Consider the following 109810-nt stretch of genomic DNA (forward strand, 5'->3'; position numbering starts at 1 on the left):
TTCGCCATGGCCGATGGTCTGCTGGCGCAAGTGGCGCGCCTTAGTCGTCAATTGCAGATTGGTATCCTTGCGGTGGTGCACGATCTCAATCTGGCGCTGCGCTATGCGGATGAGGTGTTGCTCATGCATAAGGGACGTGCAGTCGGCGTTGGTCCGACGGCAGACATCATGCAAAAACAGCGGCTGGAAGCCATTTACGGTATGCAGTTGGCCGAATTGCACAGCCCGGATGGCAAACTGCGCGCCTTCCTCCCCGCCACAGGCACAGAACCGCTAGCCGCACACTGACCCGCCCGGGCGCTCAACTCAAGGTCAGTTCATTGTGGCGTGTCACTTCAAAACGCTGACGCACGTAACCGTCCTTGTCGACACTTTCCAGCTTGACGTCAAAGCCCCACAAGCGGGCAACATGTTTCAGCACCTCGTTGCTGCTGGCCTCGTCCAGCGGGCGACGATTGTGCATGGTGTGGCGTAGCGTCAGGCTGCGGTCCCCGCGCACGTTCACCGACCAAACCTGAATGTTCGGCTCGCGCGAACCCAGATTGTATTGTTCGGCCAACGTCTGGCGGATATCACGGTAGCCGGTTTCATCATGAATGGCGGCGATTTCCAGCTTGTCCTCATGATCGTCATCGCGAATGGCAAAGAAACGGAAATCGCGGATCAGTTTGGGTGACAAGTACTGGGCAATAAAGCTCTCGTCCTTGAAGTTTTTCATGGCAAAGTCGAGCGACTGGCGCCAGTCGCTACCCGCCAGATCGGGAAACCAGGCGCGATCTTCTGCGGTGGGCGCCTCACAGATGCGCCTGATGTCCTGATACATGGAAAAACCCAGCGCGTAGGGATTGATGCCGTTATACCAGCGCGCCGTGGCCGGGGGCTGCGCCACCACATTGGTGTGGCTTTGCAAGAACTCCATCATGAAGCCGTCTGTCACCAGCCCCTTGTCGTACAGGCGATTGAGAATGGTGTAGTGCCAGAAAGTGGCCCATCCCTCGTTCATTACCTGTGTTTGCCGCTGCGGATAAAAATACTGAGCAATCTTGCGGACGATGCGCACCATTTCACGCTGCCATGGCTCCAGCAGCGGCGCAGATTTTTCGATGAAATACAGCAGATTTTCCTGTGGCTCGGCCGGGAATCGCGCGGTGGCCTGACTGTTATCATCGCGCTCACGCCGCGGAATGGTGCGCCACAGGTCGTTCACCTGCTGTTGCAGATAATGCTCGCGCTCGGCTTGCCGGGCCTGTTCCTGTGCCAACGACAGCTTCTGCGGCCGTTTGTAACGGTCAACGCCGTAATTCATCAGCGCATGGCAGGAATCGAGTAGTTCCTCCACCGCATCAATGCCATAGCGCTCTTCGCACTGGCTGATATAACTCTTGGCGAACACCGGGTAGTCGATAATGGCCGAGGCATCGGTCCGGGTTCGAAACAGGTAATTGCCCTTGAAAAAGCTGTTATGCCCGTACGCGGCGTGCGCGATGACCAGCGCCTGCATGGTCATGGAATTTTCTTCCATCAGATAGGCAATACAGGGGTTGGAGTTGATCACAATTTCATACGCCAACCCCATCTGGCCACGCTTGTAGCTTTTTTCGGTGGACACAAACTGTTTGCCAAAGCTCCAGTGATGGTAATTGACCGGCATGCCCACGGCGGAATAGGCATCCATCATCTGCTCGGCCGAAATCACCTCCAGCTGTACCGGGTAGACATCCAGCTGGTACTCATCCACCGCAATGTGGCGGATCTGGCGGTCGTATTCGTCAAGCAGGTCGAAGGTCCACTCGGACCCGGTGGAGATGGGTGACACGATGCCTTCTCCTTGTAGGAACAAATCGTCAGGCTGCACTGCGACTGCTGGGCTGGCGCTTGAACAGCTCGCGGAACACCGGGTAAATGTCAGCGGCCGACCGAATTTTCTGCATGGCAAAATGCCGGTGACTCTGCGCCACCCGCAGGTACTCGTACCACAGGTTTTGTGGCTCGCCGTCGGTGATTTCTATGTAGGCAAAATACTGGCAATACGGCAGCAATTGCTGCTCCAGCAACTGGCCACAGTTGGCCGAATCGCTATCCCAGTTGTCGCCGTCCGAGGCTTGGGCCGCGTAGATGTTCCATTCGCTGCCGGAATAACGCTGGCGGATGATGTCGCTCATCAGTGACAACGCCGACGACACCACGGTGCCACCGCTTTCGCGTGAGTGAAAAAATCTTCTTCATCCACCTCCACGGCACTGGTGTGATGGCGGATGAACACCAGCTCGATCTTGTCGTAATTACGCTGCAAGAACAGGTACAGCATGATGAAAAAGCGTTTGGCCATGTCTTTCTTCTGCTCGTCCATGGAGCCGGACACATCCATGATGCAGAACATCACCGCCTGACTGGTTGGTTTGGGTTGCTGCACACGGTTGTTGTAGCGCAGATCAAACGGATCAATGAACGGAATGCTGGCCAGCTTCTCGCGCAGCAAATGGATGCGCCGCCGGGTGTTACGCAGCTCGATGCCGGATTCCTCATCGGCTTCCATCAGGGCATCCAGTGCTTCTTCTTCCTCACCCAGCTTGGACAATGTGGGTGCAGCCATGGCCACACGGCGCGCCAAGGCCCCACGCAGTGAACGCACGATATTGATGTTGGCCGGTGTGCCATCGTTGGTATAACCGGCCCGCACCGGCTTGAATTCTTCCACGCCCATCAACTGGGTCTTGATCAGGTTGGGCAAGGCCAGATCTTCGAAGAACACATCCATAAATTCTTCGCGCGACAGTTCAAAGGCAAAATCATCTTCCCCGCCGCCCTGATTGCCTGCCTTACCCTTGCCGCTGCCGCCCGCGCCACCGCCCTGCTGGCGCGGCAAACGGTCGCCACGCACAAACTCCTCATTACCGGGATGCACCTGTTCCCACACCCCACCGGCGCCATGATGAAACACCGGCTCGGCAATATCCTTGACCGGGATGGACACATGCTCGCCGCTGTCCATATCGGTAATGCTGCGCCCCTTGATGGCACGCGACACGGCCTCCTTGATCTGGGCCTTGAAACGGCGCAGGAAACGTTCCCGGTTAACGGCTGATTTATTCTTGCCGTTGAGCCGTCGATCAATGATGTGAGACATGTTCCCCTCGCTTTCAAGCCGCGTAGCCATGGTGAGTAAGCTACCGCTCGTTTCGTGTCTCGCCGTTATGCCACTGCCCAGCCACCAGTTTTCGGCCAACCCTGTGTGACTCCTTGCCGGGGTTGGCCGAAATCCAGCCTTTCAGTTACGACGACTTACGCACCCGCAGATACCATTCGCACAACAGACGCACCTGTTTGGCGGTATAGCCTTTTTCCACCATACGGTTCACGAAGTCCTCGTGCTTCTTGGCATCATCACCACTGGCCTTGGCATTGAACGAAATCACCGGCAACAGCTCTTCCGTATTCGAGAACATCTTTTTCTCAATCACGGTACGCAGTTTTTCATAGCTGGTCCATGCTGGATTCTTGCCACCATTGTTGGCACGCGCACGCAATACAAAGTTGACGATCTCGTTGCGGAAGTCCTTGGGATTGGAAATTCCGGCCGGTTTCTCGATCTTTTCCAGTTCTGCATTCAGCGCGGTACGATCAAATATCTCGCCGGTATCCTGATCGCGATATTCCTGATCCTGAATCCAGTAATCGGCAAACGTGACATAACGGTCGAAAATGTTCTGTCCGTATTCCGAATAGCTTTCCAGATAGGCCGTCTGGATTTCCTTGCCGATAAACTCGACATACTTGGGTGCCAGATATTCCTTCAGGAACGCCAGATACTTTTGCTCCAGCTCCGCCGGGAACTGCTCACGCTCCACCTGTTGCTCCAGCACATACAGCAGATGCACCGGATTGGCCGCGACCTCACTGTGATCAAAGTTGAACACCTTGGACAGAATCTTGTAGGCAAAACGCGTCGATAGCCCGCTCATGCCCTCATCCACGCTTAAGCATAGTCACGGTATTCCTGCAGGGACTTGGCCTTGGGATCGGTATCCTTGAGATTTTCCCCGTCGTAAACCTGCATCTTGCTGAACAGGCTGGAGTTTTCCGGCTCTTTCAGGCGCGACAACACCGCAAACTGCGCCATCATCTTGAGTGTTCCCGGCGCGCACGGCGCGTGCCCCAGCGAGGAATTACGGATCAGCTTGTCGTAAATCTTCACTTCGTCCGACACCCGCAGGCAGTACGGCACCTTGACGATATAAATCCGGTCAAGAAACGCCTCATTGTTCTTGTTGTTCTTGAACTGCTTCCATTCCGATTCGTTGGAGTGCGCCAGGATGATGCCTTCAAACGGAATGGCCCCAAACCCTTCCGTACCCTTGAAGTTGCCTTCCTGTGTGGCCGTCAAGAGCGGATGCAACACCTTGATCGGCGCTTTGAACATTTCCACAAATTCCAGCAACCCCCGGTTAGCCGGGCACAACCCGCCAGAGTAACTGTAGGCATCCGGATCATCCTGCGCGTAGTTTTCCAGCTTGCGGATATCGACCTTGCCCACCAGCGAACTGATGTCCTGATTGTTCTCATCGCCCGGCTCGGTCTTGGCCACGGCCACCTGCCGCAATACCGACGGATAGCGTTTGACTACACGGAACTGGCCGATATCGCCATTGAACTCATGCAAGCGCTTGACCGCCCACGGGCTGGGAATGGTTTTGAGGTAGCGCCGCGGAATACCATATTCCTCTTGCAGAATGGCGCCGTCCTCTTCCACGTTGAACAGGCCAAGAGGAGATTCATTCACCGGGCTGCCTTTCAGGCAGTAGAACGGCACCAGTTCCATCAGCTCCTTGAGCTTTTCCGCGATGGAGGATTTCCCGCCACCGACCGGCCCGAGCAGATAAAGAATTTGCTTCTTCTCTTCCAGACCTTGTGCCGCATGGCGGAAATAGGCCACCACTTGTTCGATCACCTCTTCGGTGCCATAGAACTCGCGGAATGCCGGATAAACCTTGATGATCTTGTTGGAAAAGAGGCGAGACAAGCGCGGATCATGCCGGGTATCCACCAGTTCCGGTTCGCCGATCGCCGCCAGCATGCGCTCGGCGGCCGTGGCATAAGCACCCGGGTCGCGCTTGCACAACTCCAGATACTCCTGAATGGTGTATTCCTCTTCCCGGGTGCGATCGTAACGTGAAGCGTAGTGGCTGAAGATATCCGGGGGCATGGCTCTCTCTCCGGCGGCAGGGGATCAGGCGTCATGCTGGCGCACCAACTTCCCCCATGATGAATTTAGAGTCCTTGTTCCAACTATTGCTCTCTTTTTTTGGGTATAGCACAGCGCGATCAGTGCAAAAGACAAAAGCATGAGAAAATTGAAAAAACCTTCAGCAATCAATGCAAACAATTGAAAAACAAAGGTTTTAATTTTCTTGAAAAGCCGACAGCCAGCGAAGACCGGGGAGAAAAAGAATCAGAATGGCCGAACAAGAACGTTCCGAACCGGATGTTTGCAGCAACGCTCTCAGTTTTTCAGTGTGACAAAACGCGTACCGATTTCATACAACTCACCGCGCTGCACCTCGTTGCAACGCTTCACCTCAACCACTACTTCCAGAGGCTTGCCCGACAGCCCTCCCACGGCCGGAGCCGGGACAATCACCGACAGACGTTCGCCGTACTGGGGCACAAAAGAAGAACGCAGCGCCACGCCATCGACCGACAGATCAACACATTCGCCATAATGCGTTTCGCCGGTGTTCAACGACCGGATACGGGCCTTACAGCCCATGCGGATACGGCGCGAGCCGCGGCGTTCATGATACGGATCAAACGGCGGCACCGGGCAATCTCCCGTCCAGATAGGCGGCCAGCCAATGCAAGCCCACTATCGATTTGCTATCGCAAATTTCACCGGTCAATGCCATCTCCATGGCCCGTTCGATTGGCAACGTCAGCACTTCCAGAAACTCGCCTTCATCCAGTTGCCTTTCGGCCAACGTCAACGCTTCGGCTACGTAATAGCTGATTTTCTCGTTGGAATAACCAATGCAGGGATGGGCGGTTCCCAAGTACACCCAACGGGCCGCGCGATAACCGGTTTCTTCCAGCAACTCACGTCTGGCCGTTTGTTCCGGCGCCTCGTGCGGATCAATCTTGCTTAAAGCAGGAATCTCCACAAACTCGCGTCCAGCCGGGTAACGGTACTGACGCTCCAACACCAATTGCCGATCAGGCGTAATGGCCAGCACCGCCACCGCGCCGGGATGACGGATATATTCGCGACAGGACTCACTGCCATCCGGCAAGGCCACCCGATCCTTATGAACCTTGAGAAAACCACCCTGATACACCAGCCCGGTTTCGAGCGTCGTTTCAACCAGATCCACGTCTTGCCTTTCTTTGTTTCCAAACCCACAGCACATGCCAGCGCCAGCATAGCAGGATCGTCACATAGCCAATCAGCCCCAGCGTAATGCCCAGCGCCAATACCCCCACCAGCAGCGGCTATCCCAATGCCATCAGCCACTGCCCCATCTCCCATAGCCCACTGACCGGATGCGTCCACAACGAAGCGGACAGCGGCGGCAGTTGACCATCCGATGGCACGCTGCCCAGCAACAGCTTACCATAAGCATACGCCAAGTAATACAGCGGCACGAAGGTCAGCGGGTTGGTATAGAGCGTGGTCAGCATGGCCACCGGTAAGTTAACACGCCACCACAAGGCCAGCACAGCTGCTGTCAGCATCTGCGTGGGGCCGGGCATCAAACCGGCAAACAAACCAACCGCCACGGCCATGGCCACCTTGCGCCGGTTCATGGCCCAATAGGCGGGCCGATCCAGCCAGGGAGCCAGCCAACGCAAATAGCGATTCTGAAACAGCTCATGACGTGCAGGTAGATAACGCTGCAAATAACGTCGCAAAGAGGTCATGGCGTTGTCGGCACACCACACCCAGAGCCATGAATCATGATCTGGGGGGTTGTCAAACCCTCCGGAATAATTTAAACATTCGTTTTAATCGGTCGAATGACAGAGATCCAAGCTTTGGATTGGCCTGTCACAGTTCATCACACCGGTCGTAGCACGCATAACAAAACAATACCGACGGGCCAGTACCAGTCGGTCAAAGCCAACACAGGAGAACACCTCATGCCCGCTTACAAAGCCCCATTGCGCGATTTTGATTTTGTCCTGAACGAACTGATCAAGGTGCAGGATATCATCCCTACCCTGCCCGGTTACGAAGAAGCCACACAGGACATTTTCAGCTCTTACCTGCAAGCCGCCGCCGAGTTCTGCGAAAACGAACTGGCTCCACTGAACCGCCAGGGCAGATGAAGAAGGCTGTCATTACGACAATGCCACCAAGACGGTCACCACCCCGCCCGGCTTCAAACAGGCTTACCAACAATATTGCGAGCTGGGTTTTACCGGGCTGGATTGCAACCCGGCCTATGGTGGACAAGGCATGCCCAAGGCGCTGGCGTTTCCGATCATGGAAATGCAAAGTTCGGCCAACGTAGCCTGGTCCATGTATCCCGGCCTGTCGCATGGCGCTTATTCGGCCATTCATGCCCATGGCAGCGACGAACAAAAAGCCACCTATCTGCCCAAGCTGGTATCGGGCGAGTGGACCGGCACCATGTGCCTGACCGAACCGCACTGTGGCACGGATCTGGGGCTGCTCAAGACCCGCGCCGAGCCGAATGACGACGGCAGCTATCGCATCACTGGCACCAAGATTTTTATTTCGGCCGGTGAACACGACCTCTCCGACAACATCATTCATCTGGTGCTGGCTCGCTTGCCGGATGCGCCCAAGGACGTCAAGGGCATCTCGCTGTTCATCGTCCCCAAATTCCATGCCGATGGCCGTCGCAACGGTGTGTACTGCGGCAGCCCTGGAACACAAAATGGGCATCAAGGCCAACGCCACGGCGGTGCTTAACTTCGACGAGGCGCAAGGCTACCTGATCGGTGAAGCCAACAAGGGTCTGGCTTGCATGTTCACCATGATGAACGCCGCGCGGCTGGGCTGTGGCATGCAGGGTCTGGGCATTGGCGAAGCGTCCTATCAGGGCGCACTGGCCTATGCGCGTGACCGCCTGCAAATGCGCGCGCTGGGCGGCGCCAAGTTTCCGGAAAAACCGGCCGACCCGATCATCGTGCATCCGGACGTGCGCCGCATGCTGATGACGCAAAAAGCCTATACCGAAGCCGTGCCCTGACCGCCCTGCTGGCCTTGCAACTGGATATCGAAGAGAAACATCCGGATGCCGAAGCACGCCAGGATGCTGCCGATCTGGTTGCGCTGCTCACACCGGTTGCCAAAGCCTTCATGACCGACAACGGCTACACCGCCGCCAATTTGGGCATGCAGGTGTTCGGTGGACACGGCTTTATCCGCGAATGGGGGATGGAGCAACTGGTGCGTGACTGCCGTATTTCCCAAATCTACGAAGGCACCAACGGCATTCAGGCAATCGACCTGCTCGGTCGCAAAGTGTTGATGGATCAAGGGCAGAAACTGCGCAAGTTCACCAAGCAGATTCACCGCTTCTGTCAGGCACAGGAAGGTAACACTGCGTTGGCCGAATTTATCGGCCCGCTGTCCAAGCTGTTGAAGGAAATCGGTGAAGTGACCATGAGCGTCGGTATGGCTTCGATCCAGAACCGCGATGAAGCTTGCGCCGCCGCCACCGATTATCTGCGTCTACTGGGGCATCTGACCTACGCCCTGGCTGTGGGCACGCATGGCGGAAGTGGCCTACGCCAAACTGGATCAAGGCGATGCCGCGTTCTATCAGGCCAAGATCACCACTGCGCGCTTCTACTTTGCCAAGCTGCTGCCAGAAGTCGAGGCACTCAAAGTCAGCATCAAGTCTGGTGCCAAGCCACTGATGGAACTGGCCGACGAGCATTTTGCCTTCTGACCTAACGCTTACTCTCCCTTGCAACACGGCCGCCATGCGGCCGTTTTTTTTGCAAAGGCTTGGCGCTTGTGACTACAAAACACACGAAAAAATGTCAAACGCGTATTTTTTTACGCGCTAACGCAATTTCGCTATAAAGTTTTATAAAAAAATATCGAAGAATAGTCATTACCCTGCCACTACCGGCCGTAGGAGACAATATGTCAACGTCCCGCCCCGTGGAGCCTCTGCTTGCCACGCAGAGCATCAACCCGGTGCATAGCAGCACGGGCATTGCGGCTGAACAGGCCAAGATTGCCTATTCGCGCCGGGCGCGACAGCCACTGCCGCACAATGGTCTGGCACAAGGCTCCGATGTTTCCATTACGGCTGGTGAGCAATCGCTGTTATTGCTGCTGCATACCACGCTGGACCGTATCAACGATGTATTGACGCCGGAGATGGGTAGCATCCATCTGCATCCAGAACCAGACAGTGAGGCCACCCCCGGTGCCGTGGCTTCGCAGATCATCCGCCTGACCACACGGCTCTATCCGGTGTACGCCGAACGCCATATCGGCCCTCCGCCTTACCGGCAGGCGGAACGATTCATGACGCTGGTACGGAATGGACTTGATCAGGGATTTGATGAGGCACGCGACATCCTGCGAAGGCTGCAGGTGCTGCAAGATGCAGTGGAGAAGGACTTACACGCCTGCTACCAACAGATACAACTGGGGTTCGAGAAGTTTCTGGCAGGCAAGGCCAAAACCTGAAGTCGACATGATCAGGGCCGATCATCAGGCCACTACAAGAAAAAAGCCCCTACCATCAGAACTGACGGTAGGGGCTTTTTAACGAAGTTACGGCGAGATCAGCTCAGCTGACCGCAGCACGCCTTGTATTTTTTACCGCTGCCGCACGGGCACGGATCATTTCGGCCAACCTTGTCACCGTCACGGCGTACCGTGCTGGGAGCGTTTTCCTTGGCGCGCCAGTAGTGATGCACGGCAACCAAGGCATCCGGCAGATCGGCCTTGTAATTTTCGATTTCCAAATCGGTGAAGGTCATCAGATCTTCACCCTCTTCTTCTTCGAACATGCCGCCCAGCACCAACATCGGCATCATCAGTTCTTCGAAGCCTTCATCTTCGGCTTCTTCAAACCAGTCGGTATTGACCACATCCAGCGCGTACAGATACGCGTTGCACCACGGCCAGTAATCGGCTTCGTCGCTATCGCTGTCATCATCGGCGTAGAGAATGAAGTCCAGCTCATCGCCAGCGGCCAGTACGCCAGCGGTCACGTTATAGAGTTTTTGCAGCAAGGCCTGCAGTTCTTCTTCGTCAGCCGGATTGGCAAAATCCGGCGCATCACCCAGCACTTCCGGCAACCACTGCTCAACGGTTACTGCATCCGGCCCGCTGGCCAGCGCCGCGAAGAAACCCTGCACCTCGTCCGGGCGCATGGTACTGCCGCTAGCGGACAGTGGAGTTAGCAGTTGTTCGAGACGAGCCAGGTCGGCGTCATTGAATACGATGTCAGTCATTTGGGTATCCTCGCGGTGGAGAAGGTTTTGGCCGCATTGTATCGAAAAAGCCCCGGCAAGCGGGGCTTTTACACATTTGGTTGCAATTCAGGCCGTCGCGGCCTCCGAGATGCCGAGCTTTTCCTTCATCTGCTGGCGCATGAGGAACTTCTGGATCTTGCCCGTGACCGTCATCGGAAAACTGTCGACAAATTCGATATAGCGCGGAATCTTGTAATGCGCTATCTGCCCTTGGCAAAATCCGCGAATCTCCTCGGCCGTGGCCGTCACGCCGTCGCGCAGCTTGATCCAGGCGCACAGCTCTTCGCCCAGCCACTCATCCGGTACGCCGATGACTTGCACGTCCTGAATCTTGGGATGGGAGTAGAGAAACTCCTCGATTTCGCGCGGGTACACATTCTCGCCCCCCCGGATCACCATGTCTTTGACGCGGCCGACGATGTTGCAATAACCCTCTTCGTCCAGCGTGGCAAGATCACCGGTGTGCATCCAGCCTGCGGCGTCAATGGCATCGCGGGTGCGTGCCTCGTCGCCCCAATAGCCAAGCATGACGGAATAACCACGGGTCAGCAGTTCACCTGTTTCGCCACGCGGCACCACGCGCCCTTCGCTGTCGACAATCTTGACCTCGACATGCGGATGAATCAGGCCCACGGTGGATACCTTGCGTTCCACCGGCGTATCGGTATGGCTCTGGAAGCTCGCCGGGCTGGTTTCGGTCATGCCGTAGGTAATGGTGACTTCACGCATGTGCATGGTTTCTACCACACGCTTCATGACTTCGATCGGGCACGGGCTGCCCGCCATGATGCCGGTGCGCAGCGACGACAGATCAAACTGGGCAAATTGCGGGTGGTCGAGCATGGAAATAAACATGGTCGGCACGCCATGCAGGGCGGTACAACGTTCTTCCGCCACCGTCTGCAGTACCGCCAGCGCGTCGAAGCTTTCTGCCGGGAACACCATGGTGGCACCGTGAGTCATGCAGGCCAGATTACCCAGCACCATGCCAAAGCAGTGATATAGCGGCACAGGGATGCACAGGCGGTCGCCCGGCAACAGCTTCATGGTTTCGCCCACAAAAAAGCCGTTGTTGAGAATGTTGTGGTGGCTGAGGGTGGCGCCTTTCGGGTGGCCGGTGGTGCCGGAGGTAAACTGCAGGTTGACCGGGTCGTCAAACTGCAACTGTTGTCCCCGTTGCGCCGGGCGTGCCGCTCGGCTGGCGTCGGCTCGCTTAACAGCGCAGCGAAATTCAGCATGCCGGGGCTGGCGGCTTCCCCCATGCGAATCACGATCTGCAAATGCGGTACCACGCCGGAGCGCAGTTGCCCGGCCGGGCATTCGGCCAACTCCGGCACCAGCTCGTTAAGGATGTCGATATAGTTGCTGCTCTTGAAACGCGGCGACAACACCAGCGCGCGGCAGCTGACCTTGTTGAGCGCATATTCCAGTTCCGCCTTGCGATAGGCCGGGTTGAGGTTGACCAGCACCAACCCGGCCTTGGCGGTGGCAAACTGCATCAACACCCACTCGGTATTGTTTTGCGACCACAAACCGATGCGCTCGCCGGGCTGCAAGCCCAGTCGCATCAGGCTGCAGGCCAAGCGAGTCACCTGCTCGCCCAGTTCGGCATATGTCCAGCGGATGGACTGGTGGCGAACCACCAGCGCTTCGTATGAGGCAAAGCGCTGGCAGGCTTCGTCAAAAAACTGGCCGATGGTCTGACCCAGCAATGGCTGGGCACTGGCGCCATGTACATAGCTTGCTCGCGTCATGGTGTGACTTCCCTCCTTATGGCGCGGGGATCTCCCGCTTGGTTTTACCGCATTAGCACACAACAAACATGTTACGTAAACGTAATTTGAAAATCTGCATGAAGGCTCGTGGGAAAAACGCTACAATCTTCAAAAAAAGGAACCTTGAGCATGGATGACAAAGAACACTTCACCATTTCCGAGCTGGCCAGCGAATGCGATGTCACCTTGCGCACCATCCGTTTTTACGAAGAGCAAGGTTTGATCGAACCGCAACGTGCCGGTCGTCAGCGCGTTTTTACCCGTCGCGATCGCGCCCGTCTGAAGCTGATTTTGCGCGGCAAGCGTATTGGCCTGAGCTTGTCGGATATCCGCGAAATCCTCGACATGTACGAACTGGCGCGGGATGAAGCCAGCCAGTCGCTCAAATTGCTGAACCTGCTGGTGGCACGGCGCAAGCAACTGGAGCAGCAGCGACAGGATATCGAAGCGGTACTGGCCGAAATCGACACACTGGAAACGCATTGCCGCCGGGTAATCGACCAGATGACCGCCCGAACCTGACCCCTGCCCGGCTTGCCGGGTATTTTTTTATCACGCTATTGACGTTTACGTAAACGTAATTCAACATACATAAAAACGGCGACGAGGTAAAGCTTCCACACACAACATCGGCACACCTCGCCACGGCCATACCCGCCTACTTCTGGAGGAGACAACATCATGTATAGCAGCCTGCGTTTTGGTTTGGGTGATACCTACGATATGCTGCGCGCCAGCGTGCGCCATTTTGCCGACAGCGAAATCGCGCCACGCGCCGCCGACATCGACCGCGACAACCTGTTTCCGGCCGATCTGTGGAAGAAACTGGGCGAACTGGGCCTGCTGGGCATTACCGTGAGCGAGGAATACGGCGGTGCCAACATGGGGTATCTCGCACACATGATTGCCATGGAAGAACTCAGCCGCGCTTCGGCCGCCGTCGCCCTGTCTTATGGCGCCCACTCCAATCTGTGTGTCAACCAGATCAACAAGAACGGCACCCCGGCCCAGAAACGGAAATACCTGCCCAAGCTGCTTTCCGGCGAGCACATCGGTGCGCTGGCCATGTCGGAGCCGAATGCCGGTTCGGACGTGGTTAGCATGAAGCTGCGCGCCGACAAGCGCGGCGACGTGTACGTGCTCAATGGCAGCAAGATGTGGATCACCAACGGCGGTGACGCCGACACGCTGGTGGTCTATGCCAAGACCGACATCAACGCCGGGCCGCGTGGCATTACCGCCTTTATCATCGAAAAAGGTTTTGCTTCAGCCACGGCAGCAAGCTGGACAAGCTGGGCATGCGCGGCTCCAACACTTACCCGATTTTCTTTGACGATTGCGAAGTACCGGCCGAGAACGTACTGGGCGGCGAAGGCAACGGGGTGAAAGTGTTGATGAGCGGGCTGGATTACGAGCGCGCGGTACTGTCCGCCGGGCCGCTGGGCATCATGCAGGCATGCATGGATGTGGTGGTGCCGTATCTGAATGAGCGCCGTCAGTTCGGCCAACCTATCGGCGACTTTCAGCTGATGCAGGGCAAGCTGGCCGACATGTACGTCAAGCTGTCTGCCAGCCGTGCGTATGTGTATGCCGTGGGCCAGTCGCTGGACCGGGGCGAGGAAGGCCGTCACACGCGCAAGGATGCGGCTGGGGCGATTCTGTATGCCGCAGAAAACGCCACCCAGATGGCACTGGATGCGATTCAGTGTCTGGGCGGCAATGGCTACATCAACGAGTACCCCACCGGCCGCTTGCTGCGCGATGCCAAGCTGTACGAGATTGGTGCTTAGCACCAGCGAAATCCGCCGCTGGCTGATTGGTCGGGAATTAATGGCAGAAACCCGTTAAGCGGCGCGGCCTGCCCGCCCACCGGGCAGGCTCCCCTGTTCTTCCGACCACGACTCACGCCGGACTCACATCATGCCGATCATAGAATCCAAACTGTCTGCCCGCGCGGCAGACTTTCAAGCCAACGCCGAGAAAATGCGTGGATTGGTCGCCGACCTGCAGCAGAAAGTGGCCCAAGCGGCACTGGGCGGCGGCGACAAGGCGCGCGAAAAGCACGTGGCCCGCGGCAAACTGCTGCCTCGCGAGCGCATCGACCTGCTGCTCGACCCCGGTTCGCCGTTTCTGGAGCTATCACAACTGGCAGCTTTTGGCCTGTATAACGACGAAGCGCCGGGGGCCAGCCTGATTTGCGGCATCGGTCGCATTGCCAACGTGGACTGCCTGATTATTGCCAACGATGCCACGGTAAAAGGCGGCACGTATTACCCGATGACGGTCAAGAAGCATCTGCGCGCGCAGGAAATTGCCCGCGAAAACCGTCTGCCCTGTGTCTATCTGGTGGATTCCGGCGGAGCGTTCCTGCCGTTGCAGGACGAGGTTTTCCCGGACAAGGAGCACTTTGGCCGCATTTTTTACAATCAGGCCAATCTGTCAGCCGCCGGGATTCCGCAAATTGCCGTGGTGATGGGCAGCTGCACCGCTGGCGGCGCCTATGTTAAGCCATGAGCGATGAAACCGTTATCGTGAAAGAACAAGGCACCATTTTCCTTGGCGGCCCGCCGCTGGTGAAGGCAGCGACCGGCGAGGTGGTATCGGCCGAGGAGCTGGGCGGCGGCGATGTGCACACCCGCATCTCCGGCGTGGCCGACCATCTGGCACAAAACGATGCCCATGCACTGGGCATTGCCCGTCGCATCGTGTCCGACCTCAACTGGAAAAAACAGGGCGAGCTGGACCGCTCCGCGCCGCTGCCACCGCGCTATGCGCCGGAAGAGATTTACGGCGTGATTCCGGCTGATCCGAAAAAACCGTTTGACGTGCGCGAGATCATCGCCCGGCTGGTGGACGATTCCGACTTCGACGAATTCAAGCAAAACTACGGCACCACGCTGGTTACCGGCTTTGCCCGCCTCAACGGCTACCGCGTCGGCATCATCGCCAACAACGGCATTTTGTTTTCCGAATCGGCGCTCAAGGGCGCGCACTTTGTCGAACTGTGCTGCCAGCGCGGCATTCCGCTCATCTTCCTGCAGAACATCACCGGTTTCATGGTCGGCAAGAAATACGAAAACGGCGGCATTGCCAAGGATGGCGCCAAGCTGGTGACGGCAGTGGCCTGTGCCCGCGTGCCCAAGTTTACCGTGCTGATCGGCGGCAGTTTTGGCGCTGGCAACTACGGCATGTGCGGCCGCGCCTACAGCCCGCGCTTTTTGTGGATGTGGCCCAACGCCCGCATTTCCGTCATGGGCGGCGAACAGGCCATAGGCGTGCTGGCACAGGTGAAAAAAGAACAGGTGGGCGCAGCGTTTACGCCGGAGCAAGAAGAAGCACTCAAGGCACCGGTACGTGAGCAGTACGAACGTCAGGGCCACCCCTACTACGCCAGCGCACGACTGTGGGATGACGGGGTAATCGACCCGGCACAAACGCGCGAGGTACTGAGCCCGGAGGCTGCCCTCTCCGCCCCGATCGAATCCACCCGCTTTGGCGTGTTCCGCATGTAACGGGGAATGACCATGACCGCGTATACCACCCCGGAAATCGAATACCAAGACTACGTCGCCACGGTATGGATGAACCGTCCGGCGCTGCACAACGCCATGAACGAGGCGCTGATTGCCGAGTTGACCCACGCCGTGAGCACACTGAATGACGACACCAGCGTGCGCGTCATCGTGCTGGCCGGGCGCGGCAAGAGCTTCAGTGCTTAAGCGCTGATCTGGACTGGATGCGCCGCGCTGCCGGGTATAGCCAGACGGAAAACCCTGGCGGACGCCCAAAGGTTGGCCGAAATGCTGGCCACGCTCTATCGCAGCAAGAAACCGCTGATCGGCCGTATCCACGGCCCGGCCATGGCGGCACCGGGCTGACGGCGGTGTGCGATGTCGCCATCGCCACCGATGCCGCACGGTTTGCCCTGACCGAAGTCCGGCTGGGGCTGATTCCCGCCACCATCGGACCGTACGTGGCCGATGCCATCGGCCCGCGCCAGGCGCGGCGTTACTTCCTGTCGGCCGAACGCATGGACGCGGCCACCGCCGCGCGCCTCGGTCTGGTACATGAGGTGGTGCTTAAGCCGACCAGCTCGACCCGTGCATTGCCAACCTGGCGGCCGAACTCTCCAAAGGCGGCCCGCAGGCACTGGCGGCCAGCAAGGATTTGCTGGCCCGCCTGCGCCAAGGCTCGCCGTGGGATGACACACTGCTGGCCGACACCGCCCAACGCATTGCGGCCATTCGCGCCACCGACGAGGCCCGCGAAGGCTTGGCCGCGTTCTTCGAAAAACGCCCGGCAAACTGGTTGGAGAACTGAACATGTTTCACAAAATCCTGATCGCCAATCGCGGTGAAATCGCTTGCCGCATCATCAAGACGGCCCGAGCGCTGGGTATTCGCACCGTGGCGGTCTATTCCGATGCCGATGCCACGGCACGCTTTGTCAAACTGGCCGATGAAGCCTACCGTCTGGGCCCGGCCCCCGCCACCGAGTCTTATCTCAAGGCCGAGCGGATTCTGGCCATTGCCAAACAGTCCGGGGCGCAGGCGATCCATCCGGGCTATGGCTTTCTGTCAGAAAACGCCGATTTTGCCGCGGCCTGCGCCGGGGCCGGTCTGGTGTTCATCGGCCCGCTTACCAGTGCCATTGCCGCCATGGGGAGCAAATCGGCCGCCAAGGCGTTGATGGAGCAAGCGCACGTGCCGCTGGTGCCCGGCTACCACGGCGACAATCAGGACGCGGACTTCCTGCTGGCGCAGGCTGATGCCATCAGCTACCCGGTCTTGATCAAGGCCAGCGTCGCCGGCGGCGGCAAAGGCATGCGCATTGTCGATAGCCATGACGCGTTTCTGCTTAGCGCTGGCATCGTGCCAACGCGAGGCCCGGGCCAGCTTTGGCGATGACAAAGTGCTGGTGGAAAAATATCTGGCGCGTTCACGCCACGTGGAAATTCAGGTATTTGCCGATCGGCATGGCGGTGCGGTCTACCTGTTCGAGCGCGACTGCTCGGTGCAACGCCGCCATCAAAAGGTGCTGGAAGAAGCACCGGCACCGCATTTGCCGGTAGCCACCCGGGAAGCCATGGGAGAAGCCGCCGTCGCCGCCGCGCGGGCGGTGGGCTACGTTGGCGCGGGGACGGTGGAATTCATCATGGATGTGGACAGCGGCCAGTTCTACTTCATGGAAATGAATACCCGCCTGCAGGTGGAGCACCCGGTGACCGAAATGATCACCGGCCAGGATCTGGTGGACTGGCAGCTGAAGGTCGCCAGCGGGCAGGCGTTGCCGCTGACGCAGCAACAATTGCGTATCCATGGCCATGCCATTGAAGCCCGGCTGTACGCCGAAGATCCGGACAAAGGCTTCTTAGGCCACCGGTACGCTGGTTCATCTGCAGCCGCCACAGGAATCGGCCCATGTACGGGTGGATACCGGCGTGGGTCAGGGCGACAGCATCAGCCCGTTCTACGACCCGATGATTGCCAAGCTGATTGTCTGGGGCGAAACCCGCGAAGCCGCACTGCGGCAACTAGACACCGCGCTGGCCGCTTATCAGGTGGTCGGCGTCACTACCAACATTCCGTTCTTGCTCCGCATCGTACAACATCCGAGCTTTGCCAGCGGCGAAGTGGATACCGGCCTGATCGCCCGTTATCAGGAGCAATTGTTGCCGCCACCGGCAACCCCAGTAACCAGCAACTGGCGCTGCTGGGGTTGGCCGAACTGCTGGCGGCACGCCCGGCTGACGACAGCCATGCCTTTGCCGCGCTGCAAGGCTGGCGTCTGAATGGCGCGCAGGAACGGCGTATCACCTTTTGCCATGACAGCCAGCCGCTGGAGGTGCGCCTGCGTCAGCGTGCAGGTGGCTACGAGATTCAGGTCAATGGCCAACCACTCACGGCTCAGGCCAGCCTGCAGGGCGATACCCTTTCGGCCAACCTTGATGGCCAGCAGATTATCGCCACGGTAGTCCGTCATGGCCTGCAACGCGTGTTGTTTGTGGGTGGCGAGCGGCTGGCCGTGGACTGGGTTGACCCCTACGCCGTGAGCGAAAGCAGCGTTCATGGCGAAACCCATCTCAAGGCGCCGATGCCGGGGCGCGTGGTGGCGCTGGTTGCCGCTGCCGGGGCCAGCGTCAGCAAGGGCGCGCCGTTATTGATCGTGGAGGCAATGAAGATGGAACACACCGTTACCGCGCCAGCCGATGGCGTGGTCAAAGCGTTCTACTTTGCCCGTTAAGCGAGCAAGTTAACGACGGCGACGAACTGGTGGACTTCGAAGCGGCATAGCCGTGGCCGTGCACGCGGACACCTTGGGGGAAAACAACATGCAAGAACACATCACCATCGTGGAAGTCGGTCCACGCGACGGCTTGCAGAACGAACAACAACCAATCAGCACCGCCACCAAGCTGGAGCTGATCCAACGGCTGGCAGCCAGCGGCCTCACCCACATCGAGGCTGGCGCCTTTGTTTCGCCCAAGTGGGTGCCACAAATGGCGGATTCGGCCAACGTGCTGCGCGCCTTGCCACAGGACGGCGCGGTGGCGTATCCGGTGCTGGTACCCAATGAGCAGGGGCTGGACGCGGCGCTGGCCGCCGGGGCGCGCGAGATTGCCATCTTCGCCGCCGCCAGCGAAAGTTTCAGCCAGCGAAACATCCATGCCAGCATTGCCGAAAGCCTCCGGCGCTTTGAACCGGTCTGCGCCCGCGCCCTGGCGGAGGGAATCAAGGTGCGCGGCTATGTTTCCTGCGTGGTCGGCTGCCCGTATGAGGGCGCCATCGCTCCTGCACAGGTGGCACAAGTCGCCCGCGCCTTGCATGACATGGGCTGCTATGAAATCTCGCTGGGCGATACCGTGGGGGTGGGCACCCCCAATACCGTGCTGACCATGCTGGACGCCGTTAGCTTACAGGTACCCGTGGCGCAGTTGGCCGGGCATTTTCACGATACCTACGGCATGGCCATTGCCAATGTCTACGCCAGTCTCAGGGCCGGGCTGCGCACCTTTGACGCCTCGGTGGCCGGGCTGGGTGGCTGCCCGTATGCCCGTGGAGCTTCGGGCAATGTCGCCACCGAAGACGTGGTCTACCTGTTGCATGGACTGGGCTACCATACCGGCATTGATCTGACCCGGCTTACCGACACCGCCCAGTTCATCGCCCATGCACTGGGCCGGGAGCCCGCCTCACACCGGCCCGCGCCCTGAGCGCCGCCTGCCACTAAATCAGGAGAGATTTGATGTCGACACACGATCAGCCACTCTGGCAACCGTCTGCCGCCCGGCTGGCCAGCTCGCACCTGACCGCCTTTAGCCATCTGGCGCAAACCGCTTTCGGCCAACCTTTTCCTGACTATCACTCGCTGTGGCAGGCCAGCATCGACCAGCCGGGACGTTTCTGGAGGCTAGTGTGGGACTACTGCCGGGTGATCGGTGACAAAGGCGAGACTACGCTGCAAGACGGCGACAGCATGCTGAACGCCCGCTTCTTCCCCGAAGCCAGCCTCAACTATGCAGAAAACCTGCTGCGCCGCGACGACGACAGCACGGCCGTGGTGTTCTGGGGAGAAGACCGGCAACGCCAGCATTTAAGCCACCGACAACTGCACGCGCTGGTGTCGCGCCTGCAACAGGCGATGCAGGCCAACGGCGTGCGTAGCGGGGACCGGGTTGCCGGTTTCATGCCCAACCTGCCGGAAACACTGGCCGCCATGCTGGCTGCCACCAGTCTGGGCGCTGTCTGGACCAGTTGCTCGCCCGATTTTGGCAGCGACGGCGCCATCGACCGTTTTGGCCAGACCACCCCCAGCCTGCTGTTCTGCCCCGACGGCTACTGGTACAACGGCAAGCGCATTGCCATCCGTGACAAGATCGAAGCACTGGCCAACGGCCTGCCGTCGGTACAGAAGGTAATCGTCGTCCCGTATCTGGGCGAAGCGGAACAGGTGGCCGACGGCATTGCCAAGGCCACGACACTGGCCGATTTTCTGCAACCGTTTAGCCCGCAACCGCTACGGTTCGAACGGGTCGCGTTCAATCATCCGCTGTTCATCCTCTACTCCAGCGGCACCACCGGCCAGCCCAAGTGCATCGTGCACGGCCATGGCGGCACGCTGTTGCAGCATCTGAAAGAACACCAGCTCCACGCCGACATACACCATGGCGACCGCCTGTTTTACTTCACCACCTGTGGCTGGATGATGTGGAACTGGCTGGTATCCGGGCTGGCCAGCGGCGCCACCCTGCTGCTGTACGACGGCTCGCCGTTTGCCGCCCATGGCCGTGTACTGTGGGACTATGCCAAGGCCGAACACTGCAGCCACTTTGGCACCTCGGCCAAATATCTGGATGAATTGCGCAAGCTGCCGCTGGAACCGGCCCGCCACTATCAACTGGCGCCGCTACGCGCGGTGTTCTCCACCGGCTCACCGCTGGCGGCGGAGAGTTTCGACTGGGTGTACCAGCACATCAAGGCCAATATCAATCTGGCCTCCATCTCCGGCGGTACCGATATCGTGTCGTGCTTCGCGCTGGGCTGCGCCAACCTGCCGGTCTACCGGGGCGAGTTGCAATGCCGCGGGCTGGGCATGGCGGTGGATGTGGTGGACGAGCAAGGCCGCCCGCTGCGTGGCGAAAAAGGCGAACTGATCTGCCGCTTAAGCCGTTTCCGTCCATGCCGGTCGGCTTCTGGAACGATCCGGATGGCAGCAAATACCGGCAGGCCTACTTCAGCCGCTTTGCCAATACCGGTGCCACGGCGATTACGCCGAACTGACCGATCACGACGGCCTGATCATCCATGGCCGCTCCGATGCGGTGCTCAACCCCGGCGGCGTGCGTATCGGCACGGCGGAAATCTACCGCCAGGTTGAAACCTTCGAGGCGATTCAGGAAAGCCCTGGCCGTGGGACAACGCTGGCAAGACGACGAGCGCGTGGTGTTGTTTGTCAAACTGCGCGGTGGCGCGCAACTGGACGATGGCCTGCAGCAACAGCTACGCGAACGCATCCGCCGTGGCGCCAGCCCGCGCCATGTCTTAAGCACGCATCGTTGCCGTGGCCGACATTCCCAAAACCCTCAGCGGCAAAATCGTGGAACTGGCGGTGAAAAAAGTGATCCATGGCGAAGCGGTGAACAATGTCAGCGCGCTGGCCAACCCGGAAGCACTACAGCTGTTTGCCAACCTGCCGGAACTGCAACACTGAAGCGTAAAGGTTGGCCGAAAGACAGCGCTACCAACATGGATGACGCGGTGTTCGGCCAACCTTTATGATCGGAGTGATCTGCCATCACTCCGAGATTCCCGCCATGCAACGTTCTGCTGCCCTCACCCCGCTCTCACGCGAGCACCACACCGCGCTTTCGCTGGCGCAACAGGCGCGCAAGGTGGCAGATGATGCGGCGCCCGCCGTGGTACAGACGATGGCCGAGCGCGTCAGGGCGCGCTTCGAGTGCGACTTGCAACCGCATTTTGATGAAGAAGAACGCTGGCTGCTGCCAGCGCTACAACGGGTCGGCCAGCAAGAACTGGTGGCACGCACGCTTGGCGAACATCGGCAACTGCAGCAGTTGGCCGAACGCCTGAGCCAACCCGAGGTGACGCTGCTGCACGACTTTGCCGAACTGCTGATCGCCCACGTGCGCTTTGAAGAGCGTGAGCTGTTTCCCTGTGCCGAACGCTATGCGGAAATACTGGCGGCCGCGCCACAGCCGCCAGTATCAGAGGATACCGACTAAGTCCTCACGACGCAGGCTTGGGGCTTGGTGCCTGACGGCGGAACACACCAAACAATTCGTTTTTCTCCCGCGGCCGCGCCCCTTGCCACACCATCACCCAGCCCGGTTCGGCCAACCCGTCCTCACGCGAACGGACAATCAACCGATAGTCACACGGGCTGTTTTGCCCCCGCTCGAACGTCGTCAGCTCCATGTGGCCGTAGTAACTCCAGCTGATCAAGGCCATCCTGTTATCGCGCTCGGTCGCCAGACAGCGCATGCCAGCCTACCGGCCGCCAGCATGCTTTCCACTACCGGACGATAGCTCTTGGCTGCATCCAGCCAAGGGAGCCACAAGGTCAAGCCCAAACCCCAGAACAGCGTGACCCCGGCGGCCCAGTTGGTGATTGCCTGCTTCCCCGCAAATGCTTGCGCGTAACGGCCCACAGCCACACCAGAGTCGCTACCAGCGCACACAAGGCCGCCAGCACCGAAACATGCGGCACGTAATATGGGCTGAAATAACGCGCCCGGCCAGCCAGCTGTGCTTAAGCCAGCCAAAGTTCATCGCCGCCCAGCCAGCCCAGATCAGCAGGCCAAAAAAGCCAAACGTCATCAGCCCGAACCAGTTGAGAAACGCCGCCGCGCCACGCCGTAACTGGTCCAGCTCCACCGCCGCCAGCACCGACAGCGGCAACAGCAGCGGCATGGCGTATTCCGGCGACTGCCGGTCAGAAAAGGTCAACAAGATCAGAATCACCGCAAAGAACATCAGCGGCAGCTGCAACACCGGCTGGTCATAGCGGCGGTTGCGGTACAAGGTCCAGCTTACCAACGGCCAGGCTGGCCGGGCGTACCACAGCGAGGTAACGGAGTAATAACCAAAATCGTGGAACATCGTCACATGGCCAAAGCCATTGAGCGGCCCCAGCGCATGCTCCGACCACCACAGCTGAAACGCCGCCGGATATTTGTCGGCCAACTCCAGCGGCCAGATCAGCGCCACCGGCACCGCCAGCAACAATGCCAGCAGCACGGTAATCAGATAATGCTTGCCCCGCCAGTGCGCTAAACGCTGGCAACAGCAACACCACCGCCCATAGCAAGGTCAGCTCCAGCAGACTGGAACTGAGAAAAATCACCACCGATGCCGCGCCAAGAATCGCCCCGGCCAAACCAGGAAAACGCAAGGTCAGCGACAACGCATAAAACGCCGCGGCAAAACCGGCAAAGCAGGCCACTACCGGGGTTAATTGGTGGCCGGTGGTAATCAGGCCGATGCAACCTATCATCAGCATCACCACGCTACGACCATAGCGGCGGCCGATCAGATCTCGCCCGGTCATGCCCGCCAGCGTCAGTGTCAGCGCCATGAACAAGGGCGTTGCCAGCCGGGCGGCATCATGCGCCTAAAGCAACAACCACGGGCTGAACACCTTGACCAGCGCCGCCGCCACCCAGTAATACAGCGGCGGCCACTCCAGATAGGGCGCACCGTGGATGGCTTAAAGGCAGCCAGTTGCCGCTACGCACCATGCCATCCACCACCGCCATCACATACGGCTCATCGGGTTTCCATGGGTCGTGACCGATAATGCCGGGCCAGAGCCAGACAAAACACAGCAACAGCAGCAACCACGGTTTTTCCGTGGGCTTGGGAAGGGCGTCGACATGAGGCGAATAAGTCAGCATCAATACGGTTTCTGGCGGTAACGAAGGTGGCTAAGTGTAATGCAGCAAGGCCGTGGCAGGCATGAAAAAAGGCAGCCGTGGCTGCCTTTTTTTGCAAACTTTCTTGAGCGGATTAGCGCTTGAAGAAGCTGCCGAACTTCTGGTTGAAGCGGTCCACACGGTAAGCTGGTATCAACAATCTTCTGTTTACCGGTGTAGAACGGGTGGCACTTGGAGCACACTTCCACGTGGAAGGTTTCTTTACCCAGAGTGGACTTGGTGACGAATTCGTTACCGCAAGAGCAGTTGATTTTAACTTCGGTGTAAGCCGGATGAATGTCAGCGCGCATGATATTTCCTTTCAAATCGGGTACAGGGGTTTTGCCTGTACTGCTGGCGAAAACACAAGATTATCCGCCCTTTACCCGGGCTTGACAAGCGCAACGCCGCAGCGCTGCGCCCGGTGGCTCAGGCCCGGCGCCGGTAGTGCCTTGCGGCCCGTCTTCCAGCACAATGCCACGCGCGGTCAATTCGTCACGCACCCGGTCCGACTCGGCCCAGTTCTTATTGGCCCGCGCTTCCTTACGAGCCTGAATCAGCGCCTCGATTTCCGCCGCTTCGTCATCATCCACCGCACTGCCGCCCTGCAGGAAGGCTTCCGGGTCTTGCTGCAACAAGCCAAGTACCCCGCCCAGATCCTTGAGCAACCGCGCCAGCGCCACGTCCTGCGACTTGTTCACCTCACCAGCCAGCTCAAACAGCACAGAGACGGCTTCCGGCGTACCAAAGTCATCGTCCATCGCAGCCTTGAAACGGGCCGCATAAGGATTGCTCCAGTCGATGCTACGCCGGAGTCCGGCAAGCTCAGGCCGCGCAACGCGGTATAGAGACGGGTCAGCCCCTGCTTGGCATCGTTGACGATGGTATCGGCGTAATTCACCGGGCTGCGATAGTGGCTGCGCACAATGAAGAACCGCACCACTTCGCCATCAAAGTGCTTGAGCACGTCGCGGATGGTGAAGAAATTGCCCAGCGATTTGGACATTTTTTCGCCATCCACAGTAATAAAACCGTTATGCAGCCAGTAGTTGACGTACTTGTGGTTGTGCGCGCCCTCGGACTGGGCAATTTCGTTTTCATGGTGCGGGAACTGCAAGTCCTCACCGCCACCGTGAATATCAAAATGTTCACCCAGATGGTGACAGCTCATTACCGAGCATTCGATGTGCCAGCCCGGACGCCCGGCGCCCCATGGGCTATCCCACTGTGGCTCACCCGGTTTGGCCGCCTTCCACAATACAAAATCAAACGGGTCGCGTTTGTTCAGGTCCACATCGATACGTTCGCTTAGCGCGCAGGTTGTCCAGCGTTTTGCCAGACAACTTGCCATAGTCGGCAAACTCACGCACGGCGTAGTAGACATCGCCATTGGCCGCCGGATAGGCCTTGCCGTTGGCGATCAGTTTTTCGATCAGGGCGATCATGCCTACCACATGCTGGGTAGCGCGCGGCTCAAAGGTGGGAGGCAGCAGCCCCAGCGCCTGAGTGTCGGCATGCATGTCGGCGATGGTTTCTTCCACCAACTGTGCTTAAGCGAGAGGTGACGATCGGCGGAACGTTTGATGATCTTGTCGTCGATGTCCGTGATGTTACGCACATAGGTGACGTCATAACCGCTGGCGCCCAGCCAGCGATAAATCACGTCAAACGCAGCCAGCATGCGGGCGTGGCCAATGTGACAGAGGTCGTAGACAGTCATGCCGCACACGTACATGCGAACCTTGCCGGGCTCGATCGGGTGGAACTCTTCTTTTTGGCGGGTCAGCGTGTTGTACAGTTTCAGCATGGCTCGTCAGGCACCTGTGGAGAAAGTCAGGCCGACATTGTAGCAAACCCGTCAAGCCGGTAGCAGGCTTACTTTGCAGGCAGGCCGGTGGCGCCGACATCGCCAGCGCCTGATAACCGGCTTCCTCGGCGCTGCCATCCTTGAGTGCCACCCCGGTTTGACCACCAGCCAGCACCCGTGCAATCAGCCAGTGCAATTTATACGCGGCCTGAGCATGGCCCAAGCCTTGCGGGCGCACGTTGGAAATGCAGTTGCGGGCCGAATCCAACAAACCGACGCGCGGTGCAGACGTCAGATAAACGCCAAGGCTATCCGGGGAACTGAGTCCCGGCCGTTCACCGATCAGCACCACCACCAGTCGAGCATGCAGGCATTCACCAATTTCATCTCCCAGTGCGACACGCGCCTGTTCGGCCAACACGACCGGGCCGATACTGAGGCCATCACGCTGCAAATAGGGCTGTACTGCCACTAAGAGCGGAACGACTTGCCGCTCGACAGCAAGCGACGACAATCCGTCACCCACCACAAACAAGACATCGGCCCCCAATCCGTCGCTGGATTGCAGCTGCTGCCGACAAGCAGGGAGAAGCTGCCGCCCCAGATCCGGCCGTTGCAGATAGGTGGCGCGATCAGCGGCGGCGCTGTGAACTTTGAGGATGGACAAGCCATGGCCATGCAACTGCTGAGCCAATCCGGCCCAATCCAGCGTGCTATGGACGGCATCTCGCGCCTGGGCGTGAGCCAAGGCAAAGCTCAGGGTTTCCGCCGTTGGCAAGCTACTGCCGCATCGGCCCAGCGCAATACGAGCCGCCGTCAGCGCCGACAACGATTGCCGGGAGTCTTCAATCACTGTTGCCGATGGCGGCAAAACATCCATGCGGTTCATGCCACCTCCTGTGCCAATTGCAGCAATGGCTGCTGCGGTCCTTGCGGCAGCAGTTGCCCAGCCAGGGCTATCTGCATGCGCTCCAGCCAGTCATCGAATTCCGGTGCCCGCTTGAGTCCAAGCACTTCACGCACGTAAAGCGCATCGTGAAACGAAGTGCTCTGATAGTTGAGCATGATGTCATCGGCGCCCGGCACGCCAATAATAAAATGCACTCCCGCCGTGCCAAGCAACGTCAGCAGGGTATCCATATCGTCCTGATCGGCTTCGGCATGGTTGGTGTAACAGATATCGCAGCCCATGGGCAGGCCGAGTAATTTGCCGCAAAAGTGGTCTTCCAACCCGGCCCGGATGATCTGTTTGCCGTCATACAGATATTCCGGCCCGATAAACCCAACCACGGTATTCACCAGCAAGGGCTGGAAATGTCGGGCAACAGCATAGGCGCGTGCTTCGCACGTTTGCTGATCCACCCCGCCATGCGCATTGGCGGACAACGCACTACCCTGCCCGGTTTCGAAATACATGACGTTGTGGCCTACCGTCCCCCGCTGCAAGGCGCGCGCGGCCTGCCGGGCTTCATCAAGCATGGCGAGGTTGATGCCAAAACCACGATTGGCCTGCTCGGTACCGGCAATGGACTGGAACACCAGATCCACCGGGGCGCCTTGCCGGATCAGTTCAAGCGTGGTGGTGACATGGGTCAACACGCAACTTTGCGTCGGTATGGCATAACGCTCCCGCACATCATCCAGCCGCCGCAGCAACTCGCCAATGGCGCTGGGGCTATCCGTCGCCGGATTGATACCAATGACCGCGTCCCCGGCACCATACAGCAAGCCATCCAGCACCGCCGCGGCAATGCCGCGCGGGTCATCGGTGGGATGATTGGGTTGCAAGCGCACAGCCAGATGCCCGGGCAAACCCAGCGTGTTACGAAACCGGGTAATCACCCGACACTTGCGTGCGACCAGAATCAGATCCTGATTACGCATCAACTTGGACACCGCCGCCGCCATCTCCGGCGTGATACCGGCAGCGACTTCGGCCAACCTTTGGCTATCCGCTGCATCCGACAACAGCCAGTTGCGGAACTCCCCCACGGTCATTGAGGACAGTGGAGCAAAAGCCTGTTGATCATGCGTATCAATGATCAGGCGCGTGACTTCATCCTGTTCGTACGGAATGACCACCTCGCTGAGGAAACGGACAAGCGGCACCTCAGCCAGAGCCAGCCCCGGCCGCCACCCGCTCCTCGGCCGACTGCGCGGCAAGGGCTTACCAGCCTGTCGCCAGAACGGTCAGGCGTTGCCCGGGCGAGCAAGGTTTTCAAGTCGGGGAACACATATCGACGAACCCCTAATGCTGTCGCATAAGCCATGTGTATTCAGCGGGGACAAGCCCCGCCCCTCCGACTTCAGTCCGCGGTAACCACCGGGGCCTCTGCACGCTGGCCGTGCAACAGGGCATCGTGCGGTGCTGCTGCACGATGACGGGCGGTGGCAAAGAAGTAAGCGAAACCCATCAGCATGAAACCGGCAAAGATCAGTGCCAGCAGTTGGTTGTAATACACCATGGCGACCAGACACACGCTTGCACACCCCAGCGCAATCGCTTAACACCAGCGGGAAACCCGGCGCCCGGTAACTGCGTTCCAGCGTTGGCTCGGTTTTACGCAAGCGGAACAGCGACAGCATGGAAATGATGTACATGACGATGGCACCGAATACCGACAGCGTGACGATATTGGCAGTAAGCGGCTGCCCGGCGATCTTGATCAGGTTGTCACTGAAAATGGCAGCGATACCGATGATGCCACCGGCCAGAATGGCGCGGTGCGGAGTCTGGAAGCGCGGATGCACGGCCGACAGCCAGCGGGGCAAGAACCCGGCGCGGGCCAAGGCAAAGATCTGGCGCGAATACCCCATGATGATGCCGTGGAAGCTGGCCACCAGACCAAACAGCCCCAGCCATACCAGCATGTGCAGCCAGCCGCTGCTACCGCCCACAATCAGCTTCATGGCTTGCGGCAACGGGTCGTTGATATTGGCCAGTTTGCGCCAGTCACCCACCCCGGCTAAAAACACCATCACCCCCATGGCCAGCACCACCAGCGTCAGAATACCGGCAATATACGCCCGCGGAATGGTTCGCTTCGGGTCTTTGGCTTCTTCTGCCGCCATGGCCGCGCCTTCAATGGCCGGAAAAACCAGATGGCAAACGGGATGGCGGCAAACATGCTTAAGCAAAGGCGGTCAGACTGAAGTCATCGTGCCCGCTCCAGCCGCCCTTGAGAAAATGCCCCCAGCCGAATCCGGGCGCCACCACCCCCATGAACACCAGCAGTTCGAAAATGGCCAGTACCGTCACCACCAATTCAAACGTCGCGGCAATGCTAACGCCGAGGATATTCAGGGTCATGAATACCAGATAAGCGCCGGTAGCAATCCATTTCGGATCGAGCGACGGAAACTGCACGTTAAGATAGGCACCAATAGCCAAGGCAATGGTTAAGCGGGGCAAAAACAAATTCGCACAGTGTGGCAAACCCGGCGATAAACCCGCCAACAGGACCAAAGGCACGGCGCGCATAGGCAAACGGGCCACCGGCATGAGGAATGGATGTCGTGAGCTCGGTAAAACTGAAAATAAACGCGGTATACATCACCGCTACAAACAGCGACGTCAGCAAAAAGCCAAGCGTACCGGCCTGCGCCCAGCCATAACTCCAGCCAAAGTATTCACCTGAGATCACCAGTCCGACGGCAATCCCCCAAAGCTGCCAAGTCCCCAGACGCCCTGGCTAGACCGTGTTCAATAGCACTCATGGGCCATACTCCCGATAGAAGTCAACGCTTTGCCGTACCGGACGCTCCGGCACGCATCTGTTGCCATGCTAGAAGCACGCCCTGCGCCAGCGTTATCACAAATCGGAAAAACAGCCCCCATCAAACAACGGCAAAACAAGCGCCGACCGGCATCAGAAAACCGCCGGACAGCCTTTCTGCCCCACGCTACCGCCCATTCGCCCCAAGTTGGACCCGGCCACCGGCCGATACGCACCAATCACATGCCTGCGCCGGGCCACCTAAACGCATCGGCACATTCGACCAACCCTCACACAGGGCTTGGGCCATGGGCCTCACGCACTTTTGCCGATTTTCGATATCCCACAGGAACTTTTCTTGCTTGCTTACCCAGCAATCTGCCACCGGCTGGTGGCTCATCATGAAAGATTAACCACCCACACGACTGGCCCATAAGGAATTTGCCATGCCACCATCCTCGCCAGGGCGCACTGCGAACTGCCGGACTGAGCATTACCACCCGCGTGGCGGCCGATGCTGCGGACCAGGGCGGCTTACATCAGCGACTGGCAGCAGGAATATGCGCAAATCTCGACCGGAAATTTTCATGGGCGCATTGACGAACTGAGAAGCGGGACATTTCAGGTTTTCCGCGAATACTCGCATCAGGAAACCTATCAAACCTGCCAGCCATGGCAACATTCTGTCTGGTTTGGCATCCCGGCTCCCGGCTCCGGCGAGCGGCTACGCTTCAATGGCTGCGCGGTGGAACAAGCCAGCATTCTGGTCTCACCGGGTAACACGGATTTCACTTTGCGCACGCCGCTGGGATTTTGCATTTATGGCGTAGTCTTGAATGTGGACGATCTGGCCACCCGCTGCGAAGGTTTGCTCAACACCCCGCTGCCTACCCTCTGGTTACAAGCCGATGCCATCACGCTGGATGCCGGATCACACCAGCGTATCTGCCACGCCATTGAACAATTGCTGGCTTTTACCCGTCAGCATCCCGATACCCGGTGCCACAGACAGCATCTGGAAGCGCTGGCCGACGCGTTGCTGCTGGGGTTATATCAGGGGCAGACCCGCGAAGCGGCTGCATGGCCGACGCGGCACATCCAGCAAATTGAACAAATCCGGCAATGGGCACAAACGCCGGGGGATAACGAGCTGGACGTGGAAAGCCTGTGCCGGGCGCTGCACGTCACCCGCCGCACCCTGCAAAACCATTTTCAGGCCATCACCGGCATGAGCCCGGCCAACTTCGTCCGGGTACTGCGTCTGAATGCGGTACGCCAAGCCCTGCGCGACGAGCAACGGCTGCAACAAACCATTCAGCAACTGGCCGCAGAATGGGGCTTCTTCAACCTCAGCCATTTTTGCTATGACTACAAACGGTTGTTTGGCGAAACACCCAGCCAGACACGGCATCTTGATTTACCGACCCATCCGGCACGCCGGGCCTGACCGGGCCGATTACAGCGTCTCCCAGCGCACTGGCCGGTAATCCGGCAGCCCATCGGCACACACAGGTAAAGGCAGGTCTCCCTGCAACAGGGGCCGCAGGTAGGCAAGGAACGCTGGTGTAACCGTTAGCCGTTGTGGATCGAGAAATGATGGCGGCAAGGTATATTCCTTGTCGCCGATTTCGGCCAACCTGACCGGCGTCAGGCGCCAGTCGTTGTCACGGTCCGCACGCTGCATGGCCACCATCACGCCGTGTTCACCGCCCGGGGCCCATTCCACCGCACAAGCGCCAGCGGCATGAGCCCACTGCACATCCACCGCCGAAACCCAATGCCGGGCGGCGCGTTGCAGGCAATCCACCTGCGCCACATGTGGCGTCAATCCGCGCTCACGCTTGATCAGCTGCGCGAGCCAAGTACCGGCGCCCCCCAGTTGCTCATGGCCATAGATGTCATCGTGGCGCAGCTCCGTCACTGGCTTGCCATCCAGACCGCGCAAACCCTCGGCCACGGCAATGGCACAATGCCCCAGTCGCGTCAGGCAAGCATCCAGTTGCGCCAGAAAGTGCCGTGGGTCAAACGGCACTTCCGGCACCAGCACCAGATGTGGCGCATCGTCTGCGGATTGCCGGGCCGCCGCACAGGACGCCGCCAACCAGCCGGTATGCCGCCCCATGGTTTCCATGATGAATACCCGGCCCTGCCCCAGGCTGGCCATATCCAGCCCGACCTCGCGCATGGAAGTTGCCAGATATTTGGCCGTCGAAGGGAAACCGGGGCTGAAATCGGTGCCAAGCAAGTCGTTGTCGATGGTTTTGGGAATCCCGATGACCGACAGCGGATAACCGGTGTGGCGTTCGAATTCGGCCAACCTCGCCGCACTGCCCATGCTGCCATTCCCGCCATTGAGCAACAGATGGTGAATGCCGTGTCGTTCCAGAATGTCACGCAAGGCCCACCATGCCATGAGCTCCTGCTCAAACACCGGCTATCATGTGGCGGCTGACGCCAAAACTCGCCCCCGGCAATTGCGACAAGCGGGCAACCTCACTGTCACTGGCTCGGCTGGTATCCACCAGACGGTCGGCGAGCAACCCCGCCAGCCCATCACGCGCGGCCCAAAGTGGCACGCCCAGCCGACGGGCCGTTTCGATCACCCCGCGGGCCGAGGCGTTGAGCACGGCGGTGGGGCCTCCGGATTGCAGATAGAGAATAGGAGCCGTCATGGTTTTCAGTGGCTAAATACGTTTATGCAAGGAACACTCCACGCAAAAATGGCGAACTGTGCGTCCGCCATTTCATCGTAGCCCGGCTTAACGCCACCGCCCCGCCAGATCACACCACGGGGCGGCACACGGCGTTATTTTGCCCAGTTGTCGCGCAGGGTCACGGTGCGGTTGAACACCACCTTGCTACCCGACTGGTGATCGTGACGATCGGTCACGAAATACCCCGGGCGTTCAAACTGGAAGCGGGTTTCCGGCTGGGCATCCCGTACCGCCGGTTCCACGTAGGCCGTCACTTGCTTGAGCGAGTTCGGGTTGAGGAACTGGCGGAAATCGACGTATTCGCCATCTTCGCCACGCACCGCATCCGGACGCGGTTCCGTGAACAGGCGGTCATACAGACGGACTTCGGCTTCGATCGCATGGTTGGCCGAAAGCCAGTGGATCACGCCCTTGACCTTGCGACCGACCGGATTCTGCCCCAGTGTGTCGTGGTCGATCGAGCACTTCAGCTCCACTACCTTGCCGTCGGCATCCTTGATCATTTCCTCGCACTTGATCACGTAGGAATAACGCAGGCGGACTTCGCCACCCACGGTCAGGCGCTGCCACTTGGGCGGCGGCACCTCGGCAAAATCGTCACGTTCGATGTAGATTTCGCGCGACAGCGGCACCTCGCGTTCGCCCATTTCCGGGTGATGCGGGTGGAACGGCGCCGCGCGGCTGCCGGAAACGCCTTCTTCGTAGTTGACCAGTGTCACCTTGATCGGGTCCAGCACGGCCATCACACGCGGCGATTCATCTTCCAGCATCTCGCGCACAGCGCCTTCCAGCACGCTCATGTCGATGATGTTTTCACCCTTGGACACGCCAATACGCTGGGCAAACAGGCGAATACCGGCCGGGCTGAAACCACGGCGGCGCATACCGGCAATGGTCGGCATGCGCGGATCGTCCCAACCGGACACCAAGCCGTCGGTCACCAGTGCCTGCAGCTTGCGTTTGGAGGTCAGCGCGTACAGCAGTTCGAGGCGGGAAAACTCGTACTGCCGCGGGTGGCAGCCTACGTCCACGTTATCCAGCACCCAGTCGTACAGCGGGCGGTGGTCTTCAAATTCCGTGGTACAGAGGCTGTGGGTAATGCCTTCAATCGCATCGGAGATGCAGTGGGTGTAGTCGTACATCGGATAGATGCACCATTTGTCCCCGGTACGATGGTGATGCGCGCGGCGGATACGGTAGATCACCGGATCGCGCAGGTTGACGTTGCCGGAAGCCATGTCGATCTTCAGGCGCAGCGTCTTGCTGCCGTCCGGAAACTCGCCGTTCTTCATGCGGGTGAACAGGTCGAGGTTTTCTTCCGGCGTGCGGTCGCGGAACGGGCTGTTCTTGCCCGGCGAGGTCAGGCTGCCGCGGTATTCGCGCATCTGCTCGGCGTTCAGTTCGCACACATAGGCTTTTAAGCCTTGATCAGCTCGACAGCGTAGGCATACAACTGGTCGAAATAGTCGGAAGCAAAACGGATCTCGCCATTCCACTGGAAACCCAGCCACTGCACGCTTTCCTTGATGGATTGCACAAACTCGTCGGATTCCTTCTCCGGGTTGGTGTCATCCATGCGCAGGTTGCATTTGCCGTTGTAGTCTTCGGCCGGCCAAAGTTCAGGCAGATGGATTTGGCGTGACCCACATGCAGATACCCGTTAGGTTCCGGCGGGAAACGGGTGGTAATGGAGGTGTGCTTGCCCGAGGCCAGATCCTCGTCGATGATGTTTCGAATGAAGTTGCTGACAACTGGCGCGTTATGTTCCGTGCTCATTGTTTTGACAAGTGGCAATTAAGGTTAATCGTCGATTGTAGCGCATTTTGCGCCAGTGCTGACGCCGCCGGACAGATCAGACTGCACACAGCGGGTAGCCGCCAAGCGCAGGGAAAAGGCTGGTAAAAAAAGCCATGAAATCAGGCAGGTTATTGAAAAAACAGCCATTTTGTGTGATCAGCCCCCTGTTTTCTGGCACAATGCGCGACTGCTGTTAGCCTGTTGACCGAATCATGACCACCACACACCCCGCACCCAAACCCATCTACTCCTACCGCCAATACTGGGCGGCCCGCTTCGGTAGCGCACCGTTTTTCCCGATGAGCCGGGCCGAAATGGACGAACTGGGCTGGGATTCCTGTGACGTCATCCTGATTTCCGGCGACTGCTATATCGACCATCCCAGCTTTGGCGTGGCGTTGATCGGGCGCCTGCTGGAAGCGCAGGGCTTCCGCGTAGGCATCATCGCCCAGCCAGACTGGCATTCGGCCGAACCGTTCCGCGCGCTGGGCAAGCCCAACCTGTTCTTTGGCGTGACGGCGGGCAACATGGACTCCATGATCAACCGCTACACGGCAGACCGCAAACCGCGCTCCGACGACGCCTACACCCCCCAACGCCGAGCCAAACAAACGCCCGGACCGGGCCGTTACCGTGTACGCCCAGCGCTGTCGCGAAGCCTACCCCGGCGTGGGTGTGATGATCGGCAGTATCGAAGCATCGCTGCGCCGTATCGCCCATTACGACTACTGGAGCGACAAGGTACGCCAGTCGGTGCTGATTACCTCCAAGGCCGACATCCTGCTGTACGGCAATGCCGAGCGGGCACTGGTGGAGATCGCCCACCGCGTCGCCAAAGGCGAAAAACTGTCGGAAATTCGTGACGTACGCGGCACGGCATTTATCGTGCCGCATGGCTGGCAACCGGATGCCGACTGGCAGGAAATGGACTCCAGCGTAGTGGACCTGCCGGGGCGCATCGATCCGCATCTGAATCCGTACGAAGACACCAGCGAGCAGGCCGCGCAGCAACAGGCTTCGGCCAACCCTGACCCGTCGGCGCCGCAGCCGATTCGCCTGCTGTCAGCGCAGGAACGGGTAGCGCAACGCAAGGCACAACGCGCCAAGACCGTCATCCGCATCCCGGCGTATGAAGCCGTGGCGCACGACCCGGTACTGTATGCCCATGCCAGCCGTACCCTGCATCTGGAATCCAACCCGGGCAACGCCCGCGCGCTGGTACAACTGCACGGCGAGCGCGACGTGTGGCTCAACCCGCCGCCGATTCCGCTGACCACCGAAGAAATGGATTACGTGTTTGGCCTGCCCTACGCCCGCAATCCGCATCCGTCGTATGGCAAGGCGCATATCCCGGCGTGGGAGATGATCAAGTTCTCGGTCAACATCATGCGCGGCTGCTTTGGCGGCTGTACCTTCTGTTCGATCACCGAACACGAAGGCCGCATCATCCAGAGCCGTTCCGAGGAATCCATCCTCAAGGAAATCGAGGACATCCGTGACAAGACGCCGGGCTTTACCGGCCAGATTTCCGATTTGGGCGGCCCGACGGCCAACATGTACCGCCTGCATTGCAAGGACAAGAACATTGAATCGTCCTGCCGCAAGCTGTCCTGCGTCTACCCGGACATCTGCGAAAACCTCAATACCGACCACACCCACCTGATCCAGCTGTATCGCAAGGCCCGCGCACTGCCGGGGGTGAAGAAGATCAACATCCAGTCCGGCCTGCGTTACGACCGGCGGTCAGATCACCGGAATACATCAAGGAACTGGTGCAACACCATGTCGGCGGTTATCTGAAGATTGCGCCGGAACACACCGAAACCGGCCCGCTCTCCAAGATGATGAAACCGGGCATGGGCAGCTATGACAAGTTCAAGGAACTGTTCGAACGCTTCAGCCGTCAGGCCGGTAAGGAGCAATACCTGATTCCTTACTTCATCGCCGCCCACCCCGGCACCAGTGATGAAGACATGATGAACCCGGCACTGTGGCTGAAGAAAAACAACTTCCGTCTTGATCAGGTGCAAACCTTCCTGCCCACGCCAATGGCACTGGCCACCACCATGTGGCACACCCGCCGCAACCCGCTTCGCAAGCTGGGGCGCAGCTCGGAAAAAGTCGATGTGGTGCGCGACGGCTATCGCCGCAAGCTGCACAAAGCGTTTTTGCGCTACCACGATCCGGCCAACTGGCCGATGCTGCGCGAGGCACTGGTCAACATGGGGCGAGGCGACCTGATCGGCAACAGCAAGCATCACCTGATTCCAACCTTCCAGCCGGAAGGCAGCGTTCCCGCGCACCGCCGCCAGCAGCCGGGCAGCAGCCGTGGCCACGGCACCAGCGCACGCACCGGGCAGGGGCAGAACCGGGCGCCAGTGCGCCAACCGGGCAAAACCGGCAGCCCCGCTGCATCCGGTAAAGGCAAGGGCCGACGCTAGCCCTTAATAACCCAAAGCTACCAACACCGGCACACTGGTCACGCCGGCGTGCACCGGGTGCCGGTTTTTTATTGTCCGGTCGCCAGATAAACCGTTCATTTTGCCAGCGGCGCCACGCCGCAAACAGCCGGGCACCCACCATTGGCGCAAAGCCGTAAATTGCCGTCGCCTCACACCCCATGGTCATATCGACATGCCAATCACGACAGGCGTAGCATGGTCTTTGATGACCCATAACAAAAAGGCAGAAACTATGGCGCAAGCAGACAAACCCGTTCCGCCCGTCGAGTCCGTCGAAACCCCACCGGCCAAGGAAAGCCATGTCGCACCGGCCAAACCGGCCCCCAAAACGGCGGCACGCAGCCGCCAGCGTAATGTGCAGCGTGCGCATGAGGAATCGGTCAAGGCGATCGAAAACCTGAGTCACGCACCGGTAGCCACCGAAGTGGCTATCGCCCCGCATGGCACGGCAGAGGACAGCACCACGGCGCCGTTGCCTGTTTCGTATCCGTATCGCTCGCGCATGCGGCGGCAGGAATACGAGAAAACCAAGGCAGAACTACAGATCGAACTGCTGAAAGTACAGAACTGGGCCAAGGAAACCGGGCAAAAGATCGTGATCCTGTTTGAGGGACGCGATGCGGCCGGTAAAGGCGGCACCATCAAGCGCTACATGGAACATCTCAATCCGCGCGGCGCACGTGTGGTGGCACTGGAAAAGCCGTCGGAACGTGAACGCGGTCAGTGGTATTTTCAGCGTTATATCGAACACCTGCCTAAGCGAGATCGTGTTTTTTGACCGCTCCCGGTACAACCGTGCCGGGGTGGAACGGGTGATGGGTTTCTGCAACCCCAATGAATATCTGGAGTTCATGCGCCAGACGCCACAACTGGAGCGCATGCTGGTAAACAGCGGGATTCATCTGTTCAAGTACTGGTTCTCGGTTAGCCGCGAGGAACAGCTGCGCCGCTTCATTTCACGCCGCGATGATCCGCTCAAGCACTGGAAGCTGTCACCCATCGACATCCAGTCGCTCGACAAGTGGGATGACTACACCGCCGCCAAACAGGCGATGTTCTTCCACACCAATACCGCCGATGCGCCGTGGACGGTGGTGAAATCGGACGACAAGAAGCGCGCCCGCATCAACTGCATCCGCCATTTCCTGTCCAAGCTGGACTACCCGGACAAGGACCATCGGGTGGCTCACCTGCCCGATCCGCTGATTGCTTAAGCACACCGGATAGCCTGCTGCCGGAAGAGGAGCTCAGCCAGCTCTCCAGCTTCGGTTAACCAGCGCCCCCGTAAAGGTTGGCCGAAAAAGGTTGGCCGAAAATCGGCCCGGTTCTGCCATGAGTAACGTGGCAAAACCGGGCCGATTGCATTTGGGCAGACTCGCTCCCGGCCCGGCCGGGGAGCGGATCGCCGTCAACTCTGCGCCCTAACACGTCAGTTTCTGCGAAAATAGCGCCCTGATCTGGCTGTAGCACGAGACACGATTGATGAAAAACCACCACAGTAGCGGCGGACTGGTTTACTCCACCGAACACGGCACCATGTGCCCGCACTGTCGTCAGCCGATTGCCGGTTGTATCTGTCGCCAACAGCAGGCAACCGGCGCGGCGGATGGCATCGTGCGCGTACAACGCGAAACCAAGGGGCGGCGTGGCAAGGCCGTCACCGTCATCAGCGGCGTGCCGCTGGACGCGGCAGCACTGACGCAACTTGGCAAACAGCTCAAAGCCGTCTGCGGGTCTGGCGGCACGGTCAAGGACGGGATTATCGAGATTCAGGGCGATCATTGCACACAGGTAATGGCCGTCCTGCAACAACGCGGCTGGACCGTCAAACGCTCGGGCGGTTAGCGCCGCTGTCGGAATCTGACTTGGGTGCAGGCATGCCTCAGGGTCGTTATCGCTTCATCTTTCTGGACACCAATATGGATGCACTACTGTCTTTGGGGGGGATTGTCGGAATCCTCATGCTCGGCACCATCAGCCCCGGTCCCAGCTTTGTCATGGTGGCGCGTACCGCCGTGGCTGCGGGCCGTGCCGAAGGCATTGCCGCCGCGCTGGGCATGGGCCTTGGCGGCACGGTGTTCACGATCGCGGCACTGGTTGGGCTGCAAGCGTTGCTGCTGGCGGTGCTTAACGCTGTATCTGGTCCTGAAACTGGCTGGCGGGCTTTATCTGGCCTATCTGGGTATTCGCATCTGGCGTGGAGCCAGCCAACCGCTGGCAATCGACAACGCCAGCGAGGCAACGCGGCGGGGTAGCGTAGGCAAAGCGTTGTTGCTTGGCCTTGGCACCCAGCTTAGCAACCCCAAGGCGGCCATCGTCTACGCCAGCATTTTTGCGACCTTCCTGCCGCACGGCACCACGCTGCCATTGAGCCTCGCCATCGTCGCGCTGGTGTTTGTCATCGAGTCCAGCTGGTACACGCTGGTCGCCCTGACCTTGTCAGCCGAAAAAGCGCGCCAGAGCTATCTGCGCGCCAAAACCTGGATTGATCACCTGACCGGTGGGGTGATGGTGTTGCTGGGACTCAAACTGGCGTCTTCCGCCCACGTCGGCTAGCATCGCAGGGACGTTACCACCCGGCCGATACGTACCCTCTGCTGGCGGCAAACCGCTGCCAGCGCCCTACCCTCTAATTGCCAATGCCGTCTGGCACTGCCTTCATGACCACCACCATTGTTGCCATTTTTGTCATCGTTTACCTAGGGATGATTCTCGGCGGGTTACCGTTTCTGCAACTGGACCGTACCGGCGTGGCGCTGCTCGGCGCGATTGCCCTGCTCGGCGTCAACGCGCTGAGTCTGGACGAGGCGGTCAAAGCCATCCATCTGCCCACCCCGGTCCTGCTGTTTTCCTTCATGGTGATTTCGGCGCAGATGCGGCTGGGCGGCTTTTACGACTGGATCACGCACAAGCTGGCCACTCTGTCGATCAGCCCGCCAGCTCTGCTGGGAGTGTTGATTGCCGTCAGCGCCGGGCTGTCGGCGGTCTTCAGCAATGACATTGTTTGTCTGGCCATGGCACCGGTGCTGATCGACGCCTGCGAAAAACGCCGTCTGGCTCCGCTGCCCTATCTGCTGGCACTGGCCTGTTCGGCCAACATTGGCTCGGCCGCGACGCTGATCGGCAATCCGCAGAACATGCTGATCGGCCAGACGCTGCAATTGTCTTTTGACGGCTATCTACGCGATGCGCTCATTCCGGTGGGATTGGGCTTGCTGACCAGCTGGGTGGTCATCGTCTGGCAGACAGGCGGGCGCTGGCAAAGCCAGCCAGACGCTGGTGCGCAAGAGCCACGAGCCGAGCGCATTCCCTTTGACCCGTTGCAGACGGCAAAAGGGCTGCTGATTGCCACGGCCTTGCTGCTGGCGTTTCTGTTTGCGCCGTGGCCGCGCGAGCACATGGCGCTGATCGGCGCTGGCATCCTGTTGACCAGCCGCAAACTGCACTCCAGAAGAATGCTCGGCCTATTGGACTGGGAACTGTTGATCCTGTTCATGAGCCTGTTTGTGGTCAACCAGGCGTTACAGCGTAGCGGCGTCACGGCGCAGGCCATCGCCGCCCTCTCCGCCAGCGGCGTGCATTTAACCGAGCTGGGCACACTGTTTGCCAGCACCTTTTTGCTGTCCAACATTGTCTCCAACGTACCGGCGGTGATGTTATTGCTGCCGGTTTCGCAACACGCGCTGGCGGGCACCTTGTTGGCGCTGGTGAGTACGCTGGCGGGCAACCTGCTGATTGTCGGCAGCATCGCCAACATCATTGTGGTGGACGCGGCCGCCCGACGAAACCTGCACATCGACTGGCGCAGCCATGCCCGCGTCGGAATACCGGTGACGCTGGCCAGCCTCGCCATTACCGCCATCTATCTTGCGCTACGCCTGCAGTTTGCCGCTGGCTAGGAGGTGCTGCCGACAAGCGCACAGCGTGCCCGGAACGCTATGCTAGAATGACGTTTTTTGCATCAGCCGCTTTTCAGCGGCCTTTGGGCACATCATGAAACGTCTGATCTCCACACTGATTCTCTCCGCTGCCTGCTGCACCCTGCTTACTCTGGCGCTTGCCGCCCCGGTCGTGGAAATGGTCACCAGCAAAGGCACTATCGAACTGACACTGGATTCGGCCAAGGCTCCCAAAACCGTGGCCAACTTCGTGGCCTATGCCAAGGCCGGTCATTACAACGGCACGGTGTTCCACCGTGTCATTGACGGCTTCATGATTCAGGGCGGCGGTTTTGATACCTCGCTCAAACAGAAGCCGACGCGCGCGCCCATCGTCAACGAAGCCCGCAATGGTCTGAAGAATACCGTCGGCACCATCGCCATGGCACGCACCAACGATCCGAACTCGGCCACCTCGCAGTTTTTCATCAATCTGGTGAACAACGATTTCCTCGACTACAAAAACGCCACGCCGCAAGGTGCCGGCTACGCGGTATTCGGCAAAGTGACGCGCGGTCTGGATGTGGTCAACCGCATCGGCAAGACCCATACCGGCAGCCTGAACGGCATGGACGACGTACCGTTCGAGAAGATCGTCATCCAGAAAGTCATCATCAAACCCTGATCGCTGCTCCGCGCAGCCGATTTGTATTTCATCAGCCAGAAAGACTTCATCATGATCAAACTGACCACCAGCCGGGCACCATCGTCCTGGAAATGTTTGCTGACAAGGCCCCCAAGACCGTGGCCAATTTTGAAGAGTACGTGAAGAGCGGCCACTTCGATGGCACCATTTTCCACCGTGTCATCAACGGCTTCATGATTCAGGGCGGCGGTTTCACCCCTGACATGGAACAAAAGCCCACCGGCAAACCGATCCAGAACGAAGCCAATAACGGCGTTGCCAACCAGAGCTACACCATTGCCATGGCACGTACCATGGAGCCGCACTCTGCCACCGCACAGTTCTTCATCAACGTGGCCGACAACGACTTCCTCAACTTCAGCTCGGAAACCTCGCAAGGCTGGGGCTATGCCGTCTTTGGCCGCGTAGTGGAAGGCAAGGACGTGGTCGATGCCATCAAGACCGTGCGCACCGGTCGCAATGGCATGCATCAGGACGTACCGGTGGAACCGGTTGTCATCGAAAAAGCCGAAATCGTCGACTAACTCGCACGCACAGGGCCGCTCACGCGGCCCTTTTTCTCATGCCGATACACTTTATTTCCGACCTGCACGGCCGACGACACGCCAGCACTCAATCTGCTGTTTGTGCGTACCCTGAGCCACTGGCAAGGGCAGATCGATGCGCTCTACATTCTGGGCGATCTGTTTGAATACTGGGTGGGCGACGATGACGACACGCCGTTCCTCGCGGGCATCATGGATGCCATGCGTCGCTTTGCCGCCCATACGCCGTTGTTTGTCATGCGCGGCAACCGCGACTTCCTGCTGGGCAGCGGTTTTGAACAACGCTCCGGTGCCCAGTTGCTGACAGATCCGACCCTGATTCAGGCGTTCGGCCAACCTTATCTGCTGACACACGGCGATGCGCTCTGCACTGACGATACCGCCTATCAGCAGTTCCGCGCCCTTAGCCGCAATCCGGACTGGCAAAGCGCAATGCTGGCCAGACCGCTGGCCGAGCGCCACGCCATAGCCCAGCAGGCGCGGCAGCAAAGCGAAGCGGCCAAACAGCAACACGGCCTAACCGCCATTTCCGATGTCACTGACAGCGCCGTGCAAGCGCTACTGGCCGAACACGGCTGGCCAACACTGATTCACGGTCATACCCATCGGCCAGCCTGCCACGAGCACCGCGACGGCCCGTATCGTGCCCAGCGCTGGGTGATTGCCGACTGGCATGGTGACCATGGCGGCTACCTCAAGCTGGACGAATACGGCGTAAGCGCCCACCCGCTCAGCTGAGGTCGCGAGCAGCAGCCAACCGCCACCCGGTTGGCCGAACCACCCACACCGGCCACGCGCCGGTTTTTTTTCGCCCCGCTCCCCTACAAGCCACGCCAGACAAGGGTAAACCCGCAAGGGCAACCCCTAAATGACGGCGACACGGCACATCTCTACAGTTCGCCCATCCGCCACAACAGCAAAAACCGGCGGGACGCTCATACCCGGCAAAACCGGAGCTTACCGGTATGCCGCCAAAGGCACTGTTGGCCTCCCGGCCAGATCAGGTGCCTCGTGATAACAACAGGAGAGAATCTCACATGTGGTCCCACATTTATGACCCACTGGGCAACCCGTGGCTGTCCACCGCCTGCGCCGCTATCCCCGTCATCGTGCTACTGGGGGCTCTCGGCATCTTCCACATCAAGGCCCACATCGCCGCTGGCATGGGACTGGTGGCCTCGCTGCTGGTGGCCATTGGCATTTTCGGCATGCCTACCCAGCTGGCGCTGAATGCCACGCTGATGGGCGCTGCCAACGGTCTGATGCCGATCGGCTGGATCATTCTCAACGTGATCTTCCTGTACCAGCTGACGGAGCGCAAAGGGCAGTTTCTGGTGCTGCGCGAGAGCATTACTGGCGTCACGAATGACCGCCGCCTGCAATTACTGCTGATCGCCTTCTGCTTTGGCGCGTTTTTCGAAGGCGCCGGTGGCTTTGGTACGCCGGTAGCCGTGACCGGCGCCATGCTGATCGGTCTGGGCTTTTCGCCGCTGGCCGCTTCCGGCCTGTCGCTGATCGCCAACACTGCTCCGGTCGCTTATGGCGCGCTTGGCACGCCGATCAACACGCTGGCCAAGGTGACCGGTCTGGACGTAATGCAAATCTCGTCCATGGTAGGCCGTGAGATGACTATTTTTGCCGTCATCGTGCCGTTCTGGTTGCTGATTGCGTTCTGTGGCTGGAAGAAAACCCTGCGCATCTGGTAAGCGGCGCTGGTAGCCGGTCTGGCATTTGCCATTCCGCAGTTGCTGGTGTCCAACCTGATGGGGCCGGAACTGGTCGCCGTGATTGCTTCGGTCTGCTCGATTGCCGCGCTGGTGCTGTTCCTCAAGCTGTGGCACCCGGCTGAGATCTACACCTCTACCGCTTCACCATGGGCGGTGCGGAAGTGGAAGCAGCCAATGCCAGCGGCTCCACCGAGAAGCGCGGCAAGCATGGCTACAGCACGGGCGAAGTCATCCGTGCCTGGCTACCGTGGCTGATTCTGTCGGTCATGGTGTTTGCACGGGGCTCGCCTAGCGTCAAAAAAGCGCTGGATGCCATCTTTACCATGGACATTCAATGGCCGGGCCTGCACAACCTGATCCAGAAAATGCCGCCGGTAAGCAGCAAACCGCACGTTGAAGCGGCGATTTACAAGCTCAACCTGCTGTCCACCACCGGTACCGGCATTCTGGTTGCTTAAGCCTGCTGTCCGGTCTGCTGATGGGCTATCGCCCGCTGGAAATGGCCAAGGTTTATGCGCAGACTTTCTGGTCGCTGCGTTACTCGCTGCTGACCATTGTTGCCATGCTGGCACTGGGTTATCTCACCCGCTACTCCGGCGTGGATATCACACTGGGCCGGCGTTCTCGCACACCGGCATACTGTATCCGTTCTTCGGTACGCTGCTGGGCTGGCTGGGCGTGGCGCTGACCGGTTCCGATACCGCGGCTAACGTGCTGTTTGGTGGCTTGCAGAAAACCTCGGCGCAGCAACTGGGCCTGTCGCCGGTGCTGATGGCTTCGGCCAACTCGGCCGGTGGCGTGATGGGCAAGATGATCGACGCCCAGTCCATCGTCGTGGCGTCCACCGCGACCCAGTACTACGGCAAGGAAGGCGTGATCCTGCGCTATGTGTTCTTCCACTCGCTGGCACTGGCGTGTCTGGTGGGTCTGGTGGTCACCGCCATGGCGTACCTGCCGCCGTTTACCCATCTGGTGTTGTGGCCCTGATTTCGGCCAACCCTGAACGAAAAAAGCGCCCACGGGCGCTTTTTTCTTGGCTTCACTTCATCAGCTGGAACAACTCACACAGATGTCGCCCGCCCAGTCCGGCGGCAACGCGGCATACGCCTCGAAATGTGGCTGCTCGTCAAAGGGCCGCTCCAGACACTGGCGCAGCCGTTCAATCTCGCTGAAGTCGCCGTCGTCCTGTGCGCAACGGATGGCCAGTTCGGCCAGATGATTGCGCAAAACATATTTCGGATTGACCCGTTTCATGGCCGCCGCGCGTTCAGCCGCCGGTCGGGATTCAAGCAGCAAGCGGGCACGATAGCGCTCTGCCCAGTCATCAAATGCCTCACGCTCGACAAACAGGTCACGCACCGGCTCTTGGCCCGCCTGATCAAAGCCTGCCAGTCGGCGGAACAGCAGGGTAAAGTCCACGCGCTGCGCGTGCATGATGCGCAGCAGGTCTTCGATCAAACCGGCATCCCCGGGCTGACTTTCGGCCAACCCCAGCTTGGCGCGCAGGCGTGTCAGATACGCCGTTTCGTAGCGAGCGGCATAACCGTTAAGCACCTCGAGCAAACGCTCCTCACTCACCAACGGCAGCAAACTGGACGCGAGGCAATGCAGGTTCCAGAACGCCACCTGCGGCTGCTGGTTATAGGCGTAACGGCCAGCGTAATCGGAGTGATTGCAGACATGGGCCAGATCAAAACCGTCGATAAAGCCAAACGGGCCGTAGTCCAGCGTCAGGCCAAGAATGGACATGTTGTCGGTATTCATCACGCCATGGCAAAACCCCACTGACTGCCAGTCGGCCATCAAGCTGGCTGTACGTTCCACCACCTGAGCAAACATCGCGGCATAAGGGTTGTCCGCTTCGGCACACTCCGGGTAATGGTGGCGGATGACATAATCGGCCAGCTGGCGCACGGCATCATGCTGGCCGCGGTGGTAAAACACCTCGAAATTGCCAAAGCGCACAAAGCTTTCGGCCAACCTTGTCACCACCGCCGCGGTTTCCACGGTTTCGCGATACACCGGCTCATTCGCTCCCATGATCGCCAACGCGCGCGTGGTCGGAATCCCCAAGCCGTGCATGGCCTCGGAACACAAGTATTCACGGATACTGGAACGCAGCACCGCGCGGCCATCGCCCATGCGGGAAAACGGTGTCAGACCGGCGCCCTTCAATTGCCACTCCATCACCCGGCCATCCAGCGCCACACTATCGCCCAGCAACAAGGCACGGCCATCCCCCAGTTGCGAGGAATAGCCGCCAAACTGGTGTCCGGCGTACAACGCCGCCACCGGACGGAACATCGGCGGCACGGCACTGCCGGACAGCGCGGCCACCGCAGACGGCTGACGCAGCGAGTCCGGATCAATGCCCAATTCGGCGCTGAGGCTCGCATTGATGGCAACCAGATACGGATCAGCCAGCGGCGTGGGGGCCACCGGGCGGTAAAAAGCAGGAGGAAGCGTCTGGAAGCGTTGGCCGAACGGCACGGAAAATAGCGGAGTCATGCCCCGATTCTAGCCGGGGCATGGCGGAATAAACACCGGATGACAATCAGGGTTTTTGCTGCTTCCACACCTTGCGCATGTCGCGCGCGGCATTGAGTGGTGCGGTGGAAAAATTGGTGGCGGCAAAATGACCAACCCGGCGCGAGACCTTGTTAAACGCACTGCCGGACTGGTAGCCCACCTGCAAGGCCTGACGCAACACGTCCATCGAAGGATGGTGGCCTGCCTCAGCCAGCCGTCCCAACAGCACACGGTAATAATCCGCCAGCCATTTCTCGCTGGTCAGCAACAGGTCACGCTGCGTATCCGCCTGCGCCTGCCATAGCGACGCACTGGCCAGCAAACTGCCCTCCACCCGCTGCTGCATCTCGCTGTCCGGCAAGGGAAAGGCGTCCGGGCGGCAAACCACATGCGACAGGCGTCTTGCTGTGCATCCAGCAAGCGGTTCTGTCCCTGCTCCACCACGCCCAGATAACGACTGAGTGCCTCGGAAAACCATCGGTATGGCATGCACGCTCCAGCAAAAAGTCGAAACAACGGCAGCATCCCGCGACACCGCCCCGAGCTTATGTCTAACACCGGATACTCACGGCTGACCAGCAGGCTAAGCCCACAATGGGCAGTCCCTGCCGCCTACTCGGCTTAAGCACACTCTCCTTCATCACCGCCGCATCCAGCTGCCAGACGGCAACCAGCTCTTGCAGCAGCGCTTCCAGAATCGGGTCGCCCACCCGGTCGGCCGGAAAGGCAAACTGCAGCGCCGCCAGCTTGCGCACGCCCGGCACCACTGTCAGCTTCCCGGCGGCGGCAAAGGCTTGCGCATCATCTTCCCGCACCAGCGCCATGCCCACGCCGTGCACCACCAGTTCCATCATGGCATCCAGATGATCACATTCGGTGGATTTTTTCGGCGAAATATTCAGTTCACGCCACAGCTCGGCGGTGATTTTCGACAAACTGGAAAATTGCGACACGCCAATCCACGGCAACTTGCCCAGCTCTTTCGGGTTTTTCAGGTCAATCCGTTCGGCCCAACCGTTGGGCAGCACCACGCATAACGGCAAATCCGTCAACTTGACCGTATGCACATTGACGTAAGGGTTCTTGCCCAGATAGAAACCGGCATCCAGCTCTTTCTTGCGCACCAGATTGAGAATATCCCCGGTCACGCCATGACGCAGGCGCAAGTCCATCAGCGGGTACTTTTCGGTCAGCCGCGCCACCCACGGCCCCATTTTCAGGATATCCGGCGTCAGCGAAATGCCCACTTCCACCTTGCCCGCCAGTTGCCCCTTGAGGTTTCTGGCATGGTTAAGAATGTCGCGCGCGGCCGCGAGAATGGCATGCGCTTGCGGCAATAACTCCTGTCCGGCCCGGGTCAGGCGCACGCCGCCGGTGGTGCGTTCAAACAACGGCATGCCCACTTCTTCTTCCAGCGCCTTGATCTGCGCCGTCACGGCAGGCTGAGACAAATGTAGCAGCTCGGCGGCCTGCGTCAGGTGCCCTTGCTGAGCCACCGTGACAAAGGTACGCAACTGATAGATTTCCATGCTCTTCCCTAATGTCATCTGTTGTTATGTGAGAGCCGGGATGCTGTCCCTCCAGCGTCAGCCAGCCCGAAAACCGCCAGCGACGACACCTATTCTCACGGCATTATGCACGTCGTCACAAGCCTTTTTCTGCAATTTTAGCGTCAAATTTCGGCTATTTTTTTAGCCATAGCAGAGCAAAAATACTATTTTAAGTTATTGAATATATTTAGTTTTTGCAACGCAGCATCCGTCAGGCAAATTCTGCCAATCAAAAAATGCGATTAGCGTGACATTTGTTCTGTCCCGTATGTTTCTTCCAACGATCACAAGATCGTGACTTCCAAAGGAGGATGCAATGAACGAGGACGTACTCAGAAAAGTACAGTCCAACCCTAAGTTCATGGAGCTTGTTCACAAGAAGACAAGCCTGGGTTGGACGCTCTCCATCTTGATGCTGGCCATCTACTACGGTTTCATCCTGCTGCTGGCCTTTTCTCCCGCCACACTGGGTAAACCGCTGTCGCCAAACGGTGTCATGACGCTGGGGATTCCGGTCGGGATCGCCATCATCATTTCAGCTTTTGCGCTGACCGGCATTTATGTCCGCAAAGCCAACAGCGAATTTGACCAACTCAACCAAGAGATTGTCGAGGAGGCCAAGCAATGAAACAACAGTTTACAAAACTGAGCGCCGCCGCACTAAGCCTGCTGGCGCTGGCGATGGCCGGTGAAGGCATCAGTGGTGAGGTAAAACGCCAACCCACCAACTGGCACGCCATCATCATGTTCTTCGTGTTCGTCGCCTTTACCACGGGGGTGACCTACTGGGCGGCTCGACGCACCCGGTCGGCCAGCGACTTCTACGCTGCCGGTGGCGGCATTACCGGTTTCCAGAACGGCATGGCGATTGCCGGTGACTACATGTCTGCCGCGTCGTTTCTGGGTATCTCCGCCATGGTATTCGAAAAAGGCTACGATGGCCTGATCTACTCGATCGGCTTCCCGGTTGGCTGGCCGGTCATTCTGTTCCTGGTGGCCGAACGCTTGCGTAACCGGGCAAATTCACCTTTGCCGACGTTGCCTCCTATCGCCTGCAGCAAACCCCGGTTCGCAGCTTTGCCGCAACCGGTACGCTGGTGGTCGTGGCCCTGTACCTGATCGCACAGATGGTGGGTGCTGGCAAGCTGATCCAGCTGCTGTTCGGCATGAACTATACCTCCGCCGTGCTGATGGTAGGCGTGCTGATGGTGCTGTACGTGATGTTCGGCGGCATGCTGGCCACCACCGGGTACAGATCATCAAGGCGGTGTTGCTGCTGGCTGGTGCAACCTTCATGGCTGTCATGGTCATGGCCAACGCTGGCTTCAGCCCGGAAATCATGTTCGAAAAAGCGGTCGCCGCTCATGCCAAAGGCGTGGCCATCATGGCACCGGGCAAGGCGGATCCGATTGACTCGATCTCGCTCGGTCTGGCCCTGATGTTTGGTACCGCTGGCTTGCCGCACATCCTGATGCGCTTCTTCACCGTGTCCAACGCCAAAGAAGCTCGCAAATCGGTGTTCTACGCAACGGGCTTCATCGGTTACTTCTACATCCTGACCTTCATCATCGGCTTTGGCGCCATCATGCTGGTACTGAACCAGCCGGGGATGATGGAAACGGTGGTCAAGAACGGCAAGACCGTGACCCAACTGGTAGGCGGCAACAACATGGCGGCCATCCATCTGGCCGATGCGGTAGGTGGCAACCTGTTCCCGGGTTTCATCTCTGCCGTTGCTTTCGCCACCATCCCGGCGGTTGTGTCTGGCTTGGCGCTGTCCGGTGCTTCCGCGGTGTCGCATGACCTGTACGCTTCGGTCATCAAGAAGGGTAAAGCCAACGAAGCTGACGAAATCCGCGTATCCAAGATCACCACGCTGGTACTGGGTGTGGTCGCCATCCTGCTGGGCATCCTGTTCGAGAATCAGAACATTGCCTTCATGGTGGGTCTGGCCTTCTCGATCGCGGCTTCGGCCAACTTCCCGGTGCTGTTCCTCTCCATGTTCTGGAAAGGCCTCACCACCCGCGGTGCCGTAATCGGCGGTTTCATCGGTCTGATCTCGGCCGTGACCCTGATCGTACTCGGCCCGACCGTCTGGGTGGATGTACTGCACCACAAGGAAGCGCTGATTCCTTACAAGAACCCGGCGATCTTCTCCATGCCGCTGGCTTTCGTGTTCACCTGGTTGTTCTCGGTACTGGATACCTCCAAGCAGGCGGCTGAAGAAAAAGCCAAATTTGAAGCCCAGTTTGTCCGTGCCATGACTGGTATCGGCGCAACCGGTGCCTCCAAGCACTAAATCGTACTATCCCTCGGGGCCGCACCCGGTGCGGTCCCGGCAGCACAGTGATAACAAAGGAGATGTTTATGTCCACCATCGAATCGATCCTGAAGGAAACCCGCAGCTTTCCGCCGTCCGACGATTTCCGCCACAAGGCCGCTGTTTCCGGCATGGATGCCTACAACGCCCTGTGCGAACAGGCAGACGATCAATACCTGTCCTTCTGGGGTGATTTGGGACGTGAGCTGATTACCCGGAAAAAACCGTTCTCCCGCGTGCTGGACGATAGCAACGCACCGTTCTTCAAGTGGTTTGATGATGGTGTACTGAACGTTTCCTACAACTGCATTGACCGCCACCTGCCGGTTAATGCCAACAAGATTGCCATCATTTTCGAAGCTGACGACGGTGAAGTCACCCGCGTCACCTACTCCGAACTGCATCGCCGCGTGTGCCAGTTCGCCAATGGCCTCAAGAGCCCGGGCGTCACCAAGGGCGACCGCGTGGTGATCTACATGCCGATGGTGATTGAAGCCATCGTGGCCATGCAGGCTTGCGCCCGTATCGGCGCCATCCACTCCGTGGTATTTGGTGGCTTCTCGGCCGGTGCGGTAAAAGACCGTATCGAAGATGCCGGAGCCAAGGTGGTGATTACCGCCAACGAAGGCCTGCGTGGCGGCAAGACCGTTGCACTCAAGGCCACCGTGGACGAAGCACTGACACTGGAAGGCACTGCTTCGATCGAACACGTGGTGGTTTACCAGCGCACCAATGGCGGGGCCGCCCGGACCGAAGGCCGCGACGTGTGGTGGCACAAACTGATCGAAGGCCAATCCGAACAATGCGAACCGGAATGGGTCAACGCGGAAGATCCGCTGTTCATCCTCTATACCTCCGGCTCCACCGGTAAACCGAAAGGCATCCAGCACAGCTCCGTGAGCTATCTCTTGGGCGCGCTCAACAGCTTCCGCTGGGCTTTCGACTACAAACCGAATGACGTGTACTGGTGCACGGCCGATGTGGGCTGGATTACCGGTCACTCTTACATCTGCTACGGCCCGCTGGGCATGGGCGCTACGCAGGTAATCTTCGAGGGTGTGCCGACCTACCCGGATGCGACCCGCTTCTGGCGCATGATCGAGCAGCACAAAGTGACCATTTTCTACACCGCGCCGACCGCCATCCGCTCGCTGATCAAACTGGGTTCCGATCTGCCCAAGCAGTTCGACCTGTCCAGCCTGCGCCTCTTGGGCACCGTGGGCGAACCGATCAACCCGGAAGCCTGGATGTGGTACTACGAAGTGGTCGGTGGTGGTCGTTGCCCGATCGTAGATACCGGTGGCAAACCGAAACCGGCTCCGCCATGATCGCCCCGCTGCCGGGCGCCGTACCGACCAAGCCGGGTTCTTGCACCCTGCCGCTGCCGGGCATCATGGCCGACATCGTCGACGAATCCGGTGCACAGGTGGAACCGGGCAGCGGTGGTTTCCTAGTGATCAAGAAACCGTTCCCGTCGCTGGTACGCACCATCTGGAACGATCCGGAACGTTTCAAGAAGACCTACTTCCCGGACGAATTCAACGGCCAGTACTACCGGCGGGCGATTCGGCCAACCGTGACGAAAACGGTTACTTCTGGATCATGGGTCGTATCGATGACGTGCTGAACGTGTCTGGCCACCGTCTGGGCACCATGGAGATCGAATCGGCGCTGGTCGCCAACCCGCTGGTGGCCGAAGCCGCCGTGGTCGGCAAGCCGCACGAAGTGAAGGGTGAAGCCGTCGTGGCCTTCGTGGTCCTGAAGGGCGACCGGCCGGAAGGCGATGAAGCCAAGAAAGTGGCGGCCGAGCTGAAGAACTGGGTCGCTCATGAGATCGGCAAGATCGCCCAGCCGGACGACATCCGTTTTGGTGAAAACCTGCCGAAGACCCGTTCCGGCAAGATCATGCGCCGTCTGCTGCGCTCGATCGCCAAGGGCGAGGAAATCACCCAAGACGTTTCCACACTGGAAAACCCGCAGATTCTGGGGCAGCTCCAACAAGCCCTGTAAAGAAGTTGTAGGAGGAGCACACTGACTGGAATTCGGGCCCGGCTTGCCGGGCCTTTTTTTTCGTGCCCCCTGCCCTGCTATCCCGGATCCCGGCCACAACTTTCGGCCAACCTTTGTCACTCAGCTACCAGCACCCCGCCGATTTATGTGCCGCCGATTAAGATAATCCCACTGAATAAGCACTCTAGCGCCTATCCAAGGTACGGTTGCTGGCCTAAGATACCGCTCCGCCATCTGCTTCCCGGTTGAATGACGGCGCTGAAATCCGGATAATTTTCCGGCTTCGGCACTACTGCCCGGCCAATCTGCACACTGTAAGGATCGTCAATGATTGACGTACAGCTGATAGAAAAAATTGACGATATTCTGCCCCAAACCCAATGCGGCCAATGTGGCCACTCCGGCTGCCGTCCGTATGCCGAAGCGCTGGCAGCCGGGGACGACGACATCAATCGTTGCCCACCCGGCGGCGAAGACGGCATCCGCCAATTGGCACAACTGCTGGGCAAACCCTTCCAGCCGTTTGACCCTGCTTCCCACAACCCAAGCCCAAAGCCGTCGCAGTCATCGACGAAAACAGCTGTATCGGTTGCACCCTGTGCATCCGGGCCTGCCCGGTGGACGCCATCATCGGCGCCTCAAAACAGATGCATACCGTCATCAGTGACGAATGCACGGGCTGTGAACTCTGCCTGCCGCCCTGCCCGGTAGACTGCATCAGCATGCAGCCAGCCGCCGTCACGCCGCCTGAGCAAGCGCGACAAGTGGCCCACCACGCCCGTGAACGCTACCGTTTTCACCAGTTCCGTCTGGAACGTGACAAGCAGGAAAAGGCACAAAGGTTGGCCGAACGTTCGGCCAACACCGCTACCCAGTCTGCTGCCGCAGCAACACCTACCAGCGACAAGGCGGCATTGATCCAGGCCGCCATGGCGCGAGCCGCCGCCCAGCAGCCAACCGCGCCCAAGCCTGCTGCCCCGGCCAACACACTGGACGAGGCCAAACGCGCCATCATTCAGGCCGCCATGGAACGGGCCGCCGCCCAGCGCGCTGCCCGTGACCAGACCCACCCCTCCGACGATAAAAATTGAGCAGGCCAGCCGGAACCCCGGCTTGGTCTCGTACACAGAGAGCCATGAACGCCGCCAAGCGCCTTGAAATTTTCACCCGGTTACGAGCTGCCAACCCACAGCCCACCACGGAACTCCTCTACCGCACGCCGTTCGAATTGTTGATCGCCGTGCTGCTGTCCGCTCAAGCCACCGATGTCAGCGTCAACAAGGCCACGCGCCTGCTGTACCCGGTGGCCAACACGCCAGCGGCCATGCTGGCGCTGGGTGAAGAACAGCTGGCCGACTACATCAAGACCATTGGCCTTTACCGGACCAAGGCCAAAAATGTCATCGCCACCTGTCATCTTTTGCTGGAAAAATTTGGCGGAGAAGTGCCGCAATCGCGCGAGGCGTTGGAAAGCCTGCCCGGCGTGGGGCGCAAGACGGCCAATGTAGTGCTTAATACCGCGTTCGGCCAACCTACCATTGCCGTCGACACCCACATTTTCCGCGTCGCCAACCGCACGCGTCTGGCACCGGGCAAGGATGTCCGGGAAGTGGAAGACAAACTGATGAAATACGTGCCCGCCGAGTTCCGCGTCGATGCGCATCACTGGCTGATTTTGCACGGACGCTATACTTGCAAGGCGCGTAAACCGGATTGCCAGCGCTGTATTATTGCTGACCTCTGCGAATACCCGGCAAAAACGGTATCATAATCAGCAACAAGTGGCCGAGACGCCACTGGAAAACCGGAACCACCGCCCCAATTTCCGGTGAGCCTCCCTAGTGAAAGGATAGTCTGTGAAACCGTATCTTCGCACCCTTGCTTACGCCATGCTGATCGCGTCGTTAATGACCGGTTGCGACAAGATCGAACGCTTCTTCAAAGGTAACGGCCCGGAAACGCAAGTGGCGATTCCCGCCCAATCGGACGGCCGGGTTGCCATGCTGCTTCCCGACTTTACCCAGCTGGTCGAACGGGATGGCCCAACCGTGGTCAACATTCAGGCCAACAAGGCCGAAGCGGCTTCGCAGCAAAACGAGCTACCCTTTCCGATTCCGGAAGATGACCCGTTTTACGACTTTTTCAAACGCTTCATCCCCAACCAGCCTCAACAGCAAGATCCGACACCGTCGGAAAGCGTATCGTTTGGCTCCGGTTTCATCATCAGCCGGGACGGCTACATTCTCACCAATGCGCACGTGGTTGCTTAAGCAGCCAGATCCGGGTCATGCTGACCGACAAGCGCGAAATGAAGGCCAAGCTGGTGGGGATGGACAAACGCACCGACGTCGCCCTGCTCAAAGTCAACGCCAGTGACCTGCCGGTGGTCAAAGTCGGCAACCCGTCGCAACTCAAGGTAGGTGAATGGGTCGCCGCAATTGGCGCACCGTTCGGCTTCGAGAACAGCGTCACCTCCGGCATCGTTTCCGCCAAAGGGCGCAGCCTGCCGGACGAAAATTACGTACCGTTCATCCAGACGGACGTCGCGATCAACCCGGGCAACTCCGGCGGGCCGCTGTTCAACCTGCGCGGCGAGGTGGTGGGCATCAACTCGCAGATTTACAGCCGATCCGGCGGCTTCATGGGCATCTCGTTTGCCATCCCGATCGACATCGCCATCAATGTTGCCAACCAGATCAAGGCCAAGGGTAAAGTCAGCCGCGGCCAGTTGGGCATCAACATTCAGGAAGTCAGCCGAGGAACTGGCCCAATCGTTTGGCCTCCCCCGCCCAAGTGGCGCGCTGGTAGTGCGTGTCGACCCGAACGGCCCGGCTAGCAAGGCTGGTCTGCAAACTGGCGACATCATCCTGCGTCTGGACGACCACAACATCGAAAGTTCGAAAGACCTGCCGATGATGGTTGGCTCGATGCAGCCCGGCGCCAAAATCAAGCTGACCGTATGGCGCAAGGGACAGCAACGCACGGTTCAGGCCACACTGGGCGAGTTGGCACAGGACCCGACACCGGCAGCCAACCAGCAACAAGAAGCGATGCCGCAAAACTATCAGTTTGGCAAACTCGGCCTGACCGTAACCGAACTTTCGGCCAACCAGAAAACCGAGCTGGGCATACGCGGTGGCCTGCTGGTACAGAAAGCCAGCGGCATCGCTGCTCGCTCCGGGCTGATGCACGGCGATGTGATTCTGGGACTCAACCAGACGGAAATCACCAGCATTGCCTAGGCTTTGAAAAAGCCCTGCTCACCGCCAAAGGCAGCATCGCGCTGCTGGTACGGCGGCAAGACAACACGTTGTTCGTCCCATTACGCATGGATTGAGCCAACGTAACGGCGCTACAAGGGGAAATTACAGAGCGGCAGAAATCGGAGAACAGACGTTGTATTCATCCGAATCTGCCGTTTTTTCATGCCCGGCCATCAACGGCCTGCCCGCTTTGCGGCAAGAACAGGCCGTTGCAGGAGATGTTTCATGAAACCGATAGCCATTTTTCAGCATCACCCCGGCGAAGGCCCGGGATACTTCCTGCAGTTCGCCCGCCAGCATCAGTTGCCGGTACGCATCTATTGCAGCTTCCTGAACGAACCGCTTCCAGCCACCAGCCGTGACTACGCTTTACCGGGTCTTCATGGGCGGGCCAATGAGTGTCAATGACGACCTGCCCCGGCTGCACCACGAGATCCGACTGATCCGAGGAAGCCATGGAACTGGATACTCCTGTGCTGGGCCACTGCCTCGGCGCACAGCTACTGGCCAAGGCCATGGGTGCCCATATCTCCGCCAACCAGCTGATTGCGAAATCGGCTGGCATCCGGTGCATCCGACCCACACGCAAGCCAGCCAGGAGTGGTTTGGCGATACTCTCGGCGTCGAGTTCATGCACTGGCACAGCGAGAATTTCAGCATTCCGGAACGCGCCGTGCGCCTGCTATCCAATGAGCACTGCCACAATCAGGCTTTTGCCAGTGGCAAACACCTTGGTATGCAGTTTCATCTGGAAATGACCGAAGCCATGGTGCAACAGTGGAGCGAACAGCAGGAAGAACTGACCCGCTGGCAGCACCTGCCAAGCGTACAGAACCGTGAACAACTGCTCCACCGGCATACGTCACGCGTCGCCGCCATCAACCGCGTGGCTGACCATGTGTACGGCCGCTGGATACAGGGTCTGGCACACTGACCCACGATTTCCCTCTTGAACAACGCCAAAGGAAACACAATGACTTTCTTGACCACCGACCTCTACGATGCCAATGAAGGCAAGGTGGACGTAGTAGAACCGATGTTCCAGCTGTACGGCAGCCATCCGCGCTTTAGCGGCCAGATCGTCACCCTCAAACTGTTTGAAGACAACACGCTGGTACGCGAAACGTTGGCCGAACCGGGTCAGGGCAAGGTACTGGTGGTGGATGGTGGCGGCTCCAAACGCTGCGCGCTGGTGGGCGACCAGATTGGTGAACTGGCGGTAAAAAACGGCTGGGCCGGTATCGTGGTGTATGGCTACATTCGTGACTCGGTTGCCCTCAATACCCTGCCGATCGGCATCCGCGCGCTGGGTAGTAACCCGAAAAAATCCGTGAAACGCGGTGAAGGGCAACGCGATCTGCCCGTGACATTTGGTGGCGTTACCTTTACCCCGGGGCAATGGCTGTACGCCGATGAAGACGGCGTCATTGTTTCCGCTACCGCTTTGCTGTAATCGGGACAAGACAAGAAAAAAGGCGATGAACTTCATCGCCTTTTTTCTTGTCGTCGCAGCAATCAGGCCGCTTGCGTAGGCGTTGCGCCCTTCACTTCGGTAATCTGATTGCGCTCATCCACAAACACCAAACGCGGGTGATGCGCCTGCTGTTTCAGCTCGGCATCATCAAACAAGCCGAAGGCGGCAATAATCAATAAATCGCCCACCGCTGCGCGGCGTGCCGCCGAGCCGTTAACCGAGATAGTGCCAGAGCCACGTTCCGCCTTGATGGCATAGGTGGCAAAACGCTCGCCATTGGTGACATTCCAGATCTGGATTTCTTCGTGTTCCAGAATGTCTGCTGCTTCCAGCAGGTTTTCATCAATGGCGCACGAGCCGATGTAGTGCAACTCCGAGTGCGTGGCCGTTACCCGGTGGAGCTTGGATTTCAGCATGGTACGCTGCATAGTTATCGCCTTCTTACCTGAGGCCAATCAGCGATTGACTTCGATGTTATCGATCAGACGCGGCTTGCCCAGACGTGCCGCGGCCAGAATGATCAGATGCTTTTCGCCAGCATGGGCAATTTCCAGCGTGTCCGCCCTGGCGGATTTCCACATAATCGACAGTCCAGCCTGCTCCAGATCCGCACGTGCCGCCGCTTCCAGTGCAGCGTAGTCATTATTGCCAGCCAGCAGGCTGTCACGCATCACCGTCAGGTTACGATACAAGCGCGGTGCGGCCGCGCGTTCTTCGGCGGTCAGATAGCCGTTACGCGATGACAGCGCCAGGCCGTCTTCCGCCCGGCCAATGTCAACCGGCACCACTTTTACCGGCAAGTTCAGGTCTTCCACCATCGCCTTGATGATATGCAGTTGCTGATAATCCTTCTTGCCGAAACAGGCAGCATCCGGCTGTACGATGTTGAACAGCTTGCACACCACGGTGGCAACGCCACGGAAATGGCCGGGGCGGAACATGCCACACAATTCGTTCTGGATATGCGGTGGCTCGACATTGAAGTCCTGCTTCACGCGCGGATAAAGCTCGGCTTCGGTCGGGAAAAACAGTGCATCCACGCTTACCGCCCGCAGTTTTTCACAGTCGGCTTCAAAAGTACGTGGATACGCATCAAAGTCTTCACCTTGGCCAAACTGCAAGCGGTTGACAAAAATACTGACCACCACCTTGTCAGCCTGCTGGTGAGCCGCAGCTACCAGCGCCAAGTGCCCCTCGTGAAGGTTGCCCATCGTCGGCACCAAAGCGACCTTGCTTACCGCACGCCGCCAGGCACGCATGTCCTCCACGGTACGGATAATTTCCATCTACAACGCTCCCTGGTCTCAGAAGGAATGTTCTTCCGACGGGAAAGCCCGGGCTTTCACCGCATTGACATAGGCTTCCACAGCACCACGGATGCTGCCTGCCTCATTCATGAAATTCTTGACGAACCGGGCTTTCTTGCCCGGGTATACCCCCAGCAGGTCGTGCATCACCAGCACCTGCCCACCCACGTCGGCGCCTGCGCCAATACCGATGGTCGGGACGGCAAGGCTACGGCTGATGCGGCCCGCCAATTCGGCCGGGACACACTCCATCAGCACCAGGCTGGCACCGGCTTCGGCCAACTGTCTGGCATCATCCAGCAGGCGAGCGGCAGCATCGTCGGTCTTGCCCTGCACCCGATAGCCGCCAAACGCATTGACGAACTGCGGGGTGAGCCCGATGTGCGAACATACCGGAATGCCGCGTTCCACCAGGAAACGCGTGGTTTCCGCCATGAAAGCGCCACCTTCCAGCTTGACCATGTGGGCGCCAGCCTGCATCAGCCGGGCCGCATTGGCAAACGCCTGCTGCGGGCTTTCCTGATAGCTACCAAACGGCATATCGCTCAGTACCAGCGCATTCCCTGCGCCAGCCGCCACACAACGGGTGTGGTAGATCATCTCTTCCATGCTCACCGGCAAGGTCGAATCCCGGTTCTGGATCACCATGCCCAGCGAATCTCCCACCAGCAGAATCTCTACCCCCGCCTGATCAAGTAAGGAGGCAAAGCTTGCGTCATAACAGGTCAGCATGACAATTTTCTGGCCTTCATGAGCCAGCTTCTGCAAGGTGTTGACGGTAATTTTCATACCTGTATTCCTCGTTGCGTTCGGGAAAATCCGGGGGTCTGTCAGCGTGCAAACGCTTCAGACACTCTTGTTGAAGTAACTGCGTTGACCACGCATGTCACTAATGCAGCGCAACAATAGCTCGAAATCTCCGTTACCATCAACCAGGTTGAGGTGATCAGTATTCACGATCAACAACGGGGCGGCCTCGTACTGATGGAAGAACTCGCTGTACGCGGCATGCACACGCTTCAGATACCCCTCGGGGAAATCCAGTTCGTACTCCTCGCCACGGGCGGCCACCCGGTTAAGCAGAATGTCATCCGACGCCTGCAAATAAATCACCAGATCCGGCACCGGATACTCCGGCATCAGCTTGGCTGCCAGCTGGCTATACAGGGTGTGCTCCTGCTCATCCAGATTGACCTTGGCAAACAAGGCATCTTTCTCAAACAGGAAATCGGAAACCAGCGGCGCAGCGAGCAGATCGCCATCCACCATCTGACGCGCCATTTCTGCACGCTGCAACAGGAAAGACAGCTGTGTGGCCGTGCCATGGGCCTGCAAGTTGCGATAAAAGCGCGGCAGAAAAGGATTGGCGCCGGGATCTTCCGGCAGCAAGCGTATGCCCCAATATTCGGACAGACGACGTGCCAGCGATGATTTACCTGCCCCGATCGGACCTTCTACCACGACATAACGCAACTGACTCATGCCATTCTCCTTATTCAACTATCCGCCAAGTCGACACCACAGCGCGACTACATGGCGTGGCGATCATCCCCATCCGGCAGGCGCATCACACCGCTGACATCCAGCCGTTTTACTGCCTCGCGCACTGGTATATCGCCCGCCACCAACAGCTCCGGGGCGATTTCGGCCAACGGCACCAACACAAAGGCCCGTTCATGCAGACGCGGGTGTGGCAGCGTCAGCGTTTCGGTTTGCATCTGGCACCCGTCCACATGCAAGACATCCAGGTCCAGCACGCGCGGCGCATTACGAAAAGTCCGCACACGGCCAAAGCCGGTTTCGATCTGCATCAAGGCTTGCAATAACGCCAACGGCGTCAGGCTGGTATCGAGTTCAGCCACCGCATTGATGAAGTCCGGCTGATCAAGATAACCGACAGGGGTGGTTTTATACAGTGATGACTGCCGTACCACACGCGTGCCATCCAGAGCGGCCGGGGCCGCAAATGCGGCCCTGATCTGTTCCGATGGCCGCTCGAGATTGCTACCCAAAGCGACGTAAGCTCGGGTCACTGGCTCTCTCCGGCGGAATCAGCGGGTGCCCGGCGACGCGGAGAGCGACGGCGGCGACGCTTCTTCACCGCCTCTGCCTCGCCAGTGCCGTCCTGCCGTGCGGCGGCAATCAGCGCTTCGCGCTCATCATGTTCGCCATGCTGGAAATCGTCCCACCATTGCACCAGCGTAGTCGGTACTTCACCCACTTCGGCACGCAGGGCAAAAAAGTCGAACGCAGCCCGGAAACGCGGCTGTTCGAGGAAACGGTATGGGCGCTGACCGGTACGGCTATCAAAGCGCGCCTGCAACGTCCAGATTTCGCGCATGGTAGTACTGAAACGACGCGGAATGGCGAAATCGTTGTCCTGCTCCGATTCGACATCGGCAATCGCCAGCAACAGCGCATGTACCGGCTTTTCGCCTTCCGCCAGATGTTGCTGCCAGTGACGGTGTACCTGACGCCACAGCAAGGTGGCCAGCAAGAAGCCGACCGACACCGGTTTCTCGGCATGGATGCGGGAGTCGGTGCTTTCCAGCGCCAGTTGCAGGAAGGTGTCTTCGCCACCTTCATCCATGACGGCGTCCAGCAGCGGAAACACGCCGCGCGACAAGCCTTCATCCCGCAACTTCTTCAGGCAGGCATAGGCGTGGCCGGACATCAGCAACTTGAGCATTTCGTCAAACAAGCGCGCAGGCGGTTCCTTCTTCAGCAAATGTGCGTGGGAGCGAATCGGCTTGCGGGTATCTTCGTCAATCTCGAAACCCAGCTTGGCAGCCAAACGCACGGCACGCAACATGCGCACCGGGTCTTCCTGATAGCGCCGGGTAGCCTGGCCGATCATCACCAGACGGCGGGCATGCAGGTCTTTCACCCCTTGGTGATAATCGATGATGGTTTCGCTATGCGGGTCATAAAACAGCGCGTTGACAGTGAAATCGCGACGGTGCGCGTCCTCTTCCTGACTGCCAAAGGTATTGTCCGCCATGATGCGACCGGTTTCGTTGAAGTCGTCGATACCACCACCACGGAAGGTGGTGACTTCGATGGTTTCCGGCCCGACCATCACATGCACGATACGAAAACGCTTACCGATGATGCGCGAACGCCGAAACAGATGATGCACCTGTTCCGGCGTGGCATTGGTGGCCACGTCAAAATCTTTGGGGACAGCACCAATCAACAGGTCGCGCACTGCGCCGCCGACAACAAAGGCGGCAAAACCGGCTTCCTGTAATTTGGAGGTGACTTTCAGCGCGGCATGGCTGAGCTGATCTCGGTGAATGCCATGCTGAGCCAGCGGCAGCACGTGTGGCTTGTTGCGACGTTTGGCCATGCCGGATGGCAACTCCAGTACTTTACGGATAAGCTTGCGGATCATTTGGGGGAATGGGTCTTGGAATGTGAAGAGGATTCGCAAGAGTTGGAATTCAAGGGCAAGATTATAGCCTGAATCCGTCATGAAAATACACCAGCGCCCGGCGCATGGCCGGGTGACAGCGCCAGAGCATGGTTTCTCTCCGTGCTCACACGGGGCAGCACTCCTGTTGTCAGTAGGATTTTCTGTTTATCTACCAACACCCAAGCTGCCTCATAACAGCTAATTGATGCCCGGCCACCCCGCATCGTTGCGCCACGCAATATCACACCTTCGAAGCATGAGACCAATTACCCGCATGACACAGCACGCCAAGCGGCTTGACAGTGCAAAACCAGAGGCATAGTCTGACCTCATGCGCCGATTTGAAGACAGCTTGCTGGGCGCACTACAAATACCAGCTAAAGCGCGCGACGGTAAAACCCGCCAACGCTTTGCGAGCGGGTTTTTTGTTTTGTGCTGTGGCTCATACCGGCACTTCCGCACCGTCTTCATGATCGACACACGCTATACCGTCCGGCCATGCCGGATGTATCAGGGCGCCGAGTTAATCGACAACTTGCAGGGCGCCTCCAATAAATCCTGCTAAAGCGTCGCCCCTGGCGTCAGTAGCCGGGCACGCACTAGCGCCCGCTAAGGACATGACCATGTACGACTGCCGGGACGACTCCTATACCGATTTTTCATTTGCCGAATTTGATACCGTGGGAAGCTCCAGACCTCTTTGCGGCAGCCTGACTGCCTCGCCGCTCCAGCCCGATGACACCCTGCCCTTGTCCGATCTGGCCTTGTTTGCCAGCCAGCAAGGCTACCTGACGCAACGCCATGGCCACGATCTGATTATTTGTGACATCAATCTGGCCGATGCACTGATGGTCAACAACCGTTTTGGCTAAGCAGCTGATCATCAGCTGTGACCTGCGGCGCGACCCGCCTGCCCAGTTCGACTAAGCTTACCACACCTGAGCAAGGTTGGCCGAAAACGCCAACCTGCCTGCCACGCCACACGGTCAAGACAGCCTCTGCGCCAGCCCCGTATAATCGCCGGTTTTCCGCTTTAGATTTCGCAGGAATGCATGTTCTTTGAACTGAACCACGCCTCCCGTCGCGACATTCTGGCCGAAGTGCGGCGTATTACCGCCCTCGCGTTGCCCATGATGGTGGCACAGATCGCCCAAGTGGCCACCAGCTTTGTCGATACCGTCATGGCTTAGCCGGGTCAGCACCGACGATCTGGCAGCGGTATCGCTGGGCGCCAGCGTGTTTCTGACGGTGTACGTGACTTTGCTCGGCATCGTCACGGCCCTCAATCCGATTCTCTCGCACCAGTTAGGCTCGGGGGAGCGCGCTGCTATTGGCGAAACCGCGCGCCGGGCATCTGGTTTGGGCTGTTCCTAGGGCTGGCCGGTGCCGCCCTCATGCTGCTGTGCCAGCCCTTGCTACGTGCATGGCTGGACTTGCCCGCCGAGGTGGAGGACAAGGCGATGCTGTTTATCAGCGGCACCGCTGTCGGCATGCTTAAGCGGCCATGATGCACCGCGCTCTGCACGCCTACGCCTCCAGCCTTAATCGTCCCAAGCCGATCATGGTGGTCAGCCTGATTGCACTGGCGCTCAACATTCCACTTAATTACCTGCTGATCCATGGCCTGTTTGGCTTGCCCCGGCTGGGTGGTGCTAGCTGTGGCTGGGCGACCGGGGTGGTGTTCTGGTTCAATTGTCTGGCGCTGTTTGCTTACCTGTGCTGGCACCGGCATTTTCGTGACTATCGGCTAACCGAACGTTTCAGCCCGCCGCACTGGCAGCGCTATCTCACGTTCTTGCAACTGGGCTTGCCGATCGGCTTGTCGTTTTTTGTCGAAGTCAGCCTGTTCACTTTTATTGCCTTGCTGGTGGCGCAGCTCGGTACGGTCGTGGTTGCCAGCCATCAGGCTGTGCTGAATTTTTCCAGTATTCTTTACATGTTGCCGCAGAGTCTTTCCACCGCCTTGAGCATCCGCGTCGGGCAGAATCTGGGGGCGGGCAATTATCGCGGGGCACGCTTTGTCTCTGGCGTTGGCTTGCTCACCGGGGTGTGTCTGGCGGCAGTCGTCATGCTGGTGGTGCTGTTCGGGCGCCATACCATCATGCAGATGTATAGCCCCGACCCTCGTGTTGCCACGCTGGGAGCCACCCTATTGCTGTTTGCTGCCATTTACCAACTGACCGATGCGGCCCAGAGCATTGCCTCCGGCGCCTTGCGGGGCTACAAGCTGACTACGGTGCCCATGCTGATCCACATCACTTCGTTCTGGGGGTTGGGCCTTGGGCTAGGCATCACGCTGGGGCTGACCAACTGGCTGACGCATCAAGCCATGGGTATTGTCGGCTTCTGGTTTGCACTGGATATCAGCCTGACCGTCGCCGCACTGCTGCTGGTCAGCTATCTGGCGTTTGAAAGCCGACGCCGCCTGCACCGTCAACTCGATCAAGGACAAGCCACGTGAGCCTTGTTATTCAGCACGACATTTCCCTCAAGCCCTTCAACACCTTTGGCATGGCGGTGCGCGCCCGTCATTTTTGCCACCTGACCGCTGCCGAACAGCTGCCCGAGCTACTCAAGTTGGCCGAATACCAGAACGGGCCGGTCTTGTGGCTGGGTGGTGGCAGCAATGTGCTGTTTACCCGTGATTTTGACGGGCTGGTGGTGAAACTCGACAACAAGGGAATTCGCCAACTGGAGGCCGATGCCGATCACGTCATCGTCGAAGCCGCCGCAGGCGAAATCTGGCACGATTTCGTCTGCCATAGCTTGCAACAGGGCTGGTATGGGCTGGAAAACCTCAGTCTGATTCCCGGCACCGTGGGAGCCAGCCCGGTACAAAACATCGGCGCTTACGGCGTGGAAGTGAAAGACGCCATCCATGAAGTGGTGTGCGCCGATCTGCAACGCGGTGGCGAAATCGTGGTATTGAGTAATGCCGATTGCCGTTTTGGCTATCGTGACAGCCTGTTCAAACACGCCGAAGCCGGGCGATGGCTGGTTCTGGCTGTACGTTTCCGGCTGGCGCGCCGTGCCAGTTTGCACATGGATTATGGCGATATCCGCCAACAGCTGGAGAGCATGGGAGTCAGCCAACCCACCGCGCAGGATGTGAGCCGCGCCATCATCCACATCCGCTCGACCAAGCTTCCCAACCCGGCCGAGCTGGGCAACGCTTACAGCTTCTTCAAAAACCCGGTGGTGTCGGCAGGGTTGGCCGAAACACTGATTGCACGCTATCCGGCACTGCCGCATTACCCGGCTGGCCCGGGTCAGGTGAAACTGGCGGCTTAGCTGGCTGATCGATCAGGCTGGCTTCAAGGGCTACCGGCATGGCGACGCCGGTGTCCACACGCGTCAGGCGCTGGTGCTGGTCAATTATGGCGCGGCCAGTGGCGAGCAAATATGGCAACTGGCCAACGATATTCGTCAGGCGGTATGGGAACGTTATCAGGTTCGGCTCGAGCCGGAACCGGTCGTGCTGTAAGGGCAGGCAACAACATGACGCAAGCGGTAGAGGTGCTGGTATTCGATCTGGGCGGCGTCCTGGTGGACTGGAACGGGGTCGATCCGCTGATCGAGCTGACAGCTTTAAACCGCCTGAGCCGCGAGGCGGCGCGCCAGTTCTGGATGCACACACCATGGGTTGCTGAACTCGACAGCGGACGCTGCACGCCAGAGCAGTTTGCCACCGCGATGACAGAAGAACTGGAACTCGGCCTCAGCGCCAGTGAGATGACCCGCCTGCTGGGTGAATGGGTACAAGGCCCCTACCCCGGCGTCAAGCCATTGCTGCAACAACTCAAAGCACGCTACCGACTAGCGGTATTGAGCAATAACAATGCCCTGCACTGGGAGAAAATTGGCCGGGACATGGTGTGGGACGAACTGTTCGATGCCACGTTTGCTTCGCACCTGCTGGGCTTGCGCAAACCGGATGCTGCCATTTATCAGCATGTGCAGCAACAACTGGCCGTGTCGCCGTCACACATCGTCTTCTTCGATGACAACATCGAATGCGTGGAAGCCGCCCGTCGTGTTGGCTGGCAAGCGTTTCACACCAAAGGCATCGCGGAATTGACGCAAGTGCTGCACCGGCAAGGCTGGTTAGCACCAGACCTTGCCGATACCACAGCTGCCGTCAGATAACCGCTCCGGCCAGCAGAAACAGATACACCACCACGCCATAGCCCAGCGTCCAGACCAAGGAACGCGCCGTGGGCCAATCCAGCACGTAACACACGCCATGCAGCACACGGGCCAGTAAAAATACCGCTGCCGCCACATCCAGACGCGGGAAAGGTACCTTCATCAGCACCGCTACGATAATGGCCGCGGCATAGATCGGCAACGCCTCCCGTGCATTCTGCTGCGCCCAGTTGGCACGCTGCCGGTAGCCGCTGGCCTGCGCCAGCACATCGCGCGGACGGTGATTGTCATACGGCGCCCCGGCTTTGGCCACCACGGCCCACACCAGCGGCAAGGCGGCGACCAGCAAAATACTCCACAGTGCAAACGGCATGATGGCTTCCTTCTAATCAGACCACGACACCGGCGCCTAGATGTCGTCATCGTCGGGCGAGCGCAGATAATGCGCATCGTCAAACGTGGACACCCATTGCGGCCGGTACACCACCATGACCGCAATCACCAGACCGGTGGTAAACGCCTCGGACCAAGACAATAAAAAATAGAACGGCAATGTATCCGCCAACAGGTAATCCCACGGATAGGCTTCGGCCAACCCCAGCGTAACCAGCCCGGTAAGGCCCGCGGCAAACATGCTGAAACCACCGGCCGAGAAGGCATTGACGAACACATACACAAAAAAGTGGCCGGGCAACTTGTGCCGAGCCCAGTGCAAGGTCGCGCGCACCACCATTACCGGCACCAAGACCGTTGCCAGCCAGTTGATGCCCATCGCCAGCCAGTCACCCTGTGTCCCCGCGGTCACAGCCAGCAGCACCGCCGCCAATCCCAATAAAGCAAATGGAGCACCGGCCAGCAAGGTCAGGACGGCCGCGCCGATCAGATGAAACGACAATCCGGGCTTGAAGCCACCCTTCATCAGCCACAACACCATGATCAGCACGCAGCCGCCCAGCCAGGCATTCAGGACATGTGGCGCCAGTGAATGCCAACGCACCCGCGTCGCAGCCAAGCCGAGCAGTGCAAGTGTCAGGCCATTGGCCAGCCACAAGGCCCAGTCGGCAAAAAAGAAAGAGGGTAAATCCATGATGATAGTTGTCGGCAGATTTTCTACCGCCATGATACCAGAGCCATCAACACCACCCCCACAGTCAGGCGGCTGACCGGTACAATATCGCCTTTACGGAGAGACGCAGATGCCATCCTTACCAGCCTTTCACCTGATCGCGCAGCAAGTCAGCCAGACGTTGGCCGAAGACATTGGCCAGTGTGACTGGACCGCCCAGCTGATTAGCGACGACGCCATCGGCCACGCCACTGTCGTGGCACGCGAAAGCGCCATTCTCTGCGGCCAGCCATGGTTTGATGAATGCTACCGGCAGGTGGATGCACGCTGCCGGTACACTGGCATGTGGCTGAAGGTGACCGGGTCAATGCCGATACCGTGCTTTGCACTGTCAGCGGCCCGGCGCGCGCCTTGCTCACCGCCGAACGCTCCAGCCTCAACTTTCTGCAGACCCTGTCCGCCGTCGCCAGCGAAACCCGCCGCTATGTGGATGTGGTAACTGGCACACGCGCCCGTATTCTGGATACGCGCAAGACCTTGCCGGGCCTGCGCCGGCACAAAAGTATGCGGTTACGGTCGGCGGTGGCGTCAACCAGCGGATCGGCCTGTTTGACGGCATTCTCATCAAGGAAAACCACATCATGGCCGCTGGCAGCATCCGTCAGGCTCTGGCTGCCGCGCTCCAATCCCTGCCGCCCAACGTAACGCTGCAAATCGAAGTGGAAACCCCGGATGAACTGCAACAGGCGCTGGACGGCGGCGCCAAACTGGTGCTGTTGGACAACATGTCGACGGATGACATGCGCCGCGCGGTTGAGATGACCGCAGGCCGCGCCGAACTGGAAGCCTCCGGTGGCGTCGACCTGACCACCGTGCGCGCCATCGCCGAAACCGGTGTCGATCGCATTTCCGTCGGCAAACTCACCAAAGACGTGCGCGCCATCGACCTGTCGATGCGCTTTGCCCTGTAAGCGCTAACGGGGTGGCGGACACAACGCCGCCGCCAACAAACGCAGCATGGCAGCAGTCGCCCCCCAGATGGTGTGCTGCTGCCGGTCAACGACAAATAGTGGCCACTGATGCCATCGCGCTGATAGGCATGACGTTGATAGCGTGTAACATCCAGCGCCAACGCGAGCGGCACTTCAAAAATCTCGGCCACCTCTCCCGGCGCGGGGGTCAACGCAAGCGGCGGCAACAACAGCCCCACCACCGGCGTCACCTGATAGGAAGTAATGGTCATGTAATCCGGCAAGGTCCCCAGCAGTTGCACGTGACGGGCATCCAGACCGATTTCTTCACGCGCCTCACGCAATGCCGCTGCACAGGCATTGGCATCTTGGGGGTCAATCTTGCCACCGGGGAAACTCACCTGACCGGCATGCTGGGATAAATGGTCGGTACGGCGCGTCAGCAACACGCTAGGCTCTGCCTCATGCCAGACCAGCGGCACCAGCACCGCAGCTTACCGTGGCGTACCTGATGGTGGACGAAACGGAATATCTCCGGCGCGTCCGGTAAAGTCGAATTCGGCCAACCTTTGCCGAATCCATGCCTGCGCCTCTGATGCCTCAGCGGGCCACATCATGACTGTCCCTTATCGCTTTTGCGTTCAATTTTTGGCAGCGACAGCTCCCTCCAGTGGGCCAGCAATCTCAGCGCCGGGCCAGCCAACAGTAATAGCTGCAAGGACAAGGGGCTGACCCAGCCTACCAATCCATCAAAAACAATCCGCTTGCCACCAGAATAGACACGGTGCCGTAAAAATCCTGATGCAGGATAAAAGGAATATCATTGACCATCATGTCGCGTACCACCCCTCCGCCCACGGCGGTCACAAACCCCAGCAGCACCACGCCAAAAGCATTCAGCCCCAGTGTCAGCCCCGCCTCTGCCCCTGTCAGGCTGAATGCCACCAGCCCCAACGAGTCTGCCAGAATGAACAGACGGGTCACCGTGCTACCCTCCCGCCGATGCAAACCGGCCAGCCACGACACAAACAGCGTCGCGGTAATAATTCCCAGATTGGTATAGTCAAAAAACACCGCCGGGATACGGCTGATCAGCACATCACGGATCATGCCGCCGCCGATTGCCGTCAGCAACGACACAATCACGATACCCAGCAAATCCAGCCGTTTGCGCACGCCGATCAGATAACCGGAAAACGCAAAGGCCACCGTGCCAATGGCAGACAACAACTGCATCTGCAACAGGCGATTGGTCAAATCCATCATGGTCGTAATCAAAAAAAACGCCAGACCTTGAGCGGTCTGGCGTGGATTATTCGTTAACGATAACCCTCAGCGGCGCATCGAATCAAAGAAAGCCAGATTCGACTTGGTCGCCCTGATTTTATCTTGCAGGAACTCCATCGCTTCCACATCATCCATCGGATACAGCAACTTGCGCAACACCCAGATCCGTTGCAGTTGGTCTTGTGGAATCAGCAACTCTTCACGACGCGTACCAGAACGATTGATGTTCAGCGCCGGGAAAATCCGCTTTTCTGCCATGCGGCGGTCAAGGTGGATTTCACAGTTACCCGTACCCTTGAATTCTTCATAGATCACATCGTCCATACGGCTGCCGGTGTCGATCAGCGCCGTAGCGATAATGGTCAGGCTGCCGCCCTCTTCCAGATTCCGCGCCGCGCCAAAGAAACGCTTCGGACGTTGCAGGGCATTGGCATCCACACCACCGGTCAGCACCTTGCCGGAAGCTTACACCACGGTGTTATAAGCCCGTGCCAGACGCGTAATGGAGTCAAGCAGGATTACGACATCTTTCTTGTGCTCAACCAAACGCTTGGCTTTTTCAATGACCATTTCGGCCACTTGCACGTGACGGGTAGCCTCGTCAAAAGTCGACGAAACCACTTCACCCTTGACCGAACGTTGCATCTCGGTCACTTCTTCCGGGCGCTCGTCAATCAGCAACACAATCATCACGGCTTCCGGATGATTGGCGGTAATCGCATGGGCCAGTGCTGCAGCATCACGGTTTTACCCGATTTTGGCGGAGCCACCAGCAGTGCACGCTGGCCTTTGCCAATCGGAGCCACCAGATCAACGATACGGCCAGTGATATTTTCCTCACCGCGAATATCGCGTTCCAGTTTGAATTGCTCAGTCGGGAATAACGGCGTCAGATTCTCAAACAGGATTTTATGTTTGGAATTTTCCGGCGGCTCGCCATTAACCTTATCGACCTTCACCAGCGCAAAATAACGCTCGCCATCCTTAGGTGTGCGAATCTCGCCTTCGATGGAATCACCGGTGTGCAAATTGAAGCGGCGAATCTGCGACGGGCTGACATAAATATCATCAGGCCCAGCCAGATAAGACGTATCCGGGCTGCGCAGAAAACCAAAACCGTCCGGCAACACTTCCAGCGTGCCTTCACCATAAATGCTTTCGCCTTTTTTGGCCTGGTTCTTGAGAAGCGCAAAAATCAAATCCTGTTTGCGCAGACGGTTGGCGCCATCAATCTCGTTGGCAATAGCCATTTCAACGAGTTCGGTGACATGAAGGTGTTTGAGATCAGATAAATGCATAGCAGCCGTAAGGTCGACTCGAAAACGATTAGGCGGAACGCTTATTCGGGGGTGTGGAAGCGGATACGAAACAGGCGGCATGGTAAAGCCGCCTGTCTTTGAAGAATGTGAGGGGAGAATAGACGCTTTAAATGTGGCTGTCAATAAAAGCGGTCAACTGGCTTTTGGCCAAAGCGCCCACTTTGGTAGCGACCACATTACCATCCTTGAAGATCATCAGAGTCGGGATGCCGCGAATACCAAATTTCGGCGGCGTCAGCTCATTCTGGTCGATATTCAGCTTGGCTACTTTCAGGCGGCCATCGTATTCCTTGGCCACTTCATCCAGAATCGGCGCAATCATCTTGCAAGGACCACACCACTCAGCCCAGTAATCAACCAGCACCGGGCCTTCGGCCTTCAGCACGTCTTGTTCAAAAGAATCGTCGGACACATACTGGATCAGATCGCTCATGGCTTCCTCTCAATGAATTCTGTAGGTGAAGAAAACGTAATCAGGCCTGCACTACTCTTCATTAAAGCAGCCGACACCGCGTTTTCCGGCAAGATTGCAACGATGGTAACAAGCGACCGCGCCAGCGGCAACCTGCAACACGCCGATGCAAGCTACATGGTGCAAATTGGCCAGCTTTCAAGCACACAGCAGTCCGCAAACTGACTCAATGCCAGCCATCATGCCAGCGGGCTAACATTTGGATAACAATCTCCTGCTACTGTCCTGCCCGTGCTTCGGTATAATGCCAAGCTGTTTCTACCAAGAAGGACTCAAGATGGGTTTCTTGCAAGGCAAAAAAATTCTCATCACCGGCATGATTTCCAACCGCTCCATCGCCTACGGCATCGCCCGTGCATGTCACCGTCAGGGTGCGGAGTTGGCGTTTACCTATGTGGTAGACAAACTGGAAGACCGTGTCCGTGACATGGCTGCCGACTTTGGCTCCAAACTGGTTTTCCGCTGCGACGTACAGAACGACGATGAGATCAACCAGTTGTTTGTCGATCTCGGCAAAGAATGGGACGGGCTGGACGGTTTGGTACATGCCATCGCCTTTGCCCCGCGCGAATCGCTGGAAGGTGATTTCCTGGACGCACTCACGCGCGAAGCATTCCAGACAGCTCAGGACGTTTCTGCCTACAGTTTCCCGGCTCTGGCCAAAGCTGCCCGCCCGATGATGCAGGGCCGCAATGCAGCACTGCTGACCTTGTCCTATCTGGGCGCAGTTCGTGCCATTCCGCATTACAACGTTATGGGTCTGGCTAAAGCCAGCCCGGAATCGGCCGTACGTTTCATGGCTGCCAGCCTCGGTCGTGAAGGTATCCGCGTCAATGGTATCTCCGCCGGTCCGATCAAAACCCCGCCGCTTCAGGCATCTCCGGCTTCTCCAAGCTGCTGAGCATGGCCTCCAGCCGGGCCTGCCTGCGGCGCAACGTGACGACAGAAGAAGTCGGCAATACCGCCGCCTTCCTGCTCTCCGATCTGGCATCCGGCATCACTGGTGAAATCACTTATGTGGACGCTTAAGCTACAACATCAACGCCCTCAACGTTCCGGATGCTTGAGCATAGCTTCTCGAACTAAGCGCAAATCACACCAAGAGCCCGGCCAGTGTCGGGCTTTTTTTGTTTCTGCCTGATTACTTAAAACAGCTGCTCGAGCAGGGAACATCTCAGCCTGTTAAACGCAGCTATGCCAACGGTTTATTCAATCCGCCAGCGCATTATCTTTAGCTATTGCGCAGGTGGTGCGGTTACCGCTCCAGCTCGTTCTCCAGCCGCGGCAGGTTGCACCGGCACCTGAGCGTTATTGGCTTCCGAGCCATACGGCGGGAAGTTATACGGTTCTACCGGCAAAGCTTTCAACTTATCTTGCACATCGGGCTGCGCAGCAGAGATATCGACCGGTACCGACTGATAGACATGAGTCAGCCGTTCGATACGCCCGCCATCGATATCGGCTTAAGCAATGGTACTCGGCTTTCTTCCAGAGCCAACTCCGTCAGGTTGCTCTCAGCACGCACGACAAGTGGTCGTTTGTCGGCATATTCCTGCACCGGTTCGTAGGGAAGCCATGACCCAACGATCCTGATCCAGCCCGAACAAGAACGGCTCGTCAATCACCCGCACCGGCGTACCCGGCTTGAGCTGCGGGAACAATTCGGCCGCATCCTCCGGATACAGATGCAAACAGCCATGACTGGTGCGCATTCCCACTCCCCATGGCTTATTGGTTCCATGGATGAAAATTCCGGGGAAGCCGGTTTGCATGGCCAGCATCCCCATCGGATTATCCGGACCGGGGGGAAATACTCCGGCAGTTCAACCCCCTCTTCCTTTAAATGCTCATCATGAATACTCTTGGGAACGAACCAACCGGGGTCGCGATATTTGGCGGTGATCTTGGTGGTACCGAGCGGCGTTGACCAGCCTTCCCGGGCGATACTGACCGGATAAGTAATCACCTGCGGCGGCTGGTTTTGGGCAGCGGGCGGAAAGAAAAACAGCTTGCTGGGAGATATTGATGATGATTCCATTCCGGGCCTGGGGGCAAAATGAATTGCCGTGGCACCACCACTTGCTTGGCCGCCAGCCATACCGATGCATGAGGATTGGCAAACACGATTTCGTCATAGCCCACATCGAAGTGCCGGGCGATGTCCAACAACGTATTATCCTGACGTGGACTGACCACTATGGTTTTACCGACGACAGTGGAGCCGTCCGTAGGCAGCGTGAACGTGGCGGCCACACTATAGGGAGCGATACCGCAGGCTATCAGTAACCCCAGCCCACCGCATCGCAACACTGACCACAGCGCCGACATCATAAAAACACCATGTTTATGCATAACTTCAGGAAAATTCGGTTTGCGTGCTTGCTGCTCGGGTTGATGTTATCGACACCCGTCTGGGCCGACTCGTCGCACTGGATTCTGGTCGACAGCGCCAGCCATACCTTGACAGTATTAACCACCAATAATCGTGTTCTGGCGCGATTCGATAATATTTCCCTCGGTCGGGGCGGCGTCGCGCCGGTACATTATCGCGGCGATGACACCACGCCACAGGGAGAATTTCGTATTTGGCAGATCCGTCCGTCCGCGCAATTCGGCATGTTTTACGAATTGGACTATCCCACTCCCGCACATGCCAAATTGGCATGGCAAGCGGGAAAGATTGATCAGCCAACATTTGATTCCATCACCCAGGCCAATCTTAATCACCAGCCACCACGCCGCGACACGGCACTGGGCAGTGAGATCGGCATACATGGACTTGGCCATGGTAACGCCATCATTCACAAACAATACGACTGGACTTCCGGCTGTGTGGCGCTCACCAACAGCCAATTGCATCATCTCACGCGCTGGGCCAAGCCCGGCATGCGGGTAGTCATTCGCTAGGGGTAAGAACCGGCGATGACTACCCACTACAGCGTTACTTCATCATGGTTTTCTTGAACATGCGGTTCAGCTTTTCATTGGTTTCTGCCGCTGTCTGATTGGCCTGATTGGCGGTGTTCACCGCCTGATCGGCCTTCTGGTTAGCCATATTTGCAGTCTGGTTGGCCTGATCGGCCGTTTGCTGTGCCTGCATGGCCATGGCACGTACTTTTTCCAGATCGCCATTGCTGGCACAGCCACCCACCAACAGCAACGCGGCACAGGTGGCCGAAGCCAGTAACGATTTACGTGTGATATACGATTGAAGCACGGTATTCTCCTTTACGAATAAAGATATCCAGATTAGTGCATCTATCGCCGAATCATGGCTATTGCTAGCGGCGTCTTGGGTAGAGCACGTCTATTCATCATAAAAGCATAGTCGGGATAGTACAAATTGACCGACTCATGGCAAAACCATGGCCTCATGGCCATGGCGGTGAACCTGTTTAAGCCTTGCCTATGCAGCAGCAACCACCGCCCCCCAAGGCACATGATGTGAGGCGGCTTTGAAATGCAGACACTGCGGGATGGGTATCTGACGTATTAAAATGGCCAAAGACTGCACCGCCATTTTCTATCCAATTGTTATCAGGAAGGTCGTCATGGCAAACACCCAACCGGGAATACTGGCTCCTATACCCAGTGTAGGTCGACATTTATACTTTTCCATTGAACACAGCAATGAGATTGCCTCGTGCCTGCAGGCCCTGCGGGCTTTCGTCGATGGAGAACAGGTGGTGGTTGGACTTGGCCAATCAACGGTGCTGGCGCTGGGACATGCCATTGCGGGGTTGAAGCCGTTTCCTGACAGCGTGGCACCCGGGCTGGATATTCCTGCCACACCGGCAGCGCTGTGGTGCTGGTTACGCGGGGAAGATAACGGCAAACTTTTTCATGTTACCCGCAAGCTTGAACAGCTGTTGGCTCCGGCCTTTCGCCTCAGCCATAGTCTGAGTACGTTCAAGTACGATTCTGGTCGCGACCTGACCGGCTATGAGGACGGCACGGAGAACCCGGAGGGTGACGAGGCACTGGCCGCTGCCATTGTGGCAGGCCAAGGCGCCGGGCTGGATGGCTCCAGCTTCGTTGCCGTGCAGCAGTGGGTCCATCAGATGGAAGCGTTTTCCAACCTGCCGCAACAAGAGCAGGACAACATCATGGGACGGCGCCCGGCGGATAATGAGGAGCTGGATGATGCCCCGCTGTCTGCGCACGTCAAGCGCACAGCGCAGGAAAGCTTTGACCCGGAAGCCTTTATCCTGCGGCGCTCCATGCCATGGGCAGAACAGGGCAAGGGCGGCTTGGCTTTTGTCGCATTCGGCAAATCGCTTGCGGCCTTTGAGGCACAATGGCGACGGATGACAGGGCAGGAAGATGGTATCTGCGATGCCTTGTTCCGTTTCACGCGACCAGTCACTGGCGCTTACTTCTGGTGCCCACCGCTGGCTAACCAGCAGCTGGATTTATCCGCATTGGGCCTATAATCGATCAGGCCCTAGCAGTGGGTAAAGGTTGGCCGAAACAAGGGCGATGCCGTCATGGCATCGCCCTTGTTGCTTACTAACTTACCCAATCATGCTTAAGCATGGTGGTGCGGCAGAAGGCTTTCATGTCTGCCGCTGTGAGCGGGCGGGCAAACAGATAACCTTGCATGACGTAGCAGCCGCGCGACACCAGATAATCGCGTTGTTCCGGCGTTTCGACGCCCTCGGCCACCACATCCATCCCCAGATCGCGCGCCAACGATAGCGTGGCTGTGGCCACGGCAGCATCTTCGGCATTGCCGGGCAGGTTCATCACAAAGGAGCGGTCGATCTTGAGGCGGCTGATCGGATAACGTTTGAGCCGTGACAGCGAGGAGTAGCCGGTGCCGAAGTCGTCCAGGGCAAACGAACTACCCAAGGCAATCAAGGCATGGAAGCGCTGCAGATTGTCATCGGAATCGTCCATCAATGCGCTTTCGGTCAGTTCAAACTCGATGGCACCCGGTGGTATCTGATGGCTGGCAAACAGCAATTGCACGCTGGCCGCCAGCGTACTGCGGCCCAACTGTACCGGAGAGAGGTTGACCGAAATGCTCAACGGCATGCCCTCGGCCTCCCAAATCTTGTATTGTCGGCAGGCTTCGGCCAACACCCACTGCCCTAACGGCACAATCAGGCCACTGCGCTCCGCGAGACTGATGAACGCATCCGGCATCATCATGCCGCGTTCCGGGTGATACCAACGCACCAGCGCTTCGCAGCCGATGCACTGGCCACTGACCGCGTCCACCTGCGGCTGATAGTACAGTTGCAAACCACCAGCCGAGTCCTCCAGCGCATGACGAAGGTCGCGCTCAAGCGTCAGCCGCTCCAGCGCATCGGCGTTCATCGACGGCTGGTAATAGCGCACATCGTTGCGCCCGGCGGCCTTGGCAGCATACATGGCCAGATCGGCGTGGCGCAGCAGGATATCGGGATCCGGGCCATCCTGAGGAAACAGCGCCACCCCGATACTGACGGTGCAGCTCAGTTCATGATGTTCAACCAGAATCGGCCGGGCAAAGGCTTGCAGCAGGTTCTGCACAATGTCGGTGAGCGATTGCTCCAACCCTAGCGGTAACAGTACGACAAATTCGTCGCCGCCCAGTCTGGCGAGCAATGCTTCCGGCGGCAGCGGAACGGACAGCCGTCTTGCCGCTTCCACCAGCAGCAGGTCACCCACCGGATGTCCCAGACTGTCATTGACGGTCTTGAATTCGTCCAGATCGAGAAACAGCACGGCAAACTGGCTACCGTTGTTGTAACGTTGCGAATTGATTTGCACAGTTTAGCGCTTGCTTTTGCACTGCCTAAGATGGTCAACCGGTGCAAATAACCCGCAAAAATCCCGGCTTTTAACCCCCCCTACTCAATCAGACTGGCCGCGACAAACAGCGCATCCAGCTGCGCATCGGTCAGCCCAAGCAGCTGCCCCACGCCGGTGATAAACGGGCTGTACCGCTTGAACGTCTGCGCATCCTGCCAAGCCAGCTTCAGCATCATGTCCGTACCCTCGGCGGCAATGAAAGCTTCCACCTTGTCCAGCAGACCAGCCTGATACAGGGCGCCACGCGCTTGAAAGCGAGTGACTTCCTGCGGAATAGCCGGTGATAGGTCTGGCGTCACTTCCTGTTTGACAGGACGCTCCGGCAACACCATCCACTGACCGCCCTGATACCGGCCACCTCGCTCCCTGATGTTGGTGGTACCGGCGTTAGTGTCGAGTAGTGCGGAAGCGGTCCAGTCGGGTCAAGCTGTTCAACATGGTCAAACAGCCAGTCAGGACCACAGACGTAAACACTGATCAGGTCGGCCATGGTTAAGTCCTCACGTAGGCTTTGAGCTGGGTACCACGGACACACAGACTTTCTATGTTAGGGACAACGAACTGGGAGACAGGGTCATAGCTATAGCTCCTTGCGTCAGAGGCTACGGCGCCTATCGCTGACCCGTAAGGGATTGCCACAAAGACGCCGTTTCCATGAGCGATCATTTTGCAGGGGCTATAAACCGGTAGCGGTATAACTTCCCAGTCGATACCGTTCAGAGAAACGGCAATAGCTGATGCCCTAGTGGCGGCAGCTATTGCTACAAAAACCCCATTTCCATAGGTGATGCTGCTCCAGTTGGCGGCCGCAGTAACCGGGTAAACGTCCCATGTAATGCCGTCGCTAGAGATAAAGACATTAGCCGACGTCCCGTAATACAACGCCACAAATACTCCATTCCCATACGCCACTGAATATATGGTGGCGGCCATCGGGAGGAGGCGCTGCGTCCAAGTGATTCCATCTGGCGACGTGACGTACTCTTGTATGCTGGTTCCGCCCATGGCAATAAACAGGCCATTGGCGAAAACAAGGGTATTCCAATAGGAATAGATGGGTATCGAGCGCTGGGTCCACGTCACGCCGTCTGCCGACGTTGCAATGACATTAGACGTCCAAGTTATCGCCAAAAACGTACCGTTGCCGTAAGCAACGGCCTGCCAGTATGCCGACGCTGGTAGCGTCCGCTGGGTCCATGTCACACCGTCTGCCGACGTTGCAGCAATAGCCGAGTTATAAGTCACCGCTACAAATACACCGTTTCCGTAGGCGATGGACTGCCAGTTAGCCGATACCGGTAGTGCGCGTTGTACCCAATTAATCCCATCGTTCGAAGTGGCGGCAATGGCTGTTCCGTAGGCTATTGCTACAAAAATGCCATTCCCATAAGCCATAGCCTTCCGGGTAGTCGATGCCGGGAGAGAACTGCTAGAAAAATCTCCAATATTACGTGTGGGGATAGTTCCCAGCTTCCCGTACAGCACCGGATAGCTGCTTTGCAGGTAGGCCGAGCCATCACAGGGCAACCAGTCAGGGCCGGGGGCATCGGCTGAATAGAGAATGTCGCCCGACTTGCTAGAGCCACGGTTAAACAGGCTTTTGATGTCAGCTCCAATCGCGCCGAGGGCAGACTGAATGTTCGCAAGCAGCGACATACGGCAGCCCTCTTACGCCTTGGCAGCGTTGTAGGCGGCAACAAGGTCCACAGTCGGGTCGCCCACGCCAATGTTCTGGCATGCCTGCAGCTGCTGGGCGGCGGTCAGGCTCTGCACATCAGCGAACGACACGCGGTTCCCCACGGCGGTGAGCAGGTTGTCCAGCGCGGTGTCATCACTGCCCAGCTTGGCTTCGATTTCCTTCAGCGTGTCATAGGCCGCGCTGGCCCCGCCGAGGATGTCCGTCTTCAGCTGGTTGAGCAGGTCGGTGAGCTTGCTGGATGAGTAGGTTGAAGTAGTCGACGCAGACGTGTCGTTGATGACCGTCGTGGACTGCAGCGCGGCCTTCAACTCGTTGATAGCCGCGACCAGCGAAGCCTTGGCCGTAGTAGTCAGCGCCGCTGGGTTGCCGACAGCCGCGTTCAGGGTTTTGACATCAGTGCCAAGCGCCTGAGCCAGCAGGGTCAGTTTGGTATCAAGGGACATGGTGGGGGTTCCTTACAGTTTGGCGATTTGATAAATCAGAGTGAGGTCTAAGTCGAAGTCATCGGTACCGGATGGCCCGGGCGGGCCGGGTGGACCCTGCTCTGCCGAGGTGGTGAGCACCTCGCGGTCGATAGCCGTGGTTTCCAGCACCTCGGCCTCGATGCCCGGCACCAGTTCGATGATTTCCGGATCGCTCATGGCGCCAGCACTCCCGGTTTCACGACGATCGTCCCGGTCATGACAAGGTCCACGCGGCGTGGCTCAGGGCCGGGCCAGCGCACTCTCAGGTTGAAAACGGCAGAACGCCGGGCGTAGGCTCGGGTGATGTCTGATTCGATACGGACGGTGAAGGTACTACCTGTCACGGCAATCCCAGTGCCAGTGGTCAGGAACAAGAGTGTATCCGTGGCCCCAGCATCGGCCTTGGCCACCAGTTCGAACTCGGCCCCGGTTAGATCGACAGGCTTACCACCCGCCGTCCACTGCCAAGACTTCTCGAAGGTGCAGCCTTGGGTAATCTCCAGTGGGTCGGGACGGGCATACGGTTTCATGGGGTTCCTAAAGCAAAAACGCCGAACAAGGTGAATTGTCCGGCGTCTGGTTGCTTCAGGGAGGTGGGAAGGGGTTCGGTTAAGTTATGATCAATCAACATTGATATGGAGTAAAAATTGGAATTACTTATTAATGCTATAACGGATTCTTGCTGGGCAACTAATACCTTTGGGGTTGGATTAATTGCATTAACAAGATTTTTTAACCATACAAAGATTGGATGGGCATTAGTTGGGCTTACTTTGGTTATTATTGCATTTGGAAATACTATTATAATGATAAATATCGGACAAAACCCGTCGCAACATATAGCTTCAATATTCAGTACGTTTGCACTTGGATCATTGGGAGTTCGTTTTATTGGAAACTGGATAACAGATGGTGCAAAGTGAATAACATGAAATACGTTATAGGCTAATCTCTCTAACTAAACAAAAAACACACTCTGGTCGTTCGGGTTATCTGACAGGAAGATCCTGTCCGGGGAGATGGCCCGGACATAGCTGGCGTTGGCGTTCTTGCGCAGGATTTTGTCTTCGGGGATAACCTGCTGGGTGGTCAGGTCGTAGTAGACGTGGTGGTCGACATGGCTGGTTGACTCACTGATCGTCAGCGGCATGACATTCAGGGTATGGCTGCCGTCCGAAAAACTACCGACATCAATATCGTCGGTGCCGATATCAATCCCGATCAGGCTGTGCGTGATTTCCAGCGCCGGAAGGTCGAAGCTGTCCGTGCCGTACGGCAAGATTTCCCCGGTATCTTGCCGACGCGACCAACCATCCTCTGCATTTTTCCGATGAAAATCAAACGAAATGGACCCGATTTTCTGGCTGAAGGTGTAGTCCTCCAGATAGTAGCCGTACTCGACGATGTACGGCGTCCCCATCGGGTGGCCCGCCCCGTCAGAGGTCGGATACGTCAGCTCTTCCCTGACTTTGACCATTTCGACGGTACTGGTTGTTCTGACATAGAAGTCGACCGGTACGACTTTGCCCGCTTCACTCAGGGTATAGAGCGGCCCTTTGTAAAAATACGTCCATCCCCCTTCTTCTACGTCAACCCGTACCCGTCCAAGCTGTTGAATCGTCATCGTCACGTCGTAGCGGGTCTTATTGATGCGGTACGGGTCACTGACATTGTCCGTACGGACCACGCTGGTCACGTTGACCTGGTAGTAATAGCGCCGGGTGCTTCTCAACAAGGCCGTCTTTCCATCTTTTGAGGCCATGACCCACTCGTAGTCGCTGTCATCGTCCTCGGTCTTGGTGATGGCGCTATGAACCACGACGTTGGGCTGGTAGGTGTACTCCCGGTCATCGGCGTAGCCTCCCGCCCCAACCGTGAGTTTCAAGACTTCGCCGGGAGCGATGGGGTACAGCCAACAAAGCCATCCACCACCAAGACGATGCTTGCCGCCATACACCGACATCTGCGGCCCGGATGTCCAGATATCGTTTCGGGCACCGGGCACGTTTTTAGGGGCGTTCGGTACCGTCGTGACATTCATGTACACGGGGCTGCCACCAGTAAGAAATCCACCATAATTATTCAGTTTGCAATCAAACGGATTGATGCCCTTCCATGGGAATGTTTGGCCGTCATCGCGGAATAGTGTTCCAGTGGTACCAAACCCGGTGATGCTTGAATATGGGGCATCTTTGTCTGGGGTAACGACGACATACCCACCGCCAATGAATCCGTATTGGGTCGGCTGGTCGATCATCATGCCCCCTGTTTGAAGGTGATGGTGACGGGTGACCCAGTGGGGTTTCCGCTGCTGTTTGACTCGGCAATGGTCAGGGTTTTGATCGGCACTGTTCCAATCCGGAACAGCCCGTCATGGGTAAAGTAAGGCGTGGTGTCGGTGGTGCTGTCGTAGAGCGTCCGGCCAGTTTCCACATAAGCGGCGGCCAGTCCCGCCGACGTCTGGCCAGTCCCACTACCTTCCGTTGCCTTGCCACGAAATATCCCGCCGGGAATGCCGCCGGGTCCGCTGGCGGGCGGTAGGCCGTTATCGGTCTTCTGGCTGGAGTGCCGGGCCAGTGCCCGGGCGACTTCGGCCGCTTCTTGTGCGCTCATTCGGGCCATGGTTACACCTCGTAGATTGCGTTGCTGACCAGGGAAAGGTTGGCGTACTGGCCATCGTCCAGTCCGGCATCTTCAACCTGCAGCCACAGTGCTTGCATGCCGGACACCACTTGCCCGATGGCCACGCTGGCATTGCCATGGGCGAGTTCTGAGAGTGAGTTGGCCAGTTTGACCTGGCTGGCCGGGAGTCCGGGTCCGATGGCCTGCGCCGTCAGGGTGATGGTTTCACCACTGGGTGTCATGGCCACCTTGCTGCCATCGGTACCGACCCAGATCCGGGTAACAGTGCCACCGGCCAGTGACAGGCTGGCAAGCGGCTGGCTACGCTCGGCATCACGATAAAAGCCGAATGTCAGGTTCATGAGCGGAACTCCAGATGATCGACAGGAATGGCCACCGACACGGTGTAGGCCAGTTCCCGCGAGACCGGGTCGGTGAGGTAGACCGGAATCTCCGGCACGGCGATGGCCACTTCATGGGGGTATTCCGAGGCGGCATCGCCACTAGCCCCCGTGGTATAGCCGGTGGTGCTGGTGCTGTACTGGCTACGTCCCTCAAGGCAGGTGCCCAGATCCGCGCTATCCGCCTGTGACTGGCTGGGCAGTGCCTCCAGCTCCGGGCTTTTTAGCGGGTCGCTGTCGACGGTGCCGACACCGATAAGGCCCGAGATGGCTAGCTCGACAGCAGCCAGTGCGCTACCCGCCGTCAGGTCGTAGGTTTCGGTCAGGCGGGCAATCTTGCCGCTGGCCAGCAGGTCGGGCCGGTCTACTGTGATCGCCCGCGAGGTGTCTAAAGCCGGGTTAATCGGAAGCGTGAATTTAACGCGGGTTAAGCGGTGGGATTCCAGAATCTGGCGCCGGGCAATGGCAGCCAGTGTCTGGATGGCCAGATTGGCGTCCTCTCGGGTGGCATCGGCCAGACTGGTGAGGTCGACCGAGGTGGTGCCCACTTCCGGTAGCATGGTGGTCGAGTCCGTCCAGGCTGAGGCGTCGAACGCACTGCTTCGGCATCGATGCTGGCGGTCTGCCCCTGTTTCTTCATCTCGCCCAGCGCGGTAATGCTGTCTGGTGCCTTAACGGTGATCCGCCAGCGCTCGGTCAGGGTCTGCACCACCCGCTTGGCAATGGCGATCACCGCCGACTCGCAGCGCGGATCGTCTTCGGGCTTGCCGGTGTAGTCGTTACGGTACCAAAGCACGGCGGCGGCATCGCTCGGGACGGTTTCACCGTCATGCAGATTGCCGCTGCTGTCGATATAGCCGACATAGTGCTGGCCTTGTAGCGGTGGCGTGTAGAACTCGGAGAGCAGCTTCCAGCCGCTGCTGTCGACCGCTGATTTGAACAGGCTTTTTTCTGGGAGTTTGTACGGCTTGCCGTTGTTGCCTTGGGCAAAGGCGGCATAGCTCATGCCCATCGACCGGTATAGGTGCGACGGTATTCGTGCAGGCGTGGATAGCGGTATTGCAACGAGCAGTCGACGACGCGCTCTTGCGCGGCCTGACCGATGATTGCCGTCCCTTTGCCATTCCGGGCAACTTGAAATGGCGTGCCCCACATCGTGCACTGGATAGTGCCGTAGGTGAGCGTGACGCACGGGGTATAGCGGCCATCGGCCGGGGTTTCGTGACCTTGGCCGACCAGTGGCCACCGGCGCCTAAACTGTGGCGGTCAAGGTCTGGCCACCGACCTTCACCGTTACGGTCATCCCGGGCGTGGCCACGCCGGTGAGTGTCGGCTGGGTGCTGGTGGTCAGGGTCTTGCCGTCCGACAGCTTGCAGATCGCCGTGGTGCTGATGGCCTGTTCCGACTCGTTGTCATTGGTGACCGGGTTGATCACCGACTTGTGGCTGCTGGGCTGAATCGACAGCGATTCATCGACGATATCGCCCGCATGCAGGGTCAGGCTGGACGCCAGCCCGGCCCATGGTGTCAGGCGCGGATTGCCGTAGACATCCAGATCATAGGCAGCGGGAATGGTAGAGAGACGGTCCGTGGCGTACTGCAGGCTGTCGGCGTAACGGGCAAAAACATGTTGAGACCAGTAGCCGCCCAGCAATGCTTCCAGCTCGGCCCGGCTGGACAGAGCCAGCGACTCGCTGCGCCGGTCACGGGCATGCAGGGTGACAAAGTCACGATCCTGGCCAAACTCGGGCGTGTCCACGATGCCGGTAAAGCGTCGCTGCCAGCTGGCCAGCACGTTGGGGCGCATCTCGACCACCAGTGGCTTGCCGGTCAGGTCAAACAAGCGTTGCCCGGTCAGCAGCAGCTTGACCGTGGCGATACGGGAGGCAGACTCCTCCGCTTCGATGACGACCGACCCGGTCAGGTGGTCGGTGATGTCCTGGTCAGCGAGTAGAACACGGATATCCCAGATCGTGGCGGCATCCGGCTGGGTATGGGCGACGGTGACCACCAGCGGCAGCGAAACGGTTTCGCCGGTGATGGATTCGCCTCCGGCCGTACCGAATGGCGCCGGCCAAGGGTCGTCAGGCCGAACATCACTGAGGCACTCCACCACTACCGCCTCCGGTATACCCCGGGGGAAGGTCAAACCACGGCATCTCACCACCCAGCAAGGTGGATTGCAAAACGACGTAAAAGAAACCGGTTCGATAACACAACAAAACAAGCGAAGTCGCGGTGGTGGTGTCATCAATCACAGGGAAGGTAAACGCTGATCCATCCGCATTTTTAATCGTGGGAGACCAACCGAGCACCGGCGCCCACTGATCGCCATTCACGACATAGGGAAAGCATGTCGGGGCGGTATTCATCAACTTCTGCAGATCGGCGGAAAAAACCGGCATGTAAACACGGCTACCTGCTGGCATGGATGTCCACGGCGTTTGTGCAGAAGTTGCCATGTCAGGTAGCTTACCACTGGCAATCCGTCCGGCCCTCGGGCAATACAAGATAAATTTCCGCCGGAATGTTTTCCCGCCATCGATCCATTCGACAGCGATATACGCTGACGAATATTGGCGATTTAACAGTGCGGTATCCAAGGTGATCCAGTCTGCGAGCGGGGGCACGCCCGTCCCGTCCCAGTCCGCGCTTAGTGTCGTTTCCCAGCCGTCGAAATAGATTGGCTGGCCATTGATGGCCTCAACTTCCGGGGAAAAGTTTGGATTAGGCGTGCTCATCATTCTTCCTCTATGGTTATGGTCCAGCCCCATGTGGCCGAGCGCGGGTCGGTGTCTTCCGTGAGTTCCAGATAGCCGGTGAGCCGGGGCCAGTACACATACATGCCGTCGCGGATGACGCCGGGAACATCCGGGCGTTCGGAGACCGGAGTGCCAATGGGCACGGCACGCGGGGCAACGCAGTCAATGGTGTGGACGATGCTCCGATCCGGTGGCGGCCAGCGGGAGCGGCGTCCAACCGGTGCCGGACAGTTCGCTACGCAACTTGCTCCAGCGGGATTGCAAATGGCCACGGCCATTGCTCATGCGCGTCAGGGTGCGTCCGCCAAGGGTCTCGTACCGCTGGGTGACTTTAACGGCGGATTTAACCGGGATTAACACGCCGTCGATGCCGAATGTCAGGGCATAGTCGTGGATGTTCATGGTGTCAGCCCCTCTTCAGGTTCATGAGTTTGGCGGCAGCCACCAGCTGTTTCACCGCATCCTCGCTACCGGAGAGCGGGACCGGGTCGGACTGGCCGGGAAAATGCAGGTTGATCGCCCGCAGGTTAGAGCCGGAGGCACTGACCGGGGCGTCTTTGAGGTGTGGCAGCTGGGGCAAGGGATTGAAGGTAGGCAGGTTCGAGACCAGTCCGCCGGTGTCATAGCCACGCCAGCCTTGCAGGGCTTTCAGCCCATACTGGTTGATTTGGGCAAACAGGCCCAATGCGCCCGGCTCACGGGTGACTTCCTGACGCATCACAAACTCATCGGCGTGAACAACACCGGCGGGCGTGTATTTGCTACCCGGCCCGGTCCAGCCACCACTATCAAACCCCTTGGGGGCAGCAGCAGGTGCCGTGGCGGGACTGCCGACCTGCTGTGTGTTCACCGTCACTGTGACGGTTTTATCCGACAGCTTGGCAATCTGCGCTTCCAGATCCTCAACGTCTTTGCGGGCTTTTTCCGTATCAGCAGAAACCGTGACACGGGCTTCTTTACTGATCAGCGCACTGAGCCGGGTTTCCAGATCGGTGATGGCGGTTTTTTGTGCCTCGATGTCCTGCTTGGCTTTTTCACGGTCAGCCACCAGCTTTTCAGCCTCGGCCTTTTTCGCGTCAATCTCATCCGTATAGGTCTGGTCAACCAGGGCATTGGCCCGCTTGACCTTATCCATCGCGGCACCGTTGTCTTTCAGCTGTTCCGCCAGACTGCTGGCTGCATCGGCCAGTTTGCGGGCACGGGTAAAGTCACCAGCAGCCCGAGCCGCATTGGCCGTGCTCAGATTGCTGTCGACCTCGCCCCCGATGTCCTTTTGCTGATCCTCTTCAGACATCCCCTTGCGCTGCAGATTGCGGAGCTTGGCGGCACCGCTGTCTCTGGCATCGAGCTGGGACTCTTGCAGCTTCTTGATGTCATCAGCGACTTGCTTCTCTTTTTCGGCAATCTTTTTCAGGTCTTCTTCGCGCTTGCGGACGCGTTCGTTACCGGTTTTGATTTCTGCCTTGAGAACGTCCTGTTGCAGCCGGTTAGTGGTGTCGACAATCTTCTGTTCTTCTGCCGTTAGCCGGACACCGGTCTGGATTTTATTGGCAATGGAATCCTCCATGGCCTTGCGCTCGGCTTCAGCCTGTTTCTTCAAATCCTTGGCTTCAGCATCCGCCAGTTCCTGCCGAGCCAGTTGAAGCTTGGTGGTCAGTTCCTCACGCTTTTGCAGGGTTTTGTTCAGTTCCTCGGACTGGTCAGCCGCCTGCCCATACAGACGGGCCGAGCGGGCGGCATCCAGTGCTGACTGAGAGGTTTTGCTTGGGTCGGTGGCATCCTGCTGTGCAGTACGTTTAGCCGTTACCGCATTCCAGTACGATTGAGCGGCATGGATGCTGTCGGTGTAGTCCTTCCGTTCCGCCGCGTTCATAGCTGCAATTTCACTGGCCGATTTCAGCCGGACGTCTTTGTATTTCTCGTTATCTTTGATCGCAGCATCGATGTCCGCTTTGCGTTTGGCGTCCGCATTCTCAATGTCGCGGTTTTCCTGATATAGCTTGTAAAGCGTAATAATTTGGTCGATCAGTACGGCATACGCAGCCAAGTAAGCAAGAGAGGTGGCAATCCCTGTAACCGCCATTCCAATGTTCTTCAGGCTTCCAACCACCGCTGGAGCCATAGAGCTAAGGTTGGCGGCACCACTCGCCATACTGGCCAGCGTGCCCACGCCACCAGACTTGGCCAAGTCCATCGCGGCGGCAGAAACAGATTTGATTTGGCCGAGAATGCCCGTCACCGTTTTGATGACATCGCCCCCCTTGAGCACAAAGCCGTCCATCACCCCCATGACGCTGCCAAGCCCAACTTTCAGGCCGATGAATTCCACCAGTAGCGTGCGCAGCGCCGGGGAAAAGGCCAGCGCGGCACTGACGCTGATCAGCCCGAGCGTTATATCTTTGATGACCGGATCAAGCCCGTTCAATCCGTTTAGCAGATCCCGGATGAACTGGACGACGGGTAGCCCGGCGGTCGCCAGCTTCCCAAGTTCCAGCATGAGATCCTTGATGGCGGTCACAAACTCATCGACCTTGGCTTTGTCCGAGGCCTGGACAATGTCGAAGGCACCCTTGGCCGCACCGTTGGCGCCCTGCATGCGGCCAACCTCGGTATTCAGCATCCGGTAGTTATCTGCCAGCGCCATGACCCCACGAGCCGCCTCACTATCCGGGACGATGGTCCGGATCAGATCGATGCCGATATGCTTGTCAGCAATCTGGCGGATGGTGTTATCCAGCCCATTCCATGTAATGCCTAATGCCCGGAGTTTTTCCTTGGCCTCGCCCGTTGGGGCGGATAACTGATAGATGGCACCGTTTACGGCCGTAATGGCTTGTGGGGTCTGATAGCCATTTTTGGTGAGTACGGCCAGTGCGGCCCCCAACTCTTCAAACGACACACCACCAGCCTTGGCCGTTGGCAGGACCAGGCCAATCGACTGAGCCAGTGCCGGAAAGGTCGTTACCCCGTCCTTCACGGTCTGGAACAAGACGTCATAAACCTTTGGCAACTCGCTGACGCTTTTCCCATACGTGTTCAACACGCCCAATCCGACCTGTACGGACGTGGATACATCGGTAAAACCGCCCTTGGCGGCCATGGTCGCTTGCCGCAATACGGCCAGAGCTTCGGAAGGATGGTCAAAGTCACGGCTACCAAAGACATCCGCTAACGCATTGGCGGACTGGGTGGCATCGACCCCCATTTCCCGGCCATCTCGCGGACGTTCTTCGTCAGCATCTGGACCGGTTCCAGTTGCCCATCCAGTTGCGTGGAGACCTTGGCCATGGCCGTGCCAAAGTCGAGGTACTGACGCACGGATTGCTGGGTAATGTAGGCCGCCCCTAGCGAAGGGACCAGCTGTTGGGCTGCACTAGGTAAAACCGTACTGCCCGGACTTCCGGCCCCCTTGGCTTCAGCCCGTAACTCTGCGATTCGTGCCTTGGCGGCACTAGCTGCCCGCTCAAGTTCTTGCGTGGATACCGTTCCCGACTGTGCCAGCCGGGCATAGGCAGCAGAGACCAGATTGATTTCACGCTGCAAATCTTTCTGGCTGCGGATGGCCAATAGCTGTTCGGCTCTGACGATTCTCTGCGACTGATTGACCCGTTGTGACACCGTGGCCACCACCGTCGCCATGCGCTCCTGCTCGGCCGACAGGTTGTGGGTATCCACGCCAGCCGCCGACAGTTCCCGCCGCAGGCCAGACACGGCCATGGTGCTTAAGCCCGCATTTTCAGTTCGGTCTGGACCAGTTGGCGCTCGGCCGTGGCCAGCTGGTTTTCCAAGTCCTTGACCGGCTTGGTCACCGTGGCCAGCTGAGACTTGTAAGCCGCCAGTGCCTCCTTGTTGGCGGTGTACTCGCTGGCGCTTTTCTCCATCGCCGCTTTATGCTGACTCAGTGCGGTGGTGGCGCTATCCAGTTGCCGTTTGGCCTGTGCAATTTCCCCCGCAAAATCTTCTGCTGTCCCTCCGGCCTGGATCGCTTCCTTGCGGATGCTGGTATAGGCCGACGTGGCGGTTTTCAGGGCCTCTTCCAGCGGTTTTAACGCCGAGCGTTGATGCCCCACCTCAACCGCGCTTTGCCGGGTTGTCAGTTCAACTGCCGCCATCGCCTGCTGGAATTGCTGCAAGGGTGCCCGAGCGCCTGCCAAGGCCAGCTGGTAGGAAGCCGTCTGCTCTTTCAGCTTGAAGAACTCTTGTGCCGCCTGCTTGGCACTCTCCTGTGTTTTCTCAAATAGCTGTATCCGGGACGCCTTGTCGGACATCCCCTGCAAGGCCTGGCTGTACTTTGCCTCGGCCTGACCAATGGCCGAAACGAATCCGGCGACATTGGCATTGATGACGTATTGCAGGGTCTGTTGGGTCATGATCGGCTACGGTTTAACTCGTTGATGGCGGCCATAAAAAGCCGCCATGGGTAAGTGAGCGCATTGGGATGGCCTGCTGTGATCACGGCGCACAGCATGGCTTCAAACGTTTCTAGCTGTTCGTCCACTGAAGGTTGGACAGTGCCGTGATCTCCGCCCGCTGTTTCGCTTCCTCCAGCCGGGCCAGCATCCCGAAAAAAGCGGGTTCAGTGCCCGGCAGTGATCCGCAATGGTTTGCAACTCGGACTGGTTAAAGTCAGCCAGCCCGGCACGGTCCAGCCCGGTGATCTGACGAACGGCGGCCAGATCCACGCCGGGCAGCAGCATCTTGTCCAGGATGGTGTCGGCCTGCTGCTCCGGGGACATGGCCTGCGGGTTGGCTTGCAGCGACGAGTCGATGAGCAACTGGCGGATATCTGCCACCGTCAGTTCGGTGACGACGATGGTCTTGCTTAAGCGATTTCGTGGGTTTTTTGCACAACGGATGCTCCATGGGGCGGGCACGGTGTTCCGTGCCCGGAGGGGTTACTTCATGAGGGTTTCACGTACCCACTGAGAGAGGCCATCACCGGTCTGCAGCGGGTCAGACAGCACTTCGAACTTCAGACCGGCCCCACGGAAGTCCTTGCCCAGCAGGGCATACTTGTCGGCAAAGCCGAACTTGCCCCGGAAAATCTCCACGGCCACCTCTTTACGGTTGGCCTTGTTCACCCCATGGAAGATGAGCGAACGCTCTTGGCTGGAGCTTACCAGCCAGTTGACGATGTTCGCCTGCTTGGCCTTGTAGCTGACCTTGATCTTGGCGCCATCAGCGATAGCGCCACTTTCCAGAACAAAGATACCGGCAGCGGTCGGCAGGTAATCTTTACCGGCCACGTAGGGGTCCGGATTCGTACCGGCTTCATCGGTCACAATAAAGTCACCGGCACCGATGTTTTCCAGCGGAACCAGCGTGCCCTTGTAGACAGTCTGTACTTCATCAGAGATAGCCTCTTCCGCCCGCGTGGTGGCCACGCCCATGGTCATCTCAGCGATGATTTCCGGCTGGAAGGTCTTGATGTCCAGATCCAGCGTGACGGCTTTCACTGAGTACATCTTGTCGTAGTTACCACGGCCGCTGTACGCGTCCGGCAGTTCCCCGGGTTTCCTGCTCAATTGTCAGGTTGGCGGTATCGACCATGGCAAACGGCTTGTACTTTTTTTCGCCGTAGGCCGACATCAGCATCTGGCCGGATACCGAATAGGTGTGTTTTTCAGTCGAGGTAAGAATCGGTGCGTAACTCATGCTTCATGCTCCGTAGTGGGGGTAACGGTTGCCTTGGTTAAGGTGGCTTGGCGATTTTGTGGCGGTACAGCCGGGCAGCGGTGCTCGAAGACACCACCAGCTCATGGCCAACCGGATATTCGGTACCGGCGTTTTTGTGCACTTGTAGCAACTCAACGCGCTCGCGCTGGGACGATCCAGCCATGGGTGCCTCCTTTCAGGCGTAAAAATCGGCGTTAAACATCAGCGGGAAATACCCCCAGTCACTGAGGTACATGGCAGCGGGAGGCGTTGCCGCTTGTAGCGGGTCATATAACGCGGTGTCCGGGGTCCAGCCCAACATGGCATCACGGACGCGCGCCAGCAGCTGGCCCGCCTTGGCAATCAGTTGATCCGGACTACCCTGTACGGCGACCACCACCATCCACTGCTGCACGATATGGTTCATGCCATCCATGCTCTGGCTACCGGATGGCACCCCATCCCGGACATAGATCACATACAACGAGGGAGAGATTTGTTCGCCACTGGTGACATCGCTCATCTCCCCGCGCAGGGCGATTTGGCGCACGTCACTGATCTGCTGTTTTAGCTGGGCCACGATGGCTGGCCCCAGCGCGAGGTGATCCGGGCGCATCAGTAGTCCTTCATGCTGTGGCGGGAGAACTTGCGCCGGAGGGCTACCATGACGACCTTGCCGGTCGAGCTGACCGGGGTTTCCGGCACCGGCAAGCCCAGCGAAACGACGCCATTGGCCACGTCCTTGAGCCACTTGATCCCATCGTCGTAGCGCTTGGTCACTTCCTCGCCGGGCTGGCTGGCATAGAGGAAATAGCGCACCAGATCAGCGGCCACACGTTCCAGCGAGCCGGGCACAAACGGCACCGGCAAGGTGTAGCGCTTACCCAGATAGGAATTCACCAGCTCGGTGGCATCGCTGATGGCGCGGGCGACCTTGCCCTGGTCAACTTCGCCGGTATTGGTCGGGTCGGTCACCCGCAACAGGAACTCACGGCCGAAGCGATCTTCGAGACCTTGTTGGGTGATGTAGGGAGTAGAAGTCGTCATGCCCGCATTGTGCGGGCATGGGGGAAATGGCAAAGGCAGGAAGGGGTTCGGTAAGCGTACTGAATGTACGTGGTATATTAATCAATCAGCACATGATTATTCATTTATGATAAACGGTCATATGACTGTCAAAAATTTCATGAGAAAAAACAGGAGAAAAAGGTGAGAGAAAAATTATTTCTAACCCCGGAGACAGAGTCTTGGGTAATTTCCGCTCTTGTAAAGAATGCTGATGTTGGAGAGGGAACCTACTCATTTGTACTGGATGCGGAAGAGAATGGATACGTTGTGAAATTAACCTGCTCAGAAGCAGACTACAAAGCGCTTGTTTACTTTAGCTGTACTAATCCACATTTCCCGGTAGTAGTTAAGCATGCCGCAAATCAGGTAAAAGATAGAGCATCTTGTTTATACCATGCCGTCATGATGGAAAAACTAATCACATATCCACCTGAAGCCAACGTTATCGCCAATCATCTTAACGGCATGAATAACAAACGCAACCCTCTTTCACTTATTTCTACTGCAGAGAATATAAATAAAGGGAAATTCAATAAATACCCAATTTCGCTGCGGTAGGCTTTACATAACCTATGAACATATGCACATAAAGAAATGCAACTCGTCGAGTTAAATCAGCTTAGCAACTGGGGGAAACGTTCAGATGGAAGCCTAGTTATCTTAGATTTAGTGCATTCGAGAAATGAGTAGTGGGTTAATTGATTACTGTTTTTTGGCCTTGTCATTAATTACCCGTACAACAGTGATCTGATAAGGCTTGATTTCATTTGTACGACCAATTGGTTTAGAGTTCACAACAACATCTGCCCTTACTGTAAACTTTCCAGCTAAGTCTGTTGGCAATACACCTGCGCCAAGTACCACTTTTACACGGCGATCAATAAGACCGGTATCAGTCCAGCCCAGCCTTGTTCCTTACTATCTAAGTTAGTCGCTCGAATGTTGAGATCTACATCTGGATAGCTTCGCTCAGTTGGCACATCTTCGATTTTTAGGGTGCTAGGCGCCTTCTGCACAATATCTGAAGGAATGGAAAGTACATCCTGATTTTCCATTGTGATACTTGCTGTGCTGTCACTTTTAGCTGGCTTTACGAACGCGACTGCATCTTTTGCCAGCCCCTTTTTGTCGGAGATAGCTGATTCAACAATGGCCGTCAATTGTTCTGGCTTCAGACTTGCTTGATCCGCCCCAATATTGATAATGACATTGTTATTAATGTTAATGGCTTTCGCCGCTTCCGGGCTCTGCATTGCTACAGCTGCTTTGTACAGTCCATAGCCAACTATAGCCGGGACAAGGGAACCGATCAGTATGTTACGGGTCACTTTTTTCCTGCCTAATGTTTCGCGTATACGAGTTAAGAACGCATCGACTTCTTCTTGATCCTTGAAGAAGATCTTGAGAATGATGTCTTCGGTAAGACTGCCCGTCTGGATCTCTTCGACATAAATGTCCATATGTTCAATAGGGACTGAAGTCACAGCGGTAAGCGTCTTTGGTAAACGTTGCAGTATCCTCTCCAAGGCGACAAGAGAGGATGCTATTTCATGGATCGGGACCGGCTCCTTGTTGGAGTAGTGAACTCGGTGCAAAACTTCCAGTGCAAAAATCCGTAGTCATGTGCAGGTATCATCATTTGATTTTTAGATGATATTAGCATTAATCCTATAAACCCTTAAGCAAATTGCGGTGACATCCGCCATACATGCCCCCCTCCGGTGATGTATGGCGTTCTTTCCCCTAGCTAAAATTCCGAATTACCAGCTCCCCCGTTTCCTTACGGGTTGCTGCCGTTCCTCCCACCGTATAGCAGATCCCAACCCGCTCCATGGCCAGCCCGGCAAACACTTCCCGCATGGCAGGTACATCATTGATGGAGATGATCATCTTTCCTTTGATGGTTCTGGCCAGTTCGGCTAGGAGTTGGTATTGCTCCATGCCGAACGCGTTGCCATAGCCCTCGGTCTGCCAGTACGGCGGATCGCAGTAGAACAAGGTATGGGGCCGGTCGTACTTCGCTACGCATTCGGCCCAGTCCAGATGCTCAATGTACGTCCGGGCCAGCCGTAGGTGGGCGTTTGATAGCTCCTCCTCGAGGCGCAGCAGGTTCAGCCGGGGCGCACTGGTGGTGGCGGTGCCAAAGGTTTGGCCCGTCACTTTTCCACCAAACGCCATTTTCTGCAGATAAAAAAACCGGGCTGCTCGCTGGATATCGGTCAGAGGCTCCGTGCGGGTCAGTTGTAGCCACTTGAACATTTCACGGCTGATCAGGGACCATTTGAACTGCCGCACGAACTCTTCAAGGTGGTGCTGTACCACCCGGTACAGGTTCACCAGTTCGCCATTCAGGTCATTGATGACCTCGGTTTTGGCGGGCGCCTTCATGAAGTACAGCGCGGCAGCGCCACAGAACGGTTCGACATAGCAGGCGTGTTCGAGGAACAGCGGCAGGATGTGCTTGGCCAGACGGCGTTTGCAGCCGATCCATGGCACAAGGGGGTTAGCGTTAGGCATCAGGTATGTCCTTTTTATTGGCACTCCCGGTGCTCGGGTCGTGGCTCGTGGCCCTGAAATGATTTAGTGCCCGGCATCGCGGGCACTTGATGGAGAGTTCGGTATAGCGGCCTTCGGCCAGTTTGCGGCCGCAATGGCCACAGCGGATGTCTTCCAGTGGGGTGTTCATACTCTGCAATGCAAATAAACCCGCTAAACTGTTCAGGCTTTCGTGCACGAAAGTGACAGCCTCGGGTTGGCTTGCAGCTCTACTCTGCGGGTCAGCTGTCCGGGTGGGTGTTAGTCGCACCCACCCGGTCGCTGTCTCTCTATCGCCTTCCGGCGACGCTTACTTCAGCTGCAATTCCACCAGCACACCCGGACGCAAGCACAGCGGCAACGGGTTGGATTGGGTGTGCAGATCCACGCCCCGGTCAAAGTCGGTGTTCTTGATCTTGGCGTAGTAAGGTTGGCCGATGGTGCCCACCGCTTCGATAAAGTCACCCGGCGCATCGTAGATGGCAAAGGTCGACATGGTGCCCAACGGCACTACATGGCCACGGCCAGATGCGATCAAGGACACCGAAGTCTTGCCATCTGCAGTCGGTACTTCACCGGTGTACTCTTCGAAAGTAACGCCACCGAATTTGAATCCACTGCGCGTATCGCCCCCCAGTGCTTCTTGCGCCGCCGCCCAACCAAAGAAGGCTTTTTCTACGTTCGGATGCGTGGTGAAAGCATCAAAGAAGTCTGCATCAACCCAAGCCTTAATGCCGTTGGACACGTCGCCCAGCAGGTTCTTTTCAACGTGGCGGCAGATATCGGCGCAGGCCTTCTTCACATTGAAGGCCGGGTCCGATAGTTTGAACTCGATCACCTTCTTCTGAATGCCGAATTCCTTGAAAAGGTCATACATCAGCTGGCCATCGCCATCCAGAATCTGGCCCTTTGCCGCGCCCAACATCATCCATTCACGTGTCAGGTCATGGCGAGACTTCATATCCTGCAAGTGGTCGTTGACCACGCTGGCTACATCGGCCACCGTCAAGGTGTCGCTGCTGCCAAAGGTGCGAGAACCAATCAGATCGGCCGCAAGAATGGTGTCGTCGTGCGGGATATGTGGCACACCGAAGTAACGGACGTTGCGCGGGTTACGTTTGGTCCGTTGACCCGGACTACCGACGTCCTTGTTGGCCAGCAGATGGATGCGGCCTTGGGCGTATTCGATGGCAACGGTACGGGTGTTGATCCCCTTGCCCTTAAAGATGCCGCTTTGGCCGACCTTGGAGAAGGTATTGGGCAGCAGCTTGATGGACTCGGTCAGGCTGGCGACGTTAAAGCACGGGTCTTTCAGAATGTCCGCAAGCGATTGGGGCATTGTGTTGTTCCTTTATATAGGAGTCGGTGGCGACTATTCGCCAGCACGCTCGGTGATACGGATGCCACGCGCCGACAACTGGCGATAAACGTGGCGATAATGGGCGGGCGAGGCAGACTGGGCCTCACTCAGGACCGGTAGCGAGTCGAGGGCAATCACGCAGTCACCGGCTGCAATGCTTCGGCATTACGCGAGGTCACGCCCGCGTCGGCAGCTGGCAAGTCATGGCGCAGGACGCCCAGCACAAAGGCCAGCGGGTCACTCGCGGCGGCAGACCAGTGGCACGGCCAGCTCATCATCCAATGAGGCCACACCGAGAATGGTGCCACTTAAGAGAGCGTCCGGGCCGACCTGTACGGTTTCGCCGTATTCGTCCGGTTCGCCACACAGCGGAATTTGCGGTGGCAGCTGTTCAGTCACGGAAGGCATACTCTTCTCCTGTTAGTGCGATGCAGCTCGCGCCTTGGCATTGGCGAGCAGCGGGTTGTCGTGGGGTTTTTCTTGCTGGCTGTTCATCGCACGGCTGGTAGCATCCGTACCGGGCTTGACCACGACCGGCGCTGTTTTGATGAAGTCCTGGAAGGCGCTCATGTCGGCGCTACACATGGCCTTGTAAAAACCACGGCTGGTAAGCGCGATCTTGCCTGCCGCCACCGCGTCATCCAGCTGCTTGTCGATTTCCGCCTCGGCCGTACCGGCCTGCAGCTGCCGCAGCGAGTTGGCCACGCGTTCGTATTCCGCCTTCGGCACAAAGCCGGTCATGATGCTGCTGGTCACGGCTTTCAGATCAGCATCGGCCGCTGCACCGGTAACTTGGCGCAAGCTATTCATCGCGGTGGTGGTATCGGCACTGGCGGACTGCAGCGTTTTGATCGCCTCAATCACCGCTGCGGCATCTGCCGCCGGGTCCAGTCCGAGCAGTTCAATCAGTTGTTTCAGCAGGTCCACAGAGGTCTCCATTGAGTTAAGGGCACGTAAAAACAGGTTCGGGACATTGACGATGGCCACGGATATCAGCTTGACGATGCGGCCCGTAGCATCGAAATCGAATACCGGCGAGAGATAGCGATACTTTTTAGCGATGACTTTCTCGGCCCCCTCCGCGACCCATTCGACACGCGCCCAGATCGCACCATCACGGACCTCAAGCTGCTTGATCCATCCGGCGGCCTCGGCCTTGGTACCGGGTCCGCAGGTCTGATGGTTGTAGTCGACAACGGGATCAATCCCCGCCGCCTGGTCAGCGGCAAAGGACTGCAAGATGGCCGGAACATTGCTAAACCATGGCCCACGCCCATCACGACCTTTAAACGTCCCGGCAGGAATGACCTCTACCCACTCGGGAGCCGAGTCACCCTCTGGCAACGAAAGGGTCAGCGCGTTAATGGCCCTGCCAGCGGATGGCATGGCATTGATGGCCCGAAAGAGTTTTGGAGTGGTGTTCATGCCCCGCATTGTGAGCGGGGAGAAATTGGGAAAAACGGGGGAAAGGGTTCGGTAAAACCGAGTGGGGATTGCTGCGTACCCTGTCGATAGCGTTAAAACCCCGTTAAAACTTTCAGGACGGCATTAGGACTGCCATAGATAAGCCATTAGGCGATGAGGATAAAACAGTGCGCTGTCGGCCATTTGTGCGGCTCAACGCCCCTCATCGTCAAAGTGCCGCCCCAAGATGGCCAGCAGCTCCGCTTCAGCGACGGGTGCCAGCTGGCCAGTCTCATCTACCGGCAGATAGGCCCGTGCCGGGATATACACGCCAAGGCCTCGGCCTGCCCGGCCACCCAGCTGTTGGATGGCCGCATAGGCATTCAGGCCATTACCCCATGGGCCGAAGGTCAGATGATCCGGTCCCGCCTCAAAGCTGAAGGCGTACTGGCGCAGATTGTTGGTATGGCCCTGCAGGATTTTCTTGCTTAAGCTAGCACGGTCTGGCCGCGCTTGGATAGCGAGCCATCTTTCTTGAAGTTCTTCTTGCCGCCGTGCCGGATATACGCCGCCAGTGTCGTCGGGGCGTTCGGCTCCCAAGGCTGGCCATGCCAGTCCTTCTGTTCGGCAAAGCGCTGGTCGGTCTCTGCCTTTGCCCACTCGGCAAAGTCCAGCAGTGCCGGGCGCAGGTTGTGGGCTTGCGCCAACAGTTTATCCAGTGCCGGCCAACACTGTCGTTGACGACTTTGATTTCGAAGCTGTTGTCACTCATAATGAATATAGGCCGTGCAGAAGTACGTGAAATATCGCATTACGTACTGCAACCCCGAAAGGGCGTGCACACGCAGGGGGTGGCGTCCTGCCTGCACGGCTATCCTCCTCATATGATCCGCCGATACAGGGCCGGGTTATTCAAGTCCCGTAAATCCACATAGCCCAATGTGGTCAATGTATTTGTCTGCATGGGTATACGCTTCCCGTTCCGATCCTTGTCTTTCACGCGGTAATTTGCATTGATCACGGCTTTTACGTACCGCTTCTCATCCGGGCTTTCCATACCGCTAGATAGATCGGCTCAAGCTGGTCATTGCTTACCTGCTGATAGACCCGTTCAGGCTCCCACATGCCAATAATTGTCTGCATGGCATCGTCCGGGGTAATCCGCTTGTCTGCCTTGGCCCCCGTATCCCGCAAAGCATGTTTCACCTCGCTGTCATCGACCGATACCACTGCCGTGGCCAATGACTCGCCGGTGGCCTGCTCAATCTTGTCGACCAGTTGCGGTGACAGTCCGCCAATATGGATGCGCCGTTTGGTTGGCCGGTAGCCCGCTGGGTCCGGGTAGATCTGCTGGACCAGCGGTTGCCAGCGTTCCTGGACGATCTTGTCCAGTGCCTGAATGTTGTCGACTGCGCTCTGAATGGCTGCCGCCCCGATCCGGGCGGACGTTGTCGCGGCCTTGTCCAGCAGCAGGCGGCCAAGGTTCGCTTGTCCCGGGGCATAGTCCCACCCGTAGTCGATGCCGTCGGGAACGGACACCGGTCCATCTGGCGTGTCCTGCTCGACGTACTGAATGGCCGGGGCTGTGTCAGGTCCAGTCTTGCCGTATTTCTCGCGTAGTTCTTTCTCGGAGACGCCGTAGACCGTGCACTGGCAGCCCCAACCGTTTGGCGGATAGTGGGTTTGCCACCACGGATCATCGGCTCGCAGGATCAGGCCGTTCCGTGCTAAATGCTGCGGCCGTGGATGCAGGACTGAATCGGAGTGCCGGTAGCGCCAGTACGGCCGCGCTTTCAGCATGTCCGGGTCGGTCAGCTGCTGGTAACGGCCAGCGGCATAGCTGGTCTGCAGATTGGTCTGGTAGATGACGCGGGTTCGCCAGTTTCGACCACCCTTATAGTCCCAACCATGCCGGGCGACGATGTCGTCAAACCCGGCCCGGAAATCTTCCAGCGTCGACTGGCTAAGCAATGGCCTTATCGACTTCCTGCCGCAGATCCTCCAGCAGATCGCTGGCCATAGCCCCGGCCACGACGAACGAACGGTCGTGCTGGGCCTTCATGATGTCGGTCCACTGTGCAGTCGGCAGGTTCAGCTTCTGCCGGAAGTAGTCCATCTGAACCGTCCACGGCTGCTTGAACACCGCGCCCAGCAACGCATCATCGGCCATGGCGGACCTCATAACGACCGGCCAGCTCTGCCAGACTAAAGGCGGTGTTCATTACCCGCTGCAGCTCGGTGGTAGGCAAGTCACCAAACCCATTGATCAACCACGCCCGGAACGACGCCAGATCCGGGGCATCGGCCAGTGCTTGGCGAATGACCTGAAGAATGGCTTCCATCGGGTCGGTAGTCTCGTTGGTAAGCTGTTCAATTAGCGGTGCCATCGGGTCAGCCGGTCCCGGCTGCAAGGCGTTAGTCGCCCGATAGTGATTCATCGCCGCTTGGGTCTGAGGGGCTGGCACATCAACCGGAACCATCAGCGCTTCGCCTCTTTGGGGCGTTCCAGACCGAAGCGCTCATAGGTGGACTCCTGACCGACCGGCAGGCTTAAGCACGCACCAGCTTATCCACCACGGCTTACCAATGCGGTCAGGTCTTCCGGTTTGTTAATCCGCAAACGAATGGCCGGGTACTTTTTCTGCGGCCCCAGATTCAGGTCCACCACCGGCTTGACGTAGTCGCGGACCAGCGTGGCTTCCAGCTGCTTGACGTCGGCGTCCAGAATGTCTTCGCGCACTTCGTTATGGACCTTGCCCAAGGCATAGGCGCCACCGCCACTGCTTCCGCCGGTGTTGGTGGCAAGCGTCTGGCCAAGGACGATCTTGCTGGTCTGCTTGTCGAAGTATTCCGTCAGGCGGGCATAGATATCGACCGAGGCGGTTTTATTACCGGCGTCGACAAAGTCGATTTCCATGTTTTTGGGAATGGCAGCGGCCGCATCCGTGCCGAGGCTACGCAGGGCCGTCAGCAGGGTTTCAATGTCCTGCGGCGTGGCCGAGACATCGTATTTGCCGACACGCAGCGGCTGGCCATACGCCTCGGCAAACGTGACCCAATCCTTGATCGCGTAGTTGCTGAACAGAAAAGCCCAGCACGCCATGCGGGCCAGACCGCCCCGGATCAGTACGCCCGACTTGGCCTTGACCTTGTGGGTGATGAATTTGTAGGGGGCCAGCGGATCGCCGTAGATGTTGGTATCCGAGCGCAGATACAGGGTTTCCGGGTCTTCGCGTCGGGTTTGCAGCCAGTACGGTTGCAGATAGGACAAGCCACGCGGCATCCACTGCCGGGCACTGGTTTCCCAGTCGATCTCATGCACGCTGAAGCCCTTGCCGATGGCGTCCAGAATATCGAACAGGTTTTCACTGATCGGGGCCAGCGCTTCTTCCACCAGTGCGGCGGCCTGCTGACTGGCGGCATCATCGCCTACTCGACGTACAGCTCCAGACCAACCAGGGCACGCTTGCGAGTCGACAACTCGGAGCCATAGTGCAGGTACTTCTCTTCCATGTCCTCGGCCAGCCGCAAGTAGGCGCTGGCATCACCGTTCACCGCCTGACGCAGCATGTGACCCAGCAATTCCGGGTCAAGGCCATGGCTGGCAGAGGCAATGATCTGCCGTACCCCGGTGGTGGTCGGGGTGGCGATGGTGGTTTTTAACAGGCCAATGTCAATCGGCTGGCCATCTGGCCCAAGAATTCGCGCCATGTTTTGCATTCCTCGTTGTTACCAGGTGCCGCGCCCGAATCGGGCTGATGCCGCAAACTGTCCTCGGCCGATGCCCTTGTAGCCTTTGGTTGCCAGTGGCGCGGCATCAATCACGCGGGCCGCGTACCGGGCCAAGGCCACCGCAACGGCCACGTCACCGTGGCGCTTTCCCTTGTCTTCGCCGGTGGTCCGGGTGTCCGGGATGCGCGGCACCCCGTTGATGATTTGCACTGCCCGCAGGTCGGCCAGCACATCCTTGTCTTTCGGCAGGCCATCCAGATCGCCGTCTTCCAGCGCGGCTTTGACCGGCGGCATGTTCTCCCGGTACCACCCTTCGGACAGCATGACCTGGTGGATGCGATCCGCGCCGTAGCGCTGCATGGCCACCTCGGCCAGAAACTGGCCGTTACCCCGCGCATCGAAGGCACCCCCGGCAAAGCCCGGCAGGGCATCCAGCAGATGGAAAGTGACTTGCTCTTGTTGGCGGAAGGGCACGTTGCGCATTTCCAGAATGAACGGCACGCGCCGCACCAGGTTCTGCAGTTCGATCAGCGGCACATGGACCGACAAGTCACCGCTCCGGGCGAAGTCTTCCCCGTCAAAGCTGCGGACATCTTTGGGAAGTTTGTCCAGCTCCGGTTGGAGCACTTCATCAATCCAGTCCTGGCAATGGCGCTCGCGCACATAGTCAGGCTCCAGTTCAAAGCCTTGGGGGCACTCGTAGCGCAGCACCGGCGTGTCAGCCGACATGCGCTTTTCGATCAGCAGGCTGGATAGCCAGTTGCCGCCGCTGTTTTTGGGGATACAGCCGTACTCCTCGTCGGCCGACTCGGGGTTCGGGGCATTCTTGTAGAGGTCATCGCGCCATTTCTTCTCGGCTTCGGCTGACCAGGTCTGACCGGTGACATAACAGATGCGCTTATAGAGGCCGTCGGCAATGGCATCATCCAGCGTGATGCGATGCACGCTGTAATCTTTCTTGCTTAAGCCCGCGCTTCCTGAATCAGTTCGTTGAAGATGTTTTCGACACCGTTATGGGTACTGATCAGCCGAACCTTGTTACCCCACATGGTGAGGGCCAGCGCGGCCTTGAGTAGTTCTGCGAGTGAATCGTGGAAAGCCGCTTCATCAATCACCACATCGCCCTGCAGACCGCGCAGGTTGGAGGGACGACTGGATAACGCCTGAATCTTGAAGCCAGACTTGGGGAAGCGAATCATGTAGGCGAGGATTTCCTCCTGCTTGCCCTCATCCCAGAAGGTTTGCTCATACACATCGGCCCGCGCCAGCTCATTGAAGGCTTTGGCAAACAATGCAGCGGCGGCGATGTACTCCAGCGCCATTTCCTTTTTGCTGCCGACATAGAAGGTATTGCAGCCTTGGCGGCGCCGTGGTCTGGCTGCCTTGACCACGTTACGGCTTCCGCCCACGTCAGACCGGTACGGCGTGACTTCTCCGCGATCATGATCTGGGACTCGTCCTCAAACCAGCGCTGTTGGTACGGCAGTAAAACCGGTTGATTCTCCGGGATGGCCTCGGCCACGTCCTGCGGCACCACCACCCCGGCCAGCTCCATCTCTTCGGCCAGGTTAATCTTGCGCGGGCTGCCCAAGGCTTTTAACGGGGCGTGTTCCTGTTCGGCCATCATTCTTTACCCAACAGAATGCGGCGGATGCTGTTTTCCATCTGCTCGCTCATGCCATCCGAGCCACGCAGTTCTTCCAGCTTTTCTTCCTGCTCGGCCAGCAACGCCTCACGGGCTTTCTGCTCGATGCGGGCCTGTTCGTCCAGCCGGAATTTCTTCTGGTTGACGCTGGCCCGGCTCAACGTGGCAATGTTCTTGGCCACCTTGGACAGCAAAGCAATGCGGTCTTCATTGGAGACATCCTCGTCACTGGCCTCCTGCAGGTTGACGATGGAGTCGAACAACTCGGTCTGCACCAGAGCGATCACCGCCTCGGAGCGGGCATCGGTATCGTCCGAGGCGCCTTGCGTCAGCAGTCGGGCGGCCTCAGTACTGGCCTTTATGGCAGCGAAACGTCGTTCAATCTTCTGGCCATAGCGATGGATAGCGGATTTGCTGATGGCAAACCCCTTGTCGCGCAGGGCTTCTTCCAGCGCCCGGTAGCCGCTGAAATTACCTTCAACCAAGGACTGATCCAGCCACTCACGCACGGCTGATGGCAGCATGGAAACGCTAGTGCGTGCCGCCATGTCAGTTCCAGTACTTTTCCGGTCGACCAATACCGGGCTGGCAGTCGATGGTGTACTCGGCCAGATCCACGCCATAGCGGGTGATATCGGCCCACCAGCGGCCAGACGGTTCCTTGCGGACCTTCACCATGGCTCGGTCGACCAGATACTCCAGTTCCTTGCGCACTTCCAGTGGCGACACATCCGGGATGATGACGCGCATGGTCGCCTGAATGACATCCTCGACCAGTTCCTCTGGCCGGGCGTTATACAGGGCCAGCACCAGATACCAGCGCATGCTCTCGCGACGAACTTTGGCGGCATCGATATTCATTGCTGTAGTCCTTTCAGTTGGACGTTTTCAATCTTGAGGGCGATCGAATCGATCTTGGCTTCGATCACGGTCTGGTTGCGGACGTAGTCATCCCGGCGCACGTACTGCAGCGGCAATTCAGCCTGGAAGCGCAGGAAGTCTTTTTCGATGGTTTTCCAGCCTTCAGCCTCGCGCCGGTTCTGTTCCAACAGCGCAGAAAAGCGTTCATCCCAATGCGTACTGGAATCCTTGTTGGCCTTATCAATCGTCTCGAATCGCTGATCCAGACGTTTCTCAATCTCCCCCAGCAACAGCTTGCCAAAGGTGAAAACCACGCCCAAAAAGCCCAACAGCAGGCCGACCAGATACCAAAACTCAACAGTGACCTTCACCGTGGTCCCCCATTTCGGCGCTCAACGGCGCTCTGACAACGTGTGCAACGCAGGCCGGGTGCAGCGGCCTGACGCTCTTTCGGGATTTCGCCCAGGGCAATCAACACAGTGCGTGGAAGGCTTACCGGATGGCACCATCGCCCTGGTGCTCCGCGATCCTTGTTTCGCGCTCTTCCAGCTCCAGTTTCTTGGCTCGATCAAATTGATCCATCAAAGGATGTCGTCGCCTTGTCGATCCACATTTTTGCCTCCTCAAACCGCTTGGTGGCTTCCATGGCCAGCTGGCGATTCCCGCCTAGCGGGGGAATCCGCTGGATCAGTTTTTCCAGACGGTGGGTGGCTTCAGACAGGTCATCCAGCAGTTGTGCTTGTTCGTTCTGACGGACGCCAAGGTCCGCCGGTGGGAGCTGAGTCATGGCGTCTCCGATGCTTGAGTGTGAAACGTGATCAGGCTGTCAAACTTCGCTTCCAGCGCGCCGCACCAGGCACCGTAATCACTGGCGTGAGCCAGGATGTCTTCTGGTGATAACCCGGCACCGGGGCTGCTTGATCGGCTTTTGCAGCATCTCCGGGCTGGGTTTCGGGCAGACTCGGATCACCTGCGGTTCCGTAGCCGAGTTCGGCTTGGTAGAGGCGCAGGCTGACAGGGCCAAGGCCAGTCCAATGCTGACCATCCATGCGTATCGCATCGGGAATCCTTTGCTTGATTTGTTGCTGTTTGGCTTTGAGCTGGCTTTCTGTGGCCAGCAAGGTGACGCCTAACTGGTGAGCCAGCTGGGCGTACTTCTGGGTATCGGAAGCCGCCTTGGCCAGTTCGCGGGATTTGGCCTCAGCCGTCTGGCGCAAGGTCGACTCGTAATCCGCCTTTTGCTTGTCCAGCTTGTCTTGCCAGTCAGGCGCCGCCGCTTGATAACCGGTGTGGTAGATGCCATAGCCGACACCAGCGAGAACGGTGACGATGGCCAGCGGTTTGACCCACCACGGCAGCAGGGAAATGGAAGGAAGATTCATGCTGTCTGGTCCTTGTCGTCGGCTTGCAGGTCGGCCAGCAATTGCCGCGTCGCTTACTGATGCACCACACGGCTCACGGCAGACAGAAAGCCAAACACCGTCGACAGGACAGCAAACGGCATTGGGGGTAACGCGGCCTGCCAAACCGGCAGCAGATCGGTGCCGGTTTGCAGCAACGCGGAGACCAAAGCACACACAGCGGACAGCAGCGCAAAGCGGATGGACCACAGGCGGTGCCAGACCGGGGCGATTGGATCGAAGCGCATTACACGCCCCCCAAAATCTTGCCGGACAGCGGCTTCATTCCACCTTTAAGCCACTCTGCGACGTTGAAGCCGGGGCAGGTCTTCAGCCACTCAGTCGGTTCGATGATCCCGTCGTGATTTTTATCGGGCGACAGGTCACGGTGACCAACAATGCGCGCGGCCGGATACTTCGCCGCCAGCGCTTTGATCAGGCTGGTCAACGCTTGCCATTGCAGCAACGTGAATTGGTCAGTGCCGACCATGCAGACGCCGATGGAGTTGGCGTTGAAACCGGAGACATGGGCACCGACTTCATCCAGACCACGGCCGGTAGATTTGCTGCCATCGGTATCCAGCACAAAGTGATAGCCGATGGACTTTAAAGTAGGGTTAAACGCAGCGACAGCGGCTTACTGACGGTGGAAACCACGGGTACTGTGCCAAACGTCAATGGTGGCGGCGGCCGTCTGGCCATTCTTGGCCAGCTGCTTGCCATTCGGGCTGGCCGAGCAGTGAATGACGATCAAGTTGATAGCGCGGGGCATCATGCCTCCTCATGCTGAAAACATGAGGGCTATCGTAGGGATTCAGGCGGGACGGACGGATTGGGAAGGAGTTCGGTAAAAACAAAACCCCGCTGGGTAGCGGGGTTTGAGTCGGTTACTTACAAAGGCTTTGTGCTAGATCGAAAAGCGGAGCGAGTGGCTTCTTATTTGGTCCGCCGTCAGTGCTATTCGATCCATTCGACGCAACAATCGGATCAATGCTTCCATACTGCGAGATGGCAAACCCGTTGATCCCCCATTTTTTACCAGAGTCATCCGTGAAGACCAGCGTATCGCCGCCGCGTTCGCACGATACCCATCCATGATCAACAGTGAGGGGCCATTGGCTACCCATTTTTGCGGCAGATACCTCAGCGCTATTCACCTGTTCAGATGATTCATGTGCTGAGGATGTAGATGAAGAAGAAAGACTTCTAGCACACGACTTAAACGCCGTCAGACATACCAATCCAAGAATCACGACAATAATTAAACGTACACCGGGCTCAAAATATTCTCCTTACCAGCACCTATCAGAAAAGCTGACCTTGGGGGACGTTCTCAGGAAGCAGCTCGTCGGCCTTGCTCAAAATCTCTTCGATCCGGCGGTCACACAGTTTGAACTTTGGCACCAGTATATTATTGACAGTGGCATTATGTCCCAGCTCCCGGCAGTGTCTGTCATAGTCTGCCCGGATCTCTGCATCACGTAGCGCCCGCAACGCGGCGGCGCATTTCGGTACGTATAACCGCGTGTTCCCGTAGTGTTTGGTCAGTGTTCGGGCTGCATCCACTCCCACCACCTCAGCCAGCGCCGAAAAATACTGGCCTTCCTGCCGGGCGGTTTTAGGAATGGGGAAATGGGTGCCACCCAGCAGGTCGACCAGCTTCATCGTCATGGGCAGGCTGATCAGCCGCACCAACTCGCGGGCGTTTTCCGGTAGCAGGTGCTGGGCACGTAGAATCGCGTCCTCTCTTACTTTTCCCATGCTTCAGTCCCTTTCCCATGGCGGCGGGCATCGATTTCCAGCCCGATCATTAACCGGCGCAGCTGGTCATCATCCAGCCATGCCACCTTCTCAACCTTGAACATGCGGAGCGCCATTCCATCGGCGTAGTCCCATGGCCGTTTCTGGTCAGCCAGCAGCGCTTCAACCTTGGCCATGTAGCGCTTGCGGTCATCTTGGGGATTAGGGCGTTTACCGATGTTTCGCACTGTCTTTTGCACAAAGCCAAGGCGCTTCATTTCGGCCAGTACGTCATCCAGTTGCTGCAAGGTCAGCTTGGTGCTGCTGGTCTTGCCTTCGGCCAGACGGGCGAGCATGGCCCGATAGCTGTCATCCGCCATCTGCAGCTGCTGCTTGGCGATATGAATCTTGGAGATCATCGCCTTGCGTCGGTCTGTCATTATTCTTCTCCTGGTCAGACTCAATGCACGCGTGACCGGCCATGCCGGCTTTATCAGAGGACGGCACCCCAGTAAGTGGATCGGGGCTGGCCGGTCACGGCTGCATTGAGGGTTAAAACACGTTGCGGAGCCTGTAACGCAGGCTCGACACCGGGTTCTAAACGGTGACTTCTTCCGGTGCGATCTGGATGGAGTCGCAGACCTTGCACAGGTGGTTGATGGCAGTGCGGCCACTTGCCCAGGTCACGTCATAGAGCGTGATCCCACCTGTGTAAAAGGGGTCATCTGCGATGTGCTTTTTGAATACGCGCTTACCAACTTCTTTTTCCAACTTGGCGAGTTTTGCCTTGCTCACGTAGGGCTTGAATTTCTTGTTCATGAATTTCTGCTCTGGGTGGGGCTTGTCAGCTGACATCCATTCCCCTTTCCAGTAGCCGTTGACATAGGTAACGATCTTGAAACCGAGTGCCGACGTGCGCTCCACAACCAGATCCACTTTGTAGCCATCACATAACAACCTAACTTGGCCCAACGGATGGGATAGCTTTTCGATCAGTTCCTGTTTTTGCTCTTTGGTCAGTTTCATGTTTTTCCTCGGCTGCTCATCAGTGACTGGCCACCACGCCAGACAGACCGCCTCACGGCGGTTTCGCATGGGTTAAGCGATGGCGTCTTTCAGTGCCTTGGATGGAGCAAAAACGACCTTGCGTTTGGCTTAAGCACTTGAATGGTTTCGCCGGTTTTCGGGTTGCGAGCAGCTCGAGCTTAAGCACATCCTTGACCTTGAACTTGCCGGTGCTGGCCAGCACGATCTCGCCGCCTTTGGCCAGTTCTTGATGGATGTTTTGTTCCAGTGCATCGACAACGCGCAGAACGTCGGCTTTGGACAGACCAGATTTTTCGGCCAGGTTGGTGATCAGTTCTTGTTTAGTCATGTTGAAGTCCCTTATCAGGTGAAAAATTGAATGTTTGGGAATGTTCCCGGTACGCAGGTTGCGAATCAGTAGCCTGTAATTACCAACACTAGGTGGCATCTAACTCCCCGACTGGTTTTAAGTTCTCAACCAAGATGAAGTCGTTATATTCCCTGGTCGCAGTACGGGCACTTGAGTACCAAATCGACGGTCTGACGTTGGTTTAGGCTGCTCGTAAAAACATCTGCCTTTACAAACTTGAACCAGTCAATTTCCTCACTGCAGTTGATGCAAATGGCCATCTAAATCTCCTTTGGAAACATCTCCCATAGCAGTGATGGCGTTGTATGCCAGAACGATTCCATTACGCTCGCTGTGGGATGGCTCGGTAAGATTTCCAGTACGAATCAGCGCATTTACCCGCTCCAGAATGGCTATACGTTCTGCCGCTACAGCATTGTTTTTGGCCTCATTGGCATGATCCATCATGGTTTCCAACGCACGCGCTAACGGGGCCAACTCTTGATGTACCTCTTCGAAATACTTCAGTAAGGCGGCGGGACTTGTCCCTGGATGCTTCTTCATTACCCGCTCAATGAGGCTATCCACCCGCTCCATCTCACACCCCCGCGATATCAAGAGGAATGGGCTGGTACTGGTCTGCCTCGCCAACCCGCTCGTAGACGCGGATGTATGACTTGGAGCACTGCACCCGTACCGAGTCACTGAGGGCCGTCATGGCGCGTTGCCATTTCTCGTCCTGAATCTCCAGACGACGCAAACCGAGGATGCGGCCGGTTGAAATCTTTCCCTCCTTGTCGACGTTGAAGGCATCGTTGATCAGGGCACGGATCTCGCTACGTGCTCCCTCTGTCCATTCATGGACGCATTCATCGATCAGCGCCTTGGCGGCCTGCAGTCCCTCGTCAAACGTCAGCGTGTCGGATACCGCCCGCTTGATCTGGTAGCGGCCATCAAAGGTGGTCAGAGACACATTGCCCTTGGCACCACCGACCTTGGCCCCGTAGCGTTCGCCTGACAGCTCAATGAAGGCCTGGATATCGGCAAAGGCCGTGGCCTTGAACGTGGCCAGATGTGCTTTGACCTCAACGGCTTTCTTGACGATTTCACTCACCAGCTCATCACGGGCGATATCGATAGGCTTGATGGTCTCGACCGGAATCAAGCGTCCCTTGGCGTCCTTTTTGTATCCACGGGGGATGGCATTCATGGTTATTTCCTCAGTCCTACTAATCGCTTTACTTTGGCCAGTTCGGCCCGGTTCTTTTGCAGCCACTCCGGCGTCATCGCCACTTCATCGGCTGCCCGCCAGAATCGTTTTCGTGACGGCGGCGATGGTGGTTTATCCGGTGGCGGCTCCGGTACCGGGGTGTCTGGTGGGCTAGGCTCGGGCTGTGGTGGCTCTGGTGCGGTGGCGACCACCGGTGTGGCATAGACCGCCAGCTCGTCCAGATAGTCATCCCACACAATGCGCCGGGCCTTCTTCCGGTCCATGCCCATGCCAACCAGACGCTCAACCTCTTCGGCCAACCTTGCCTTGGTCGTGTCATCCAGCTCGCTGTCCTGCGTCATGCCAGCAACTCCCGTTGCGGCATGACTGGCTGTAACCGGTGCAAAAACTGGTACAACTGATCGGTTTCATCCGGGCTGAGTACCGTCGTGCTGCCGTTCGTCAGGTCCAGATAAAGCCACCCGGCTTGATCCAACAGGCAGTTAAACGGCACTTCTTCTTTGGGCTTGGATGGCGACAGTTCTACCGGTTTCTTGCCCGACACATGCGAGGGGAATAGCACCTTGAAGCGTTCAGGTGCGCTCTCAAACAGCTCTACAGTGCCGTCATCACCAATGGAGCCAATCAACGGAATCGGGCTGCAGTCTGGAGCGCTCATGTCATCGTTTACGTTCCCCTTCCCGGCCACTTCGGTATCCGTGTTGGAGTCGGCATGACGGGCCTGTTTGCTTTCCTTGGCGACGGACTGATCGGTATTGGAGACCCAATACCAGTGGCCATTGTCATGGCGCTTGACCTGATCCTTTTTGCGGTAGAACTGCAGTGCGGTGTTGACTGCTGCCGGTGAGCCAACCACTTGATCCACCAGTTGGGCCGATGTCATCCCGGTTTTGCCTACGCCCATCAATATCCGCTTAACCCGGGCAGGAACGTTCTGCTTGTCATTCGGCTTGGCCTCCGCGACCACGTGCTTTCCGGGTCCGAACTGCCAAATCAGTTCGTTACCGACATCGCGGCGGTTGACCTTGTTTTGGCCCTCAAGCTGCAACAGCTCTGGGGTCAGTTCCGCCACGCTACGCCCCAGCTGTTGGGCGAGTTCTTTAGTCGAGCGGCCATGTTTGTGTTCGGACAAGGCAGCCAGCACCTGCTGTTCAAGCACTTTTGCGTTCTCCATGTCACTGCACCTCAACGCAGGCGGGTTTGCCGGTCAGCATCGTGTTGACCCCAACCGAGGTCTCGACCAGATCCGTCGCCACCTTCCCGACATTGACCATCAACTCACGGCAACGGTTAGCCATATCCAGCAACTCCTTGGCATCCAGTTCCTTCAGCAGAATGGCGCGGATCACGTCGGCGTTTTCCGGGGTGATGAGCGTGGTATCAATGCCCAGCTCGTGGCGAAGGCGCACCATCTCATCGACCTGCACTGGGGCTTTGCGGCCGCTTTCATAGCGGGAGCCGCCAGACTGGGTGACTTTGACGGCACTCCAGAACTGCGATTGATTCAGGCCAAGGGCACGGCGCATGGCGCGGTAGTCACGGGCTACGGTTTGTTCTTGCATGGTCATCTCCTGATTAATTTCCGATTTCTGTCCAAACGATGCGGCAACCGCCCAGCTGGAACTGTCCTTCGCGGTACTGGCCCACACGCTCACGCTTGCCAAAACTGAAGTACACCGCCTCGCCCTTGGCGATCAGGGTGTGGCACTGGCCACTGGTCTGAATGCGGATGGTCGGGCGAGACACACTTTTCAACTCGACGTCGGTGACCGTGAAGCCGTTCTCGCTCAACGCCTCAATGGCGCGGGCCGCTTTATGCGTGGCATCCAGCACCGCCGCGTTAACTTGCCGGGTTGAATGGGTACGTAAATGGGTCGTGCTCATTAACATGATCAGTCTCCTTTGC

Annotated in this window: 141 protein-coding genes, 1 other RNA gene and 23 pseudogenes (2 of these 165 only partly in view); 60 read left to right on the top strand and 105 right to left on the bottom strand. The window is 58.2% G+C overall.

Features of this window, described 5'->3' with window-relative positions; all coding sequences use genetic code 11:
• Positions 1–288: the end of an ABC transporter ATP-binding protein gene (locus GKE73_RS01910; protein WP_230368875.1), read on the top strand. It extends 504 nt beyond the left edge of the window; the window shows 288 of its 792 coding nt (coding positions 505–792); the start codon falls outside the window, past its left edge; it ends in the stop codon at positions 286–288.
• Between the two features lie 13 nt (positions 289–301).
• Here the strand turns inward: GKE73_RS01910 and GKE73_RS01915 are convergent, their stop codons facing one another.
• From GKE73_RS01915 to GKE73_RS01945, 6 genes and pseudogenes are all read right to left on the bottom strand, one after another.
• The gene (locus GKE73_RS01915; RefSeq protein WP_230368876.1) at positions 302–1816 is read right to left on the bottom strand and encodes a SpoVR family protein; all 1515 of its coding nucleotides are present in this window, start codon (positions 1814–1816) and stop codon (positions 302–304) included.
• Between the two features lie 28 nt (positions 1817–1844).
• Positions 1845–3157 (bottom strand): annotated as a pseudogene (locus GKE73_RS01925) (YeaH/YhbH family protein).
• Positions 3158–3272: 115 nt separating this feature from the next.
• Positions 3273–5203: pseudogene (locus GKE73_RS01930) on the bottom strand (PrkA family serine protein kinase).
• Positions 5204–5500: 297 nt separating this feature from the next.
• Positions 5501–5818, bottom strand: coding sequence for a PilZ domain-containing protein (locus tag GKE73_RS01935; RefSeq protein WP_230368879.1), 318 nt, complete (start codon positions 5816–5818; stop codon positions 5501–5503).
• Complete coding sequence (locus GKE73_RS01940; RefSeq protein WP_230368880.1) at positions 5805–6365, bottom strand: NUDIX domain-containing protein; 561 nt, start codon at positions 6363–6365, stop codon at positions 5805–5807. Before GKE73_RS01940 ends, GKE73_RS01935 begins: the two co-directional genes overlap by 14 nt.
• Before the next feature lie 118 nt (positions 6366–6483).
• On the bottom strand, positions 6484–6933 hold the full coding sequence (locus tag GKE73_RS01945) for a DUF2062 domain-containing protein (protein WP_230368881.1): 450 nt from the start codon (positions 6931–6933) through the stop codon (positions 6484–6486).
• Positions 6934–7131: 198 nt separating this feature from the next.
• Between GKE73_RS01945 and GKE73_RS22110 the strand changes: the two genes are divergently transcribed.
• The 5 genes from GKE73_RS22110 to GKE73_RS01955 all read left to right on the top strand — a co-directional run bounded on the left by GKE73_RS22110 (position 7132) and on the right by GKE73_RS01955 (position 9670).
• On the top strand, positions 7132–7320 hold the full coding sequence (locus GKE73_RS22110; protein WP_280954689.1) for an acyl-CoA dehydrogenase N-terminal domain-containing protein: 189 nt from the start codon (positions 7132–7134) through the stop codon (positions 7318–7320).
• Between the two features lie 97 nt (positions 7321–7417).
• Positions 7418–7930, top strand: coding sequence for an acyl-CoA dehydrogenase family protein (locus tag GKE73_RS22115; protein WP_280955076.1), 513 nt, complete (start codon positions 7418–7420; stop codon positions 7928–7930).
• Positions 7896–8210, top strand: coding sequence for an acyl-CoA dehydrogenase family protein (locus GKE73_RS22120; RefSeq protein WP_280954690.1), 315 nt, complete (start codon positions 7896–7898; stop codon positions 8208–8210). Before GKE73_RS22115 ends, GKE73_RS22120 begins: the two co-directional genes overlap by 35 nt.
• Positions 8211–8224: 14 nt before the next feature.
• Entirely contained in the window at positions 8225–8920 is a 696-nt protein-coding gene (locus GKE73_RS26385; RefSeq protein WP_446686320.1) for an acyl-CoA dehydrogenase family protein, read from the top strand.
• 195 nt (positions 8921–9115) lie between these two features.
• Positions 9116–9670 (top strand): DUF5610 domain-containing protein, encoded by a 555-nt coding sequence (locus tag GKE73_RS01955; RefSeq protein ID WP_230368882.1) that lies wholly within the window; start codon positions 9116–9118, stop codon positions 9668–9670.
• A gap of 98 nt (positions 9671–9768) precedes the next feature.
• Here GKE73_RS01955 and GKE73_RS01960 read toward each other — a convergent pair whose 3' ends face one another.
• The 3 genes from GKE73_RS01960 to GKE73_RS22135 all read right to left on the bottom strand — a co-directional run bounded on the left by GKE73_RS01960 (position 9769) and on the right by GKE73_RS22135 (position 12218).
• Positions 9769–10443, bottom strand: a complete 675-nt coding sequence (locus GKE73_RS01960; protein ID WP_230368883.1) for a UPF0149 family protein — start codon at positions 10441–10443, stop codon at positions 9769–9771.
• An 87-nt stretch (positions 10444–10530) separates the two neighbouring features.
• Positions 10531–11604, bottom strand: a complete 1074-nt coding sequence (locus tag GKE73_RS01965) for an AMP-binding protein (RefSeq protein WP_280955078.1) — start codon at positions 11602–11604, stop codon at positions 10531–10533.
• Complete coding sequence (locus tag GKE73_RS22135) at positions 11508–12218, bottom strand: AMP-binding protein (protein ID WP_280954691.1); 711 nt, start codon at positions 12216–12218, stop codon at positions 11508–11510. Before GKE73_RS22135 ends, GKE73_RS01965 begins: the two co-directional genes overlap by 97 nt.
• 150 nt (positions 12219–12368) lie before the next feature.
• Between GKE73_RS22135 and GKE73_RS01975 the strand changes: the two genes are divergently transcribed.
• The 13 genes and pseudogenes from GKE73_RS01975 (at position 12369) to GKE73_RS02030 (ending at position 21981) form a co-directional block, all read left to right on the top strand.
• On the top strand, positions 12369–12761 hold the full coding sequence (locus tag GKE73_RS01975) for a MerR family transcriptional regulator (RefSeq protein WP_230368884.1): 393 nt from the start codon (positions 12369–12371) through the stop codon (positions 12759–12761).
• A 159-nt stretch (positions 12762–12920) separates the two neighbouring features.
• The gene (locus GKE73_RS26390) at positions 12921–13625 is read left to right on the top strand and encodes an acyl-CoA dehydrogenase family protein (RefSeq protein WP_280954692.1); all 705 of its coding nucleotides are present in this window, start codon (positions 12921–12923) and stop codon (positions 13623–13625) included.
• Positions 13538–14029, top strand: coding sequence for an acyl-CoA dehydrogenase family protein (locus GKE73_RS26395; protein ID WP_280954693.1), 492 nt, complete (start codon positions 13538–13540; stop codon positions 14027–14029). The genes GKE73_RS26390 and GKE73_RS26395 overlap by 88 nt, the downstream gene beginning before the upstream one ends.
• Before the next feature lie 130 nt (positions 14030–14159).
• Positions 14160–15751 (top strand): annotated as a pseudogene (locus GKE73_RS24480) (carboxyl transferase domain-containing protein).
• Between the two features lie 12 nt (positions 15752–15763).
• A complete protein-coding gene (locus GKE73_RS22160; RefSeq protein ID WP_280954696.1) occupies positions 15764–15958 on the top strand; it encodes an enoyl-CoA hydratase-related protein in 195 nt (64 codons plus the stop codon).
• A gap of 17 nt (positions 15959–15975) precedes the next feature.
• Positions 15976–16257: pseudogene (locus GKE73_RS01990) on the top strand (enoyl-CoA hydratase-related protein); the annotation flags it as partial.
• 149 nt (positions 16258–16406) lie between these two features.
• Positions 16407–16559, top strand: coding sequence for a hypothetical protein (locus tag GKE73_RS01995; protein ID WP_230371544.1), 153 nt, complete (start codon positions 16407–16409; stop codon positions 16557–16559).
• A gap of 2 nt (positions 16560–16561) precedes the next feature.
• On the top strand, positions 16562–17146 hold the full coding sequence (locus GKE73_RS22165) for a biotin carboxylase N-terminal domain-containing protein (protein WP_280954697.1): 585 nt from the start codon (positions 16562–16564) through the stop codon (positions 17144–17146).
• On the top strand, positions 17070–18482 hold the full coding sequence (locus tag GKE73_RS26400) for an ATP-binding protein (RefSeq protein WP_446686321.1): 1413 nt from the start codon (positions 17070–17072) through the stop codon (positions 18480–18482). Before GKE73_RS22165 ends, GKE73_RS26400 begins: the two co-directional genes overlap by 77 nt.
• Positions 18483–18540: 58 nt before the next feature.
• Positions 18541–19452 (top strand): hydroxymethylglutaryl-CoA lyase, encoded by a 912-nt coding sequence (locus GKE73_RS02015; RefSeq protein WP_312854338.1) that lies wholly within the window; start codon positions 18541–18543, stop codon positions 19450–19452.
• Between the two features lie 32 nt (positions 19453–19484).
• Positions 19485–21116: an acetoacetate--CoA ligase gene (locus GKE73_RS02020; protein WP_230368885.1), complete on the top strand. Its 1632-nt coding sequence runs from the start codon at positions 19485–19487 to the stop codon at positions 21114–21116.
• Positions 21117–21299: 183 nt separating this feature from the next.
• Complete coding sequence (locus GKE73_RS02025) at positions 21300–21449, top strand: hypothetical protein (RefSeq protein ID WP_230368886.1); 150 nt, start codon at positions 21300–21302, stop codon at positions 21447–21449.
• Between the two features lie 103 nt (positions 21450–21552).
• Positions 21553–21981, top strand: coding sequence for a hemerythrin domain-containing protein (locus GKE73_RS02030; protein ID WP_230368887.1), 429 nt, complete (start codon positions 21553–21555; stop codon positions 21979–21981).
• A gap of 4 nt (positions 21982–21985) precedes the next feature.
• Here the strand turns inward: GKE73_RS02030 and GKE73_RS02035 are convergent, their stop codons facing one another.
• From GKE73_RS02035 to GKE73_RS26415, 11 genes and pseudogenes are all read right to left on the bottom strand, one after another.
• Positions 21986–22240 (bottom strand): hypothetical protein, encoded by a 255-nt coding sequence (locus GKE73_RS02035; protein WP_230368888.1) that lies wholly within the window; start codon positions 22238–22240, stop codon positions 21986–21988.
• A 183-nt stretch (positions 22241–22423) separates the two neighbouring features.
• Positions 22424–22780, bottom strand: a complete 357-nt coding sequence (locus GKE73_RS02040; RefSeq protein ID WP_230368889.1) for a hypothetical protein — start codon at positions 22778–22780, stop codon at positions 22424–22426.
• Positions 22758–23333, bottom strand: coding sequence for a hypothetical protein (locus GKE73_RS02045; RefSeq protein ID WP_230368890.1), 576 nt, complete (start codon positions 23331–23333; stop codon positions 22758–22760). The genes GKE73_RS02040 and GKE73_RS02045 overlap by 23 nt, the downstream gene beginning before the upstream one ends.
• Before the next feature lie 28 nt (positions 23334–23361).
• A complete protein-coding gene (locus GKE73_RS02050; RefSeq protein WP_230368891.1) occupies positions 23362–23652 on the bottom strand; it encodes a hypothetical protein in 291 nt (96 codons plus the stop codon).
• A gap of 112 nt (positions 23653–23764) precedes the next feature.
• Positions 23765–23981: pseudogene (rpmE, locus tag GKE73_RS02055) on the bottom strand (50S ribosomal protein L31).
• A gap of 60 nt (positions 23982–24041) precedes the next feature.
• A pseudogene (cysS, locus tag GKE73_RS02060) lies at positions 24042–25426 on the bottom strand (cysteine--tRNA ligase).
• Positions 25335–26366 carry an ethanolamine ammonia-lyase subunit EutC gene (gene eutC / locus GKE73_RS02065; RefSeq protein ID WP_230368892.1) on the bottom strand — a complete coding sequence of 344 codons (1032 nt, stop codon included), beginning with the start codon at positions 26364–26366 and terminating at the stop codon, positions 25335–25337. The pseudogene cysS and the gene eutC overlap by 92 nt, the downstream one beginning before the upstream one ends.
• Positions 26363–27586, bottom strand: coding sequence for an ethanolamine ammonia-lyase subunit EutB (locus tag GKE73_RS02070; RefSeq protein WP_230368893.1), 1224 nt, complete (start codon positions 27584–27586; stop codon positions 26363–26365). Before GKE73_RS02070 ends, eutC begins: the two co-directional genes overlap by 4 nt.
• An 81-nt stretch (positions 27587–27667) precedes the next feature.
• Positions 27668–28549 (bottom strand): amino acid permease, encoded by an 882-nt coding sequence (locus GKE73_RS26405; protein WP_230368894.1) that lies wholly within the window; start codon positions 28547–28549, stop codon positions 27668–27670.
• Positions 28550–28607: 58 nt separating this feature from the next.
• The gene (locus GKE73_RS26410) at positions 28608–28868 is read right to left on the bottom strand and encodes a hypothetical protein (protein ID WP_230368895.1); all 261 of its coding nucleotides are present in this window, start codon (positions 28866–28868) and stop codon (positions 28608–28610) included.
• Positions 28846–29121, bottom strand: a complete 276-nt coding sequence (locus GKE73_RS26415) for a hypothetical protein (protein WP_230368896.1) — start codon at positions 29119–29121, stop codon at positions 28846–28848. The genes GKE73_RS26410 and GKE73_RS26415 overlap by 23 nt, the downstream gene beginning before the upstream one ends.
• 586 nt (positions 29122–29707) lie before the next feature.
• On the opposite strand from GKE73_RS26415, the gene GKE73_RS02090 reads away from it, so the two are divergent.
• A complete protein-coding gene (locus GKE73_RS02090; protein ID WP_230368897.1) occupies positions 29708–30640 on the top strand; it encodes a helix-turn-helix domain-containing protein in 933 nt (310 codons plus the stop codon).
• Between the two features lie 9 nt (positions 30641–30649).
• Here GKE73_RS02090 and GKE73_RS02095 read toward each other — a convergent pair whose 3' ends face one another.
• The 3 genes and pseudogenes from GKE73_RS02095 to GKE73_RS02100 form a co-directional block, all read right to left on the bottom strand.
• The gene (locus tag GKE73_RS02095; RefSeq protein ID WP_280954698.1) at positions 30650–31606 is read right to left on the bottom strand and encodes a diphosphate--fructose-6-phosphate 1-phosphotransferase; all 957 of its coding nucleotides are present in this window, start codon (positions 31604–31606) and stop codon (positions 30650–30652) included.
• Positions 31607–31616: 10 nt separating this feature from the next.
• Positions 31617–31865: a 6-phosphofructokinase gene (locus GKE73_RS22175; RefSeq protein WP_280954699.1), complete on the bottom strand. Its 249-nt coding sequence runs from the start codon at positions 31863–31865 to the stop codon at positions 31617–31619.
• Between the two features lie 134 nt (positions 31866–31999).
• A pseudogene (locus GKE73_RS02100) lies at positions 32000–33683 on the bottom strand (glutamine--tRNA ligase/YqeY domain fusion protein).
• Between the two features lie 335 nt (positions 33684–34018).
• Between GKE73_RS02100 and GKE73_RS26420 the strand changes: the two are divergent.
• From GKE73_RS26420 to GKE73_RS02160, 15 genes and pseudogenes are all read left to right on the top strand, one after another.
• A pseudogene (locus GKE73_RS26420) lies at positions 34019–34234 on the top strand (YgiQ N-terminal domain-containing protein); the annotation flags it as partial.
• Positions 34235–34337: 103 nt separating this feature from the next.
• Positions 34338–35504, top strand: coding sequence for a YgiQ N-terminal domain-containing protein (locus GKE73_RS26425; RefSeq protein ID WP_312854339.1), 1167 nt, complete (start codon positions 34338–34340; stop codon positions 35502–35504).
• Positions 35477–36145 carry a DUF3362 domain-containing protein gene (locus tag GKE73_RS26430; protein ID WP_230368898.1) on the top strand — a complete coding sequence of 223 codons (669 nt, stop codon included), beginning with the start codon at positions 35477–35479 and terminating at the stop codon, positions 36143–36145. Before GKE73_RS26425 ends, GKE73_RS26430 begins: the two co-directional genes overlap by 28 nt.
• A 226-nt stretch (positions 36146–36371) precedes the next feature.
• Positions 36372–37380 (top strand): annotated as a pseudogene (gene ppk2, locus GKE73_RS02115) (polyphosphate kinase 2).
• Positions 37381–37648: 268 nt separating this feature from the next.
• Positions 37649–38011 (top strand): translation initiation factor Sui1, encoded by a 363-nt coding sequence (locus GKE73_RS02120; RefSeq protein WP_230368899.1) that lies wholly within the window; start codon positions 37649–37651, stop codon positions 38009–38011.
• Positions 38012–38043: 32 nt separating this feature from the next.
• On the top strand, positions 38044–38421 hold the full coding sequence (locus GKE73_RS22185; RefSeq protein ID WP_280954700.1) for a LysE family transporter: 378 nt from the start codon (positions 38044–38046) through the stop codon (positions 38419–38421).
• The gene (locus tag GKE73_RS02125) at positions 38357–38722 is read left to right on the top strand and encodes a LysE family translocator (RefSeq protein ID WP_312854532.1); all 366 of its coding nucleotides are present in this window, start codon (positions 38357–38359) and stop codon (positions 38720–38722) included. Before GKE73_RS22185 ends, GKE73_RS02125 begins: the two co-directional genes overlap by 65 nt.
• A 104-nt stretch (positions 38723–38826) precedes the next feature.
• Positions 38827–40065: an anion transporter gene (locus tag GKE73_RS02130; RefSeq protein WP_230368900.1), complete on the top strand. Its 1239-nt coding sequence runs from the start codon at positions 38827–38829 to the stop codon at positions 40063–40065.
• 94 nt (positions 40066–40159) lie between these two features.
• Positions 40160–40729 (top strand): peptidylprolyl isomerase, encoded by a 570-nt coding sequence (locus tag GKE73_RS02135; RefSeq protein ID WP_230368901.1) that lies wholly within the window; start codon positions 40160–40162, stop codon positions 40727–40729.
• A gap of 51 nt (positions 40730–40780) precedes the next feature.
• A pseudogene (locus GKE73_RS02140) lies at positions 40781–41274 on the top strand (peptidylprolyl isomerase).
• A gap of 102 nt (positions 41275–41376) precedes the next feature.
• Complete coding sequence (locus GKE73_RS02145; RefSeq protein ID WP_230368903.1) at positions 41377–42033, top strand: UDP-2,3-diacylglucosamine diphosphatase; 657 nt, start codon at positions 41377–41379, stop codon at positions 42031–42033.
• Between the two features lie 299 nt (positions 42034–42332).
• Positions 42333–43277 (top strand): annotated as a pseudogene (locus GKE73_RS02150) (L-lactate permease).
• Positions 43169–43480 carry an L-lactate permease gene (locus GKE73_RS22190; protein ID WP_280954701.1) on the top strand — a complete coding sequence of 104 codons (312 nt, stop codon included), beginning with the start codon at positions 43169–43171 and terminating at the stop codon, positions 43478–43480. Before GKE73_RS02150 ends, GKE73_RS22190 begins: the two are co-directional and overlap by 109 nt.
• 20 nt (positions 43481–43500) lie before the next feature.
• A complete protein-coding gene (locus GKE73_RS02155; RefSeq protein ID WP_230371545.1) occupies positions 43501–43710 on the top strand; it encodes a hypothetical protein in 210 nt (69 codons plus the stop codon).
• Entirely contained in the window at positions 43695–44009 is a 315-nt protein-coding gene (locus GKE73_RS02160) for an L-lactate permease (RefSeq protein WP_230371381.1), read from the top strand. The genes GKE73_RS02155 and GKE73_RS02160 overlap by 16 nt, the downstream gene beginning before the upstream one ends.
• Positions 44010–44069: 60 nt before the next feature.
• On the opposite strand, the gene GKE73_RS02165 is transcribed toward GKE73_RS02160, so the two are convergent.
• Genes GKE73_RS02165 through GKE73_RS02175 form a run of 3 tightly spaced genes read right to left on the bottom strand, consistent with a single transcriptional unit; the run spans position 44070 to position 47080 of the window.
• Entirely contained in the window at positions 44070–45530 is a 1461-nt protein-coding gene (locus tag GKE73_RS02165) for a protein adenylyltransferase SelO (RefSeq protein ID WP_230368904.1), read from the bottom strand.
• 46 nt (positions 45531–45576) lie between these two features.
• Positions 45577–46044, bottom strand: a complete 468-nt coding sequence (locus GKE73_RS02170) for a hypothetical protein (protein WP_230368905.1) — start codon at positions 46042–46044, stop codon at positions 45577–45579.
• Between the two features lie 58 nt (positions 46045–46102).
• Complete coding sequence (locus GKE73_RS02175; protein ID WP_230368906.1) at positions 46103–47080, bottom strand: LysR family transcriptional regulator; 978 nt, start codon at positions 47078–47080, stop codon at positions 46103–46105.
• 337 nt (positions 47081–47417) lie between these two features.
• Between GKE73_RS02175 and GKE73_RS02180 the strand changes: the two genes are divergently transcribed.
• The 7 genes and pseudogenes from GKE73_RS02180 to GKE73_RS25285 all read left to right on the top strand — a co-directional run bounded on the left by GKE73_RS02180 (position 47418) and on the right by GKE73_RS25285 (position 54768).
• Positions 47418–47729, top strand: a complete 312-nt coding sequence (locus GKE73_RS02180; RefSeq protein ID WP_230368907.1) for a DUF485 domain-containing protein — start codon at positions 47418–47420, stop codon at positions 47727–47729.
• Positions 47726–49400 (top strand): annotated as a pseudogene (locus GKE73_RS02185) (cation acetate symporter). Before GKE73_RS02180 ends, GKE73_RS02185 begins: the two are co-directional and overlap by 4 nt.
• Positions 49401–49468: 68 nt before the next feature.
• Positions 49469–51431 (top strand): annotated as a pseudogene (gene acs, locus GKE73_RS02190) (acetate--CoA ligase).
• A gap of 327 nt (positions 51432–51758) precedes the next feature.
• Positions 51759–51914: pseudogene (locus GKE73_RS22195) on the top strand (RnfABCDGE type electron transport complex subunit B); the annotation flags it as partial.
• A gap of 101 nt (positions 51915–52015) precedes the next feature.
• Positions 52016–52522 carry an RnfABCDGE type electron transport complex subunit B gene (locus GKE73_RS22200; protein WP_312854533.1) on the top strand — a complete coding sequence of 169 codons (507 nt, stop codon included), beginning with the start codon at positions 52016–52018 and terminating at the stop codon, positions 52520–52522.
• A gap of 44 nt (positions 52523–52566) precedes the next feature.
• Entirely contained in the window at positions 52567–53202 is a 636-nt protein-coding gene (gene nth, locus GKE73_RS02200) for an endonuclease III (protein ID WP_230368908.1), read from the top strand.
• A gap of 118 nt (positions 53203–53320) precedes the next feature.
• Positions 53321–54768 (top strand): annotated as a pseudogene (locus GKE73_RS25285) (DegQ family serine endoprotease).
• Positions 54769–54796: 28 nt separating this feature from the next.
• Here GKE73_RS25285 and GKE73_RS02210 read toward each other — a convergent pair.
• Complete coding sequence (locus GKE73_RS02210; RefSeq protein WP_230368909.1) at positions 54797–54994, bottom strand: hypothetical protein; 198 nt, start codon at positions 54992–54994, stop codon at positions 54797–54799.
• Positions 54995–55149: 155 nt separating this feature from the next.
• Between GKE73_RS02210 and GKE73_RS25290 the strand changes: the two are divergent.
• From GKE73_RS25290 to rraA, 3 genes and pseudogenes are all read left to right on the top strand, one after another.
• A pseudogene (locus GKE73_RS25290) lies at positions 55150–55224 on the top strand (hypothetical protein); the annotation flags it as partial.
• 38 nt (positions 55225–55262) lie between these two features.
• Positions 55263–55628, top strand: coding sequence for a type 1 glutamine amidotransferase family protein (locus GKE73_RS02215; RefSeq protein ID WP_230368910.1), 366 nt, complete (start codon positions 55263–55265; stop codon positions 55626–55628).
• A 39-nt stretch (positions 55629–55667) separates the two neighbouring features.
• The gene (gene rraA, locus GKE73_RS02220; RefSeq protein ID WP_230368911.1) at positions 55668–56147 is read left to right on the top strand and encodes a ribonuclease E activity regulator RraA; all 480 of its coding nucleotides are present in this window, start codon (positions 55668–55670) and stop codon (positions 56145–56147) included.
• A gap of 62 nt (positions 56148–56209) precedes the next feature.
• Here the strand turns inward: rraA and panD are convergent, their stop codons facing one another.
• From panD to pcnB, 6 genes are read right to left on the bottom strand one after another with little or no spacing between them, the layout of a single operon-like run.
• A complete protein-coding gene (panD, locus tag GKE73_RS02225; protein ID WP_230368912.1) occupies positions 56210–56596 on the bottom strand; it encodes an aspartate 1-decarboxylase in 387 nt (128 codons plus the stop codon).
• 27 nt (positions 56597–56623) lie between these two features.
• Positions 56624–57454: a pantoate--beta-alanine ligase gene (gene panC / locus GKE73_RS02230; RefSeq protein ID WP_230368913.1), complete on the bottom strand. Its 831-nt coding sequence runs from the start codon at positions 57452–57454 to the stop codon at positions 56624–56626.
• A gap of 18 nt (positions 57455–57472) precedes the next feature.
• Complete coding sequence (panB, locus tag GKE73_RS02235; protein ID WP_230368914.1) at positions 57473–58264, bottom strand: 3-methyl-2-oxobutanoate hydroxymethyltransferase; 792 nt, start codon at positions 58262–58264, stop codon at positions 57473–57475.
• Between the two features lie 57 nt (positions 58265–58321).
• Positions 58322–58957 carry a deoxynucleoside kinase gene (locus tag GKE73_RS02240; RefSeq protein ID WP_230368915.1) on the bottom strand — a complete coding sequence of 212 codons (636 nt, stop codon included), beginning with the start codon at positions 58955–58957 and terminating at the stop codon, positions 58322–58324.
• Positions 58958–59004: 47 nt separating this feature from the next.
• Entirely contained in the window at positions 59005–59508 is a 504-nt protein-coding gene (gene folK / locus GKE73_RS02245; RefSeq protein ID WP_230368916.1) for a 2-amino-4-hydroxy-6-hydroxymethyldihydropteridine diphosphokinase, read from the bottom strand.
• Positions 59505–60869 carry a polynucleotide adenylyltransferase PcnB gene (pcnB, locus tag GKE73_RS02250; RefSeq protein WP_230368917.1) on the bottom strand — a complete coding sequence of 455 codons (1365 nt, stop codon included), beginning with the start codon at positions 60867–60869 and terminating at the stop codon, positions 59505–59507. The genes folK and pcnB overlap by 4 nt, the downstream gene beginning before the upstream one ends.
• 352 nt (positions 60870–61221) lie before the next feature.
• Between pcnB and GKE73_RS02255 the strand changes: the two genes are divergently transcribed.
• The 7 genes and pseudogenes from GKE73_RS02255 to GKE73_RS02275 all read left to right on the top strand — a co-directional run bounded on the left by GKE73_RS02255 (position 61222) and on the right by GKE73_RS02275 (position 65036).
• Positions 61222–61455 (top strand): hypothetical protein, encoded by a 234-nt coding sequence (locus tag GKE73_RS02255; RefSeq protein ID WP_230368918.1) that lies wholly within the window; start codon positions 61222–61224, stop codon positions 61453–61455.
• A gap of 52 nt (positions 61456–61507) precedes the next feature.
• Entirely contained in the window at positions 61508–61762 is a 255-nt protein-coding gene (locus GKE73_RS02260) for a hypothetical protein (protein ID WP_230368919.1), read from the top strand.
• Between the two features lie 180 nt (positions 61763–61942).
• Entirely contained in the window at positions 61943–62080 is a 138-nt protein-coding gene (locus GKE73_RS25295; RefSeq protein WP_376767255.1) for a hypothetical protein, read from the top strand.
• Positions 62058–62264 (top strand): MATE family efflux transporter, encoded by a 207-nt coding sequence (locus GKE73_RS25300; RefSeq protein WP_376767256.1) that lies wholly within the window; start codon positions 62058–62060, stop codon positions 62262–62264. Before GKE73_RS25295 ends, GKE73_RS25300 begins: the two co-directional genes overlap by 23 nt.
• Positions 62265–62397: 133 nt before the next feature.
• Positions 62398–63351, top strand: a complete 954-nt coding sequence (locus GKE73_RS02265) for an MATE family efflux transporter (protein ID WP_376767257.1) — start codon at positions 62398–62400, stop codon at positions 63349–63351.
• Positions 63352–63401: 50 nt separating this feature from the next.
• Positions 63402–64374, top strand: a pseudogene (gene murB / locus GKE73_RS02270) (UDP-N-acetylmuramate dehydrogenase).
• A gap of 14 nt (positions 64375–64388) precedes the next feature.
• Positions 64389–65036, top strand: coding sequence for an HAD family hydrolase (locus GKE73_RS02275; RefSeq protein WP_230368920.1), 648 nt, complete (start codon positions 64389–64391; stop codon positions 65034–65036).
• Here GKE73_RS02275 and GKE73_RS02280 read toward each other — a convergent pair.
• Complete coding sequence (locus GKE73_RS02280) at positions 65029–65409, bottom strand: MAPEG family protein (RefSeq protein ID WP_230368921.1); 381 nt, start codon at positions 65407–65409, stop codon at positions 65029–65031. The genes GKE73_RS02275 and GKE73_RS02280 overlap by 8 nt on opposite strands.
• Positions 65410–65445: 36 nt before the next feature.
• Entirely contained in the window at positions 65446–66156 is a 711-nt protein-coding gene (locus GKE73_RS02285; RefSeq protein ID WP_230368922.1) for an energy-coupling factor ABC transporter permease, read from the bottom strand.
• A gap of 249 nt (positions 66157–66405) precedes the next feature.
• On the opposite strand from GKE73_RS02285, the pseudogene nadC reads away from it, so the two are divergent.
• A pseudogene (nadC, locus tag GKE73_RS02290) lies at positions 66406–67073 on the top strand (carboxylating nicotinate-nucleotide diphosphorylase).
• 167 nt (positions 67074–67240) lie between these two features.
• Here the strand turns inward: nadC and GKE73_RS02295 are convergent.
• From GKE73_RS02295 to trxA, 5 genes and pseudogenes are all read right to left on the bottom strand, one after another.
• A pseudogene (locus GKE73_RS02295) lies at positions 67241–67561 on the bottom strand (NUDIX hydrolase); the annotation flags it as partial.
• Positions 67562–67567: 6 nt separating this feature from the next.
• Complete coding sequence (locus GKE73_RS22205) at positions 67568–67690, bottom strand: hypothetical protein (protein WP_280954705.1); 123 nt, start codon at positions 67688–67690, stop codon at positions 67568–67570.
• A gap of 121 nt (positions 67691–67811) precedes the next feature.
• Positions 67812–68351, bottom strand: coding sequence for a trimeric intracellular cation channel family protein (locus GKE73_RS02300; protein WP_230368923.1), 540 nt, complete (start codon positions 68349–68351; stop codon positions 67812–67814).
• Positions 68352–68405: 54 nt separating this feature from the next.
• Positions 68406–69658, bottom strand: a pseudogene (gene rho / locus GKE73_RS02305) (transcription termination factor Rho).
• A 127-nt stretch (positions 69659–69785) separates the two neighbouring features.
• Positions 69786–70112, bottom strand: coding sequence for a thioredoxin TrxA (gene trxA / locus GKE73_RS02310; protein WP_230368924.1), 327 nt, complete (start codon positions 70110–70112; stop codon positions 69786–69788).
• A 12-nt stretch (positions 70113–70124) separates the two neighbouring features.
• On the opposite strand from trxA, the gene GKE73_RS02315 reads away from it, so the two are divergent.
• Together GKE73_RS02315 and fabI are read left to right on the top strand one after the other, a co-directional pair.
• Positions 70125–70316, top strand: coding sequence for a hypothetical protein (locus tag GKE73_RS02315; RefSeq protein WP_230368925.1), 192 nt, complete (start codon positions 70125–70127; stop codon positions 70314–70316).
• Positions 70317–70428: 112 nt separating this feature from the next.
• Positions 70429–71218: pseudogene (fabI, locus tag GKE73_RS02320) on the top strand (enoyl-ACP reductase FabI).
• Between the two features lie 447 nt (positions 71219–71665).
• Here the strand turns inward: fabI and GKE73_RS22210 are convergent.
• The 3 genes and pseudogenes from GKE73_RS22210 to GKE73_RS02330 all read right to left on the bottom strand — a co-directional run bounded on the left by GKE73_RS22210 (position 71666) and on the right by GKE73_RS02330 (position 72482).
• Positions 71666–71938: a L,D-transpeptidase gene (locus GKE73_RS22210; RefSeq protein WP_280954706.1), complete on the bottom strand. Its 273-nt coding sequence runs from the start codon at positions 71936–71938 to the stop codon at positions 71666–71668.
• Positions 71939–72012: 74 nt separating this feature from the next.
• A pseudogene (locus tag GKE73_RS26850) lies at positions 72013–72189 on the bottom strand (L,D-transpeptidase family protein); the annotation flags it as partial.
• A complete protein-coding gene (locus GKE73_RS02330) occupies positions 72114–72482 on the bottom strand; it encodes a L,D-transpeptidase family protein (protein WP_230368926.1) in 369 nt (122 codons plus the stop codon). The pseudogene GKE73_RS26850 and the gene GKE73_RS02330, both read right to left, overlap by 76 nt.
• Before the next feature lie 9 nt (positions 72483–72491).
• Between GKE73_RS02330 and GKE73_RS02335 the strand changes: the two genes are divergently transcribed.
• Positions 72492–73058: a L,D-transpeptidase family protein gene (locus GKE73_RS02335; protein WP_230368927.1), complete on the top strand. Its 567-nt coding sequence runs from the start codon at positions 72492–72494 to the stop codon at positions 73056–73058.
• A gap of 34 nt (positions 73059–73092) precedes the next feature.
• Here the strand turns inward: GKE73_RS02335 and GKE73_RS02340 are convergent, their stop codons facing one another.
• The gene (locus tag GKE73_RS02340; RefSeq protein WP_230368928.1) at positions 73093–73368 is read right to left on the bottom strand and encodes an Lpp/OprI family alanine-zipper lipoprotein; all 276 of its coding nucleotides are present in this window, start codon (positions 73366–73368) and stop codon (positions 73093–73095) included.
• A gap of 334 nt (positions 73369–73702) precedes the next feature.
• On the opposite strand from GKE73_RS02340, the gene GKE73_RS02345 reads away from it, so the two are divergent.
• The gene (locus GKE73_RS02345) at positions 73703–74584 is read left to right on the top strand and encodes a Dyp-type peroxidase (RefSeq protein WP_230368929.1); all 882 of its coding nucleotides are present in this window, start codon (positions 73703–73705) and stop codon (positions 74582–74584) included.
• Between the two features lie 76 nt (positions 74585–74660).
• Here the strand turns inward: GKE73_RS02345 and GKE73_RS02350 are convergent, their stop codons facing one another.
• The 6 genes from GKE73_RS02350 to GKE73_RS02375 all read right to left on the bottom strand — a co-directional run bounded on the left by GKE73_RS02350 (position 74661) and on the right by GKE73_RS02375 (position 78643).
• A complete protein-coding gene (locus tag GKE73_RS02350) occupies positions 74661–75908 on the bottom strand; it encodes a putative bifunctional diguanylate cyclase/phosphodiesterase (protein ID WP_230368930.1) in 1248 nt (415 codons plus the stop codon).
• Positions 75909–75988: 80 nt separating this feature from the next.
• Positions 75989–76282 carry a hypothetical protein gene (locus tag GKE73_RS02355; RefSeq protein ID WP_230368931.1) on the bottom strand — a complete coding sequence of 98 codons (294 nt, stop codon included), beginning with the start codon at positions 76280–76282 and terminating at the stop codon, positions 75989–75991.
• 160 nt (positions 76283–76442) lie between these two features.
• Complete coding sequence (locus GKE73_RS02360) at positions 76443–77606, bottom strand: tail fiber protein (RefSeq protein ID WP_230368932.1); 1164 nt, start codon at positions 77604–77606, stop codon at positions 76443–76445.
• A gap of 12 nt (positions 77607–77618) precedes the next feature.
• The gene (locus GKE73_RS02365; RefSeq protein ID WP_230368933.1) at positions 77619–78092 is read right to left on the bottom strand and encodes a hypothetical protein; all 474 of its coding nucleotides are present in this window, start codon (positions 78090–78092) and stop codon (positions 77619–77621) included.
• A gap of 12 nt (positions 78093–78104) precedes the next feature.
• Positions 78105–78290 (bottom strand): hypothetical protein, encoded by a 186-nt coding sequence (locus GKE73_RS02370; RefSeq protein WP_230368934.1) that lies wholly within the window; start codon positions 78288–78290, stop codon positions 78105–78107.
• On the bottom strand, positions 78287–78643 hold the full coding sequence (locus tag GKE73_RS02375; RefSeq protein ID WP_230368935.1) for an LtfC-like domain-containing protein: 357 nt from the start codon (positions 78641–78643) through the stop codon (positions 78287–78289). Before GKE73_RS02375 ends, GKE73_RS02370 begins: the two co-directional genes overlap by 4 nt.
• Positions 78644–78760: 117 nt before the next feature.
• Here GKE73_RS02375 and GKE73_RS02380 point away from each other — a divergent pair, with 117 nt between their 5' ends.
• Positions 78761–79036, top strand: a complete 276-nt coding sequence (locus tag GKE73_RS02380; RefSeq protein ID WP_230368936.1) for a hypothetical protein — start codon at positions 78761–78763, stop codon at positions 79034–79036.
• A 35-nt stretch (positions 79037–79071) separates the two neighbouring features.
• Here the strand turns inward: GKE73_RS02380 and GKE73_RS02385 are convergent, their stop codons facing one another.
• From GKE73_RS02385 to GKE73_RS02470, 18 genes are all read right to left on the bottom strand, one after another.
• Positions 79072–80373, bottom strand: coding sequence for a hypothetical protein (locus tag GKE73_RS02385; protein WP_230368937.1), 1302 nt, complete (start codon positions 80371–80373; stop codon positions 79072–79074).
• Complete coding sequence (locus GKE73_RS02390) at positions 80370–80735, bottom strand: hypothetical protein (RefSeq protein ID WP_230368938.1); 366 nt, start codon at positions 80733–80735, stop codon at positions 80370–80372. The genes GKE73_RS02385 and GKE73_RS02390 overlap by 4 nt, the downstream gene beginning before the upstream one ends.
• A gap of 2 nt (positions 80736–80737) precedes the next feature.
• Entirely contained in the window at positions 80738–81097 is a 360-nt protein-coding gene (locus tag GKE73_RS02395; protein ID WP_230368939.1) for a hypothetical protein, read from the bottom strand.
• On the bottom strand, positions 81094–81696 hold the full coding sequence (locus GKE73_RS02400) for a hypothetical protein (protein WP_230368940.1): 603 nt from the start codon (positions 81694–81696) through the stop codon (positions 81094–81096). The genes GKE73_RS02395 and GKE73_RS02400 overlap by 4 nt, the downstream gene beginning before the upstream one ends.
• A 442-nt stretch (positions 81697–82138) precedes the next feature.
• Positions 82139–82291: a hypothetical protein gene (locus GKE73_RS02405; protein ID WP_230368941.1), complete on the bottom strand. Its 153-nt coding sequence runs from the start codon at positions 82289–82291 to the stop codon at positions 82139–82141.
• Between the two features lie 97 nt (positions 82292–82388).
• A complete protein-coding gene (locus tag GKE73_RS02410; protein ID WP_230368942.1) occupies positions 82389–83252 on the bottom strand; it encodes a hypothetical protein in 864 nt (287 codons plus the stop codon).
• Positions 83233–83877 (bottom strand): hypothetical protein, encoded by a 645-nt coding sequence (locus GKE73_RS02415; RefSeq protein WP_230368943.1) that lies wholly within the window; start codon positions 83875–83877, stop codon positions 83233–83235. The genes GKE73_RS02410 and GKE73_RS02415 overlap by 20 nt, the downstream gene beginning before the upstream one ends.
• The gene (locus GKE73_RS02420; RefSeq protein ID WP_230368944.1) at positions 83877–84041 is read right to left on the bottom strand and encodes a hypothetical protein; all 165 of its coding nucleotides are present in this window, start codon (positions 84039–84041) and stop codon (positions 83877–83879) included. The genes GKE73_RS02415 and GKE73_RS02420 overlap by 1 nt, the downstream gene beginning before the upstream one ends.
• Positions 84042–84060: 19 nt before the next feature.
• A complete protein-coding gene (locus GKE73_RS02425) occupies positions 84061–84300 on the bottom strand; it encodes a hypothetical protein (protein WP_230368945.1) in 240 nt (79 codons plus the stop codon).
• Between the two features lie 4 nt (positions 84301–84304).
• Complete coding sequence (locus tag GKE73_RS02430) at positions 84305–87103, bottom strand: phage tail tape measure protein (protein WP_230368946.1); 2799 nt, start codon at positions 87101–87103, stop codon at positions 84305–84307.
• Entirely contained in the window at positions 87067–87615 is a 549-nt protein-coding gene (locus GKE73_RS02435) for a phage tail tape measure protein (RefSeq protein WP_230368947.1), read from the bottom strand. Before GKE73_RS02435 ends, GKE73_RS02430 begins: the two co-directional genes overlap by 37 nt.
• 5 nt (positions 87616–87620) lie before the next feature.
• On the bottom strand, positions 87621–88268 hold the full coding sequence (locus tag GKE73_RS02440; protein ID WP_230368948.1) for a hypothetical protein: 648 nt from the start codon (positions 88266–88268) through the stop codon (positions 87621–87623).
• A gap of 102 nt (positions 88269–88370) precedes the next feature.
• The gene (locus tag GKE73_RS02445; RefSeq protein ID WP_230368949.1) at positions 88371–88772 is read right to left on the bottom strand and encodes a hypothetical protein; all 402 of its coding nucleotides are present in this window, start codon (positions 88770–88772) and stop codon (positions 88371–88373) included.
• Positions 88773–88793: 21 nt separating this feature from the next.
• Positions 88794–89363: a phage tail tube protein gene (locus GKE73_RS02450; protein ID WP_230368950.1), complete on the bottom strand. Its 570-nt coding sequence runs from the start codon at positions 89361–89363 to the stop codon at positions 88794–88796.
• A gap of 10 nt (positions 89364–89373) precedes the next feature.
• On the bottom strand, positions 89374–89553 hold the full coding sequence (locus tag GKE73_RS02455) for a hypothetical protein (RefSeq protein ID WP_230368951.1): 180 nt from the start codon (positions 89551–89553) through the stop codon (positions 89374–89376).
• 37 nt (positions 89554–89590) lie between these two features.
• Positions 89591–89737 carry a DUF7210 family protein gene (locus GKE73_RS02460; protein WP_230368952.1) on the bottom strand — a complete coding sequence of 49 codons (147 nt, stop codon included), beginning with the start codon at positions 89735–89737 and terminating at the stop codon, positions 89591–89593.
• 12 nt (positions 89738–89749) lie between these two features.
• The gene (locus GKE73_RS02465; RefSeq protein ID WP_230368953.1) at positions 89750–90169 is read right to left on the bottom strand and encodes a phage tail terminator protein; all 420 of its coding nucleotides are present in this window, start codon (positions 90167–90169) and stop codon (positions 89750–89752) included.
• Complete coding sequence (locus tag GKE73_RS02470; protein ID WP_230368954.1) at positions 90169–90600, bottom strand: gp436 family protein; 432 nt, start codon at positions 90598–90600, stop codon at positions 90169–90171. Before GKE73_RS02470 ends, GKE73_RS02465 begins: the two co-directional genes overlap by 1 nt.
• A 162-nt stretch (positions 90601–90762) precedes the next feature.
• Here GKE73_RS02470 and GKE73_RS02475 point away from each other — a divergent pair, with 162 nt between their 5' ends.
• The gene (locus tag GKE73_RS02475; protein ID WP_230368955.1) at positions 90763–91179 is read left to right on the top strand and encodes a hypothetical protein; all 417 of its coding nucleotides are present in this window, start codon (positions 90763–90765) and stop codon (positions 91177–91179) included.
• Positions 91180–91323: 144 nt separating this feature from the next.
• On the opposite strand, the gene GKE73_RS02480 is transcribed toward GKE73_RS02475, so the two are convergent.
• The 8 genes from GKE73_RS02480 to GKE73_RS02510 form a co-directional block, all read right to left on the bottom strand.
• On the bottom strand, positions 91324–91485 hold the full coding sequence (locus tag GKE73_RS02480) for a hypothetical protein (RefSeq protein ID WP_230368956.1): 162 nt from the start codon (positions 91483–91485) through the stop codon (positions 91324–91326).
• Positions 91486–91487: 2 nt separating this feature from the next.
• A complete protein-coding gene (locus GKE73_RS02485; RefSeq protein WP_230368957.1) occupies positions 91488–92105 on the bottom strand; it encodes a hypothetical protein in 618 nt (205 codons plus the stop codon).
• Between the two features lie 259 nt (positions 92106–92364).
• Complete coding sequence (locus GKE73_RS02490) at positions 92365–93138, bottom strand: DNA adenine methylase (RefSeq protein ID WP_230368958.1); 774 nt, start codon at positions 93136–93138, stop codon at positions 92365–92367.
• Positions 93131–93307: a Com family DNA-binding transcriptional regulator gene (locus GKE73_RS02495; RefSeq protein WP_230368959.1), complete on the bottom strand. Its 177-nt coding sequence runs from the start codon at positions 93305–93307 to the stop codon at positions 93131–93133. Before GKE73_RS02495 ends, GKE73_RS02490 begins: the two co-directional genes overlap by 8 nt.
• Before the next feature lie 159 nt (positions 93308–93466).
• Entirely contained in the window at positions 93467–94495 is a 1029-nt protein-coding gene (locus tag GKE73_RS02500) for a major capsid protein (RefSeq protein WP_230368960.1), read from the bottom strand.
• Positions 94496–94528: 33 nt separating this feature from the next.
• The gene (locus GKE73_RS22225; RefSeq protein ID WP_280954707.1) at positions 94529–94654 is read right to left on the bottom strand and encodes a hypothetical protein; all 126 of its coding nucleotides are present in this window, start codon (positions 94652–94654) and stop codon (positions 94529–94531) included.
• Between the two features lie 99 nt (positions 94655–94753).
• Positions 94754–94924, bottom strand: a complete 171-nt coding sequence (locus tag GKE73_RS02505) for a hypothetical protein (RefSeq protein ID WP_230368961.1) — start codon at positions 94922–94924, stop codon at positions 94754–94756.
• 12 nt (positions 94925–94936) lie between these two features.
• Positions 94937–95941, bottom strand: coding sequence for a phage protease (locus GKE73_RS02510; protein WP_230368962.1), 1005 nt, complete (start codon positions 95939–95941; stop codon positions 94937–94939).
• Between the two features lie 342 nt (positions 95942–96283).
• Between GKE73_RS02510 and GKE73_RS22230 the strand changes: the two genes are divergently transcribed.
• Complete coding sequence (locus GKE73_RS22230) at positions 96284–96412, top strand: hypothetical protein (RefSeq protein WP_280954708.1); 129 nt, start codon at positions 96284–96286, stop codon at positions 96410–96412.
• Here GKE73_RS22230 and GKE73_RS02515 read toward each other — a convergent pair.
• The 29 genes and pseudogenes from GKE73_RS02515 to GKE73_RS02640 form a co-directional block, all read right to left on the bottom strand.
• Complete coding sequence (locus tag GKE73_RS02515) at positions 96409–96627, bottom strand: phage virion morphogenesis protein (protein WP_230368963.1); 219 nt, start codon at positions 96625–96627, stop codon at positions 96409–96411. The genes GKE73_RS22230 and GKE73_RS02515 overlap by 4 nt on opposite strands.
• 319 nt (positions 96628–96946) lie before the next feature.
• Positions 96947–97891, bottom strand: coding sequence for a phage head morphogenesis protein (locus GKE73_RS02520; protein ID WP_230368964.1), 945 nt, complete (start codon positions 97889–97891; stop codon positions 96947–96949).
• On the bottom strand, positions 97884–98090 hold the full coding sequence (locus GKE73_RS02525; protein WP_230368965.1) for a putative phage head morphogenesis protein: 207 nt from the start codon (positions 98088–98090) through the stop codon (positions 97884–97886). The genes GKE73_RS02520 and GKE73_RS02525 overlap by 8 nt, the downstream gene beginning before the upstream one ends.
• A complete protein-coding gene (locus GKE73_RS22235; protein WP_280954709.1) occupies positions 98080–98400 on the bottom strand; it encodes a phage portal protein family protein in 321 nt (106 codons plus the stop codon). The genes GKE73_RS02525 and GKE73_RS22235 overlap by 11 nt, the downstream gene beginning before the upstream one ends.
• Before the next feature lie 86 nt (positions 98401–98486).
• On the bottom strand, positions 98487–99314 hold the full coding sequence (locus GKE73_RS02530) for a phage portal protein family protein (protein WP_312854343.1): 828 nt from the start codon (positions 99312–99314) through the stop codon (positions 98487–98489).
• Positions 99315–99349: 35 nt separating this feature from the next.
• The gene (locus GKE73_RS26435; RefSeq protein ID WP_230368966.1) at positions 99350–99631 is read right to left on the bottom strand and encodes a phage portal protein family protein; all 282 of its coding nucleotides are present in this window, start codon (positions 99629–99631) and stop codon (positions 99350–99352) included.
• Between the two features lie 18 nt (positions 99632–99649).
• Positions 99650–100597 carry a hypothetical protein gene (locus GKE73_RS02540; protein ID WP_230368967.1) on the bottom strand — a complete coding sequence of 316 codons (948 nt, stop codon included), beginning with the start codon at positions 100595–100597 and terminating at the stop codon, positions 99650–99652.
• A gap of 17 nt (positions 100598–100614) precedes the next feature.
• Entirely contained in the window at positions 100615–101061 is a 447-nt protein-coding gene (locus tag GKE73_RS02545) for a hypothetical protein (protein ID WP_230368968.1), read from the bottom strand.
• Between the two features lie 214 nt (positions 101062–101275).
• Entirely contained in the window at positions 101276–101845 is a 570-nt protein-coding gene (locus GKE73_RS02550) for a DUF3486 family protein (protein ID WP_230368969.1), read from the bottom strand.
• Position 101846: 1 nt separating this feature from the next.
• Positions 101847–102158, bottom strand: coding sequence for a hypothetical protein (locus GKE73_RS02555; RefSeq protein WP_230368970.1), 312 nt, complete (start codon positions 102156–102158; stop codon positions 101847–101849).
• On the bottom strand, positions 102155–102529 hold the full coding sequence (locus GKE73_RS02560; protein WP_230368971.1) for a hypothetical protein: 375 nt from the start codon (positions 102527–102529) through the stop codon (positions 102155–102157). Before GKE73_RS02560 ends, GKE73_RS02555 begins: the two co-directional genes overlap by 4 nt.
• A gap of 197 nt (positions 102530–102726) precedes the next feature.
• Positions 102727–102945, bottom strand: a complete 219-nt coding sequence (locus tag GKE73_RS02565; protein ID WP_230368972.1) for an Acb2/Tad1 domain-containing protein — start codon at positions 102943–102945, stop codon at positions 102727–102729.
• Positions 102946–102976: 31 nt separating this feature from the next.
• Positions 102977–103540, bottom strand: coding sequence for a hypothetical protein (locus GKE73_RS02570; protein WP_230368973.1), 564 nt, complete (start codon positions 103538–103540; stop codon positions 102977–102979).
• A 53-nt stretch (positions 103541–103593) separates the two neighbouring features.
• Positions 103594–103806: a DUF7940 domain-containing protein gene (locus GKE73_RS02575; RefSeq protein ID WP_230368974.1), complete on the bottom strand. Its 213-nt coding sequence runs from the start codon at positions 103804–103806 to the stop codon at positions 103594–103596.
• The gene (locus tag GKE73_RS02580) at positions 103806–104159 is read right to left on the bottom strand and encodes an N-acetylmuramoyl-L-alanine amidase (protein WP_312854534.1); all 354 of its coding nucleotides are present in this window, start codon (positions 104157–104159) and stop codon (positions 103806–103808) included. Before GKE73_RS02580 ends, GKE73_RS02575 begins: the two co-directional genes overlap by 1 nt.
• A gap of 36 nt (positions 104160–104195) precedes the next feature.
• The gene (locus GKE73_RS22240) at positions 104196–104330 is read right to left on the bottom strand and encodes a hypothetical protein (protein ID WP_280954710.1); all 135 of its coding nucleotides are present in this window, start codon (positions 104328–104330) and stop codon (positions 104196–104198) included.
• 115 nt (positions 104331–104445) lie between these two features.
• Positions 104446–104811: a DUF2511 domain-containing protein gene (locus tag GKE73_RS25305; RefSeq protein ID WP_376767258.1), complete on the bottom strand. Its 366-nt coding sequence runs from the start codon at positions 104809–104811 to the stop codon at positions 104446–104448.
• Between the two features lie 52 nt (positions 104812–104863).
• Complete coding sequence (locus tag GKE73_RS02585; protein ID WP_230368976.1) at positions 104864–105319, bottom strand: Mor transcription activator family protein; 456 nt, start codon at positions 105317–105319, stop codon at positions 104864–104866.
• Positions 105307–105738 (bottom strand): gp16 family protein, encoded by a 432-nt coding sequence (locus tag GKE73_RS02590; protein WP_230368977.1) that lies wholly within the window; start codon positions 105736–105738, stop codon positions 105307–105309. Before GKE73_RS02590 ends, GKE73_RS02585 begins: the two co-directional genes overlap by 13 nt.
• Positions 105739–105895: 157 nt before the next feature.
• A complete protein-coding gene (locus GKE73_RS02595) occupies positions 105896–106324 on the bottom strand; it encodes a hypothetical protein (protein WP_230368978.1) in 429 nt (142 codons plus the stop codon).
• 6 nt (positions 106325–106330) lie between these two features.
• Positions 106331–106393, bottom strand: an RNA gene (locus GKE73_RS02600) — hammerhead ribozyme type II.
• A gap of 178 nt (positions 106394–106571) precedes the next feature.
• A pseudogene (locus GKE73_RS24500) lies at positions 106572–106772 on the bottom strand (HU family DNA-binding protein); the annotation flags it as partial.
• Positions 106773–106928: 156 nt separating this feature from the next.
• On the bottom strand, positions 106929–107261 hold the full coding sequence (locus GKE73_RS02610; protein ID WP_230368979.1) for a hypothetical protein: 333 nt from the start codon (positions 107259–107261) through the stop codon (positions 106929–106931).
• A 10-nt stretch (positions 107262–107271) separates the two neighbouring features.
• Complete coding sequence (locus GKE73_RS02615; protein WP_230368980.1) at positions 107272–107883, bottom strand: DUF3164 family protein; 612 nt, start codon at positions 107881–107883, stop codon at positions 107272–107274.
• Positions 107884–107885: 2 nt separating this feature from the next.
• Complete coding sequence (locus GKE73_RS02620) at positions 107886–108245, bottom strand: hypothetical protein (RefSeq protein WP_230368981.1); 360 nt, start codon at positions 108243–108245, stop codon at positions 107886–107888.
• Positions 108242–109063 (bottom strand): helix-turn-helix domain-containing protein, encoded by an 822-nt coding sequence (locus tag GKE73_RS02625; RefSeq protein WP_230368982.1) that lies wholly within the window; start codon positions 109061–109063, stop codon positions 108242–108244. Before GKE73_RS02625 ends, GKE73_RS02620 begins: the two co-directional genes overlap by 4 nt.
• Positions 109064–109079: 16 nt before the next feature.
• Positions 109080–109466: a helix-turn-helix domain-containing protein gene (locus tag GKE73_RS02630; RefSeq protein WP_230368983.1), complete on the bottom strand. Its 387-nt coding sequence runs from the start codon at positions 109464–109466 to the stop codon at positions 109080–109082.
• A gap of 13 nt (positions 109467–109479) precedes the next feature.
• On the bottom strand, positions 109480–109794 hold the full coding sequence (locus tag GKE73_RS02635; protein WP_230368984.1) for an HI_1482 family protein: 315 nt from the start codon (positions 109792–109794) through the stop codon (positions 109480–109482).
• 2 nt (positions 109795–109796) lie between these two features.
• Positions 109797–109810 carry the end of a helix-turn-helix domain-containing protein gene (locus GKE73_RS02640; RefSeq protein ID WP_230368985.1) on the bottom strand. The gene runs 298 nt beyond the window's last position, so only the last 14 of its 312 coding nucleotides appear in the window; its start codon lies beyond the right edge, outside the window — the gene reads right to left on this strand; the stop codon is at positions 109797–109799.

This window comes from Paludibacterium denitrificans, assembly GCF_009707705.1.
Lineage (GTDB): Bacteria > Pseudomonadota > Gammaproteobacteria > Burkholderiales > Chromobacteriaceae > Paludibacterium_A > Paludibacterium_A denitrificans.

Coding starts and splice junctions, on each gene's coding strand:
- GKE73_RS02335 (WP_230368927.1), top strand. CDS start 72,492: ATGTTTATGCATAACTTCAGGAAAATTCGGTTTGCGTGCTTGCTGCTC.
- rraA (WP_230368911.1), top strand. CDS start 55,668: ATGACTTTCTTGACCACCGACCTCTACGATGCCAATGAAGGCAAGGTG.
- GKE73_RS02620 (WP_230368981.1), bottom strand. CDS start 108,245: ATGACGCAGGACAGCGAGCTGGATGACACGACCAAGGCAAGGTTGGCC.
- panD (WP_230368912.1), bottom strand. CDS start 56,596: ATGCAGCGTACCATGCTGAAATCCAAGCTCCACCGGGTAACGGCCACG.
- GKE73_RS02570 (WP_230368973.1), bottom strand. CDS start 103,540: ATGAATCTTCCTTCCATTTCCCTGCTGCCGTGGTGGGTCAAACCGCTG.
- GKE73_RS02405 (WP_230368941.1), bottom strand. CDS start 82,291: ATGTGGGGCACGCCATTTCAAGTTGCCCGGAATGGCAAAGGGACGGCA.
- GKE73_RS22165 (WP_280954697.1), top strand. CDS start 16,562: ATGTTTCACAAAATCCTGATCGCCAATCGCGGTGAAATCGCTTGCCGC.
- GKE73_RS02155 (WP_230371545.1), top strand. CDS start 43,501: ATGGGCTATCGCCCGCTGGAAATGGCCAAGGTTTATGCGCAGACTTTC.
- GKE73_RS02035 (WP_230368888.1), bottom strand. CDS start 22,240: ATGCGCTGTCTGGCGACCGAGCGCGATAACAGGATGGCCTTGATCAGC.
- GKE73_RS02585 (WP_230368976.1), bottom strand. CDS start 105,319: ATGGGAAAAGTAAGAGAGGACGCGATTCTACGTGCCCAGCACCTGCTA.
- GKE73_RS26435 (WP_230368966.1), bottom strand. CDS start 99,631: ATGGCGCGAATTCTTGGGCCAGATGGCCAGCCGATTGACATTGGCCTG.
- GKE73_RS02495 (WP_230368959.1), bottom strand. CDS start 93,307: ATGAACACCCCACTGGAAGACATCCGCTGTGGCCATTGCGGCCGCAAA.
- GKE73_RS02575 (WP_230368974.1), bottom strand. CDS start 103,806: ATGCGCTTCGATCCAATCGCCCCGGTCTGGCACCGCCTGTGGTCCATC.
- GKE73_RS02045 (WP_230368890.1), bottom strand. CDS start 23,333: ATGGCGCTGACACTGACGCTGGCGGGCATGACCGGGCGAGATCTGATC.
- GKE73_RS02450 (WP_230368950.1), bottom strand. CDS start 89,363: ATGTACTCAGTGAAAGCCGTCACGCTGGATCTGGACATCAAGACCTTC.
- GKE73_RS02095 (WP_280954698.1), bottom strand. CDS start 31,606: ATGGCATGGTGGGCCTTGCGTGACATTCTGGAACGACACGGCATTCAC.
- GKE73_RS02630 (WP_230368983.1), bottom strand. CDS start 109,466: ATGCAAGAACAAACCGTAGCCCGTGACTACCGCGCCATGCGCCGTGCC.
- GKE73_RS22120 (WP_280954690.1), top strand. CDS start 7,896: ATGGGCATCAAGGCCAACGCCACGGCGGTGCTTAACTTCGACGAGGCG.
- pcnB (WP_230368917.1), bottom strand. CDS start 60,869: ATGATCCGCAAGCTTATCCGTAAAGTACTGGAGTTGCCATCCGGCATG.
- GKE73_RS02130 (WP_230368900.1), top strand. CDS start 38,827: ATGACCACCACCATTGTTGCCATTTTTGTCATCGTTTACCTAGGGATG.
- GKE73_RS02030 (WP_230368887.1), top strand. CDS start 21,553: ATGCAACGTTCTGCTGCCCTCACCCCGCTCTCACGCGAGCACCACACC.
- GKE73_RS02020 (WP_230368885.1), top strand. CDS start 19,485: ATGTCGACACACGATCAGCCACTCTGGCAACCGTCTGCCGCCCGGCTG.
- GKE73_RS02525 (WP_230368965.1), bottom strand. CDS start 98,090: ATGGCCGATGATGCGTTGCTGGGCGCGGTGTTCAAGCAGCCGTGGACG.
- GKE73_RS26405 (WP_230368894.1), bottom strand. CDS start 28,549: ATGGCGGCAGAAGAAGCCAAAGACCCGAAGCGAACCATTCCGCGGGCG.
- GKE73_RS02120 (WP_230368899.1), top strand. CDS start 37,649: ATGAAAAACCACCACAGTAGCGGCGGACTGGTTTACTCCACCGAACAC.
- GKE73_RS02285 (WP_230368922.1), bottom strand. CDS start 66,156: ATGGCGGTAGAAAATCTGCCGACAACTATCATCATGGATTTACCCTCT.
- GKE73_RS02555 (WP_230368970.1), bottom strand. CDS start 102,158: ATGAATATCGATGCCGCCAAAGTTCGTCGCGAGAGCATGCGCTGGTAT.
- GKE73_RS02315 (WP_230368925.1), top strand. CDS start 70,125: ATGAATTCTGTAGGTGAAGAAAACGTAATCAGGCCTGCACTACTCTTC.
- GKE73_RS25295 (WP_376767255.1), top strand. CDS start 61,943: ATGTTCTTTGAACTGAACCACGCCTCCCGTCGCGACATTCTGGCCGAA.
- GKE73_RS02505 (WP_230368961.1), bottom strand. CDS start 94,924: ATGCCTTCCGTGACTGAACAGCTGCCACCGCAAATTCCGCTGTGTGGC.
- eutC (WP_230368892.1), bottom strand. CDS start 26,366: ATGAACCGCATGGATGTTTTGCCGCCATCGGCAACAGTGATTGAAGAC.
- GKE73_RS02355 (WP_230368931.1), bottom strand. CDS start 76,282: ATGGTGTTGCCGGAGCGTCCTGTCAAACAGGAAGTGACGCCAGACCTA.
- GKE73_RS02455 (WP_230368951.1), bottom strand. CDS start 89,553: ATGAGTTACGCACCGATTCTTACCTCGACTGAAAAACACACCTATTCG.
- GKE73_RS02510 (WP_230368962.1), bottom strand. CDS start 95,941: ATGAACACCACTCCAAAACTCTTTCGGGCCATCAATGCCATGCCATCC.
- GKE73_RS02345 (WP_230368929.1), top strand. CDS start 73,703: ATGGCAAACACCCAACCGGGAATACTGGCTCCTATACCCAGTGTAGGT.
- GKE73_RS22185 (WP_280954700.1), top strand. CDS start 38,044: ATGCCTCAGGGTCGTTATCGCTTCATCTTTCTGGACACCAATATGGAT.
- panB (WP_230368914.1), bottom strand. CDS start 58,264: ATGAAAATTACCGTCAACACCTTGCAGAAGCTGGCTCATGAAGGCCAG.
- GKE73_RS02165 (WP_230368904.1), bottom strand. CDS start 45,530: ATGACTCCGCTATTTTCCGTGCCGTTCGGCCAACGCTTCCAGACGCTT.
- GKE73_RS02280 (WP_230368921.1), bottom strand. CDS start 65,409: ATGCCGTTTGCACTGTGGAGTATTTTGCTGGTCGCCGCCTTGCCGCTG.
- GKE73_RS02415 (WP_230368943.1), bottom strand. CDS start 83,877: ATGAGCACGCCTAATCCAAACTTTTCCCCGGAAGTTGAGGCCATCAAT.
- GKE73_RS02435 (WP_230368947.1), bottom strand. CDS start 87,615: ATGGCCGTGTCTGGCCTGCGGCGGGAACTGTCGGCGGCTGGCGTGGAT.
- GKE73_RS02565 (WP_230368972.1), bottom strand. CDS start 102,945: ATGACTCAGCTCCCACCGGCGGACCTTGGCGTCCGTCAGAACGAACAA.
- GKE73_RS02490 (WP_230368958.1), bottom strand. CDS start 93,138: ATGCCTAACGCTAACCCCCTTGTGCCATGGATCGGCTGCAAACGCCGT.
- panC (WP_230368913.1), bottom strand. CDS start 57,454: ATGGAAATTATCCGTACCGTGGAGGACATGCGTGCCTGGCGGCGTGCG.
- GKE73_RS02365 (WP_230368933.1), bottom strand. CDS start 78,092: ATGTCCCTTGATACCAAACTGACCCTGCTGGCTCAGGCGCTTGGCACT.
- GKE73_RS02050 (WP_230368891.1), bottom strand. CDS start 23,652: ATGCTGACTTATTCGCCTCATGTCGACGCCCTTCCCAAGCCCACGGAA.
- GKE73_RS22240 (WP_280954710.1), bottom strand. CDS start 104,330: ATGCCCCGCGCTATCAACTTGATCGTCATTCACTGCTCGGCCAGCCCG.
- GKE73_RS22135 (WP_280954691.1), bottom strand. CDS start 12,218: ATGACGCGAGCAAGCTATGTACATGGCGCCAGTGCCCAGCCATTGCTG.
- GKE73_RS02615 (WP_230368980.1), bottom strand. CDS start 107,883: ATGAATGCCATCCCCCGTGGATACAAAAAGGACGCCAAGGGACGCTTG.
- GKE73_RS22235 (WP_280954709.1), bottom strand. CDS start 98,400: ATGGTTCCGGTTGATGTGCCAGCCCCTCAGACCCAAGCGGCGATGAAT.
- nth (WP_230368908.1), top strand. CDS start 52,567: ATGAACGCCGCCAAGCGCCTTGAAATTTTCACCCGGTTACGAGCTGCC.
- GKE73_RS22190 (WP_280954701.1), top strand. CDS start 43,169: ATGGGCGGTGCGGAAGTGGAAGCAGCCAATGCCAGCGGCTCCACCGAG.
- GKE73_RS02500 (WP_230368960.1), bottom strand. CDS start 94,495: ATGCCCCAATCGCTTGCGGACATTCTGAAAGACCCGTGCTTTAACGTC.
- GKE73_RS02465 (WP_230368953.1), bottom strand. CDS start 90,169: ATGCGCCCGGATCACCTCGCGCTGGGGCCAGCCATCGTGGCCCAGCTA.
- GKE73_RS02255 (WP_230368918.1), top strand. CDS start 61,222: ATGCGCCGATTTGAAGACAGCTTGCTGGGCGCACTACAAATACCAGCT.
- GKE73_RS02240 (WP_230368915.1), bottom strand. CDS start 58,957: ATGAGTCAGTTGCGTTATGTCGTGGTAGAAGGTCCGATCGGGGCAGGT.
- GKE73_RS02375 (WP_230368935.1), bottom strand. CDS start 78,643: ATGAAACCGTATGCCCGTCCCGACCCACTGGAGATTACCCAAGGCTGC.
- GKE73_RS02460 (WP_230368952.1), bottom strand. CDS start 89,737: ATGGCTGGATCGTCCCAGCGCGAGCGCGTTGAGTTGCTACAAGTGCAC.
- GKE73_RS01955 (WP_230368882.1), top strand. CDS start 9,116: ATGTCAACGTCCCGCCCCGTGGAGCCTCTGCTTGCCACGCAGAGCATC.
- GKE73_RS22175 (WP_280954699.1), bottom strand. CDS start 31,865: ATGACGGCTCCTATTCTCTATCTGCAATCCGGAGGCCCCACCGCCGTG.
- GKE73_RS02265 (WP_376767257.1), top strand. CDS start 62,398: ATGCACCGCGCTCTGCACGCCTACGCCTCCAGCCTTAATCGTCCCAAG.
- GKE73_RS02430 (WP_230368946.1), bottom strand. CDS start 87,103: ATGGGGGTCGATGCCACCCAGTCCGCCAATGCGTTAGCGGATGTCTTT.
- GKE73_RS01960 (WP_230368883.1), bottom strand. CDS start 10,443: ATGACTGACATCGTATTCAATGACGCCGACCTGGCTCGTCTCGAACAA.
- GKE73_RS26390 (WP_280954692.1), top strand. CDS start 12,921: ATGTATAGCAGCCTGCGTTTTGGTTTGGGTGATACCTACGATATGCTG.
- GKE73_RS22160 (WP_280954696.1), top strand. CDS start 15,764: ATGACCGCGTATACCACCCCGGAAATCGAATACCAAGACTACGTCGCC.
- GKE73_RS02395 (WP_230368939.1), bottom strand. CDS start 81,097: ATGAACCTGACATTCGGCTTTTATCGTGATGCCGAGCGTAGCCAGCCG.
- GKE73_RS02425 (WP_230368945.1), bottom strand. CDS start 84,300: ATGAACATCCACGACTATGCCCTGACATTCGGCATCGACGGCGTGTTA.
- GKE73_RS02440 (WP_230368948.1), bottom strand. CDS start 88,268: ATGACCCAACAGACCCTGCAATACGTCATCAATGCCAATGTCGCCGGA.
- GKE73_RS22110 (WP_280954689.1), top strand. CDS start 7,132: ATGCCCGCTTACAAAGCCCCATTGCGCGATTTTGATTTTGTCCTGAAC.
- GKE73_RS02360 (WP_230368932.1), bottom strand. CDS start 77,606: ATGTCGCTGCTTGCGAACATTCAGTCTGCCCTCGGCGCGATTGGAGCT.
- GKE73_RS02470 (WP_230368954.1), bottom strand. CDS start 90,600: ATGACGACTTCTACTCCCTACATCACCCAACAAGGTCTCGAAGATCGC.
- GKE73_RS02390 (WP_230368938.1), bottom strand. CDS start 80,735: ATGGCCCGAATGAGCGCACAAGAAGCGGCCGAAGTCGCCCGGGCACTG.
- GKE73_RS22210 (WP_280954706.1), bottom strand. CDS start 71,938: ATGGGGATGCTGGCCATGCAAACCGGCTTCCCCGGAATTTTCATCCAT.
- GKE73_RS02370 (WP_230368934.1), bottom strand. CDS start 78,290: ATGAGCGATCCGGAAATCATCGAACTGGTGCCGGGCATCGAGGCCGAG.
- GKE73_RS02400 (WP_230368940.1), bottom strand. CDS start 81,696: ATGCTACCGGAAGTGGGCACCACCTCGGTCGACCTCACCAGTCTGGCC.
- GKE73_RS02275 (WP_230368920.1), top strand. CDS start 64,389: ATGACGCAAGCGGTAGAGGTGCTGGTATTCGATCTGGGCGGCGTCCTG.
- GKE73_RS02550 (WP_230368969.1), bottom strand. CDS start 101,845: ATGGCGGCACGCACTAGCGTTTCCATGCTGCCATCAGCCGTGCGTGAG.
- trxA (WP_230368924.1), bottom strand. CDS start 70,112: ATGAGCGATCTGATCCAGTATGTGTCCGACGATTCTTTTGAACAAGAC.
- GKE73_RS02590 (WP_230368977.1), bottom strand. CDS start 105,738: ATGACAGACCGACGCAAGGCGATGATCTCCAAGATTCATATCGCCAAG.
- GKE73_RS02210 (WP_230368909.1), bottom strand. CDS start 54,994: ATGCTGGCGGGCGAACTGCAGGAAGTATCCCGGGCCTTCGCCGGGGTG.
- GKE73_RS02135 (WP_230368901.1), top strand. CDS start 40,160: ATGAAACGTCTGATCTCCACACTGATTCTCTCCGCTGCCTGCTGCACC.
- GKE73_RS22205 (WP_280954705.1), bottom strand. CDS start 67,690: ATGATGTGGCCCGCTGAGGCATCAGAGGCGCAGGCATGGATTCGGCAA.
- GKE73_RS02330 (WP_230368926.1), bottom strand. CDS start 72,482: ATGATGTCGGCGCTGTGGTCAGTGTTGCGATGCGGTGGGCTGGGGTTA.
- GKE73_RS02635 (WP_230368984.1), bottom strand. CDS start 109,794: ATGTTAATGAGCACGACCCATTTACGTACCCATTCAACCCGGCAAGTT.
- GKE73_RS02090 (WP_230368897.1), top strand. CDS start 29,708: ATGCTGCGGACCAGGGCGGCTTACATCAGCGACTGGCAGCAGGAATAT.
- GKE73_RS02175 (WP_230368906.1), bottom strand. CDS start 47,080: ATGGAAATCTATCAGTTGCGTACCTTTGTCACGGTGGCTCAGCAAGGG.
- GKE73_RS02385 (WP_230368937.1), bottom strand. CDS start 80,373: ATGATGATCGACCAGCCGACCCAATACGGATTCATTGGCGGTGGGTAT.
- GKE73_RS01975 (WP_230368884.1), top strand. CDS start 12,369: ATGGATGACAAAGAACACTTCACCATTTCCGAGCTGGCCAGCGAATGC.
- GKE73_RS26395 (WP_280954693.1), top strand. CDS start 13,538: ATGCGCGGCTCCAACACTTACCCGATTTTCTTTGACGATTGCGAAGTA.
- GKE73_RS02595 (WP_230368978.1), bottom strand. CDS start 106,324: ATGAAACTGACCAAAGAGCAAAAACAGGAACTGATCGAAAAGCTATCC.
- GKE73_RS02180 (WP_230368907.1), top strand. CDS start 47,418: ATGAACGAGGACGTACTCAGAAAAGTACAGTCCAACCCTAAGTTCATG.
- GKE73_RS02260 (WP_230368919.1), top strand. CDS start 61,508: ATGACCATGTACGACTGCCGGGACGACTCCTATACCGATTTTTCATTT.